This is a genomic window from Paenibacillus cookii (assembly GCF_018333375.1).
Taxonomy (GTDB): Bacteria; Bacillota; Bacilli; order Paenibacillales; family Paenibacillaceae; genus Paenibacillus_AQ; species Paenibacillus_AQ cookii.
The window spans coordinates 1-115,343 of record NZ_BORW01000014.1 but is presented as its reverse complement, the minus strand read 5'-3'; the positions used below and the strand labels follow the sequence as shown (position 1 = coordinate 115,343).

Annotated in this window: 105 protein-coding genes and 1 pseudogene (1 of these 106 running past the window's edge); 81 read left to right on the top strand and 25 right to left on the bottom strand. The window is 54.0% G+C overall.

The window, feature by feature from the left end:
- The 16 genes from thrS to KI367_RS14585 all read left to right on the top strand — a co-directional run.
- Positions 1–1,073, top strand: partial view of a threonine--tRNA ligase gene (thrS, locus tag KI367_RS14660; protein WP_212950533.1) — the 3' portion only. 868 nt of this gene lie to the left of the window's left edge; 1,073 of the gene's 1,941 nt are visible here — the last part of the coding sequence; the start codon falls outside the window, past its left edge; the stop codon is at positions 1,071–1,073.
- Between the two features lie 459 nt (positions 1,074–1,532).
- Positions 1,533–2,129, top strand: coding sequence for a 3D domain-containing protein (locus KI367_RS27180; RefSeq protein WP_281422508.1), 597 nt, complete (start codon positions 1,533–1,535; stop codon positions 2,127–2,129).
- Between the two features lie 109 nt (positions 2,130–2,238).
- Positions 2,239–2,439 carry a hypothetical protein gene (locus tag KI367_RS14650; protein ID WP_036715315.1) on the top strand — a complete coding sequence of 67 codons (201 nt, stop codon included), beginning with the start codon at positions 2,239–2,241 and terminating at the stop codon, positions 2,437–2,439.
- 217 nt (positions 2,440–2,656) lie between these two features.
- The gene (liaF, locus tag KI367_RS14645) at positions 2,657–3,736 is read left to right on the top strand and encodes a cell wall-active antibiotics response protein LiaF (protein ID WP_212950529.1); all 1,080 of its coding nucleotides are present in this window, start codon (positions 2,657–2,659) and stop codon (positions 3,734–3,736) included.
- A gap of 4 nt (positions 3,737–3,740) precedes the next feature.
- Positions 3,741–4,799 (top strand): sensor histidine kinase, encoded by a 1,059-nt coding sequence (locus KI367_RS14640; protein ID WP_036715316.1) that lies wholly within the window; start codon positions 3,741–3,743, stop codon positions 4,797–4,799.
- Complete coding sequence (locus KI367_RS14635; RefSeq protein WP_036715317.1) at positions 4,796–5,455, top strand: response regulator; 660 nt, start codon at positions 4,796–4,798, stop codon at positions 5,453–5,455. Before KI367_RS14640 ends, KI367_RS14635 begins: the two co-directional genes overlap by 4 nt.
- Before the next feature lie 206 nt (positions 5,456–5,661).
- On the top strand, positions 5,662–6,000 hold the full coding sequence (locus KI367_RS14630) for a hypothetical protein (RefSeq protein WP_156124752.1): 339 nt from the start codon (positions 5,662–5,664) through the stop codon (positions 5,998–6,000).
- Positions 6,001–6,299: 299 nt separating this feature from the next.
- Complete coding sequence (locus tag KI367_RS14625; RefSeq protein WP_212950527.1) at positions 6,300–7,913, top strand: S1C family serine protease; 1,614 nt, start codon at positions 6,300–6,302, stop codon at positions 7,911–7,913.
- Positions 7,914–8,049: 136 nt separating this feature from the next.
- On the top strand, positions 8,050–8,739 hold the full coding sequence (locus KI367_RS14620; RefSeq protein WP_036714965.1) for a response regulator transcription factor: 690 nt from the start codon (positions 8,050–8,052) through the stop codon (positions 8,737–8,739).
- Positions 8,740–8,741: 2 nt separating this feature from the next.
- On the top strand, positions 8,742–10,205 hold the full coding sequence (locus KI367_RS14615; protein ID WP_212950525.1) for a sensor histidine kinase: 1,464 nt from the start codon (positions 8,742–8,744) through the stop codon (positions 10,203–10,205).
- Between the two features lie 56 nt (positions 10,206–10,261).
- On the top strand, positions 10,262–11,209 hold the full coding sequence (locus KI367_RS14610; protein WP_212950523.1) for a 4-hydroxy-3-methylbut-2-enyl diphosphate reductase: 948 nt from the start codon (positions 10,262–10,264) through the stop codon (positions 11,207–11,209).
- A 373-nt stretch (positions 11,210–11,582) separates the two neighbouring features.
- A complete protein-coding gene (gene aroF, locus KI367_RS14605; protein ID WP_036714963.1) occupies positions 11,583–12,635 on the top strand; it encodes a 3-deoxy-7-phosphoheptulonate synthase in 1,053 nt (350 codons plus the stop codon).
- Between the two features lie 252 nt (positions 12,636–12,887).
- Entirely contained in the window at positions 12,888–14,312 is a 1,425-nt protein-coding gene (gene glnA / locus KI367_RS14600) for a type I glutamate--ammonia ligase (protein ID WP_036714962.1), read from the top strand.
- 214 nt (positions 14,313–14,526) lie between these two features.
- Positions 14,527–15,615 (top strand): 3-phosphoserine/phosphohydroxythreonine transaminase, encoded by a 1,089-nt coding sequence (gene serC / locus KI367_RS14595; protein ID WP_036714961.1) that lies wholly within the window; start codon positions 14,527–14,529, stop codon positions 15,613–15,615.
- 129 nt (positions 15,616–15,744) lie between these two features.
- Positions 15,745–16,209 (top strand): tRNA (uridine(34)/cytosine(34)/5-carboxymethylaminomethyluridine(34)-2'-O)-methyltransferase TrmL, encoded by a 465-nt coding sequence (trmL, locus tag KI367_RS14590; protein ID WP_036714959.1) that lies wholly within the window; start codon positions 15,745–15,747, stop codon positions 16,207–16,209.
- Positions 16,210–16,491: 282 nt separating this feature from the next.
- Entirely contained in the window at positions 16,492–16,746 is a 255-nt protein-coding gene (locus KI367_RS14585) for an AbrB/MazE/SpoVT family DNA-binding domain-containing protein (protein ID WP_036714958.1), read from the top strand.
- Between the two features lie 288 nt (positions 16,747–17,034).
- On the opposite strand, the gene KI367_RS14580 is transcribed toward KI367_RS14585, so the two are convergent.
- Positions 17,035–18,102: a phosphodiester glycosidase family protein gene (locus KI367_RS14580; protein WP_212950521.1), complete on the bottom strand. Its 1,068-nt coding sequence runs from the start codon at positions 18,100–18,102 to the stop codon at positions 17,035–17,037.
- On the bottom strand, positions 18,099–18,506 hold the full coding sequence (locus KI367_RS14575; RefSeq protein ID WP_036714956.1) for a hypothetical protein: 408 nt from the start codon (positions 18,504–18,506) through the stop codon (positions 18,099–18,101). Before KI367_RS14575 ends, KI367_RS14580 begins: the two co-directional genes overlap by 4 nt.
- A gap of 324 nt (positions 18,507–18,830) precedes the next feature.
- On the opposite strand from KI367_RS14575, the gene KI367_RS14570 reads away from it, so the two are divergent.
- Together KI367_RS14570 and KI367_RS14565 are read left to right on the top strand one after the other, a co-directional pair.
- Positions 18,831–19,487, top strand: a complete 657-nt coding sequence (locus KI367_RS14570; protein WP_036714954.1) for a response regulator transcription factor — start codon at positions 18,831–18,833, stop codon at positions 19,485–19,487.
- An 80-nt stretch (positions 19,488–19,567) separates the two neighbouring features.
- Positions 19,568–20,791: an aminotransferase-like domain-containing protein gene (locus KI367_RS14565; RefSeq protein ID WP_212950519.1), complete on the top strand. Its 1,224-nt coding sequence runs from the start codon at positions 19,568–19,570 to the stop codon at positions 20,789–20,791.
- Here the strand turns inward: KI367_RS14565 and KI367_RS14560 are convergent.
- A complete protein-coding gene (locus KI367_RS14560) occupies positions 20,788–21,531 on the bottom strand; it encodes a DUF2161 domain-containing phosphodiesterase (protein WP_212950517.1) in 744 nt (247 codons plus the stop codon). The genes KI367_RS14565 and KI367_RS14560 overlap by 4 nt on opposite strands.
- A 238-nt stretch (positions 21,532–21,769) precedes the next feature.
- Between KI367_RS14560 and KI367_RS14555 the strand changes: the two genes are divergently transcribed.
- The 4 genes from KI367_RS14555 (at position 21,770) to KI367_RS14540 (ending at position 26,917) form a co-directional block, all read left to right on the top strand.
- Positions 21,770–23,665: a PrkA family serine protein kinase gene (locus tag KI367_RS14555; protein ID WP_212950516.1), complete on the top strand. Its 1,896-nt coding sequence runs from the start codon at positions 21,770–21,772 to the stop codon at positions 23,663–23,665.
- 247 nt (positions 23,666–23,912) lie between these two features.
- The gene (locus tag KI367_RS14550; protein WP_212950514.1) at positions 23,913–24,926 is read left to right on the top strand and encodes a globin-coupled sensor protein; all 1,014 of its coding nucleotides are present in this window, start codon (positions 23,913–23,915) and stop codon (positions 24,924–24,926) included.
- 149 nt (positions 24,927–25,075) lie between these two features.
- Positions 25,076–26,083: a LacI family DNA-binding transcriptional regulator gene (locus KI367_RS14545; RefSeq protein ID WP_036714951.1), complete on the top strand. Its 1,008-nt coding sequence runs from the start codon at positions 25,076–25,078 to the stop codon at positions 26,081–26,083.
- 141 nt (positions 26,084–26,224) lie between these two features.
- Positions 26,225–26,917, top strand: a complete 693-nt coding sequence (locus tag KI367_RS14540; protein ID WP_212950512.1) for a response regulator transcription factor — start codon at positions 26,225–26,227, stop codon at positions 26,915–26,917.
- Between the two features lie 76 nt (positions 26,918–26,993).
- On the opposite strand, the pseudogene KI367_RS27605 reads toward KI367_RS14540, so the two are convergent.
- Positions 26,994–27,098 (bottom strand): annotated as a pseudogene (locus tag KI367_RS27605) (hypothetical protein); the annotation flags it as partial.
- 16 nt (positions 27,099–27,114) lie between these two features.
- Complete coding sequence (locus KI367_RS14535; RefSeq protein WP_212950510.1) at positions 27,115–28,548, bottom strand: SpoVR family protein; 1,434 nt, start codon at positions 28,546–28,548, stop codon at positions 27,115–27,117.
- Positions 28,549–28,978: 430 nt separating this feature from the next.
- Here KI367_RS14535 and KI367_RS14530 point away from each other — a divergent pair, with 430 nt between their 5' ends.
- Positions 28,979–29,548 carry a Uma2 family endonuclease gene (locus tag KI367_RS14530; protein WP_212950509.1) on the top strand — a complete coding sequence of 190 codons (570 nt, stop codon included), beginning with the start codon at positions 28,979–28,981 and terminating at the stop codon, positions 29,546–29,548.
- A gap of 104 nt (positions 29,549–29,652) precedes the next feature.
- On the opposite strand, the gene KI367_RS14525 is transcribed toward KI367_RS14530, so the two are convergent.
- Entirely contained in the window at positions 29,653–30,114 is a 462-nt protein-coding gene (locus KI367_RS14525; RefSeq protein WP_212950507.1) for a CPBP family intramembrane glutamic endopeptidase, read from the bottom strand.
- A gap of 35 nt (positions 30,115–30,149) precedes the next feature.
- Positions 30,150–30,491, bottom strand: a complete 342-nt coding sequence (locus KI367_RS14520; protein WP_212950505.1) for a hypothetical protein — start codon at positions 30,489–30,491, stop codon at positions 30,150–30,152.
- A gap of 243 nt (positions 30,492–30,734) precedes the next feature.
- Between KI367_RS14520 and KI367_RS14515 the strand changes: the two genes are divergently transcribed.
- Together KI367_RS14515 and ybiA are read left to right on the top strand one after the other, a co-directional pair.
- On the top strand, positions 30,735–31,163 hold the full coding sequence (locus KI367_RS14515; RefSeq protein ID WP_246536933.1) for a DnaJ family domain-containing protein: 429 nt from the start codon (positions 30,735–30,737) through the stop codon (positions 31,161–31,163).
- Positions 31,164–31,198: 35 nt separating this feature from the next.
- Positions 31,199–31,780, top strand: a complete 582-nt coding sequence (ybiA, locus tag KI367_RS14510) for a riboflavin biosynthesis intermediates N-glycosidase (protein WP_212950502.1) — start codon at positions 31,199–31,201, stop codon at positions 31,778–31,780.
- Between the two features lie 86 nt (positions 31,781–31,866).
- On the opposite strand, the gene KI367_RS14505 is transcribed toward ybiA, so the two are convergent.
- Positions 31,867–33,017, bottom strand: a protein-coding gene (locus KI367_RS14505) for an IS3 family transposase (RefSeq protein ID WP_212950500.1) whose coding sequence is annotated in 2 segments (ribosomal slippage) — positions 31,867–32,756 and positions 32,756–33,017 — 1,152 coding nt in all. Because the reading frame shifts where the segments join, the coding sequence is not laid out codon by codon here.
- 136 nt (positions 33,018–33,153) lie between these two features.
- The gene (yhbH, locus tag KI367_RS14500) at positions 33,154–34,311 is read right to left on the bottom strand and encodes a sporulation protein YhbH (RefSeq protein WP_036711815.1); all 1,158 of its coding nucleotides are present in this window, start codon (positions 34,309–34,311) and stop codon (positions 33,154–33,156) included.
- Between the two features lie 392 nt (positions 34,312–34,703).
- Between yhbH and KI367_RS14495 the strand changes: the two genes are divergently transcribed.
- The 7 genes from KI367_RS14495 to KI367_RS14465 all read left to right on the top strand — a co-directional run bounded on the left by KI367_RS14495 (position 34,704) and on the right by KI367_RS14465 (position 46,306).
- Positions 34,704–35,651, top strand: a complete 948-nt coding sequence (locus KI367_RS14495; protein WP_212950499.1) for a copper amine oxidase N-terminal domain-containing protein — start codon at positions 34,704–34,706, stop codon at positions 35,649–35,651.
- Between the two features lie 5 nt (positions 35,652–35,656).
- Entirely contained in the window at positions 35,657–38,953 is a 3,297-nt protein-coding gene (locus KI367_RS14490; RefSeq protein WP_212950497.1) for a DUF5704 domain-containing protein, read from the top strand.
- Positions 38,954–39,118: 165 nt separating this feature from the next.
- Complete coding sequence (locus tag KI367_RS14485; protein ID WP_212950496.1) at positions 39,119–39,661, top strand: YcxB family protein; 543 nt, start codon at positions 39,119–39,121, stop codon at positions 39,659–39,661.
- A gap of 433 nt (positions 39,662–40,094) precedes the next feature.
- Positions 40,095–42,389 carry an AraC family transcriptional regulator gene (locus KI367_RS14480; protein WP_212950494.1) on the top strand — a complete coding sequence of 765 codons (2,295 nt, stop codon included), beginning with the start codon at positions 40,095–40,097 and terminating at the stop codon, positions 42,387–42,389.
- 395 nt (positions 42,390–42,784) lie between these two features.
- The gene (locus KI367_RS14475; protein WP_212950493.1) at positions 42,785–44,398 is read left to right on the top strand and encodes an ABC transporter substrate-binding protein; all 1,614 of its coding nucleotides are present in this window, start codon (positions 42,785–42,787) and stop codon (positions 44,396–44,398) included.
- A gap of 66 nt (positions 44,399–44,464) precedes the next feature.
- A complete protein-coding gene (locus KI367_RS14470) occupies positions 44,465–45,376 on the top strand; it encodes an ABC transporter permease (protein ID WP_036711825.1) in 912 nt (303 codons plus the stop codon).
- A 36-nt stretch (positions 45,377–45,412) separates the two neighbouring features.
- Positions 45,413–46,306, top strand: coding sequence for a carbohydrate ABC transporter permease (locus tag KI367_RS14465; RefSeq protein WP_212950542.1), 894 nt, complete (start codon positions 45,413–45,415; stop codon positions 46,304–46,306).
- Positions 46,307–46,364: 58 nt separating this feature from the next.
- Here KI367_RS14465 and KI367_RS14460 read toward each other — a convergent pair whose 3' ends face one another.
- Positions 46,365–47,588, bottom strand: coding sequence for an MFS transporter (locus tag KI367_RS14460; protein WP_212950491.1), 1,224 nt, complete (start codon positions 47,586–47,588; stop codon positions 46,365–46,367).
- A gap of 184 nt (positions 47,589–47,772) precedes the next feature.
- Between KI367_RS14460 and KI367_RS14455 the strand changes: the two genes are divergently transcribed.
- The 24 genes from KI367_RS14455 to KI367_RS14340 all read left to right on the top strand — a co-directional run bounded on the left by KI367_RS14455 (position 47,773) and on the right by KI367_RS14340 (position 76,732).
- Positions 47,773–48,957 (top strand): ROK family transcriptional regulator, encoded by a 1,185-nt coding sequence (locus KI367_RS14455; protein WP_212950489.1) that lies wholly within the window; start codon positions 47,773–47,775, stop codon positions 48,955–48,957.
- Between the two features lie 32 nt (positions 48,958–48,989).
- On the top strand, positions 48,990–49,988 hold the full coding sequence (locus KI367_RS14450) for an asparaginase (protein WP_212950488.1): 999 nt from the start codon (positions 48,990–48,992) through the stop codon (positions 49,986–49,988).
- A gap of 40 nt (positions 49,989–50,028) precedes the next feature.
- The gene (pepV, locus tag KI367_RS14445; protein ID WP_212950486.1) at positions 50,029–51,456 is read left to right on the top strand and encodes a dipeptidase PepV; all 1,428 of its coding nucleotides are present in this window, start codon (positions 50,029–50,031) and stop codon (positions 51,454–51,456) included.
- Between the two features lie 45 nt (positions 51,457–51,501).
- Positions 51,502–52,971, top strand: a complete 1,470-nt coding sequence (locus KI367_RS14440) for a M17 family metallopeptidase (protein ID WP_212950484.1) — start codon at positions 51,502–51,504, stop codon at positions 52,969–52,971.
- Complete coding sequence (locus KI367_RS14435) at positions 52,961–53,653, top strand: copper homeostasis protein CutC (RefSeq protein ID WP_212950482.1); 693 nt, start codon at positions 52,961–52,963, stop codon at positions 53,651–53,653. The genes KI367_RS14440 and KI367_RS14435 overlap by 11 nt, the downstream gene beginning before the upstream one ends.
- A gap of 305 nt (positions 53,654–53,958) precedes the next feature.
- Positions 53,959–55,611 (top strand): extracellular solute-binding protein, encoded by a 1,653-nt coding sequence (locus KI367_RS14430; RefSeq protein WP_212950481.1) that lies wholly within the window; start codon positions 53,959–53,961, stop codon positions 55,609–55,611.
- Positions 55,608–56,573, top strand: coding sequence for an ABC transporter permease (locus KI367_RS14425; protein WP_212950479.1), 966 nt, complete (start codon positions 55,608–55,610; stop codon positions 56,571–56,573). The genes KI367_RS14430 and KI367_RS14425 overlap by 4 nt, the downstream gene beginning before the upstream one ends.
- Before the next feature lie 20 nt (positions 56,574–56,593).
- Positions 56,594–57,484 (top strand): carbohydrate ABC transporter permease, encoded by an 891-nt coding sequence (locus KI367_RS14420; RefSeq protein WP_036711832.1) that lies wholly within the window; start codon positions 56,594–56,596, stop codon positions 57,482–57,484.
- Positions 57,485–57,585: 101 nt separating this feature from the next.
- Positions 57,586–60,570: a glycoside hydrolase domain-containing protein gene (locus KI367_RS14415; protein WP_212950478.1), complete on the top strand. Its 2,985-nt coding sequence runs from the start codon at positions 57,586–57,588 to the stop codon at positions 60,568–60,570.
- Between the two features lie 393 nt (positions 60,571–60,963).
- The gene (locus tag KI367_RS14410; protein WP_212950476.1) at positions 60,964–62,742 is read left to right on the top strand and encodes a cache domain-containing sensor histidine kinase; all 1,779 of its coding nucleotides are present in this window, start codon (positions 60,964–60,966) and stop codon (positions 62,740–62,742) included.
- On the top strand, positions 62,717–63,502 hold the full coding sequence (locus KI367_RS14405; protein ID WP_036711841.1) for a response regulator transcription factor: 786 nt from the start codon (positions 62,717–62,719) through the stop codon (positions 63,500–63,502). The genes KI367_RS14410 and KI367_RS14405 overlap by 26 nt, the downstream gene beginning before the upstream one ends.
- A gap of 141 nt (positions 63,503–63,643) precedes the next feature.
- Entirely contained in the window at positions 63,644–64,705 is a 1,062-nt protein-coding gene (locus KI367_RS14400) for an SIS domain-containing protein (RefSeq protein ID WP_246536928.1), read from the top strand.
- 16 nt (positions 64,706–64,721) lie between these two features.
- Complete coding sequence (locus KI367_RS14395; RefSeq protein WP_212950473.1) at positions 64,722–65,519, top strand: DeoR/GlpR family DNA-binding transcription regulator; 798 nt, start codon at positions 64,722–64,724, stop codon at positions 65,517–65,519.
- Positions 65,520–65,561: 42 nt separating this feature from the next.
- Positions 65,562–66,542, top strand: coding sequence for an ROK family protein (locus KI367_RS14390; protein ID WP_212950472.1), 981 nt, complete (start codon positions 65,562–65,564; stop codon positions 66,540–66,542).
- A gap of 75 nt (positions 66,543–66,617) precedes the next feature.
- Positions 66,618–67,484, top strand: coding sequence for a class II fructose-1,6-bisphosphate aldolase (fba, locus tag KI367_RS14385; protein WP_036711843.1), 867 nt, complete (start codon positions 66,618–66,620; stop codon positions 67,482–67,484).
- Between the two features lie 135 nt (positions 67,485–67,619).
- On the top strand, positions 67,620–68,714 hold the full coding sequence (locus KI367_RS14380; RefSeq protein WP_212950470.1) for a DUF4349 domain-containing protein: 1,095 nt from the start codon (positions 67,620–67,622) through the stop codon (positions 68,712–68,714).
- Positions 68,715–68,827: 113 nt separating this feature from the next.
- The gene (pdaA, locus tag KI367_RS14375) at positions 68,828–69,601 is read left to right on the top strand and encodes a delta-lactam-biosynthetic de-N-acetylase (RefSeq protein WP_212950468.1); all 774 of its coding nucleotides are present in this window, start codon (positions 68,828–68,830) and stop codon (positions 69,599–69,601) included.
- Between the two features lie 243 nt (positions 69,602–69,844).
- A complete protein-coding gene (locus tag KI367_RS14370) occupies positions 69,845–70,411 on the top strand; it encodes an undecaprenyl-diphosphatase (protein ID WP_212950466.1) in 567 nt (188 codons plus the stop codon).
- A gap of 409 nt (positions 70,412–70,820) precedes the next feature.
- The gene (locus KI367_RS14365; protein WP_212950464.1) at positions 70,821–71,318 is read left to right on the top strand and encodes a MarR family transcriptional regulator; all 498 of its coding nucleotides are present in this window, start codon (positions 70,821–70,823) and stop codon (positions 71,316–71,318) included.
- A 2-nt stretch (positions 71,319–71,320) separates the two neighbouring features.
- A complete protein-coding gene (sufC, locus tag KI367_RS14360) occupies positions 71,321–72,148 on the top strand; it encodes a Fe-S cluster assembly ATPase SufC (protein WP_212950462.1) in 828 nt (275 codons plus the stop codon).
- Positions 72,149–72,166: 18 nt separating this feature from the next.
- Complete coding sequence (gene sufD, locus KI367_RS14355) at positions 72,167–73,459, top strand: Fe-S cluster assembly protein SufD (RefSeq protein ID WP_212950461.1); 1,293 nt, start codon at positions 72,167–72,169, stop codon at positions 73,457–73,459.
- 19 nt (positions 73,460–73,478) lie between these two features.
- Positions 73,479–74,876 carry a Fe-S cluster assembly protein SufB gene (gene sufB / locus KI367_RS14350; protein ID WP_212950459.1) on the top strand — a complete coding sequence of 466 codons (1,398 nt, stop codon included), beginning with the start codon at positions 73,479–73,481 and terminating at the stop codon, positions 74,874–74,876.
- A 13-nt stretch (positions 74,877–74,889) separates the two neighbouring features.
- Entirely contained in the window at positions 74,890–75,363 is a 474-nt protein-coding gene (locus KI367_RS14345; RefSeq protein WP_212950458.1) for a CBS domain-containing protein, read from the top strand.
- A 220-nt stretch (positions 75,364–75,583) separates the two neighbouring features.
- Positions 75,584–76,732 (top strand): phosphodiester glycosidase family protein, encoded by a 1,149-nt coding sequence (locus tag KI367_RS14340; RefSeq protein WP_212950456.1) that lies wholly within the window; start codon positions 75,584–75,586, stop codon positions 76,730–76,732.
- A gap of 146 nt (positions 76,733–76,878) precedes the next feature.
- Here the strand turns inward: KI367_RS14340 and KI367_RS14335 are convergent, their stop codons facing one another.
- Genes KI367_RS14335 through KI367_RS14325 form a run of 3 tightly spaced genes read right to left on the bottom strand, consistent with a single transcriptional unit; the run spans position 76,879 to position 78,967 of the window.
- Positions 76,879–77,730 (bottom strand): DegV family protein, encoded by an 852-nt coding sequence (locus tag KI367_RS14335; RefSeq protein WP_036711850.1) that lies wholly within the window; start codon positions 77,728–77,730, stop codon positions 76,879–76,881.
- A gap of 11 nt (positions 77,731–77,741) precedes the next feature.
- On the bottom strand, positions 77,742–78,593 hold the full coding sequence (locus tag KI367_RS14330; RefSeq protein WP_036711851.1) for a DegV family protein: 852 nt from the start codon (positions 78,591–78,593) through the stop codon (positions 77,742–77,744).
- A gap of 5 nt (positions 78,594–78,598) precedes the next feature.
- The gene (locus tag KI367_RS14325) at positions 78,599–78,967 is read right to left on the bottom strand and encodes a hypothetical protein (RefSeq protein ID WP_212950454.1); all 369 of its coding nucleotides are present in this window, start codon (positions 78,965–78,967) and stop codon (positions 78,599–78,601) included.
- A 173-nt stretch (positions 78,968–79,140) separates the two neighbouring features.
- Between KI367_RS14325 and KI367_RS14320 the strand changes: the two genes are divergently transcribed.
- Entirely contained in the window at positions 79,141–79,521 is a 381-nt protein-coding gene (locus tag KI367_RS14320) for a DUF423 domain-containing protein (protein ID WP_036711853.1), read from the top strand.
- Positions 79,522–79,576: 55 nt separating this feature from the next.
- Here KI367_RS14320 and KI367_RS14315 read toward each other — a convergent pair whose 3' ends face one another.
- Entirely contained in the window at positions 79,577–80,113 is a 537-nt protein-coding gene (locus KI367_RS14315) for a YolD-like family protein (protein WP_212950453.1), read from the bottom strand.
- A 199-nt stretch (positions 80,114–80,312) separates the two neighbouring features.
- Between KI367_RS14315 and KI367_RS14310 the strand changes: the two genes are divergently transcribed.
- Positions 80,313–80,615, top strand: a complete 303-nt coding sequence (locus KI367_RS14310; protein WP_036711859.1) for a YunC family protein — start codon at positions 80,313–80,315, stop codon at positions 80,613–80,615.
- Between the two features lie 132 nt (positions 80,616–80,747).
- Here KI367_RS14310 and mtnA read toward each other — a convergent pair whose 3' ends face one another.
- Both mtnA and mtnK read right to left on the bottom strand, forming a co-directional pair.
- Positions 80,748–81,827, bottom strand: coding sequence for an S-methyl-5-thioribose-1-phosphate isomerase (mtnA, locus tag KI367_RS14305; RefSeq protein WP_212950451.1), 1,080 nt, complete (start codon positions 81,825–81,827; stop codon positions 80,748–80,750).
- The gene (mtnK, locus tag KI367_RS14300) at positions 81,824–83,050 is read right to left on the bottom strand and encodes an S-methyl-5-thioribose kinase (protein WP_212950449.1); all 1,227 of its coding nucleotides are present in this window, start codon (positions 83,048–83,050) and stop codon (positions 81,824–81,826) included. The genes mtnA and mtnK overlap by 4 nt, the downstream gene beginning before the upstream one ends.
- A gap of 308 nt (positions 83,051–83,358) precedes the next feature.
- On the opposite strand from mtnK, the gene KI367_RS14295 reads away from it, so the two are divergent.
- The 6 genes from KI367_RS14295 to sufB (KI367_RS14270) all read left to right on the top strand — a co-directional run bounded on the left by KI367_RS14295 (position 83,359) and on the right by sufB (KI367_RS14270) (position 89,394).
- Complete coding sequence (locus KI367_RS14295; RefSeq protein ID WP_212950448.1) at positions 83,359–83,817, top strand: Dps family protein; 459 nt, start codon at positions 83,359–83,361, stop codon at positions 83,815–83,817.
- Between the two features lie 409 nt (positions 83,818–84,226).
- Complete coding sequence (gene sufC, locus KI367_RS14290; protein ID WP_212950446.1) at positions 84,227–85,009, top strand: Fe-S cluster assembly ATPase SufC; 783 nt, start codon at positions 84,227–84,229, stop codon at positions 85,007–85,009.
- A gap of 22 nt (positions 85,010–85,031) precedes the next feature.
- Positions 85,032–86,336 carry a Fe-S cluster assembly protein SufD gene (gene sufD / locus KI367_RS14285; RefSeq protein WP_036711861.1) on the top strand — a complete coding sequence of 435 codons (1,305 nt, stop codon included), beginning with the start codon at positions 85,032–85,034 and terminating at the stop codon, positions 86,334–86,336.
- Positions 86,333–87,544: a cysteine desulfurase gene (locus KI367_RS14280; RefSeq protein WP_212950445.1), complete on the top strand. Its 1,212-nt coding sequence runs from the start codon at positions 86,333–86,335 to the stop codon at positions 87,542–87,544. The genes sufD (KI367_RS14285) and KI367_RS14280 overlap by 4 nt, the downstream gene beginning before the upstream one ends.
- On the top strand, positions 87,544–87,975 hold the full coding sequence (gene sufU / locus KI367_RS14275) for a Fe-S cluster assembly sulfur transfer protein SufU (protein WP_036711864.1): 432 nt from the start codon (positions 87,544–87,546) through the stop codon (positions 87,973–87,975). Before KI367_RS14280 ends, sufU begins: the two co-directional genes overlap by 1 nt.
- Positions 87,976–87,996: 21 nt before the next feature.
- Complete coding sequence (gene sufB, locus KI367_RS14270) at positions 87,997–89,394, top strand: Fe-S cluster assembly protein SufB (protein ID WP_212950443.1); 1,398 nt, start codon at positions 87,997–87,999, stop codon at positions 89,392–89,394.
- A gap of 180 nt (positions 89,395–89,574) precedes the next feature.
- Here sufB (KI367_RS14270) and KI367_RS14265 read toward each other — a convergent pair whose 3' ends face one another.
- Together KI367_RS14265 and KI367_RS14260 are read right to left on the bottom strand one after the other, a co-directional pair.
- Positions 89,575–90,624: an HD-GYP domain-containing protein gene (locus KI367_RS14265; RefSeq protein WP_212950441.1), complete on the bottom strand. Its 1,050-nt coding sequence runs from the start codon at positions 90,622–90,624 to the stop codon at positions 89,575–89,577.
- A 92-nt stretch (positions 90,625–90,716) separates the two neighbouring features.
- Positions 90,717–91,439 (bottom strand): molybdenum cofactor biosynthesis protein MoaE, encoded by a 723-nt coding sequence (locus KI367_RS14260; RefSeq protein WP_036711894.1) that lies wholly within the window; start codon positions 91,437–91,439, stop codon positions 90,717–90,719.
- 136 nt (positions 91,440–91,575) lie between these two features.
- Here KI367_RS14260 and KI367_RS14255 point away from each other — a divergent pair, with 136 nt between their 5' ends.
- From KI367_RS14255 to KI367_RS14205, 11 genes are all read left to right on the top strand, one after another.
- A complete protein-coding gene (locus KI367_RS14255; RefSeq protein ID WP_212950439.1) occupies positions 91,576–93,012 on the top strand; it encodes a bifunctional metallophosphatase/5'-nucleotidase in 1,437 nt (478 codons plus the stop codon).
- Positions 93,013–93,033: 21 nt separating this feature from the next.
- Positions 93,034–93,861, top strand: a complete 828-nt coding sequence (locus KI367_RS14250; protein WP_036711868.1) for an undecaprenyl-diphosphate phosphatase — start codon at positions 93,034–93,036, stop codon at positions 93,859–93,861.
- Between the two features lie 133 nt (positions 93,862–93,994).
- Entirely contained in the window at positions 93,995–95,104 is a 1,110-nt protein-coding gene (locus KI367_RS14245; RefSeq protein ID WP_036711869.1) for an HD-GYP domain-containing protein, read from the top strand.
- Positions 95,105–95,116: 12 nt separating this feature from the next.
- On the top strand, positions 95,117–97,354 hold the full coding sequence (locus KI367_RS14240; RefSeq protein WP_212950438.1) for an MMPL family transporter: 2,238 nt from the start codon (positions 95,117–95,119) through the stop codon (positions 97,352–97,354).
- A 110-nt stretch (positions 97,355–97,464) separates the two neighbouring features.
- Positions 97,465–98,577: a radical SAM/CxCxxxxC motif protein YfkAB gene (gene yfkAB / locus KI367_RS14235; protein WP_036711871.1), complete on the top strand. Its 1,113-nt coding sequence runs from the start codon at positions 97,465–97,467 to the stop codon at positions 98,575–98,577.
- 17 nt (positions 98,578–98,594) lie between these two features.
- A complete protein-coding gene (locus tag KI367_RS14230; protein ID WP_036711874.1) occupies positions 98,595–99,950 on the top strand; it encodes a hemolysin family protein in 1,356 nt (451 codons plus the stop codon).
- 11 nt (positions 99,951–99,961) lie between these two features.
- Positions 99,962–100,993, top strand: coding sequence for a sporulation integral membrane protein YtvI (ytvI, locus tag KI367_RS14225; protein ID WP_212950436.1), 1,032 nt, complete (start codon positions 99,962–99,964; stop codon positions 100,991–100,993).
- A 176-nt stretch (positions 100,994–101,169) separates the two neighbouring features.
- Positions 101,170–101,406: a spore coat associated protein CotJA gene (locus KI367_RS14220; RefSeq protein WP_246536923.1), complete on the top strand. Its 237-nt coding sequence runs from the start codon at positions 101,170–101,172 to the stop codon at positions 101,404–101,406.
- Positions 101,406–101,873, top strand: coding sequence for a spore coat protein CotJB (locus KI367_RS27460; protein WP_281422507.1), 468 nt, complete (start codon positions 101,406–101,408; stop codon positions 101,871–101,873). The genes KI367_RS14220 and KI367_RS27460 overlap by 1 nt, the downstream gene beginning before the upstream one ends.
- An 88-nt stretch (positions 101,874–101,961) precedes the next feature.
- Complete coding sequence (locus KI367_RS14210; protein WP_036711877.1) at positions 101,962–102,531, top strand: manganese catalase family protein; 570 nt, start codon at positions 101,962–101,964, stop codon at positions 102,529–102,531.
- A 176-nt stretch (positions 102,532–102,707) separates the two neighbouring features.
- Positions 102,708–102,905, top strand: a complete 198-nt coding sequence (locus tag KI367_RS14205) for a YqaE/Pmp3 family membrane protein (protein WP_036711879.1) — start codon at positions 102,708–102,710, stop codon at positions 102,903–102,905.
- A 153-nt stretch (positions 102,906–103,058) separates the two neighbouring features.
- On the opposite strand, the gene KI367_RS14200 is transcribed toward KI367_RS14205, so the two are convergent.
- Complete coding sequence (locus tag KI367_RS14200) at positions 103,059–103,391, bottom strand: hypothetical protein (RefSeq protein ID WP_036711881.1); 333 nt, start codon at positions 103,389–103,391, stop codon at positions 103,059–103,061.
- Positions 103,392–103,523: 132 nt separating this feature from the next.
- Between KI367_RS14200 and sigI the strand changes: the two genes are divergently transcribed.
- The 4 genes from sigI to KI367_RS14180 all read left to right on the top strand — a co-directional run bounded on the left by sigI (position 103,524) and on the right by KI367_RS14180 (position 107,573).
- Complete coding sequence (sigI, locus tag KI367_RS14195; RefSeq protein WP_212950434.1) at positions 103,524–104,249, top strand: RNA polymerase sigma-I factor; 726 nt, start codon at positions 103,524–103,526, stop codon at positions 104,247–104,249.
- 5 nt (positions 104,250–104,254) lie between these two features.
- Complete coding sequence (locus KI367_RS14190) at positions 104,255–105,520, top strand: anti-sigma-I factor RsgI family protein (RefSeq protein ID WP_212950433.1); 1,266 nt, start codon at positions 104,255–104,257, stop codon at positions 105,518–105,520.
- Between the two features lie 106 nt (positions 105,521–105,626).
- On the top strand, positions 105,627–106,673 hold the full coding sequence (locus tag KI367_RS14185) for an S-layer homology domain-containing protein (RefSeq protein WP_212950431.1): 1,047 nt from the start codon (positions 105,627–105,629) through the stop codon (positions 106,671–106,673).
- A 210-nt stretch (positions 106,674–106,883) separates the two neighbouring features.
- Positions 106,884–107,573 (top strand): HAD family hydrolase, encoded by a 690-nt coding sequence (locus KI367_RS14180; protein ID WP_212950429.1) that lies wholly within the window; start codon positions 106,884–106,886, stop codon positions 107,571–107,573.
- Between the two features lie 66 nt (positions 107,574–107,639).
- On the opposite strand, the gene KI367_RS14175 is transcribed toward KI367_RS14180, so the two are convergent.
- The 6 genes from KI367_RS14175 to KI367_RS14150 are packed head-to-tail and all read right to left on the bottom strand — an operon-like array spanning position 107,640 to position 114,256.
- Complete coding sequence (locus tag KI367_RS14175; protein WP_212950427.1) at positions 107,640–108,752, bottom strand: YheC/YheD family endospore coat-associated protein; 1,113 nt, start codon at positions 108,750–108,752, stop codon at positions 107,640–107,642.
- A complete protein-coding gene (locus KI367_RS14170) occupies positions 108,734–109,252 on the bottom strand; it encodes a GNAT family N-acetyltransferase (RefSeq protein WP_052146844.1) in 519 nt (172 codons plus the stop codon). The genes KI367_RS14175 and KI367_RS14170 overlap by 19 nt, the downstream gene beginning before the upstream one ends.
- Before the next feature lie 20 nt (positions 109,253–109,272).
- A complete protein-coding gene (locus KI367_RS14165) occupies positions 109,273–110,334 on the bottom strand; it encodes a YheC/YheD family endospore coat-associated protein (protein WP_212950538.1) in 1,062 nt (353 codons plus the stop codon).
- Between the two features lie 50 nt (positions 110,335–110,384).
- Positions 110,385–111,755, bottom strand: a complete 1,371-nt coding sequence (locus KI367_RS14160; RefSeq protein ID WP_212950426.1) for a YheC/YheD family endospore coat-associated protein — start codon at positions 111,753–111,755, stop codon at positions 110,385–110,387.
- Positions 111,755–112,876, bottom strand: a complete 1,122-nt coding sequence (locus KI367_RS14155; protein ID WP_212950424.1) for a YheC/YheD family endospore coat-associated protein — start codon at positions 112,874–112,876, stop codon at positions 111,755–111,757. Before KI367_RS14155 ends, KI367_RS14160 begins: the two co-directional genes overlap by 1 nt.
- 12 nt (positions 112,877–112,888) lie before the next feature.
- Entirely contained in the window at positions 112,889–114,256 is a 1,368-nt protein-coding gene (locus tag KI367_RS14150) for a YheC/YheD family endospore coat-associated protein (protein ID WP_212950422.1), read from the bottom strand.
- Positions 114,257–114,422: 166 nt separating this feature from the next.
- Here KI367_RS14150 and KI367_RS14145 point away from each other — a divergent pair, with 166 nt between their 5' ends.
- A complete protein-coding gene (locus tag KI367_RS14145; protein ID WP_036707835.1) occupies positions 114,423–114,770 on the top strand; it encodes a YlbF/YmcA family competence regulator in 348 nt (115 codons plus the stop codon).
- A gap of 122 nt (positions 114,771–114,892) precedes the next feature.
- Positions 114,893–115,180, top strand: a complete 288-nt coding sequence (locus KI367_RS14140) for a hypothetical protein (protein ID WP_036707838.1) — start codon at positions 114,893–114,895, stop codon at positions 115,178–115,180.
- The last annotated feature ends 163 nt before the right edge of the window (positions 115,181–115,343 follow it).

Here is a 115,343-nt window from a genome sequence, read left to right as displayed (position 1 = left end):
GCCTGGGCTACCAGCACGTATACACGCCGGTGCTCGGCAACGTCGAGCTGTACAAAACGTCCGGCCACTGGGAGCATTACCAGGAGGACATGTTCCCGAAAATGGAGCTCGATAACGAGGAGCTTGTCCTTCGTCCGATGAACTGCCCTCACCACATGATGGTTTACAAGAGCGAAATGCACAGCTACCGCGACCTGCCGATCCGGATCGCCGAACTGGGCATGCAGCACCGCTACGAAATGTCCGGCGCCCTGACCGGCCTGCACCGCGTGCGCGCCATGACGCTGAACGACTCGCATATTTTCTGCCGTCCGGACCAAATCAAGGAAGAATTCCTGCGCGTCATCCAGCTGATCACGAAGGTGTACGAAGACTTCGGCATCAAGGACTTCCGTTTCCGCCTGTCTTACCGCGATCCGGAAGACACCGAAAAATATTTCCCGAACGACGAAATGTGGGAAATGTCCCAGCGCATGCTGCGCGAGGTCGTCGAGGAAACCGGCATTCCGTTCTTCGAAGCGGAAGGGGAAGCGGCCTTCTACGGACCGAAGCTGGACGTGCAGATCCGCACGGCGCTCGGCAAGGAAGAAACGCTGTCGACCGTACAGCTCGACTTCCTGCTGCCTGAACGCTTCGAGCTGGAATACGTCGGAGATGACGGGCAAAAACACCGTCCGGTCGTCATCCACCGCGGCATTTTGGGCACGATGGAGCGCTTTACGGCCTTCCTGCTCGAAAACTTCGCCGGTTCGCTGCCTTTGTGGCTGTCCCCGGTGCAGGTCAAAGTCATTCCGGTATCGAACGCTTTCGAAGACTATGCGAAGAAAGTCGCCGAACAGCTCCAGCTGAACGGCATCACGGTTGACGCCGACCTTCGCAACGAAAAAATGGGCTACAAAATCCGCGAAGGACAGTTGGAAAAAATCCCTTACATGTTCATCGTCGGCGAAAACGAAATGAACGCAGGGTCCGTCTCCATCCGCAAACGCGGGGAAGGCGACCAGGGCGCGAAGCCGCTTGCCGAAGCGGTGGCGATGCTGAAAGAGCAAATCGCAAACCGCGAGATTTTTTAAATGCAAATGACTCGAAATTGGGCAGGAACGAAAATGAACCGGAAGTAGCGATATATGCTGCGGTCGTCTAAAAGCTTTCCGAAGGAAATGTTGAAGACAACAGCGATCGGAAGAATCCGTAACCGTAGCGGCTGCTCTCGCCTATTGAAAATGCGTTCCCCATTTTGAGCGACATCATCCTCTGCCTTGAACCTCAGGTTCAACATTCATGTATAAACGCCAAATCATCTGGACATCCTCGGAAGTAAAGGGGGAGGATTTTCAATGATGAAGGTAAAAACATGGCAGAGGATTTTGTTTTGCATGCTTTTGGTCGGGTTGTTCGCGGAAACGCCGAGTTTGTATGCGGGGTCGTTTTCGATGATGCCGTCTTACGTCGAGGACAGCAACCCCAATTCGATGATTGCTTCAAAAAACGATTATTATCTGAAACCGTTAAAATATGCTTCGAACCCGGAAATGTTCATGATCGTCGATCTCAATAAGAGCAAAGCTTCGCAATTCGCCGCGAAGTCCCAGAACGAGTTGCCCAAATTTGCCGCAAAGGCATTGCCTGCAATGACGAAACCCGAAACGAAGGTCCCGGCGAAAAAGCAGGGGGCGGTTGCGGTGACGGCTCCTAGGAGAGAGCAGGTGATCCATACCGTCAAAGTCATGGCAACGGGTTATACCGCCGGTTACGAGTCCACGGGCAAACGCCCTTCGCACCCGCAATACGGCATAACCTACTCCGGCGTGAAAGTGCGGAGGGACAAAAACACGATCTCGACGATTGCGGCCGACCCGCGCGTGTTTCCGCTGGGCACCATTTTGTACATTCCCGGTTACGGGTACGCGATCGTCGCCGACGTCGGCTCCGCCATTAAGGGACGGAAAATCGACCTGTATTTCGATACGACGAAGCAGGTTTATAAGGAATGGGGCAAAAAAGAGGTCGAGGTGCAGGTCATCAAACGCGGCAACGGCAAGTGCAACGAAAAAATGCTGAATACGCTGGGCAAAGCGATTCAGACCTATAAGTCGGTTCCTGCTTCATTGCTGGAAGAAGTCATTTAGAGCGACTGCCGCATAATTTTCTTGGCATTTCACATACTACTGACTGGGGAATAACCCCCCGGCAACCGAGGTTTGCCGTTTACGACAAGCTCAGGGAGGTGAAACGGCCATGAAAAAGCAACAACAAGGCAGCTATTTGACTCCGAATGAAAAGTTCAAAACGGAATTTGGCGAAGACACTGCGAACACGCCTACGACGCAAACGACTGGCGCAGCTCGTACAGGTGGTGCTGGCAGCGCAGGCAGCAGCAGCTACAAAACGCCAAACGAGAAGTTTGACGAAGAATTCAAACCGACTGACCAAGCTTAAGGAACATATCGAAGCATAAACATCCGCCTGAAAGGGCGGGTGTTTTATTTTTTTTGTAAATCTGTACCATTTGCCTCGGTCCCGGGACGGAGGACGATTTCATTCCCGCGCCGCTATCGTTTTTACGCCAACCTGTTGTACACTTAGATCAAAGCTGCAGAAGAGGCCTGGAGCGAAATCCGGCCCCCAAGTTGATTGTTTAAAGGAGATACGGCTTATGAAAAAACGATGGTTGGACCGGCTGTTCGGCGGCGTCGTCCTGATCGGGATCGGCGTGATTTTCCTGCTGAACCAGCTGAACGTCATTGATATCAGTCTCGGTTACGTATTCAAGCATTATTGGCCCGTCATCCTCATTGTCCTTGGCGTCAAGGAATTGCTGAAAGGGCGGAGAGCCTTTGCGGGAGCGGCCATCCTGCTGCTGTTCGGAACTTATTTTCTGGGGAGGAACGAAGGCTGGGATTGGGTGACCCCGGGCAGCTTCTTTAAAATCATCATCCCGTCCCTGCTGATCCTGGCGGGCTTGTACGTCATCTTCAAACCGAATGACCGCAAGCCGCCGTCCCGGCCGAATCAGACGGTTGAGCCGCCGGCGTTTACGCCCGACCCGCCCGAACCGGAGGATTTGACCGCAAAGTCGACTTTGGACCAGCAATTCGAGGAAAAGTTCGGCATCCCGTACACGAAGCAGCAGGCCGAGCACAAAACGATCCATGCCGATGCGGGCTTTGATGACGACGATGACTTTGACCCCGACGATCCGTTCGACGACAACCCGAAGGATCGATACAAACACTATAAAAAAAGATACCGCGAGCAAAAAAAACAATATCGGGAGATGAGACAGGAAGCCCGGCATCAACACCGCCACCATCACCGCCACCATGGCGAATGGGACGGACATGACCACGACGGCGGGAAAATCAACCGGTCCTCGTTTATCGGCGACATTCACCTGGGACGCGACTATTTCCAATTGAAGCCGACGAATCTGTCGCAATTTATCGGCGATACGGTCCTGGATCTGACGAACGCGCATATTCCTTACGGCGAGACGAAAATCAACATTTCGGCGTTCATCGGCGACATCAAGGTGTACGTGCCCGACGATACGGACCTTGGGATTTCCATCCATACCAGCTCGTTTATCGGAGACATGTCGGTCCTTAACGAATCGCGCAGCGGATTCATGAGCAACGTACAGATGAAAACCCCGTTTTACAAGGAAGCCCGGAAAAAAATCCGGATTCATGTCAGCGCGTTTATCGGGGACATTAAAGTGAACAAAGTGGGTTAAGCGCATGCGGAATATTATGAAAAATACGAAGTGGGTGCTGCTGTTTTATTTTATTCTGACCGGTCTGTTGATGAGCGCGGTGCTCGTGATCGGGGCGGACAGCGGATATCTGGTCGTAAAGGGAACCTGGGTTTGGGTCTACACAAGCCTGGGCTTCCTGCTGTTGTCGATCATCATCGGCTATGTGGCCGGCCAGCGGATCCAGCGGAGGGTCGACGTTCTCGAATACAACATGCTGCAAGTGGCCAAAGGCAATTTATCCGTGCGGATCGGGGAGTGCGATGACCCGACCTTTGCGCGGCTGTACCATGAGTTCGACAACCTGATGGACGCGATGGAGAAAAAAATGATGCTGCTGCAGCGGATGGGCGAGCAGGAGGTCGTGGAAAAGGAAAAAGCAGCCGAACGGGCCGTTTTGGAGGAACGCCGGCGCATGGCGCGGGATTTGCATGATACGGTCAGCCAGCAGCTGTTCGCCATTCATATGTCCGCCTCCTCGCTTCCCAAAGTGTTGGAACGGAATGCCCAGCAGGGGCAAGTAGTGATGGATCAGCTGATTTTCATGTCCCAGATGGCGCAAAAGCAGATGCGGGCGCTGATCGCCCAGCTCCGCCCGGTTGAGCTTGAAGGCAAAAACCTGGAGGATGCGCTCGAGGTATGGTTCCCGGATTACTGCCGCCAAAACGCGCTCAAAGGGATGAAGGAAGTCGAACTGCAGGGCAAATTGTCCGAAGCGATCGAACATCAGCTGTTTTTGATTATCCAAGAGGCGATGGCGAACATCGTAAAACATGCCCATGCGCGTCTGGTCAGCATGTCGCTGCGCGAAGAGCAAAGACAGGTCGTGCTCAGCATTAGCGATGACGGACAGGGTTTTAACGAGGTGCCGCATAAGACGGGATCTTACGGCTTGTCCACGATGCAGGAGCGCGCCGAGAAATTGGGCGGAAAAGTGGAAATCATCAGCCGTCAAGGTTCCGGAACGACGATTCGCGTACATATACCTAAATTTGTGGAAGGAATGAACGGGGAACAACCACAGGGAGAGGATGAGGAACAATGACGGATGTTTTGAAAGTGATGATCGTCGACGATCATGAAATGGTGCGGATGGGGCTGAAGACGTATTTGATGCTGGAGCCGTCCATCGAGGTCGTGGGCGAAGCGGACAACGGCTCCAAGGTGGTCGATTGGCTGAAAAACGCCGCGCCCGAGCAGTTTCCCGATCTGATCCTGATGGATTTGATGATGCCGGTGATGAACGGCGTGGAAACGACCCGGGCGGTTTTGGCCGAATTCCCCGCCATGAAAATCGTCATTTTGACCAGCTTTCTCGAGGATGAGCTTGTCGTGGATGCGGTGGAGGCCGGCGCCGTCAGCTACGTGCTAAAAACCGTGTCGGCGGATGAGCTGATCTATGCCCTTCAGGGCGCCAACCGCGGCATGCCGGTCATGACCGGCGACGTGTCGCAGGCGCTGACCCGCGGCATACGGCAGCGTACCGTCCAGGGCGATTCCTCCGGGCTCACCGAACGGGAGAAAGAGGTGCTGCTTCTAATCGCCGAAGGCAAAAGCAACAAAGAGATCGCCGAAGAGCTGCATATCAGCATCAAAACCGTCAAAACCCATGTCAGCAACCTGCTGATGAAATGCGAGCTGGAGGACCGGACGCAGCTGGCGATTTACGCGCACCGCAAAGGATGGGTGCAGGGATCATGAAGCTCATCCTTCAGTGCTTACTAACATTAGCTCCTCTTCATGGCTAATTCTGTTGGTTAAAAATGATTGTTCGTATGCAAGATTGTATAAAAAATACAGGAAGATAATAAATAATTGCAGAATACTTCTTTTAGAATATACTGTATTTTTTGGAATATATGATAATATTAATAATGAAAAATGCAAATTGATAGGAGGTATTTTCTATGAAAAAATTTTTAATTGCTTCTGTTGCAGCATCTTTACTTGCAGTCGCACCAAGTGCAAGCTTTGCATCAAATGAAATACCGCCTCAGATTCAAGAGCAGTCTTCAAAAATCGCTCTGAATTCAGATCAATTAGCCGCATCATTAGATCCAGTATACATTTCCTCATATAAACCTTCTCGTGGATATTCTCAATCTAAGGATGTACCAGCAACTGTTCCTTATTCAACAACTATTAATGGTTATCAATATTATGGAAATCTGAAACTGATCTCAACTCAGCTGATAAATGGATTATGGTACGGTACTTATGCAGGATGGATAGCAGTTTTGGCTTAATGAGATGAACTAAAAATTAGTGGCATCAAATTTATTAAATAAACAATTTTTCAAACAACAGACCCAGTATCTTAAAAGGTACTGGGTTTGTTGTTTATTTAAAGAGCGAACATTATCAATTCAGTCGTTTATAGTTAAAAATAATAAAAAAACATCTTATCAATGTCTTTTGCAGTTTCTTTTTATCTCCGCTTAAATTGTTTTTAATCTGTGGTTAAGGTTTATAGTACATCATATAAACAGTTAAACAATTCCCCAAGGACATTGAGATATAAAAAGGGTGCACAGGAGGCATTATTATGGACGAAAGAAACAGATCGGGTCAACCTGAAGACGAGTTTCAAAACGACGGCGTGAAGCGTCAAGGATCTTCCGAATCGGGTTCTTCATATTATTATTCCTACGGACCGTTCCAGTCGATTGGAAAAGACCGGGCAGAACAGCATGGCGCCGAAAGCCACGGCAGACAGGAGGACGTCGAAATTACGCCTCCGAATCCGGTCCGGCCGCTCCCGACAGCAAATGCATACCGCTCATCGGCCGACTCCGGCAATCCCGGCGGAACGGGAGGGGGCGGCGGCAACTGGCAATTTAACCAGAAGCCGCAGCAGAAAACTTCCGTCAAAACGGTGTTGATTTCGTTCCTGGCCGGCGTGGTCGTCATTTCGGCGCTTATGTTTACATCCGACCGGATGAACCTGTTTACGCCGGACACGGCCGCCCAGTCTGGAGAGCAAACCAGCACGCCGGTAACGGCTGCTCCGGAAAACAGCAACGGCAGCAACCAACCGGCTTCGCTTCCGCTGAACAAGCCGCTTGACGTCTCGGGCGTCGTGGAACAAGCGGGACCTGCGGTCGTTAAAATCGAAACGCTCGTCAAATCGAACAGCCGGAGCTCGCAATCGCAATCGCCGTTTATGAACGATCCGTTTTCGTTCTTCTTCGGCGGTGAGAGCGATTATTACGGCAACAACGGCGGGGATTCCGGATCCGGCCAAAATTCGCAGAATCAAGGAAAATCCCAGCTGGTTCCGTACGGCATCGGCTCCGGATTCATCTATAAAAAAGACGGCTACATTTTAACGAATGAGCACGTCATTGAAAACGCGGATGTCATCCAGGTAACGATCGAAAACGACAGCAAAACGTATGAAGCCAAACTGCTCGGCAAATCCAAGGATCTTGACCTTGCCGTGCTGAAAATCGAAGGCAGCAAGGACTTCCCGGTCGTGCCGCTCGGCGATTCCAGCAGCATGAAAGTCGGTCAGCCGGTCGTTGCGATCGGTAACCCGCAAGGTTTTGACCACTCGGTTACGACAGGGGTTCTCAGCGCCCGCGAGCGTACGATCGACGTTGGCGACGATAACGGCTCGGATACGAGAAAATACCAGCATTTGCTGCAAACCGACGCTTCCATCAACCCCGGCAACTCCGGCGGTCCGCTTCTGAACCTGAACGGCGAAGTCATCGGGATGAACGTCGCCGTCAGCAAGGATTCGCAAGGCATCGGGTTTGCCATCCCGGCGAGCACGATCAAAAACGTCGTTCAGAAGCTGGAAAACAATCAGGAAATTCCGAAGGATCCGGAACCGTTTATTGGCGTCAAGCTGATAACTTTAACGGATGAAGTCGCCAAGCAAATGGAAACAAACGTAACCCAAGGTGCGGTCGTTGTAGAGGTTACTTTCAAATCTCCGGCCTATGAAGCTGATCTGCGCCCATACGATATCATTACCGGCGTCGATAGCATCAACGTTAAAACCCATACGGATATTGTGAATTATATCCAAAAACAAAAGGTTGGCGCGAAAGTCACGCTGCATGTCGTCCGCAACGGTAAAAAAATGGATATGGAGCTCACCATCGGCGACAAAAACAAATACAACATTCCTTCTGAAGACAGCAATCAGTGATCATCGGAAGGCTTCAATCGGCAGCGGAAGGGAAGGTCCCTTCCGCTGTTGCCGTGCAAGGATGCAAACGCAAAACTTCACTGCTACAATAGAAATAACAACGAACATAGTTAAGTAATAAAGGAGCCATCCGTTTATGCGATCGAAAGTACTGATTATTGACGACGACGAAAAAATCATTTCCATGCTGCGCAGGGGGCTTGCGTTTGAAGGCTATGATATCATAACGGCCAGCAACGGAGCGGAAGGGTTAAAAAGCGTGCTGAACAGCGAACCCGATCTGGTGATCCTCGACGTGATGATGCCGCAGGTCGATGGATTCGAGGTGTGCCGCCGTTTGCGCGAAGGCGGAATCCGCGTGCCGATCCTGATGCTGACGGCGAAAGACGAGATCGAGCACCGCGTAAAAGGGCTGGATCTTGGCGCCGACGATTATTTGGTCAAACCGTTTGCGCTCGAGGAGCTTTTGGCCCGTGTTCGCGCATTGCTGCGGCGGAAGCCCGGTCAGGAGGAAGCGGAAGACCATCGCTTGACCTTCGAGGACATCGTGCTTGACGTCGATTCCCGGGAGGTGCTGCGCGGCGGGCAGCGTCTGGAGCTGACTGCGAAGGAGTTCGAGCTGCTGCACCTGTTTATGCAAAATCCGAAACGCGTGTTGTCCCGCGACCTCATCATGGATAAAATTTGGGGCTACGATTACAGCGGCGAATCCAACGTGCTTGAGGTCTACATCGCGATGCTGCGGCAAAAAACCGAGGAACATGGAGGCAAACGCGTAATCCAGACGATTCGGGGGGCCGGCTATATTCTGAGAGGTGACTCCTAAACATGTCCATACGACTCCGGCTGACAGCCTGGTATACGTGCATCTTGGCCGTAACGCTGATCTTGTTTGGCTCTGCCGTGTATGGGGTGGTTCATTTTTATACTTTTTCTAAAGTGAAGAGCAATCTTGAAGAGCAGAGCAAACAAATTCAGCCTAATCTGGTGTTGTACATTTCCCAAGGTGAATTAAAATTTGATATTGGTGGGTTGTCCGCGACTTCGGGTTTTCAATCTTCCCAGATTTTTGGACAGTTGCATGACTATAATAATAATCGTGACCTGATCACGGAAAATTTGGGGAGGATGAAAAAGACCTTTCCCGTCCCTTCCGCAAAGAATGCTTTTAATGTCGATTCTTTTGAGACCTTCCGATTAAACGGCAATCCTTTCATGGTCTATCAAAAGCCTGTTGTTGTTCAGAATCAGTTAATCGGATTTTTGCAACTCGCCGTTTGGACTGGTCACGAGGAGGAATTGCTAAGTCTTCTCCGTTCCATATTGATCATCAGCGCAACCATCATGGTACTCATGGCCACCACCTTCGGCCTGTTCCTCGCCCGCAAGTCGATCGCCCCGATCGGGAAAGTCATCGAAGCGGCCGACCAAATCCAGAAGGGCTCGGACCTGAGCGTCCGAATCGCTTACGACGGGCCGCAGGACGAGATCGGGCAGCTGATCAATACGGTCAACAACATGCTGGGGCGGATGGAAGGCTTTTATAAAAACTTGGAGGAGTCCTACGCCGCGCAGCGCCGTTTCGTCTCGGACGCGTCCCATGAGCTGCGCACGCCGCTCACGACGATCCGCGGAAACGTCGATCTGCTGCAAAAGATGTGGTCCAAGGACGATTCCGAACGGCCGAACCTGGATGAAGAGACCATGCATCAGATGACGCTCGAAGCGGTCAGCGACATCGCGGACGAATCGAAGCGGATGAGCAGGCTGGTCAGCGACATGCTGTCGTTGGCCCGCGCCGATACCGGGCGGACCTTCGAGAAGCAGCCGGTGCCGCTGGAGATTCTCGTCGAGGAAGTGGCCCGCCGGGCCAAAATGCTGCCGCGCACGGCCGAATGGATTACGGGAGACTTTTCCGTCCTGAACGGCGTTTATATTAACGGCAACAAGGATTACATGCAGCAAATGCTGTTCATTTTTATCGAAAACGCGTTCAAATATACGCCGGAAGGCCAGGTCGTGTTCGATGCCTTTATTTACAAAAACCAGGTAGGCATCCGGATATCCGACACCGGCATCGGCATGGACAAAGAAGAAGTGCCGCATATTTTCGACCGCTTCTACCGGGCCGACCAATCCCGCGGCGTGACGGAAGGCATCGGCCTCGGCTTGTCCATCGCCAAATGGATCATCGACGAGCTGGAAGGTTCGGTTGAGGTCGTAACGCGCCTCGGAGAAGGGACGACGTTTATCATCTGGCTGCCGATCGTCTTTCCGACGCCACTCGAATAGGGTATAATGAATAGATGTTAGCTGAAACAGCATAAGGAAAGCAGGTGAAGTCAGGCATGGAAGTCATTAAAATATCACCGCGCGGATACTGCTACGGCGTCGTGGACGCCATGGTGCTTGCGCGCCAGGCGGCCCAGAACCTGGATCTCCCGCGCCCTATATATATTCTCGGCATGATTGTTCATAACAGCCATGTGACGAACTCTTTCGAAGACGAAGGCATCATCACGCTCGACGGGGCCAACCGCTTGGACATTTTGAACCAGGTGGATAAAGGGACGGTTATTTTCACCGCCCACGGGGTTTCGCCCGAAGTACGGCGTATTGCCCGGGAAAAGGGGCTGACGACGGTCGATGCCACTTGCCCGGACGTGACCAAAACGCATGATTTGATCCGCGAGAAGGTGGCGGACGGATACGAGATCATTTACATCGGCAAAAAAGGCCATCCCGAGCCGGAAGGCGCCATCGGCATTGCGCCGGAACACGTGCATCTCATTGAGAAGGAAGAAGAAATCGATCAGCTGGACATTCCTTCTTCCAAAATCGTCATTACGAACCAGACCACGATGAGCCAGTGGGATATCAAGCACATCGTGAAAAAGCTGCTTGAACTGTATCCGTCGGCGGAAGTGCATAACGAAATTTGCCTTGCGACGCAGGTGCGTCAGGAAGCGGTAGCCGAGCAGGCCGGCCAGGCCGATCTGGTCATCGTCGTCGGCGACCCGAGAAGCAACAATTCGAACCGCCTGGCGCAGGTTTCCGAGGAGATCGCCCATGTCAAAGCGTACCGGATCGCGGACATTACCGAGCTGAAGCGCGAATGGCTGGAAGGCGTCAACAAGGTGGCGGTGACTTCGGGGGCATCGACGCCGACGCCGATCACGAAAGAGGTCATCAACTATTTGGAACAATACGATCCGAATAACGAAGAAACCTGGGAAATCAAACGGACGGTAAACATGCAAAAGCTTTTGCCTCCGGTCAAAAACATCAGATCGTAAAAAGCGATGCCAAAAAAGCGATTAGGGAACAGCGGTACAAGAGATCCACGTCTTGTGCCGCTGTTTTTTTATTTCATTACATCAGGCCGTTTTCTAAAAAATACGAGAAGCAGCGGCGGAAAAGATTGAAGCAGCACGCGAGTTATCGGCAAAACCCCCGATGACCAGGCGCCAAGCAACCAATGGATTTTATGCCCTGGTCTTGACGGAGGGAGGAAAATAGTTTATTGTTACTTTATCGATTAAAAGCATAAAAGCTAAAAAGCTAAAACGCGTTTAAGCAAATACGTATCGGCTTATCAAGCTTTCCGGAACCCGGCTTCCGGGATTCGATTCGGCATACAGAACCTGATAATAGAGAGGAATGGTAATCATGATCGTCATTACATCCAATACAACTCCCGAAGAACAAATCCAGGACATCGTTCGCGTCATCGAAAAAAACGGGCTTCAAGCCCATATTTCCAAAGGCTCGGACCGTACGGTGATCGGGCTCGTCGGGAAAGTGGACCCGTCGATCGCCGAACATTTGCGGCAGATGAAAGGCGTCGAAAACGTCGTTAAAATCACGAAATCGTACAAATTGGCAAGCCGCGACTTCCATCCGGAAAACACGGTGATTGACATTAAAGGCGTTAAAATCGGCGGCGACGAGCTGGTCGTCATGGGCGGACCTTGCGCCGTGGAATCGGCGGCCCAAATCGACGAAATCGCCAAACTCGTGAAAGCGGCCGGCGGGCAGGTGCTGCGCGGCGGCGCGTTTAAACCGCGCACGGGCCCGTACAGCTTCCAAGGCGTCGGCGTCGAGGGGCTGATCATGATGGCCGAAGCGGGGGAAAAACACGGCCTGCTTACGATCACCGAAGTCATGACGCCGGAATACGTGGACATCTGCGCGGAATACGCCGACATTTTGCAGGTCGGCACGCGCAACATGCAGAACTTCGACCTGCTGCGCAAGCTGGGAACCTGCGGCAAGCCGGTGCTTCTGAAGCGCGGTTTCAGCGCGACCTACGACGAGCTGCTTAATGCCGCCGAATACATTCTTGCCGGAGGAAATCCGAACGTTATGCTGTGCGAACGCGGCATCCGCACATTCGAGAGCTACACGCGCAATACGCTGGACCTGTCGGCGATTCCCGTGCTGCAGCAGCTCAGCCACCTTCCGGTCATTTCCGACCCAAGCCACGGCACGGGCCGCCGCGAGCTGGTGGAACCGATGTCCAAAGCATCCGTGGCCGCCGGAGCCAACGGTCTTATTATCGAGATGCATACCGATCCCGACAACTCGATGACGGGCGACGGCGTGCAGTCGCTGTTCCCGGACCAATTCGCGGCGCTGCTGAAGGATTTGGAAAAGCTTGCTCCGCTCGTCGGACGCACCTTCAACACGGAAAAGGCCCCCGCTGAGGCGTTTGTCGTCTAATCGGCCGATTCATAACCTGCAATATACAAGCCTGCTCACCGGCCTCCAGACCGGGTGGGCAGGCTATTTGCGTGCGGATAACATAGGCTTGAAACCAAATGTGTAAGAATACCTGACACAAGTCAAAAAAATACCTGACATGGATATTGACGATGTCAGGTTTTGTGTTTTATAATGACGACATAAATAGTAGATACTGAACGTTCACGTAGAAAATGCGGGTAAATGTTCGGATAATGGGAGGAAGAGAACATGTCGGTTGAAAACGTGTTGAAAACGATCAAAGATAATGCAATTGAGTGGGTGGATTTTCGTTTTGTGGATTTGTCTGGCCGGGCCCATCACATTTCTTTGCCTGCCAGAGAAGTGGATGAGGAGACGTTCGTAAACGGGGTTGCGTTTGACGGCTCTTCCATCGCCGGATTCCGCGGAATCGAAGAATCCGACATGGTTATGATGCCCGATCCGGAAGCGGCATTCATCGATCCGTTTACCGCACATCCGACCATCAACATCATGTGCAACATCTATACGCCGGACGGCGAGCGTTACGAGCGCGATCCACGCAGCATCGCGGCGAAAGCGGAGGAATATCTGCAAGCCAGCGGCATCGGAACAGCTGCATTTTTCGCGCCGGAGTCCGAGTTCTTTATTTTTGATGACGTACGTTACGAAAGCAGCATGAACAGCTCTTCCTTCTATGTGGATTCCGAAGAAGCCGCATGGAATACGAACCGCAAGGAAGACGGCGGCAACCTCGGCTTCAAGGTCAGAGTGAAAGGCGGATACGTGCCGGTCGCTCCTGTCGATACGCAGCAGGACATCCGCAGCGAAATGTGCCGCCTGCTTGAAGAAGTGGGACTGCGCGTGGAACGCCATCACCATGAAGTGGCAACCGCAGGCCAAGCCGAAATCAACTTCCGTTTCGACACCCTGAAGAAAACAGCGGATAACCTGCTGATCTACAAATATATCGTGCACAACACGGCCCGCCAATACGGCAAAGTGGCAACCTTCATGCCGAAACCGCTTTTCGGCGACAACGGCAGCGGAATGCACGTGCACCAATCGATTTTCGACGGCGATACCCCGCTGTTTTATGAAAAAGGCGGCTACGCCAACCTGAGCGAGATGGCTCTTCACTACATCGGCGGCATCCTGTACCATGCGCCTGCGCTGCTTGCGCTCACGAACCCGTCGACCAACTCGTTCAAACGTCTGGTTCCGGGCTACGAAGCGCCTGTAAACCTCGTATTCTCCAAAGGCAACCGTTCCGCGGCCATCCGCATTCCGGTCGCTGCCGTAACGCCGAAAGGCTGCCGCATCGAGTTCCGCACGCCGGACTCCACGGCCAACCCTTACCTGGCCTTCTCCGCGATGCTGATGGCCGGCCTCGACGGCATCAAGCGCAAAATCAACCCGGTTGAGCTCGGCTACGGACCGATGGACAAAAACATCTATGAGCTCTCCGACGAGCAAAAAGCCGAAATCCGCAGCGTGCCGGGCACGTTGGACGAAGCGCTCGACGCGCTGAAAGCGGACCATGAATTCCTGCTTGAAGGCGGCGTATTTACGAAAGAATTCATCGATAACTTCATCGAATTGAAACGCGGCGAAGCCAAAGCGGTATCGATCCGGATTCATCCGCATGAATATAGTCTGTATTTTGACTGCTAATCGAAATGTTGGCGAAAGGCTGTCCCGGCACGGGGCAGTCTCTTTCGTTTTGCAATTCTTTAAAGCTTTAATCCGGGAAATATGCTAAAGTGGAATAAGGAACGATGGCAAACCGGGACCTGGTGCTTGTGCATTTTGGTACTTGATGCCTTCCCGGATACCTGCTATTATTGAATTCAAAAATTCGAGTACAGAGAGAGGATGGAGAGTTAACGTGAGCAAGAGAGCATACAATTTCAATGCGGGGCCGGCGGCGCTGCCGCTTGAAGTGTTGACGCGCGCGCAAGCGGAGTTTGTTGATTTTCGGGGAACGGGCATGTCCATCATGGAAATGTCGCACCGGGGCAAAGTATACGAAGAAGTCCACCATGAAGCGGAAAGCCGCCTGCTGTCGCTTCTCGGCAATCCCGAAGGCTACAAGGTGCTGTTTTTGCAAGGGGGAGCCAGCACGCAGTTTGCGATGATTCCGATGAACTTTTTGACCGAAGGCAAAACGGCAAGCTACGTCAAAAGCGGAAGCTGGGCGGACAAAGCGATCAAGGAAGCGAAGCTGATCGGCGAAACGCATATCGCAGCCTCTTCGGAAGCGGACAAGTATATGAAGATTCCCGATCTTGCAAGCATCGAAATTCCGGAAAACGCGGCGTACCTGCACGTGACCTCCAACGAAACGATTGAAGGGACGCAATACCAGCAGTATCCGGCCACCGGAAACGTGCCGCTGATCGCGGATATGTCCAGCGACATTTTGTGCCGCGAATTCGACGCGACGCAGTTCGATTTTATTTATGCGGGCGCTCAGAAAAACCTGGGACCCTCCGGGGTTACGGTCGTCATCGCCCGGGAGGCCATGCTGGCCGATTCTCCGAGCCACATTCCGACGATGCTCCGTTACAGCACGCATGCGAAAAACGACTCTCTGTACAACACGCCTCCGTCTTTTTCGGTATATATGGTAAACGAGGTTTTGAAATGGATCGAAGAGCAGGGCGGCCTTGCCGGAGTCGAACGGGCCAACCGCAAGAAAGCGGGACTTATTTATGATATAATCGATAGCAGCGAAGGCTTCTATCGCGGTCCCGTGGATGCCGGCAGCCGCTCGATCATGAACATTACGTTCCGCCTGGCATCGGAAGAACTCGAAAAGCAGTTCATCAAGGAATCGGAGCAGGCAGGATTCGTAGGCCTGAAGGGTCACCGCAGCGTCGGCGGACTGCGCGCTTCGATTTACAACGCGGTGCCTTACGAGAGCTGCAAAGCTCTGGTCGATTTCATGGCCGATTTCCAGAAGCGTCATGGATAAGGCAAGCTGAAACGGACTTTAGCCTGTGGAACAGACAGCCTTTCGCCCAACGGCGAAGGGCTTTTTCGTTGCTTTAGGCGGCGGTTTCCCGCTTTGAATCTTGAATCTGAAGGATGGAGTGATTGACCCATGGCACTGCATATCGTGCTTGTAGAACCTGAAATACCGGCCAATACCGGAAATATCGCAAGAACCTGCGCCGCGACGGGCGCCCATTTGCATCTGGTGCGTCCGCTCGGATTCAGCACGGACGATGCGAAGCTGAAAAGAGCGGGCCTGGATTACTGGTATGCCGTTCACATCGAATACCATGATTCGTTTGCGGAGCTGCAGGAGAAATACCCGGAAGGCCGTTTCTTCTATACTTCGACAAAAGCAGACAAGCGCTATACCGACGTCGAGTTCCGGGACGGGGATTTTCTTGTGTTCGGAAAAGAGACCAAGGGACTACCGCCGGAGCTGCTTGCCGCGAACCCCGACACCTGCATCCGCATGCCGATGACCGACAAGGTGCGCTCTTTGAATTTGTCCAATTCGGCGGCGATCATCGTGTACGAAGCGCTGCGCCAGCTCGATTTTCCCGGCATGAAGTAAGTTTCTAAAAGAAAGAAATAAAAATGTTTATCGTTAGCAGGATTCGACATCCGTACATCGAACTATTAAAAAAGACCCATATTTTTGTGATTGGAAAAGGCATCCTGGCCGTAAGGAGTACTTTCTAATCAGGGGGGAAATGTCCTTCGACGGCATTCGAGCAGATGAATCCGCGCGAATCGACGTTTTCTTCGCGATTGTAGAGATGGTTCGGCCCCGTTCGCAAATCATGTCTATAATCCCATAAGTTGAATAGTTAAATAGGAGAGGTGTAGTTTGTCTATGAAACCTGCTGGCGTAGTTCGCAAAGTCGATCAGCTGGGGAGAATCGTCTTGCCCAAATCGTTAAGAAAACGGTATCAGATGAATGAGGGGGACCCTGTCGAAATTTTGGTGCAGGGAGATCATATCATTTTGGAGCGTTACCGTCCGAAATGCGTATTCTGCGGCTCCATGGAAGAAGTGAGCGAGTTCAAGGAACGTTACATTTGCGGGCAGTGCCAATCCGACATGGCGCAGCTGCAAAGGCACGCATAATGACCAATCAGGCATCACGAATGCATTCGTGATGTTTCTTTTTTTAGCGGGTGAAGAAAACGAAAAAAAGGCTTCCTGGTCAGGAAGCCTTTTGGGCCGTGGATTAAAGGCCTTTGGTCTTATCATCGTTATAAGCCGCGGTTAAAATGCCTGCCAGGAACATAGCAAGCACCAGTGCAATAATCCAAAACGTTAATGAGAACGACATGAAGGCCACCTCCCGCTAATCTACCATGCTCATAAACCATATTATACCCACACTTCGGCAAAAAATAAATGAATATCGTTTTATTTGAAAAATAAAAAGTGGGTCGGCACCGGCCGCAGGCTGCCGTCCGACGGATGGTTGACGACTCTTCCGTTCACAATAAGGGAAGAAGAACCGCCGCCGTCCAGATTATAGGCATCCATGACGCCAAGTCCGTACAGTTTGCTTTGAAGCTCTTGCAGCGTCGCCCCGGAGCTGCCGCTTTCGTTGTAACCGTCGACGACAAGGATCAAAAGCTGGTCGTCCTTATAGTTCCCGATCACGGTACGCGGCGCGCGGTACGGCGACGTTTTCCATTTTTCCGGAATCGGCATCGGCTGCCCGTTTTTCAGCAGAACCGGCACGAACGTAGCCCCGAATCTCGGTTTGAGGCGATCCAAATCCGCCTGGTTCGAAAATTTGCCGCCGATCAGCCTGCCAGCATCGTTCAGGCCCACAAAAAACAGATCCTTGAAGCTGGGCTCGAATCCGTTGACGTATTTTCCGTTCAGCACCGTGGTGCTCAGCGGGTAACGCTTGCCGCCGCTATCGGCAAACCCTCCGGCGTTGATGCCGGCCACGGCGCCTTTCCGGCTCACGGCCTGAAGCGTCGTTTCCGCCCCGCCGACTTTGTCGCGGCCAAGCGCCATCTGCATGGCGTCCGGGTCCTTGAGTTTCACTTTCATCGCGTACCCCTGGTATACGCCGGGATTCACGCGGTACAGCTCGATCCGGATCCGGCTGCTTTCGACCCGCTCGAACGGGGTACCGAGCTTGCCGCTGATCCTGCGGTTATAAATGGACTCGGGTCGCGCCGCCTGGGTTTGAGCCGTCTTGACGATGGCATTCATGGCGGCGGTCGTCTGTTTATACAGGGCCGAAGTTTTGCGAATCGAAGAAATGGTCGCCTTTACGGTTTGATCGGCCTTGTCCAGGTTTTGCTTGAGCTGCACCGTTTGGGCCGCCAGCGTTTGCTTAGGGACGTAGGAGGCCGTATGTACCTCCACATGCATCGATTGGAAGCTGAACAACATAAACGCGAACATGCCCAGAAAAGGTCCGGTCGCAAGCAGGAAAAACCGGTTGATTTTCTTTTTCGTCGAAATCATTTCAGCAAGTCCATTTTCCGCTGAAGTTCGCTCAGCTGTTTTTTGACTTCGTTCAGCTGGGTGTACAGCTTATTGCTGTTATCCGTTTTGCTGGTCGCGTTGTCTTTGGTGAACGTCAGCAGCTCGTTAAACGACTGCACCTTGCTTTCGAGCTCTTTCACTTCCCCGGACAATTCCGCAAACCTGGCTTCATAGCTTTGCTTCAGCTCATTCATTTGTTTGTGCGTGTCGGCCTGAATCTGCCGGACCATTTCCTGCTTCATATGATTGCTGTATAGATAAGCGCTGGTTATGCCTGCGGCTATAAGCAATACCCAAATGATCAAAACGAGCATGACGGAAGGGGATTTTCCCCGGCTTGTCCGGTTTTGATAGGCGGAGGAAGGATCGGTGTTCGTTTGCATATCATCACCCCGGTTACAATTGGTTTTTTTGCCAGTCCTCATTCTAACATTCCCCTACCAATTTCGCAAAAATGAATCTAAAGTCACAGAAAAGCCTAAAAAGAGATTGCGCCATATGGAAGCGTTGCGATACAATCTTGTTAGATTTATTTGCTGCAGGGAGCGGGCATGGTATGTTTAACATTATTTTCCTAATTATGCCTCTGACGCCACGATCTACCTTTTATACGTCTGAAAACAAGCATTTAACGCGCTCATGACTAATCATAAATCAGATGATCAAACATTCATTCCACTTTTATCGATCAGGGGGTTTCAATCGAAATGACGAAGGTTTGGCGGGTCGTGATTGTTGACAGTCACCCCACGAGTATGCTGGGAACCAAATTGATTTTGGAAGAAAGGGAAGAACTTAGGGTTACGGGCATGGGTTCCACCTGGGAGGAAGGGCTGGTGCTCGTGGCCGAACAAAAGCCGGAACTGGTGCTCTTGGACTACCAAATGCCGGAAGGAACGGCGGAAACGCTGCTGGAAAGAATCAAACATGCGTCGCCGGACAGCCATGTAATTATTTTGACCGATACCGACGGGATCAAGCTGCTGCATTCGATCGTCAATTTGGGCGGAAGCGGAATTTTGTCGAAACAGGCGTCCGCGGCCCAATTGATGCTGATGATCGACGGGCTGCGCGAAGGGCTTGCGATGCTGCCGATGGATTGGCTGAAAAACGGGATTTGGCAGGTGCAGCCGGCGGTGATCGACGGCGGGTTGTATCATTTGACGGAAACCGAAATTTTCATCATGGAACGGATCGTGCAGGGCATTACCTATGATAAAATCGCGATGGAAATTTCCGTCAGCCGGCGTTCGATCGACAATTATTTGCGTAAAATATACGTGAAGCTCGGCGTGTCCACCCGGGCCCAAGCGATCGAAAAGTTCGCGCTGACCATGAGACAAAAAAGTCCTGTTTTCAATTGATCCGGGATATATATAACATGTGGAAGAGAAGATACATGCCGGATCGCCGGTGATTGGAACTGGGAGAAGGAGGAGATATCATGCAGTATTCCTTTGCGGAGCGCACGAAGGCGATGCTTTCGTCGCCGATTCACTTCATGAGATCGCTGTCTACTCGGGAATCGTTCATTTCTTTTGCCGAGGAACTTCCCGCCGAGGAGTTGTTCCCGATTTCGTCACTGGAGGCTGCCGCGGCAGCCGTCATTTCCAAAAGCCCTGCGGCGCTGCAATACGGCGAGCCGCAGGGCTATTTGCCGCTTCGGGAATGGCTGTGCAAGGATTTTCAGGAACGCAAGGGAACGGATGTGCATGCGGGGCAGGTGCTGCTCACGACCGGCAGCCAGCAGGCGATGGACCTTTTAGCCCGCGTATACGTTGAGCCCGGCGATCCGGTGCTGGTCGAGCAGCCGACGGCTCCGGGATTTTTGCAAATCCTGAAGATGCAAGGAGCGTCGATCGTGCCGGTCGAAGGGGATGCGGAGGGGATCAACCCGGAGCGGTTGCTTGAGGAAGCGGAGAGGCTGAAGCCGAAGCTTCTGCTCGTATCGCCGAACTTCACGAATCCGACCGGAATATTGTGGAGCCTGGAACGCCGGCGGGAGGTTCTGGATATATGCAAATCGCGGAAAATCCTCATCGTGGAGGACAATTCCTATGGCGACCTTCATTTCGGGGGAATCGGCGCAAAGGCGTTTTACCGCGAGTATCCCTCCCTGTATTCGCTGGACGATGCGGGAAACGGGGGGCAGGTGCTGCATATCGGCTCCTTCAGCAAAACGGTCGTTCCCGCGCTTCGTACGGGCTGGGCGGCCGGGAACAAAAAGATGATCGATACGATGGTCATGGCCAAACAGCTGGCGGATTGGCAGTCGAGCCATTTCAACCAGTGCCTTCTCCACTATCTGCTTGAATCTTCTACCTTTAATATCCATGAACATATCCGGATGCTGAACCGCGAGTACGAAACGAGACTCAAGCTGATGACGGAGCTGCTGAAGCGTCCGGCGTGGAAACATGTAAGCTTCGAGGTGCCCCGGGGCGGAATGTTCCTGTGGGTAAAGCTCCCGGATGCCCTGGACGGCGTCGCCCTGCTGAAATGTTCGCTGGATAAAGGCGCCGCGTTTTTGCCGGGCTCATTGTGTTATCCGAATGGGGGCGGCAGCGGATATATCCGCCTGAATTTCACGCATCCCGGCCGGGATGAGCTGCTGCTCGGGATGAATTTGATCGGCGAAGCGATCTCGGAATTTACGGCCCGGAGTTAACGTTTGCCGGCCGGTTCCGCCGCGGATGAAGAAGCGGTTTCGAGCACCCCGGCATATTCCTTGAGGCATTCGGTTCCGGCTGCCGTGAGCACGTAACGGCCGCGCCTGATCCGTTCAAACCATCCGTAATAATTATGCTGCAGGATGGCCGCCGCGTTGCCGATGCCGGTCAGGCTGCGCAGCTGGGCGGGAGACGCGCCTTCCGGAGGCGCGGCCGCCAGGGCTTGCGCGACGCGCAGCGCTTTTTCGCGGTAGGCGGTAACCAGCTTTGCCCGGCTGCTTCCGCCGACGTTATAATCCCCGCTGCGTTCGTGGAACTCGTACAATAGGCGCTCCTTGCGTTTTTGCCTGACGGGTTTCGCCGGCTCCTGGACGCCCGGTTCGCAGAGCACTTCGACAAAAGGTTTTTTCGTTTTATAAAACGTAATCGTGATGAGGCCGAACCCCAGCTTGCGGCACAATTTCGCAATATCGCCCCAACGCTGATTGACGGCTCCGCGCTTGGCCCTGCTCCGTTCGACCGCCAAATAAACGCGGGAACTCAGCTGAAGACGTTCCATCCCCTGCAGCAGCAGCGCGAGATTGAACGTCTTTTTCATTTCCACGATCAAGGGCTCCGCCTCCGCCGGATGCACCCCGACCAAATCGCAGTGCCGCACCTCTCCTTTGATTTCGTAGCCCCGCTGTTCGAAAAAAGCCTTCAGCGGCTCATACAGCTCGGTTTCATGCCGTACGGTCATGATCATTCCCCTTTGCTTCCAAGACGGTTGATTTCCTATATTATAACATTCGATAAAAGACAATCCTCCTTTCGCGAAAAAATAGGTCAACTAATCCCATGGTTCCGCATAGGTATGTAATACACTTTTCGATCAATGGATTTGCGAATATGAACAAAGAAAAACGGGATGAAAGTTGACCCTTGACGCTTTGATGGAATTTTTGACAACTCATAACGTAGTCATAGGAGGTACTAGCATGGATATTTTCGAACGCGTTGCGGCCTATCGGGCAGAAAGTGATCAACTTGCGTGGAACGGCACCTTTAAAGATTACATCGAGCTGCTCCGTAAAAATCCTTCGGCGGCGGTCACGGCTCATGCACGCGTGTATGACATGATCAAGTCGTACGGCGTGGAGGAGGTTGGCGGCCATAAGCGTTATAAATTTTTCGAGCAGGAGATTTTCGGCCTGGACCGGTCCATCGAGAAGCTCGTGGAGGAATATTTCCATTCCGCGGCGCGCCGGCTTGACGTCCGCAAACGGATCCTGCTGCTGATGGGCCCGGTTAGCGGCGGCAAATCTACGCTGGTCACTCTCCTGAAAAGGGGCCTGGAAAAATACTCGCGAACGGAACAGGGAGCGCTTTATGCCATAGACGGCTGCCCGATGCACGAGGAACCGCTGCATTTGATCCCGCTCGAGCTCAGGCCCGAAGTGGAGAGGGAGCTTGGCGTCCGCATCGAGGGGAATTTATGCCCTTCCTGCCAAATGCGCCTGAAGCTGGAGTACGGCGGTGACATCGAAAAGGTGCCCGTAACCCGCGTGATCATTTCCGAGGATGCCAGGGTGGGGATCGGCACCTTCAGCCCTTCCGACCCGAAATCGCAGGATATCGCCGATCTGACCGGCAGCATCGACTTTTCGACGATCACCGAATACGGCTCCGAATCGGATCCGCGGGCCTACCGTTTTGACGGCGAATTGAACAAGGCCAACCGGGGGCTGATGGAATTCCAGGAAATGCTGAAGTGCGACGAGAAGTTTTTGTGGAATTTGCTTTCCTTAACCCAGGAGGGCAATTTCAAAGCAGGGCGTTTCGCGCTGATATCGGCGGATGAATTGATCGTCGCGCATACGAACGAAGCGGAATACAAAGCGTTTATTTCCAACAAGAAAAACGAAGCGCTGCAATCACGGATGATCGTCATGCCGATTCCATACAACCTGAAGGTTTCCGAGGAAGAGAAAATCTACAACAAGCTGATCAAGCAAAGCGATATGCAGCATGTGCATATTGCGCCGCATGCGCTGCGAGCGGCAGCCATTTTTTCCATCCTGACCCGCCTGAAGGAAACGAAAAAACACGGCATGGATCTGGTCAAAAAAATGCGGATGTACGACGGGGAGGAAATCGAAGGCTTCAAGGAAGCCGACCTGAAGGAAATGCAGTCCGAGTATTTGGAAGAAGGCATGTCCGGCGTGGATCCGCGGTATGTCATCAACCGCATTTCCAGCGCTTTGATCAAGCAGGACCTTCAGTGCATTAACGCGCTGGACATTTTGCGGGCGATCAAGGACGGACTCGACCAGCATGCCTCCATCACCAAGGACGAACGGGAGCGTTATTTGAATTTTATCGCCGTTGCCCGCAAGGAATACGATGAGCTCGCCAAAAAAGAAGTCCAAAAAGCGTTTGTGTACTCTTTTGACGAGTCGGCAAAAACGCTTTTTGAAAATTACCTGGACAATATCGAAGCTTTCTGCAACATGTCCAAAATCCGCGATCCGCTGACCGACGAGGAGATGAATCCGGATGAGCGCCTGATGCGTTCGATCGAGGAACAGATCGGCATTTCGGAAAACGCCAAAAAGGCGTTCAGGGAAGAAATCATGATCCGCATATCGTCCTACTCGCGCAAAGGGAAAAAATTCGAATACCATAACCACGACCGGCTGCGCGAAGCAATCGAAAAGAAATTGTTTGCCGATCTGAAAGACATCGTCAAAATCACGACCTCCACCAAAACGCCGGATGCGACGCAGCTGAAGCGGATCAACGAAGTCAGCAAACGTTTGATGGATGACCATGGATATTGCCCGGTCTGCGCGAATGAATTGCTGAGATACGTGGGAAGTTTGCTGAACCGGTAAAAAGCGGAGCCGTCCTCGGACAGAGGGCGGTTTTTTTCGGTTCCGGATCTCCGTTTAGGAGCCCCTTCAAACATTCAGATCGGAGCCAGGGGAGGGGCAGGCGCTCCCGCAGGATTTTTCAGGGACAGGAAAGATTTGCAAAAAAATGATTCAAATCTAGTGGATTACGCGTCGATATAGTCTATAATATACAAAGTTAGCATTTTAAACTGAAAAATTTAGGACTAAAGAAGGAGATGCCTGATCCATGATCAATATATCCCCGAAACGGCAGCAGCAGCTGAATTACATCAAGTTGACCGAGCAGGATATGGAAATTCTGGCGCAACACCGTCCCGTATTCGAGAAAGTCGTCGAAGAGGTGGTGAACCGTTTTTACGCCCATATTGCGACGGAGCCGGAGCTGATGGAGATCATCGGCAGATTCACCACCATCGATAGATTAAAAGAAACGCAAAGGGAGTACTGGCTGTCGCTGGCCGAAGGCAGGATCGACGATGCGTATTTGGAGAGACGGGTCGCGATCGGCCTTGTGCATTCCCGCGTCGGGCTCGGCGTCGAATATTATCTCGGCAGTTATATGACTTATCTGGACATCGCGACGGATTTGCTCCGGCAAGCCGTGCCGGATCAATGGACCAAGGTCGTTTTTTCGCTCAGCAAAATGTTCAATCTCGACTCCCAGCTGGTGCTTGAAGCGTACGAGATGAAAGAAAAAGAGAAGCTGAAAGATTTGGCGGACGAAAAAGAGCATGTGCTGCAGGCGGTGACCGAAGTCGTGCAGCAGCTCACCGGCATGATTGCGGAGCTGAACGAAAGCGCCGGACAGATCGCGGTGACCGCGCAGGTAACGGCCGATTCCCAGGAGACGGCTCACGCGCTGATGGACGAGCTGCACGAGGACGTGCAGCAGATCGAAAGCATGGGCGCCTTGATCAAAGCGATCTCCGACCAGACGCATTTGCTGGGGCTCAATGCCGCGATCGAAGCCGCGCACGCCGGGGACATGGGCAGAGGTTTCGCGGTGGTCGCGGGCGAGGTGCGCAAGCTGGCGGCGCATTCGCGGGAAGCGCTCGAGCAGATCCAGGATAAGGTATCGGGCATTATGGAACGGCTGAGCCGCGTCCAGGCGGAAACGGAAAAAACGACGGTTCATGCCAGGGAACAGGCGAGCAGCTCGCAAGAACTGGCATCGTTTGTGAACGTGATCGAAAAGCTGACGCAGGATCTGGCGGAAATCCAGAAACGAAGCCAAAGCTGACCTGGAACGGATTGTTTAATCTTCCATTTTCCTGCAAAATAAATCGTATATTCGCTCCACCATTCTAGTATAATAGAGTATGGCATCATGAGGATGAGGCAGACGATACATTAAAAGCGTTTCGGCAATCCGTCGTTTGGGGTGATTGAATGGCTTCGATCCATGATGTGGCTAAGGAAGCAGGGGTATCGGTTGCAACCGTATCCAAAGTAATAAACCATTACCCGGATGTCAGCGAAAAAACGAGAAAAAAAGTGAAACATGCGATTGCGCGGCTTCGTTACCGTCCCAATGTCATTGCGAGAGGCCTCGTCACCGGCAGATCCTGGACCGTCGGGGTCCTCATTCACGTTCCTTTTACGAACCCGTACGTATCGATGCTGCTGGAAGGAATCAAAACGGCGCTGGAACATAGCGGGTATGATTTGATGCGTTTGTCCGCGCGGCTGAACGATCCGGACTATTCCTTCATCGACCATTGCCAAAGCCGGAATTTGGACGGGGTTGTCGTCTTCGGCGTGGAAAAGGACCACCGCAGCATCCAGGAACTGATTCAGTCCGGCATTCCGACGATGTTCGTGGACACGGACGCCACCGGTCTCCGGGCGGGCAATATTACGACGGACAACCGGAACGGCATCCGGATGGCGGTCAGGCATCTGTTCGAGCTGGGACATCGCCGGATCGCTTATTTGGCGGGCGTTTCCGGCCAGGACGTCAACGAATTGCGTTTGGCGGGATACCGGGAAGGGCTGGAGGTTTTTTCGCTTCCCTATCGGGCCGATTATGTCGCGGACGGCGACTATTCCTACGACAGCGGCATCCGCGGAATGAATATGCTGTTGGATCTGGCCCAGCCTCCGACGGCGGTCATCTGCACCTCCGACATGGCGGCCTTTGGGGCGATCCGGGCGGTCGAAGCGCGGGGGTTATCCGTTCCCGGCGATATTTCCGTCGTCGGTTTCGATAATATTTTCGAAGCGGAGCTGTTTAAACCCAGGCTGACGACCATCAACCAAAATATTCATGCCATCGGCGTCAAATCGATCGAAGCGCTGATCGCCATGATCAAACATCCCGGAGATCCGCCGCCGGTCTTGACGGAACCGTCCAGCTTGATCGTCCGCGAATCGACGGGGAAAGCGAAGGATGCATAATGCATGGAAGGAAGAACATGCCTCGAGGAGGGCTCGGGAGCATGTTCTTTTTTAATGCGAAATTTCCACATCCGGGCACCATTCATTATAATAGGGTACAACCGGAAAAACGGCTGCTGCAAGCAGCGGGAGGGCTGACTGATGAATCAAAAAAAAGTGCTGGTTGCAGACGACGAGGAAAGCATCCGCAGCGCTATCGTATATGCATTGAAACGAGAAGGGTTTGAGGTCGCAACGGCGGCGGATGGGGAGGAGGCCCTGCAAAAGGTCGCTTCGTTCCGCCCCGATCTGCTCGTCCTGGACGTCATGATGCCCAAACTGAACGGCTACGAGGTATGCAGGAGGCTGGAACATGAGAAAGGGCTTGGCATCCTATTGCTGACGGTGAAAAACGATATCGTCGACAAAGTGCTCGGACTCGAGCTTGGCGCCGACGATTTCATGAGCAAACCGTTCGATATCCGCGAGCTCGTCGCCCGCGCCAAATCGATCGTCCGCCGGCTGGACAAAGGAAGCGACGGGACGTCTTCGCCCGACTCGGAGGTTTACCGTCTCGAAGGCTTGAAGGTCGATACGGTCCGGCGAACGGCGGAGATGAACGGCGAACCGATGGATTTGACCCCGAAAGAATTCGACCTGCTGGCGCTTTTGGTGTCCCATGCCGGGCGTGTGTACACCCGCGAGGATTTGCTCGATCTCGTATGGGGAATGGCGTATTTCGGCGGTACGCGTACCGTGGACATCCATATTCAGCGCCTGCGCAAAAAGCTTGGGGACGCCCATTATTTGCTGCAAACGGTGTACGGGATCGGGTATAAGGCAATGGAGAAATAAGCGGAACGGGGGACGGACAAAAAAATAAGCAACCTCGCTTCCGGCGTAGACCGAAGCCAAGGTTGCTTATTGCCGTTTATTCCAGCAAGTCACGGATAGCCGCTTCGGCCCGCAGCATACGGATCATGACCGTGACGGCTTCCGCCCGCGTGACGTTATTGTTCGGAGCGAACCGGTCTTGGCCTTAAAACCAAACATCACACAAACTTGCGGTGCAGCTTTTTGCCGTCGTACGAAAACATCACCTTTTTATCTTCGATCACCGTCTCGAGATGCACCGTGCGTCCCCACAGCTGGTACACGTAGGGCATCGTCCGTTCCATGTATTTCAGGTCGAGTTCGGTGCCTTCGTATTCATGCCGGATGACCATTTCCCCGTTGCGCATGTAGTCCCCGTCGGACACGACCAGGTACGGGTTGCCGCCGTTGACCCTGGAGACGACGAGCTGGTCGCGGACGCGTTCCCAGGCTTTGTCGGTAATTTTCCATTCCGGGCCTTTTTTCTCGAATACGTATAAGTCCAAATCCTCGGTCAGTTCTTTCGTCAAATAGTTGCGGATAAAGGAAATATCGGAATCGAACTCGCGTACCTCGAATATTTTTTGGCGCCCCTGACCGGGCTTGCGTCCGGCAAGCTCCTGCTCTTCCCGGGTCGGGTGATCCCAGCGCCGCTCGATATCCTCGAAAATTTTCAGCCCCAAATAATACGGGTTCAGGCTGTTGCGCGACGGCTGCACGACGGAGGCATTCAGTTTGGCGAATTCGATCGTTTCCTCGCTCGTCAGGTCCAGCTCCCGGATGATGCGCTGATGCCAATACGAAGCCCAGCCTTCGTTCATGATTTTCGTTTCGATTTGCGGCCAAAAATACAGCATTTCCTCGCGCAGCATGCTCATGATGTCCCGCTGCCAGTCCTCCAGCACTTCGGAAAACTCCTGGATGAACCACATGATGTCTTTTTCCGGTTCGGGCGGGAAACGGCGCGGGCCGGGTTCGCCTTTTTCTTTGTTTCTGGGCTCATCCAGGCTCCACAGATCGTCGTATTCGCTGGTTTTCGGCTCGCGTTTGGCCGATTCCTTTTGTTCTTTGATTTTGTATTCCATGTATTGCTGCTTATCGAAATGCTGCGGTTTGATGAGCTGAGGATCGACATGCTCCTGGATGCTCAGGACGGCGTCGATGAAATTTTCAACGGCTTCGGTGCCGTAGTCCATTTCATAGCGGCTGATCCGTTCGGCCGTGGCCGACATGCTCTCCACCATGTTGCGGTTGGAAGCGGAGAAGCGGTAGTTGTTTTTGAAAAAATCGCAGTGGGCGAGGACGTGCGCGACGATCAGCTTGTTTTGGATCAGGGAATTGCCGTCGAGCAAAAACGCGTAGCAGGGGTTGGAGTTGATGACCAGCTCGTAAATTTTGCTGAGCCCGAAGTCGTATTGCATCTTCATTTTGTTGAAGGTTTTGCCGAAGCTCCAGTGCGAGAAACGGGTCGGCATGCCGTAGGCGCCGAAGGTATAAATAATGTCTGCCGGGCAGATTTCGTAACGCATCGGATAATAATCCAGGCCAAAACCGTCGGCAATTTCCATGATTTCGCGGATGGCATATTCGAGTTGTTTGATTTCATCGCTCATGAGTAAATAGCTCCTTCCCAGTGTCCAGAAGAACGCCGGTAAGCGCCGAACGGGTTAAAGTCATGATGTTACAGCTTTACGGGATGGATGCTGCGATTAGCGCCGGGGGCGGTTCTCCTTGAAAATCCTCCAGTACATTGTATGCAGCGGATGTGCGATTTAATAATGCAACGATGGACGATTGTCCTGGATATGAAATTTGATCTAACCATTCTCTAAGCGTTACGTAAGGGAACATTCCGACCCGGGGTTCCTCGGACGATTTATGTTATAATTCAGTTACTGATGGGTTCAGCAACCGGAATTTTGCGATCCGCTCTGAAGCGGATCTAAAACATGACAAAGTTTAGCCAGAGATGAATCGAATGGGTGAAATTTGGATCACTTTAAGCCATTTGTACGGATTGAATACGAAGGAGATTTGAGACTTATGTCGAATCCGGATGAGAAGAAGCTGCACACATATCAAGATTGGTTGACATGGGACGGGGCATGGGAACTAATTAACGGCAAGGCGTATAATCTGTCGGAGGCTCCGACAGCCCTCCACCAGTTTGTTGTAAGGGAGCTGCATTTCGCGCTGCGGACGCACTTGCAGAACCAGAGCTGTTATGTGTTTGTTGCTCCGTTCGACGTGTTCTTTAGTGAGAGCAATTCATATGATGTGCCTGATCATGTAACGCAGCCGGATTTGTCGGTGGTCTGCTCCAAGCATCAGATTTCCAAAAACGGTTGTCATGGCGCGCCGACGATGATTATCGAAGTGTTGTCGCCATCAACTGCACTGAAGGATTTCAATGAGAAATTCAATCTTTATCAGAGATACGGAGTCCAGGAATATTGGATCGTCGATCCCGGCAATCGCACGGTTCATGTCAATATGCTGCAGGATGGCTTATACCAGGTGCGAAACTTATATACAGAGCAGGATGACGTATGGTCGAACATCTTCAAGGATTTTCAGATATCGCTCAGCAAGTTGTTTAACTTGGAAGCCTAATATAGAGAGAGCCGATTCCAGCTGGAGTCGGCATTTTTTGTTCCGAAAATTGAAGCACGGTTCTGCCTGAAAAATCAGTACATTGTATGCAGCGGATGTGCGATTTAATCATGCGAGCCTGGGTTCGGCTTGGCTTCTATAAGCAGCTTCTTCCAAATCAACAGGGCAGCGACGGCCCAAACCACGATGGTCACGATCCCGCTTTCTCCGGCGACATAGGACCAGCCCGCGGATTTTACGAAAAACAACTGCTCCAGCCAGCTGCGCGACAAATTGATGATCATGTGAATGACGACGGCCGGCCATACGCTTTGGCTCCGCCAGCGAACCCAGCCCATGAAAACCGACAAAGGAAAAATCATGACCGAAAACAGCAAAATATTGATCCAGACGTTCCCGTCCTCGTTATAGCCGTTCAGATAAAAAGGATAATGGAAGCAGGTCCACACGGCTGCGGTGATCAGGATCGATTTTTTGATGCCGAATGCTTTGGTCAGTCGGGGCTGCAAATACCCGCGCCAGCCGATTTCCTCCCCGAAGGAAAAAATGAACATCATGATCAGCATGATCGGCGCCCAGGAGTTCCGCGTGATATACCCTACTATTGGGGAACGGTAAAATGGGCCGCGCCTTTGGCGAGAAATTCGGCGGAAGGCAGGTCCACGATGCCGAATGCCCAAGCGCCGAGAAAACCGACGGTAATCGGAACGATCGACAGCAGTGCAGCCGCGTACCATTTCAGCCCGCCGATTTTGGCGATGCCGAGCAGCTTCAAGGCTTCCTTTCGTCCGGGCAGGACGATGAGCAGCAACATGACGGTAATCAGGGGCGCGAGCTGGCTGATGGCAACCAAGGCCGTTATTTTCGATAAATTGGCAAGCAGCGTCAGTAACAGCACGAGGATGCTAAAGGCCGCACCGGAGAAAGCAAATGATTTGTTCATAGGAAATTCGTTCCTTTCTGGATGTGTTGGACCCATTGTAGAAGACGATTATCAAGAATTTATAAAGACGCTGGATTTGGATCGGAATTTTTTTCGAATCCCGTTCTCCGGCTTTTTAGAATTTGGAAAATTTTCAAATATGGTTTGGCTGCCTGCCGTACGCCCCGTGCTACAATAAAATTGAAAATGCTTCATTTTTATTTTTTTGAGGTTCATCCATTTCTTGAAATGAGGTGGCGCGTCTTGGACTGGAATGACCGTAAAACGAAAGCGGCAGGGGAAGTTCAGCAGCACACGACCGAAGAAAGGCATGAACATTTGTCCGCGCGGGAAGGCATGATCGAATCGGCCGTCGACGAATTCGCCAAAAACGGCGGGTTCAACGATTTGCCCGGCAAAGGAAAGCCGATCAAAATCGAAGAAGGGGACGTGCTGACGTCCATCCTGAAGAACGCCAATGTTCAGCCGCCCTGGATCGAGCTCCGGAAGGAAATCGCCGCGGATTTGAAGCGGGTCGCAGACCGGAAGCCGCCGGTGGCGGAGATGGAAGCCGAGCTTGAAGCCATCAATCAGAAGATCCGGAAATACAACCGGCTGGTCCCGAATTCCCTTTTGCAAAAAGGGCTCGTATCGGCCGCAAACGTTGAATCGGCTTGCGAGAAATGGGTTTAACCCGGCGTCCACGGCTGAACGATCTAGGAGGTAACATGTATTCCATTCAAGAAATCAGACAGCAGTTCCAAAAAGGCCGTAAGCTGAAATACGTTTTTTTCTGGGGTCATCAGCCCGCAGCGGACCGCAGCATCACCAAAAGCTGTTTCAGCCAGTGGTGGCCCTGCAGATTCACCGAGGACGGCGTCACGTACACCAGCGCCGAACATTATATGATGGCCGGGAAGGCGAGGCTTTTTGGGGACGAAGAGATGCTGGAGCATATTTTGGCGGCAAAACACCCGAAACAGGCAAAAGACTTGGGCCGGAAGGTGAGAGGTTTTGATCCGAAAGTATGGGATGAGGAAGGCTACCGCATCGTCGTACGCGGCAACCTGGCGAAATTTTCACAAAACGAGGAATTGGGGCGGTTTTTGCTTGGTACCGGAACGCGGGTGCTCGTTGAAGCCAGTCCCGTCGACCGCATCTGGGGAGTGGGGCTTGCAGCCGATGACGAGCGGATCGAAAATCCGCTGCTGTGGCAAGGAAACAACCTGCTCGGATTTGCTCTGATGGAGGTCCGGGACCGGTTGCGGGCCGATGCCGACGGAAAGGGACACGGGGCAATTCTATCATAGTTAATCGTAAACAAAAAAAAGACGTTGCCCGGCTGCAATGTGGTCATAGCCCCGTCAAGTAGACAATAAAAAAAGAGAAATTTTCATTAAGCGGCGACTTTTTCCCGAAATTCAATCGGGGAGAGGTCGCCGAGTTTGTTTTGGAAACGTTCCTTGTTGTAAAACGAAATGTACTCCGTAATTTGGACCCTTGCTTCCTCTAAATTTTGAGGCTTCTCCAGATACAACTTTTCGGTTTTAAGATGAGAAAAGAACGACTCGACACAAGCGTTGTCAAAGCAGTTCCCACGTCGGGAATGGCTCCCTGTGAGTCCTTTCTCTTCCAGCAGTCTGGCATAGCTTTGTGTCGTGTATTGAAAACCTTGGTCTGAATGGAGTAAGGCAGGTCCACACTGGAGTCTCTTCACGGTATCCGTGACCAGTTTTAAATCATTGCGCTCGGAGAGTTCCCAGGACACAATTTCGTTGTTGTACAAATCCATGACAACCGAGAGGTAGGCAAACTCATGTCCGATCCGGACATAGGTAATATCAGTCACGAGCTTCTTCTGAGCAGCCCCGGACGTGAAATCCCGATTTAAGACATTACGAAACAGCACGGACGGTTTTCGGCCAGCAAATGGACGTTTTTTGCGAATCACGGAACGAATATGAAGTTCTCTCATCAAGCGTCGAACTTTCTTGTGATTCACCACAAACCCTTCTTTAGCTAGAGCCGTGCGCATCCGTTTGTAGCCGAAATACGGACGAAGTCGATGAATGCTCAGGATATGTGCCTTTAGATCTGCATCTTGATCTGCCCGTTTCACTCTGAGGACAATATTCTTCTTCCATTTGTAGTAGCCTGCACGTGAAATTTCAGCGATTCTGCACAGCCAAGTCACGGGAGCCCACTTGCTTACTTCTCGAATGGACTGGCACCGGGCTTCGAAATCCAACTTCCCTCCCCGTGCAAATTCGGATTGAGCTTTTTTAGATATTCTACCTGCGCTTTCAAATACGCATTTTCTTCTTCTGCGCTACTAAAATGCTTCTTCGTCCAACGTCCTCGGTAATCCTTAAAGCTCTCTCCGTTTTGGCTTTTACGAACCCAAGTGATGATTTGGGTCTCACTCTTGATTCCGAATTTCTCCATGATTTGACTGTACGTCCAGCCTTCTTCGACTCGCAGACGGACGGCTTCTTTCTTTGTTTCTTCACTATATCGATTAAAGGTTTGCCCTTTCTTCGCTGGCATACAAAAATCCCCTCCGGTTTCCAGTGTTTGAGTTCATTGTAACATGATCTCTTTTTTCACTGTCTACCATGAGGGGATGATACCAATGACTGCATGCCGGCAGCGTCTTTTTATGATCCATCCGTCGTCTTAACCTTCAGTTCAGCGCGGCCTCCTGTTTGCGGAAAAACGTCCGCAGCGCCTGGTACACCTCGCCTTTTTCTTTGATGACATAATACATGAACTGATCCAGTTTAATATTGCGGTATGCCGACATCAGCGTGCTGCTGCGATTGTATTGGTTGACTTCGCCGTAACCGAACATGTTGCTGACTTTGAGCAGCTCCCCGATCAAGCGCACGCAGCGTTCGTTGTCCGAGGTCAGGTTGTCGCCGTCGGAAAAATGGAACGGATAAATGTTGTACTTGGACGGCGGGTAACGCCGGTCGATGATTTCAAGCGCTTTTTGGTACGCGGACGAGCAAATGGTGCCGCCGCTTTCCCCCCTCGTGAAAAAATCCTCCTCGGTAACTTCCTTCGCTTCCGTATGATGCGCCACAAACACGATGTCCACCTTTTCGTACTGCCGCCGCAAAAAACGGGTCATCCAGAAAAAGAAGCTGCGCGCGCAATATTTTTCGAACGAACCCATGCTGCCCGACGTGTCCATCATGGCGATGATGACGGCGCTGGAGTGGGGCACCACGACATCCTCCCATGTTTTGTACCGCAGGTCGTCCGGACTGATGTGGTGGATGCCCGGCGTGCCGGACGTGGCGTTGCGGCGCAAATTTTCGAGAATGGTCCGCTTTTTGTCGATGTTGGACTGCATGCCTTTTTTGCGGATGTCGTTGAAGGTGATCGATTCGGTCTCCACGTCCTGCTGCTCCTTCGGTTTCATGAACGGGAGTTCCATTTCCTCGAACAGCATATTTTCCAGGTCTTCCATGCTGACCTCGGCTTCCACGATATCGTATCCCGGCTGGTCTCCGGCTTTTTCGCCCTGTCCGGGCTTTTGCGCCGGATCCCGTCCCAGCACATCCCCTACCTGGCTGTCTCCGTCTCCTTGGCCGACATGCTTCTGCTTTTGGAAGTTATAAATAAAACGGTATTCGTCCAGACTCCGGATGGGCACCTTGATAATCTGTTTACCGTCCGACATGATAATGCTTTCTTCCGTAATGAGATCGGGCAGGTTCTGTTTAATCATTTCCTTCACTTTTTCCTGATGCCGGACTTGATCCTGGTATCCTTTGCGGTGCAGCGACCAGTCCTCCTTGGATACGACAAACAGCGAATGATCGTCAGATGGCATTGTTCAGCACCTCCCATATGCGCGTACTCGGTTAAACGAATAAGCCATTATTAATCAAGTATATTCACGCGCGGGGATGATATGTGATACGGACAAAAGCAAATTCGCAAGTTCAAGCCATTGCAAAAAAATCCGTATTCAGGATAATTCCCGAACTTTTCGACTCTTTATGACAAATATTTCAAAAATCTTGTAGTATAATGCAATTGTCCTATGATTTAGGACGGATCGTTGCATGTCTAGCATGACCAATTACATAGCTTTTGAGGGGGTGTGCTCCAGATCATTCACGTGGGCAAGCAGTCCCGTAGGATAAGAGAAGATCAAGGTAGATTGATGACGGAGACGGTTGTTGGACAAGTGAAAAATGTGATTGATAGGGAGTGTAATGGATGAAAAAAATCGCGCCATTATGTTTGGCAGGAGCTTTGTTGTTAGGTGCCGGTTGGTTCATGGGCGGCAATACGGCCGCAGCGGCTTCCTCGACGGGGAATATCGAAGTGTTGTTAAACGCCAAAAAAATTCAATTTCCGGATGCGAAACCGTATCAGGATGCGCAGGGGAGCGTCATGGTCCCGATCCGCTTCGTGTCCGAAGCTTTGGGAGCCGAGGTAGGCTGGCAAAAGGTGAACGGCCAAATGACCGTGTCGGTGAATAACGAAAAACATAACGTCCGGATGACGGTCGGGCAAAAGGTGGCCAAAGTGGACGGACAGGATAAATCCTACGGCACCAAAATCGAGCTGAAGCAAAACCGGACGTTCGTTCCGCTGCGGCTGGTGAGCGAGGGACTGGGGCAGCCGGTGGAGTGGGACAAGATCGGAAGATGGGTGTGGATTGGGGAGAAGAAGGCCCCGACGCTGGAGGAGTTAGGGTTGAAGCCGGTGAGTATAGAGCCGTATAGGAAGTGGTTTGAGAAAAATCAGTTTCTTCTGAAAAATTCGGAAGGTCAACCGTATAATAAAGCATTAATTTTTAAGATAAATAACCTTCCAACCACATTTGTTCGAGATATATACAGCGTTGAACTCTACACTGATCCAAATACAAAGCTGCAGTATCTTAAAATTAGGGCAAAAACCAAATCTGGAGCGGGTGATATATTTTATCTAACGAAAAAGAAAGATATACGTTACAGGAATCCAATTGATTCTCTAACCATCAATAACGGGGATGGTACCAAATACTGTTTTTACAAAATATGGTCTCGTTCTGACAAAACCCTTGATGGCATTGTAGATGATAAGCAACTGAGTATAAAGGATATTGAATATATAGGCTTTAGTTATGGCGCTCCAGATTATATTCCATTGATGATTAACCCATGGAGAGGTAATTAAAATCCATGGTACGAAGACTGAAGCGTTTCTTTACAATGTATTTGGCTGGGTTACTTCTTTTTCTCCAGATCCCTCTTGTTCCTTTTCAAGTAAATGAAGCATATGCAGCGACCGAAATTACTCCACTAGGATACCATAAGGAAAGTAATTATCGGTATTTCGTTGGCATGATGTATTACGAAATGTGGAAAAGAACAGATGGGACTTGGACAGATGGGGGGCGACAACCGAATAAAGGAATGCATGGTGAGGCGACCTTCACATATAAATTTCAATTCCCTAATCGGAAGATAAAAAACGTTGAGGCTCGGATTTATAGATATCCTGGTGATCCGGCAGTTTATTTTGAAGACTCTAGATCAGATTCATATACAGAATACCAAAGTGCAATAAGCACAGGTACTACAGATGCAGATATTAAACCATTCAGCAAACAAGGAGTGGGAACAGACACGACAACTATCCCAATCACAGTTAATATACTCCTTAATGCTGCAAAACCCAAAGACGTCAAAAGCGAACAGTGCCCAACCTGTGCTCCCGAAGTTGAAGCATACCGGATTTTTGTCCCCATGCTCTTCAAAATCGAACTCGCCTCCCAACTCAACGTTAAATACTTCACGACCGACGCGAAGCCGCTAAACGTTTTTACGCCGCGGATCAATGAAGAGATGGTCGTAGGGAAGGATTATTCCTTCACGCCGCCAACGCATCCGGATTACGAATACGTTGGATTTAAAAAATCAACGACTGACGCTTCGCCAGGCGGCAATATCACGCCGGGGAATCCGTATTCCTTTACTTACGACGGCTCCTTTGAAAAGTACACGCTGTTTATGTATTACAAAAAGAAGGACGGAACCGACAACGGCTGCCCTCCCGGCCAAACCTGCGAACCGCCGCCGCCGGGACCAACCTGCACGACTCCTGCTCCCGCCCAGACGGTGAACGGGAAAACGATGGACCCGAACGTGTCCGCGGTCATTAAAGCCGACAGCAGGGGTAGCGAGAAGTTCGACGTGCTGCAGGGGATTCCGACCTCCGAGAGCTTGTACGGGAACGTGAAAGCGAAGGAGTATTTATACCAAAATGCCTTCACCCAGATGAAAGGCGTCTGCACGTTTGAGGTCAAGGTGAAAAAAACGTACATCCTGGAATGGGACCCGGGCAAAACAGTGCCGAACCCCGACGGGAAAGGCACCCATGAAGAACCCGACCCGCAGCGCGAAACCGAAGACAGGGAGTACACCTACACGATTCAGCGCCCGTATTCTTTTTGGAAAATCGACAATCTCGAAGTTTATGATATCGATCGGGCCACGCTGACCAACTATGCCTGGGATACGGTGACCATTCAGCCGGCCGGCTATCATCCGCCGGAATATGCTGCAACCCGGGACGGGAACTACTTCCCGCCGGACCCGCCCGGGACGCTGACCGCTCCCTCGGAAACGAAGTCGGGAGGCAAAACGAAACCTAGCGTGCCGAACGAGCAGGGTGCTTTTCAAGGCATGGCGGAGCAGGCGGTGAAGAAGGTAGAGGTCCGGAACGATTCATTGGTGTTCAAAGGCCAGACGATCATGAGCGGCGCGCGCACCCAGGAAAACGGTCCGACACCTAGCCGGATTCCGGAGCCGACGATGATTAACGACAACGTTTTGTACAGTCCGGGACATGTGATCAGCAAAACGAAAACGAACAAAAACAGCCAGCCCAGCACGGGCGAAATCTTTTACAACCTGATGGACGGCAGCATCAACGGGGGTTCGAACCGCTCCTTCCCGATCTTAGGCATCAACCCGGTGACGGTGCATACGCCGGTCGTCATTTACGCTTCCACGACGGATGATCGGGCGCATAACCAAAAAACGAATCCGGCCGCCGGCCGCAACGCGACCATTTTGGACCGGCCGTTTACGATTTACATGCCGACCGGCGGGCAGCACCGCAACATTCCGGGATACGGCAACCGGGACTACGCCAAATACATCCGGGACAAGCAGGTCAAGTTTCCGTTTGATGTGTATACCGCCGATCAAAGCCGGTTTATTCCGAAAAACACCTGGGTTTCGATTCCGGTCATGCAAACGGCGGAGACGTTTTTTTTGCCGGTGTGGGTGGACGAAGGCTTTTACGACATCCAGTTTCGCACCATCGCGGAAAACGCTCCTCCGGACTATACCGCCGAATCGCACGCCAACCTGAATTTGGCCCATCATGCGGCCACGGACGTCATCCCGGTGGACGTGATCGGCAGGCTGTATGATTTCCATGTGACCGATATCGCCGATTATAACTGGGAAAAGGTGTTCCGCACCCAATCCGGCAGCGCGAATCCAACCGGGGTGTCCTACTGGGTCGGCCAAAACCTGATCGACGGGGAGCCGCGCGGCAATAAAGCGGTGTATACGCTGCCGATAAGGCCGGGAAGCCATCCGCTGCAAGGTTACAAAAACGTATCGGTCAAAACCGGCTACCATTTCAAATTCGATTTCAAAACGAAAGGCAACATGTTCGGGCCGCTCGACGGCATCCGGATCACGCCCAGCTTTTATTTCGTCCGGAAGGACGGCAAAGCCGTCAACGCCAAAGGCGACACCCGCATTCCGGTAGACCTTTATTACAACACCAGCAAAAACAACTTCGTCAAAATCGGCTCGGCGCAGGACCAGGTCAAGCGCTACGTCATCCTGAACGACCGCCTGCGGAACGTACCGGCCACGGAGCTCCGCGATACCGCCGGCTACAAATACGGGCATTACGGACAAGCCGGCAGCATGGGCAAAAACGAATATATCCAAACCTATATCCAGTCCTTTACGAAGCAAAAAACGCCCGTCGGCAGCTACAGCCTGCTCATTTTGCCTGAACAGCTCCGGACGTTCCTCAGGCTGCAAGGAAGCATCCCGGCGTCCGTCGATCCGGACCGCGCCCATGTTTCCGTGCAAAAATGGTATGGGGAGTACTCCCTGCCGGCCGAACTGTTCGTGGTGGAAGCGGGATTGAACGTGGCCGAATACGGGCGCACGCACGGCGGGCTGGACAGCAAGTCTCCTATTTTTCTCAAAAACGGGTATATCATCGTGAATTTCAACATCGAATCGATCCAGCAGGGGAACTTGAAAAATCCCCATCTGCAATACATTCATGCCCCGCTGATGAACCAGTGGCAGCTTGAAGGTTATAACCGGAGCATCCAGGATGCTTACGGCCATCGCTTTGCGCTGAAAGACGGCGATATTCTCTTTTACCATGCGGACAAATCGAGCCGGGACGACTTCAGCTCCCAGGTTCCGCATTAAACAGGCAAGGAAACGGAGGCAAATCCGAAGGTTTTATGGCAACGTCTACGGGTTTGCCCCGGCCTCCGGCCTAAACTTTGGGCTTTCGCGTGACCGGCCCTAACCTCGCAACGTTTGCGTTGTTTTAGGAGTAAGGGAGAGTTTGATCCAAAGGAGGAGGACCGCTTGAATCATGAAATCATCGTTGAAGCCACGCTGGAGTTGAAGGACGTGCAGGAGGTAAACCTCTTTTTTACGAGGACGTCCAGGTTGATGCTGGCTGTCGTGTTTTTTCTGATGGTCATCGGGATTGTCCTTTTGGTCGACGAGAACCGGACCGGCATGGAGTTTATGATCGCGTTCCTGCTGGATGTTTTGCTCAGCGTCATTTTATGGTTCGCGTACGGGTGGAGCATTCGCCGGAAATCCGTAAAGGCGTTTTTCAGCGACCGGTTGATGCGGCAGCGCCATACGTTCGCGTTTTCGGAGTCGGGCTTTCGATACGCATCCGAATCGGAATCGGCCAAGGTCCGCTGGAGCGATATTTATGAGGTGCGCGAATCCCGGAATTTGTTTTTGATTCTGCTGTCGACGAGCCGGACGTTCATCGTGCCGAAGGATGGTTTTGCGACGGAACAGGATCGGGTCCAGTTCAGGGGAATCGTGGAATCGAACGTCAAAACCAGCCGGTTTCATTGGCGGAGGGAAGCGACAAACAGCAAAAGTTAAAGCGTTTAAATTCACGCCGTCTCATGCCGTCGTTTTTTGCTTGGAAAAGCAAAAGTTAAAGCGTTTAAATTCAAGCCGTATCATGCCGTCGTTTTTTTCTTGGAAAATAATGGTGTACAGCCTCCCGAAAGAAGCATACGATTTTTAGCCGGCGGTTTGCCTGTTCCATCGGGGGGCTCATAAGTACGTCATGTACGGAAAAAGAGGTGCGAAAAAGAAGCGGGTCCCGGAAGCCCTTAAAATGAAATTTGCAATGCCGCCTTTCGCCAAAGCAAGAGCGTACCCGGCAGGAAATGACTGTAAATACAACTGAATTTTCAGCATAAGTTGTACGTACCATTTTTTCGCGCGAGTTGGTATAATATCCATTAACGATGAGAAAATGACCATCCTTGCCGCTTCACACGCCCGGTAAAAGAAAGGTGGTTGTCCATTGAGAAAAAAACGGAATCGTCTGTTGACTCAATTTCTTGCCTCTTATCTTCTCGTTCTTTTATTCCCTGTCTCCATCATCCTCGTTTATTATTATCCGCATTCAACCGAAGTCGTGAAGCAGCAGGATACGGATTGGAATACCCATATTACGGAACAATTGATGACTTCGATGGATACCTTGATGCGATACGTTTACCGCTTGCCTTCCGAACTCGTGCAAAACCGCGAAATCAAAATGTACGACAACAGCGACTACGGCCGGGTCCTGATTGCGAATGAAATGCGCAAATACAACGCCACGGACGGTTTGATCGACAATACCTTGCTGTACATCGAAAGCAGCGGTTATTTGTTCGCTAAAACAGGAAGCGCTTACAAGGAAGAGGATTTCGATAAGCCGGGCATCGGCTATTATTACGAAACCTGGCCGCGCCGGGAAATGTTCGAGACGCTGCGGCATTTGAAAGCGCCGATGGTCCGTCCGGTCGAGGACGTCATCATCCCGGGCAGCAATCGCGTCCGCATGTTGACTTTTGCTTTCCCTTTGCCGGTCGGCGGATACGATCCGCCGGGCGCGGTGCTGATCATGGTCCGCGAAGACACGGTGATACGTATGATTCAATCCCTTTCCGAGAAGTATACGGGCCGATTCTTTATCTTTGACGAGCAGGGCCGCCAGCTGCTGGCTTCGGAGAAAACGGATAACGCCGCATCGGATGGGGTTCGCCGCCTCATGCCGGAACTGAAGGAGGGTTCGGAAGGAGCCGGCATTTACCGGGTGAACGGCAAATCTTACATCGTATCGCACACGTTGTCGGGAACCAACGGCTGGCATTATGTAAGCATGCTGCCGGTTACCGATACGCTGCACGGCATTCGGACGATTCAGCGCAACACGGTGCTTTTGATCGGGCTCATGCTGCTCCTCGAATGGCTGGTGATTTATATTTCGATCCGCAAAAATTACCATCCGATCAAAAGGCTCGTCGATCTGGCGGTACATATTTTCGAGCCTGCCGACCGCAAGCCGCTCGGCGAAATCGAAACGATCCGCTATGCGCTTGGCGAGCTTGCATCGGCGAATCATACGCTGGATGCGAAAGTGAAGCAGACGATTCCGATCATCCGGGAAAATCTGCTGTTCGAGCTCGTCAGCGGCCGGGCGTCCGATTGGAAGACGTTTTGCCTCGAAGCGGAGGCTTACGGCATCGCCTTTCCGCATCCGGCCATGGCCGTTGCGGTATTGTCCATTGAAGCAGGCGGTGGAGCAGAAGGATCGGATGCCGGCGGGCAGGCGTTCGCGGGGGCGGCGAACCTGCTCCGGCAGATCGAAAAGCGGCCAAAGGAGGGACTTCAATGCTATTTTTTCAAAAGCATTTACAATCAGGAAATGATCTTTATCGGTTCCTTTGCGCCTGATTTTGCGATCAAAGCATATCTTGATGACGTGCGGAAAGAGCTGGAGGCCGAAACCGGGGGCCGCGTGTTTATCGGGGCCGGCATACCGGGCAAGCTCGAATCGGTCGAAGCGGTTCACGTATCGTATTTGCAGGCGGTGCGCGCATCCGAGCAATTGCGCTTCCGCCGCGAACGCCAGGTGCTTTTTTTCGGCGAGATGGAAGCCCCGAAGGCAGGAACGGTATCTTACTTCGCCGAACTGCTGCAATCGTTGGAGCTGTCGATATTAAAAAACGACGCCGCTTCGGTTCAATCCATCGTGGAGCGGTTGGTGGCCGGCATGGGCAGCGAAGGGGCGCCGCCGCATGTCGTGCGGAGCGTCTATTTGAATACGGTCAGCGTCATCCTGAACGGCTTGCACCGGTTCAGCCATGATGATGCCAACCTGCTCCGGCTGACGGATGCGGCATTTCGGCACCGTTATACGTTCGAACAAATGGCGGGCATCGTCAGGGAGAGCTGCGGCAAGCTGTGCGACATGATCCAAAGCACGCTGCCGTCCTCCCGCAAAGTTTCGCGGGACGAAATCGTCTGCTTTATCGAGCGAAAGGGGATGGAGCCCGATTTTTCGCTGCAGCTGATCGCCGACTATTTTCAGATGTCGCCTTCGAATTTCAGCCATTATTTCAAAAAGACTTTCGGTCAGAACTTCAAGGAATATATCGACTTGCAGCGCATTCAGCAATCGGTGCGGCTGCTGCGCGAGACGAATCAGACGCTGGATGAAATATCGCGCAAGACGGGATTTTCCAATACGTCGAGTTTCATACGTTCATTCAAAAAAATCGTGGGTACGACGCCGGGACAATACCGGGAAACGCATAAGGCGGTGTGAAGGGGCATCCATACGGCGGCTACAGGAAACATTGAAGGTCGATTCGGGGCAATAAGCCAGCCCCTGAACTCGGCCTTTTTGCGTCCTTTCCGGGATGAAGGGCAAGCGGGCGCGGCGGCTTCAAGCGCGGGTCGTCCTTCCCTTGCCGGTGCCGTTTTTTGAACATATTCAAAAATTGAATCGGCGGCAAAATGCCGCTCCCGCAAGGTTTGACGGCTGCCGGTTCTCAAGCTTTTCAATAAATGCGCATGGCTTGAAAACTGTTCGTTTACGGCCGTCCGCGCCGGCGATTAAAGTGGTGGCAAGGGACGGACGCGTCCTTGGCGGACATCCCATCCGGATGAGATGAACATCTTCGAATTCTTTTATGAGGGGGCAAAATGATGCGATTTGGCATGCGAAAAAAAGTAATCGGTTTCACGTCGGTTCTCTTGGCAACGTCCGTCGTCATGACGGCCTGCAGCGGTTCGGGGGGAGGCGGCAATGCCGAGGATGGTGCATCGACCGATCCTGCGGGCAGCGGCAAGAAGGTAAAGCTGACGGCCATCATGACGAAACATCCGTTGACGAAGCCGCTGGCGGAGATGGAGTGGCTGCAGAAGGTCGAAGACAAGGCCGGCGTCGAGATCGAATGGCAGGAAATTACGGCCGATTGGGGCCAGAAAAAAGGAACGATGCTGGCCAGCGGCGACGTGCCGGATTTGTTCGTCGGGCCGAACGTGATCACGGACGCCGATTTTGCCCAGTTCCAGGGATTGTTCCAGGACTTGTCCGGCATGCTGGATCAGGCGCCCAACGTTCAAAAAATGTTCGAGGAGAAACCGGACACGAAACGGATCGCAACGCAACCGGACGGCAAAATTTACGGTCTGCCGAAATACCAGCGGTTCTGGCCAAGCTCCGCGTCGCGCCTTTACATCAATCAGAAGTGGCTCGACAATCTCGGGTTGAAAGTCCCGAACACATGGGATGAGCTGTACGACGTGCTCGTCGCCTTCAAGGAGAAGGACGCCAACGGCAACGGCGATCCGAACGACGAAATCCCGATGGACTGGCCGGGCGGCATCGGCGGGTATTTTAACGCGGCCTATTTACTCGGCGGCACCGGCATGACGTTGACCGACGGCAGCCCGGAAGGATATTTCGTCGAAGACGGACAGGTGAAAAACTACCTGATCGACGAACGCTACAAATCGCTGGTCATGTTCCTGAACAAGCTTTACAAGGCAGGCCTCATCAATCCGGAAGTGTTTACGCACGATTATACGAAATACCAATCGGTCGCCCGCGGCGAGGGGGAGACGGCGAAGGTCGGCTTTACGCTTGGTTGGGTCGCGTCTGACCGGTTCGGCGAAAAGCTGGCGCCGCAATATACGTCGATGACGCCGCCCAAGGCGACGCCGGACAGCGGAATCTCGTGGAGCTACGACTACAACTCCTTGAACTACGGCAACAACCATATCGTCATGTCGGCCACGTCGAAACACAAGGAAGCGGCCATGCGCTTCATCAACGAATTGTATGCGCCGGAGGTCGGGATGCAGGTGCTCTTCGGGTCGATCGGTCCGAATATCAAGGATAACGGGGACGGCTCTTACGCCGTGCTGCCGCCGGCCGATCCGAACATGGACCCCGGCACGTGGAAATGGACGTCGACCATGGCGGACCACGGCGCTTTTTATATTCCCGACTCGCTCAAGCTGACGCTGGGCAAGGACATGCAGGAGGTCATCGGACAGTCCAAGCCGATTGAAGCGATCCAAATCGACGTCGACAACGACGTATTGCCAGGCATGTTCATGAAATATTCGACCGCGGACAACAGCACGATGGCGCTGAACAATACGAACGTTATGAATTTGGCGAATACGAGCTTTGCGAAATGGGTGACGAAAGGCGGCGTCGAAGCCGAGTGGGATGCCTACGTGAAGGAAACCGAGAAGGCCGGACTGAAGCAAAACCTGGAGATTATGCAGAAGTACTACGACGAGTACAAGCAAAATAAATAACGTTCGACCGGGGAATGCCGCCGTGCGAGGTGCGGCGGTCCCCGCAAGAAGAAAGGGGATGCTCCGATGCGCAACCGGGGAGGACTGCAGACGCTCAAACGCGATTATCAGCTGTGGATCATGATTTTGCCCGCCATCGCCGTCATTTTTATTTTCAACTACATTCCGATGTACGGCATTCAGCTGGCGTTTCGCGATTACGATTTTTCGAAAGGGCTTACCGGCGGCGAATGGCGGGGGCTGCACTACTTCAAGCAGTTTATCGACAGCTATCTGTTCGTGGATTTGATGCGGAATACGTTTTTGATCAGCCTGGCGACGATCGTGATCGGGTTTCCCGCCCCGATTATCCTGGCGCTCACGTTGAACCAAATCCGGCGCAAGCGGATGAAAAACGTGATGCAGACGGTCGTTTACCTGCCTCATTTTATTTCGATCATCGTTCTGGTCGGCATGATGAACGTGCTGCTGTCGCCGGAAACCGGCGTCGTCGGCCATATGATGAAGGCGATGGGGCTTGGACATATCAACCTGATCGCCTCGACGAATACGTTTATCCCTGTGTACGTGTTGTCCGATATCTGGCAGCATTGCGGCTGGAACAGCATCATCTATTTGGCGGCTTTGTCCACCGTCGATCCGCAGCTGTACGACTCGGCCAAAATGGACGGCGCCAGCCGGTGGCAGATGATCCGTTACGTGGATTTGCCGGCGCTGGTCCCGACGATCGTCATCTTGTTCATTCTCAGCATGGGCAGCATTTTGGGCACCGGGTTCGAGAAGACGTTTTTGATGCAAAATTCGCTCAACCTGCCCGTTTCCGAAGTGATTTCCACCTACGTGTACAAAATCGGGATCATTTCCAACCAGTTCAGCTACGCTTCGGCCATCGGCCTGTTTAATACCGTCATTAATTTTATCTTTTTGTTCGGCGTCAACGCCATTTCGAAAAAAGTGTCCAATACGAGCTTGTACTAATGACACGGATTCGCCTAAAAGGGAGGAATATCCATGATGGCGCTTAAAAGCATGGACGGCAAGGAGCTTCTTTTCAGGATGGCCCTCTTCGTGGTATGCGCGCTTATTTTTCTGGTCATCGCTTATCCGCTTTATTTCATCGTGATTGCGTCGTTCAGCGATTCCACGCTGGTGGCGACCGGCAAAGTGCTGCTGTTTCCGAAAGGGCTAAGCTTGTTCGGGTACAAGGAAATTTTTCAGGACAGCCGCATCTGGACCGGATACCGAAACACCGTTTTTTACACGCTGTTCGGCACGCTCGTCAATATGGCGTTTACGATGCCGGCCGCTTACGTCTTGTCGCGGAGGGAATTCAAGGCAAGGCGGGTGATCATGTTTTTGTTCGTCGTGACGATGTTTTTTAACGGCGGGCTGATCCCGACCTATTTGCTCATGAAGGATCTGCATATCACGAATACGATTTGGGTGTTCATTGTGCCGTTTTGCGTCAACGTTTTTTATTTGATCATCGCCAGGACGTTTTTTGAAAGCTCGCTGCCGCCGGAGCTGTACGAAGCCGCGATGATGGACGGCTGCTCGCATTTCAAATATTTCTTCAAGGTGGCGCTGCCGCTCTCGAAAGCGATGATTTCCGTCATTGCGCTGTATTATTTGGTCGGGCATTGGAACGATTTTTTTACCGCGCTCGTCTACATCCGGGACAACAACCTGCAGCCGCTGCAAATCGTCCTGAGGGACATTTTGCTGTCCAACCAGGCGTTCCAAAACGGGGCGGGCACGGGCGGGGCCGCCGGCGGTTATGCGCAGCGTTACGCGGACCAGATCAAATACGGCGTCATTATCGTGTCGTCGCTGCCGATCCTCGTGTTATACCCGTTCCTGCAAAAATATTTCGAAAAAGGCGTCATGATCGGTTCGGTCAAAGGGTAAGGCGAAAAAAAAGTTGCCCGTTCTCCGTTTGTGTTCACGGAGGGGCAACTTTTTTTCGTTACATGTGTTTGCCGGAGGTATGCATCGATAGCGGCATGTGCTGCTTACGTTCCGACAGGTAAACGGCCAGGGCGATCACAAACGCGAACCCGACCATGACCGCGCCGACCCAAGGCAAGGCAGTCAATCCCATATGATTGATGACCAATCCGCCGCAAAAAGCGCCAAACGCGTTGCCCAGATTGCCCGCCGAGTGGTTGGAGGTGGAGGCTAACGCCGGGGCCTCCTGCGCCAGGTTCATGATTTTGACCTGAATGCCCGGCATGACGGCAAACGCGGCGGCTCCCCACAGGAAAATGGTGATGACGGCGCCGACCGGACTGTGGACCGTAAACGTGAAGATGGTCAGCAGCACGCACAGGCTGAAGAAAATTCCGAATACCGCCGGCATCAGCTTCCAGTCCGCCAGCTTTCCGCCGACGATGTTCCCGACGGTCACGCCGATGCCGAACAGGACGAGAATCCAGGTCACGCTGCGCTCATGATACCCGGTAACCTGCTCCAGCAAAGGGGCGATGTACGTGAACACCGCAAACAGGCTGGAGTTGCCGACCGCGCAGGCCAGCAGCATGACGAGCAGCTTCGGCTGGGCGAGGGCTTTGAACTGCTTGGTCAGGCTGGCTGCCTGATCCTGGCGAATGCGCGGGATAAAAGCGACGATGCCGATCAGCGCGACCACGCCCATCAGCGCAATGGCGGCAAACGAAGCCCGCCATCCCAAATGCTGGCCGATAAAGGTTCCGACAGGTACCCCGATAATGTTCGCGATGGTGAGTCCCGCCATCATGATCGAGACGGCGCCGGCCCGTTTATGCGGTTTAACGAGATTGGCCGCAATGACGGCACCGACCCCGAAAAACGTGCCGTGGCAAAGCGCGCTGATCATCCGTGCTCCCATAAGCACGCCATAATTCGGGGCGATGACCGCGATGCCGTTGCCAAGGATAAATACCAGCATCAGCAGGCACAGCAGCAGCTTTTGCGGCAGCCGGTGGGTAAGGATCGTCATAATCGGCGCCCCGATGGCGACGCCGAGGGCATAGCTGGTGATCAGCTGTCCGGCGGTGGAGATGCTGACGTTCAAATCTTCGGCAACGTTCGGCAGGATGCCCATGATGACGAACTCGGTCATGCCGATCGCGAAGGCGCCCACCGTCAGGGACAGGATCGAAACCGGAAACGGCTCTTTCGTTTTTTCGGGTTTCGTTTTGGATGGATTCATGCTGTATAAACAACCTTTCTGTAGGATTCTATCCATGAAAATACTAACTGTAATTATTCTATTTTTCATGAAAATTTTCAAGAACTAGTTTGTGTAAAAAGGATTGACAGCTTTAGGCAAACCTTTTAAAGTTCAATTAATAACACCACTGGAGAAATTAATTAAGGTAAGGAGCAGTCCGTCCATGCAAAAGCATGACCAGGATTTTATCAAAAGAAAAAACAGGACGACCGTATTCGAAATCATCAAAAACCATTCGCCCTTGTCGCGGGCGGAGATCGCCCGATTGACGGGCATGAGCCCGACAACGGTCAGCCGGATCGTCGCCGAACTGGACCACCTCGATTTCATGCACGAAATCGAGCAGGAGACGACGAGCGTCGGCCGCAAAGCGATTTTGCTGAAGGTCAATCCGAAGTCGGTGTTATCGGTCGGCGTGGAAATCGACAAAACGGCCATCCGGATCGGCGCCGTCGATTTGGACGGGAGCGTGATCGGGGGCAAAAGCATCGCCAGAAACGCAGAGGAGAGCTCCGAAGCGACGCTGGGCAGCATTGCGGCAGGGATCAACGCCTTGATCGACGATGAGCGTCTGGACCGCCGGAGAATCGTCGGCATCGGCGTAGGGCTGCCGGGGATCATCGATCATGCCGGAGGAAAGGCCGTGCTGTCGGCCCAGCTGGGCTGGAAGCAGGCCGATATCGCCGGGCTGCTGAAGGAGCGCACCGGACTTGCGGCGGCGGTGGACAACGAACTGAAGGTCAAGTCGCTCGCGGAGCATATGTATGGGGCGGCCAAAGGATCGAAGCGGTCGGTGTTGATCGGTTTCGGCAGCGGCGTCGGTTCCTCGCTGATCATCGACGGGGACATTTACCGGGGCGAGTCCAACAGCGCGGGAGAGGTCGGCCATACCGTCGTCGACCCGGGCGGCCTGCGATGCGATTGCGGCAAAAAAGGATGTTTGCAGACTTATATCGCCGAAGCCGCGCTCATCGAACAGGCGTCCCGAGTCAAGCCGGTCGCATCCTTGGATGAGCTGTTTCAGGCAAGGCGGGACGGAGAGAGGTGGGCCGCGGACATTGTGGACCGGGCGATGGCTTTTATCGCGGTCACGATCGGCAACGTCGCCTGCATGTACAATCCGGATACGGTCATCCTCACCGGCAAGCTTGTCGAGCGTTATCCGGAAGTCAGGGCGTTCATCGCCGAAAAATGCATGAGCGAATACGTATGGGAGCCGCTGCGCGGCACGTTCCGCATCGCCTATTCCGCTTTCGAACAGGACGGCGTCATCATCGGATCGGGCCTGCTTGCGCAAGGCCGTTTCCTGGACATCGCCAGCCAAATCGAGCAGATGGAGCAAAACTAGGAACAATCCAATCCAAAAACGGAGGAACCAACATGTACTTCAAACCATTAGTGGAAGAATACCGCGCCGGCGTGCTCGAAAACGTTCATCTGGGCGTCTTGTGCGGCGTCAATGACAAAGGGGAGGTCGTTCACGAGATCGGCAGCGCCGAGCACGTCACTTACTTGCGCTCCGCGGCGAAGCCGTTCCAGGCCATTCCCGTCATGAAACGGAACATCGCGGAAAAATACGGCCTGACCGCCGCCGAGGCGGCGATGTTCGCCGCGTCCCACCGGGGCGAAGCTTATCATATCGAAGCTTTGGAGTCGATCATGCGCAAAATCGGATTGGCCGAGGAACAACTGCTGACCTGCCCTACGTATCCGCTGAACGACGAGCCGAAGTTCGCCTGCATGCGCGAGGGAAAGGCGCCAAGAAGGATCTACCACAATTGCTCCGGCAAACATTTCGGCATCATTGCCGCGGCGCGGGAGTCGGGATACGACACCGAAACGTACTGGCAGCCGTCCCATCCGATTCAGCAGGAAATTTTGCAGACGCTCGCGGATATGGCGGAATACCCGGCCGATCGGATCGAGGTCGGCGTCGACGGCTGCGGGTTCCCGATTTTTGCGCTGCCGCTGAAGCATATCGCCAAAGCGTATCTTAAGCTGGCCTGCCCGGACCTGATCCCGGATGCAGCCACCCGCGAGGCCGTTAAACGGATGACGGCGTATATGCACGATGCGCCGGACAGCATCGCCAGCCACAATTTCATCTGTTCCGAGCTGCTGCGCGATCCGAATATCGTCGCCAAAGGCGGAGCCAAGGGCGTCTACTGTTTTTCGCTGATCCGGGAACGCATGGCCTTTGCGCTGAAAGTCATCGACGGTTCGGAAACGCCGTGGCCGATCATCGTCGCATCCATTTTGGAGCAAATCGGCTACGGCAACCGGGAGACGATCGACAGATTGTACGCGGTGGTGCCGAAAGAAATCAAAAACGACAATCACGTCCTCGTCGGCGAGCGGAAAGCTTCTTTTGCATTCTAAAATCGATCGGTCACGGGTCGGTAAGAAGGGGTTGAAAATCATGGATTGGTATCAGGAAGCGTCCGGCCGGAAAGCGGCGATCCTGCACGATTTGCAAGGGCTGCTGGCGATTCCGAGCGTCTACGACGCCGAAACGGCGGCTCCCGGGCAGCCGATGGGCAGGGGAATCGGGGAGGCGCTCCGGTTTATGCTGGACCTGTGCGCTGCCGAGGGCTTCCGCGTGAGGAACCTGGACGGATATGTCGGCTACGCCGAATATGGCCCGGAGGATGCCGAGCATTACATCGCGGTGTTGAGCCATCTCGACGTCGTGCCCGTGTCCGGCGAATGGACGACGCCTCCTTTCGAGCCCGACGTGCGCGACTGCAAAATTTTTGCGCGCGGGGCGATCGACGATAAAGGGCCGGCGATGGCTTCTTTTTATGCGCTAAAAATCGTCAAGGATCTCGGCTTGCCGCTCAGGAACCGGATCCGTCTCATTTTCGGCACGGACGAGGAAAAAACGCACCGATGCATGGAGAAATACAAGGAGCTGGAGCCGATGCCCGCATTCGGTTTTACGCCGGACGCCGATTTTCCGATCGTCAGCGCCGAAAAAGGGCAGATCAATACCCGATTCCTGTTCCCGCAGGAGCCGGAAACGCCGGATGCGAAGGGGGAGTACGAGCTGCTTTCGTTCCGGTCCGGCGTCGTCGCCAACATGGTTCCGGAAGCGGCCGAGGCGGTCGTTGCGGGTGAAGAGGGAGCCCTCCAAGCCTTGGGGCAGGCGTATCGGGCATATTGCAACGATCACGGGTATAAAGGCGGAGTCGAAACCGGGGAGCAGGCCATCAGGCTGCATATGGCGGGAAAAGCCGCGCATGGGATGGAGCCCGAGTTAGGGATGAATGCGGGGCTTGCGCTGATTCATTTCCTGAAAAACTATTCATGGGGCGAAAGCGCAGGACATTACCTGCATACCGTCGATACGCTTTTATTCGACGATGTGCACGGGCGCGCCCTGGGCATTGCGATGGAGGATGAACTCAGCGGGAAACTGACCGTCAACAGCGGCATTTTGCAGTTTGATCCGAGGGGAGAAACGTTTTTTCATATCAATTTGCGTTTTCCGGTCTGCGGCAGCTATGAGGAGATTTTGAAGCGCATATCGGTGAAGCTGGAGGAGCACCGCCTGGCCATGGAGCCCCCAAGCTTGAAAAAGCCGCACCATGTGCCGGGGGACCATCCGATGATCCAGGCCATGCAGGCGGTTTACGAGGCCGAAACCGGCCAGCGGGCGAACCTGCTGTCGACGGGCGGCGGCACCTATGCGGCCCATTTCCCGATGGGCGTCGCGTTCGGTCCGCTGTTTCCGGGGATGGAATCCACGGCCCATCAGCCGAACGAATACATGGAGATCGAGCTGCTGCTGCGATGCACGGCGATATACGCGCGCACCTTAAACGAACTTGGAAACTTGGAGATTTAAACAGGCTGCTAAGCACAAATCTTTTTGCAAAGGGATGCATGGATAATGGAGATCAATACGGGGACACATGCCCAAGCGGAAGTCATGATCGAACTAGTATTCAGCGATGGCGAATACGCCCCTTCGCTTCCGCTTTCGGCCAAAATGAAGGAGCGCGGCGGGCAGACCTGGTTTTACGGGCGCCATGCCGGAGAGCAGGATATCTTAGTCATTGGCCTCGGAGCCCGGGAGCGTTTCAGCATGGAAATATTGCGCGAGGCTGCGGGTAACGCGGGCCGGGCGATGCAGGACATCGGCAGGACGACGGCGGAGCTGAACCCGGACGGTTTCATGGACCTGTTCGGCTCCGAAGCGTGGCCGACGGAAGCGATCACGGCCTGGACGGAAGGCTGGCAGCTCGGAACGTATACGTTCAACAAATACAAAGGGAGTGCCAAACCGAAGCCGATCCAACGGGTTCGGATAAGCCCGGAAAGCAGACCGGAGGACGGACCGGCGGCGGAGCTTGGACGCATGCGCGCCGAATCGACCGCGCTTGCCCGCGATTTGTGCAACGAAGCGGCAAGCGATTTGAACCCTTCCGCTTTCGTGGCCCGGATCCGGCAGGTTTTTGCCGGCCGGAACGTCAAGCTTACCGTCTATCAAGGGGAGGAGCTGAAGCAGCGGCAGATGAACGGGCTTTTGGCCGTGGGCGCCGGCAGCAAGCATCCGCCCGCGATGGTGGAAATCAGCTACGAAGGGGATCCGCATGCGGAACATCTGGCCCTCGTCGGCAAAGGCATCACGTTCGACATGGGCGGCATGAACCTGAAGGATGCCCGCGATTTAAGCGACGCCCGCTTTGACATGGGCGGCGCGGCCGCGGTGATCGGCGCGATGGATCTGCTGACGCGCCTTGAGGTAAAGGCCCGCATCACGGCCATCGTTCCGATCGCCGACAACGTGCCGGACGGAGGCGCGTTCCTGCCGTCCGACGTCATCCGATACCCGAATGGCCTGTCCGTGCAGGTCGTCAATACGGACGCCGAAGGCAGGCTGATTTTGGCCGACGGGATTCTTCATGCCCTCCGCTGCGGCGCCCGGCATATCATCGACGTGGCGACGCTGACGGGAGCGGTCGGCCACGCGCTGGGCCTGAAAGTTGCCGGCGTATGGGGGGACGACGAATACACCGGTCAGCTGATGCGTATCGGCGACCGCAACGGGGACCGGATCTGGCGGCTGCCGCTGGTGGACGAAGACGAAGAGCTTCTCGGCAGCCCTTATGCCGATATGGCCAATCTGGCGTCAAGTCCGTACGGCGGCGCGAATATGGCGGCGTTGTTCCTGCGCCGTTTCGTGGACGGGAAAGCGCGTTGGTGCCATATCGACATGGCGAACACCGTTCAAGTTCCCAGCTCGCGCGGATACAAAGTGACGGGAGCGACGGGCTACGGCGTAAGGCTGCTTGCCGATTTCGTGTGCGAGAGGGCCGCGGCGGGAACGGCGAAGGAGGGACTTCCCGATGAAGCTTGAGGTCATTGCCACGACTTTGACGGATGCGCTCCTTGCGGCACAAGGCGGGGCCGACCGGATCGAACTCGTTACCGGCATTTTGGAAGGCGGGTTAACCCCGGGACCGGGGTTGATCCGGGAAGTCGTGCGCCGGGTGAGCATTCCGGTTCATGTCATGGTCCGCCCCCACAGCCAGTCGTTCGTGTACGACGAATATGATCTCCAAACGATGAAGGAAGACATTGCTTTCATCAAGGCAAGCGGCGCGGCCGGCATCGTGGTCGGCACCCTGACCGGGGACGGAAAGGTGGACACGGCAGCGCTGGAATATCTCCTTCAGGACGCCGAAGGCTTAAACGTGACGTTTCATCGCGCTTTTGACGAGATCGAGGATCAGCTGTCCGCGTTTCAGGTGATTGCCGGTTATCCGCAAATCAACCGCATTTTGACGTCCGGCGGCCCGCTGCCGGCGCCGAAGTCCGCGCCGCAAATCAAGCGGCTCGTCGAGGCGTCCCGCGGAACGGGAACCGCGATTCTCGCCGGATACGGGCTTTCCGTGCCGGTGCTGCAGGAGTTCATCGAGGCAACGGACGTTCCGGAGGTCCATTTCGGATCGGCCCTGCGCAGGGACGGAGATCACCTGAAGCCCGTGGAGCCGTCACGGGTACAAGCGGCGCAGGCTATCCTGCGCGGGTTCGAATAGGGGCAAAAGAGGGGATGCGCCGCCGGCCAGACCCGGCCGCACTGCAGCGCGTATGGCGAATCATAAGGAATTCCACGAAGGATGCAGCAAGACCGCATGGCGGCTTGCGCATCCTTTTTTTGCCGCCCGCCATCTTAGATCCCCTCAACCCGGGGTCACTTTTTATCCTCATGAAGTGCACATTCGTATGATGTAAGCGCTATTTTAAAGATCAACCGGCACCCATTTGAAGCGGGAAACTGACTCTGCCGGCCCATCCGCCTTGTATCATTAGAATCAATCCTACAGGAAAGCGAGGAAAGCTAATGAATAAAAAGGGGAAGTCGGCGCTGGTGCTGCTGGCCGCCGTGATGCTTTTGCTGTCGGCCTGCACGTCGGGCAAGAAGGAAACGGCAGAGGAAAGCGGGGCCCCCGGCAAACCGCCCGAAGCGAAAACGGAAACGGCAATCGATCCGTTCCGGCTGCCGGAGCTCGTCGAGGTGAGCACGATCAAAGCGGTGTCGCCGAACGAAAGAATCCCGCAGGGGGACACGATCGAAGACAATATGTACACCCGCCATTTCACCGAAAAAACGAACGTGAAGTTCAAGTATATGTGGTACGCCTCGGGCGACGATTACACGCAAAAACTGAAGCTGGCGGTGGCCAGCAACGATCTGCCCGATGCGATGGTCGTGGACGAACGGACGTTTCTGGAATTGGCTGACGCCGATCAGCTTGAGGATTTGACCGACGTATTCCAAACTTATGCGTCCGATCAGGTCAAGCAAATCTATGAGCTGAACGACGGCTTGTCCCTCGACAAAGCGACGATTGACGGCAAGCTGCTGGCCATACCGAACATCGTGCCGAAGGGAGATTCCTTCCAGGAGATCTGGGTGCGGAAAGACTGGCTCGACAAGCTGGGCCTGCAGCCTCCGAAGACGGTGGACGACGTGGAAAAGATCGCCGAGGCGTTTATTACCCGCGATCCGGACGGCAACGGCAAAAACGACACGATCGGGCTGCCCGGCAACAACGGGGTCGTCACGACCGATTACGGCTGGAACTATGATTTCAAGGCGCTGTTTAATGCTTTTGGCGCTTATCCAAGCATTTGGCTGAAGGACGGCTCGGGCAACGTCGTATACGGCTCCACCACGCCGGAAGCCAAGAAGGCGCTCGGCAAGCTGGCGGAATGGTACAAAAAGGGGCTGATCGACAAGGACTTCGCGCTCCGCAAAAATCCCGACGAGCTGGTGGTCGGCGGGAAAAGCGGCATCTTTTTCGGGCCGTGGTACATGCCGTTCGGCACCTTGACAAACGCCATGATGTCCGATCCGAAGGCCGATTGGAGAGCCTACGCGATCGCCGACGGCCATGGGCAGTACAATGCGACCGTCGTGCCTCCGAGCAGCAGCTTCCTCGTGGTGAAAAAAGGCTTCAAGCACCCGGAAGCGGTCATGACGTATTTCAACTACAATACCCGTTTCCTGCAAACGCCGACGCCCGACGATAAAAAGCTGGACCAAACCTATGTCAGCCTGCGCCCGATCGATTTGAACATCGGCGATCCCGACGCGGTGCTGAAAAAACATGAAATGATCAAAGGCGCGATCGAAGGCAAGCTGACGCCGGACCAGCTGTCTCCGGAGATGCAGGGCCATCTGGAGCGCTGGAACAAATATAAAGCCGACCCGAAAGCGAATATCGGCGAATGGGGCCCTCCTTATGCGTATTTGGTCGGCGGGCAGCCGATGGCGGACGTAAAGTTCAACGAGGTGTATTCGCTGTATACGGCCACGACGAAAACGATGGAGAAACGCTGGAGCAACCTGCAGAAGCTGGAAAACGAAACCTATTTCAAAATCGTCCTCGGCGAGCTGCCGCTCGATGCATTTGATTCATTCGTGGCCGATTGGAAGGCGCAGGGCGGAGAGCAGATCATGAAAGAAGTTCAAGAGGCCGTTCAGAAATGACGGGAAAAGCCGAGCAAACCCGCCTTCCGGTTCGGCCGCAAACGGAGCTTTCCGAGACAAGGCCGGGCAAGAAGAGCAAAAAACCGTTCCAGGCGCATTACCACTTGATGCTCATGCCCGGCATCATCCTGCTCCTTATTTTCTCCATCATCCCGATGTTCGGCCTGCTGATGGCTTTTCAGGATTACAAAATCAGCAAGGGGATTTTCGGATCCCCGTGGGTCGGGCTCGAAAACGTTACCTATTTTTTCGAATTGAGCGACAGCAAGGTCATTATCCGGAATACGCTGTTTCTCGCCATATCCAAAATCGTCGCCAACCTGATCGTGCCGCTTGTGTTTGCCGTCCTGCTGAACGAAGTCCGGCAGCGTGCGTTTAAACGGACGGTGCAGACGATCGTTTACCTGCCGCATTTTTTGTCCTGGGTCATTTTGGCGGGAATTTTCTCGGAGCTGCTCCTGACCGACGGGATCGTCAACCGGATGCTGGAGGTTTTCGGAATCGGCCCGATCCAATTTTTGGGGGACAACCGCGTGTTCCCGTACATTCTGATCGGCAGCGACGTGTGGAAGGAATTCGGGTTCAACACGATCATTTATTTGGCCGCGCTGGCAGGCATCGATCCCCACCTGTACGAGGCGGCATCCATCGACGGCGCCGGTTGGCGGAAGCAAACCCGCCTGATCACGCTGCCGCTGCTTCGGGCGACGATCATTTTGCTGGCGACGCTGGCCATCGGCAATATTTTGAACGCCGGCTTCGACCAGATTTTCAACATGTATTCCCCGATCGTCTATGAATCCTCCGACGTGATCGACACCTACGTGTACCGGGCGGGCATTCTGGACGGCCAATACGGGTTCGCGACGGCCATCGGGCTGATGAAATCGGTCATCGCGTTCGTCCTGATCATTTTTTCCTACTCGCTCGCGTACAAGTATGCGAATTACCGGATTTTCTAACCGGGAAGGAGGTGAAGCTCATGGTACGCAGCCAAACGATATCGGCCAAAATTTGGTACGCCCTGTTAATCGTCGTCATGGTGCTGATCGCTTTGACGTCCATTGCGCCCATCGTCCATACGGTAGCGGTGTCCTTCAGCCATAAGGCTTACGCCGCAGCAGGAGCCGTATCGTTTTGGCCGAAAGGCTTCAATCTGTACGCGTATAAGCAGATCGTGGCCGATTCGAAATTTCTCCATTCCTTTATGGTGTCGGTTGAACGGGTGCTGCTGGGCGGGGCGATCAACTTTTTGATGACGGTGCTTATGGCCTATCCGCTGTCCCGGACCAGCGAGCAGTTTGGCGGCCGCAACGCCTACATGTGGTTCCTGATATTTACGATGCTGTTCAGCGGCGGCGTCATCCCCCTTTACATTTTGGTGAAAAGCCTCGGGCTCTTCGATTCGATCTGGGCCTTGGTACTGCCGTCCGCGGTGCCGGTATTCAACGTGATTTTGCTCATGAATTTTTTCCGCGGCATTCCGAAGGAGCTGAACGAAGCCGGAAGCATGGACGGGGCGGGTCCTTGGTACATGCTGTTTCGGGTGTACATCCCTTTGTCGCTGCCTTCGATTGCGACCGTTACCTTGTTCAGCATCGTCGGACATTGGAATTCGTTTTTCGACGGCATGATCTTTATGCGAAGCGTGGAGCATTATCCGCTCCAGACTTACATCCAGCAGCTGGTCGTTCAAATGAGCATCAGCACGATGGCCTCGGACCCGAACAAATACGAGCTGATGAGGCAGCTGTCGGACCAGACGCTGAACGCGGCCAAAATCGTCGTGGCCGTCGTTCCGGTGCTCGTCGTGTACCCGTTTCTGCAAAAATATTTCATCCAGGGCATTTTGCTCGGGTCGGTGAAGGAGTAGGGCGAAGCAGCTTTGACCTGCTTTGCCGAATATTATGGTGGCGTCATGTCATAACAGGCGAGAAATGATTTGCAATCAAATCATGGAGGCGATGATGTACCGTGCGAAAAAAAATACCGTCGTTGATGCTTGCCCTTCTTCTGCTGCTGTCCGCGGCACCCGTTTCGGAGGCGGCCCCACCGGGTCTTGACGTATGGGTCGTCAATGCGCTCAAAACCGTATACCGCACCAGCACGCTGCCGCAACATCCGGAAACGGGCATCCGCATCGTGTCGGCCAAAAACGAATACGAAAACGCCCAGATCGCCGTCCGCGGGGCGTCCGATTTTAAAATCACGAAAGTTGAATTTTCAAACCTCGTATCCGGCGGACGCAAGTCCATCGCAAGCAGCAACCTGAAGTACCATTTTGCCGAATACGGGCTGCCGGACACGGTTCAGCCGAACATCTTTTTTCCCGAACGGGTAGGCGATCCGATCTATCCCCTGTCGGACATCCCGGACCCGTTGTCGAACGAAAAGTCGATGAAGGTAGCCGCCGACTCGACGCAGCCGATATGGATCACGACCTACGTGCCTTCATCGACCGAGCCCGGCGTTTACGAAGGCAGCGTGACGGTCAAAACGAATCGCGGAGATTACCGCATCCCGCTGCAGGTGGAGGTCGCCGACGTAGAAATTCCGCAAACCTCGGATACCCGGTTCATTAATTACATCTGGGCGATGACCAACGGCTTTACATGGGACGGCATGCAGTTCGGCGACGCCTCGTCGGACGCGTACGACGTCGGAAAGTACTATTACGGCGTGGAGACCTACAGCGACAAATGGTTTAAGCTGATGGACAATTTCGCGCAGGTGATGACGGATTACCGGCAGAACATGATCTGGGTCCGGACGGATTTGTTCTTGAAGGAAACGGGAACGAATCTTTCCGAATTTCTAAGCGGCGTGCCGGACGATCTCGATTGGTCGCTGTTTGACAGGTACATGCAAATTTTCATCGACAAAGGGATGCGAAACTTCGCGAACGCCCATCTGATCCACATCCTGAACTATATGCCGGCGGACGAAAAGCCCGATCCTTCCTGGAACGAAAAGCTGCCGGACGCGCTGCCGCAGACCGACGCTTTTTTGAACAACTATCTCACCGCCTTGCATGACCATTTGCAGGAAAAAGGCTGGACGAGCGAAAACGGCTTTACCTGGTACCAGCACATCCGGGATGAGCCGATCGACGATAATGCAACCCATTACTGGACGTACGTCGCGAAAAAAGTGAAAGCCATCGTCCCGGACTTTAAAACGATGGATGCCGATCCGCACGGGATTCTATTAAATGATAAAACGAAACCTTACGTCGACGTATGGGTGCCCCTGACGCCCGCGTTCCAGGAAAAAGAGGCTCAGTACAAAGCTGAGCAAGCGTCCGGCAGCGATTTGTGGGTGTATACCTGCGAGGTCAACCAGCCGCCTTGGCTGAACCGCTTCTGGACGCAGCCGACGCTGACGGGCAGACTGCTGTATTGGAACCTGTTCCAGCATGGCGTGGAGGGGCATCTGCACTGGGCTTGGAACGCGTGGTACGTCGGCAGCTGGTACGGGGATTCGACCATCGTTTATCCGGACAAGAAAAACATGACGGTCAAAAGCTCCATCCGTTATGAGGCGCAGAGGGACGGCCTCGAAGAATACGAGCTGCTGCGCAAAATTCAAAACAAACGCCCGGAGCTGGCGCAGCAAATCGTCGACAGCGCGATTAGCCCGGCGGATGCAAGGAAGTATACGCTCTCGCCGGAATACGTCAAGGCGCTCCATGACTACATGGTCCGGGCAGCGGCGGGCGAACAGGTTGGAGACGTACCGGCCCCGGGCAGCCCGTACGACGGACAGCAGCTGCCGCTGACGTACATGGCCGACAACGCAAGCGGGGATTTGAACTATTCGGGCACCTGGTATGACAAAAGCCGGCAGTACGCCCACCAAGGCGGCGTGCGGGTAACCGAAACGGCAAACGATGCGGTGGAATACGCGTTTGAAGGCCAAGGGATCGATGTCGTCGTCGAGAAAAACGAAGCTTCCGGCAAAATGGCGATTTCGATCGACGGTGCGGAGCCGGTCATCGCGGACGCATACGAAAAGGTGCAGCATGATTATTTCACGATTTATGCCAAACGCGATCTGACGCCGGGCAGGCATAAGATCAAGGTCGTCAACATGGAAAACAAGGGCCTGTATTTGGACGCCTTCCGCGTGTACATGGCGGAAGGACAACAAGCGTACGACGCCTCTCTCAGCAATATCGCGATCGGTCAGCTGCCGTCGTTTCGCTTCGACGCCACCGTCAGAGAATATCATCTCCCGCTGCCTGACGGGGTGGGGGCCGTGACGGTCCGGCCAACGCAAACGGACGAAAACGGCACGATGTCGGTGAACGGCCGGACCGTTGCCCGCGGCGAAGCGGCGACTGCCGTCGTTCCGGAAGGCATAAGCCGCATGACGATCGTATCCACGGCATCCGACGGCCGAACCACGCAGGAATACACGCTCCATTTTATCAAAGGTGCCTTAAACGAACCCGGCAGCAACAAGGCCAGAAGCAGCGCGCAGGTGACCGCGACCGCAACGCGGACCGGCGATCAAGGCGTGACCTACGGCCCGCTCAAGATGGCCGACGGCGATTACGGCACGATGTTTGCGAGCCCCCAAGGGTATAACGACACCCACCCGTTCCCGCATGACATCGTCATGACCTGGGATCAGCCGCAATCGTTTAACGCGATCGTCATGGCAACCACCTCGGGCCTGCTGCAGGGCATCACCGATATCGACGTGCAGGTATCCACGGACGGCGTGAACTTCGATACCGTCGCCCGGCATGTTCCGATCCAATGGAGGAGCGATAAAGACGACAACGTGATGGAAAAGACGTTTGCGGCGATTCCGGCCGTTTCGGAGGTCAAAAAGCTGCGGATTCAAATCAACGATGCCGACTACCGAACATGGAACATGTACGCGCTTTATGAGCTGGAGCTGTACCAGCTTCCGGATCGCGGCGAGCTGGATGTGCAGGTGACGGGGCGGTAAATGGAAGGATTATCGGCGTCACTTCCTTTTGAATCGGCGGGCGGGATCGGCCGATTTTCATGAAGCTTTATACCCGGGCAGAAGGGTATCTCAAGGCCGGTTCCGGTCTGGAGGTACCCTTTTTCCGGAGCGGAAAGTCCGCTTTCGTCCACGGATGGTCCACATTCGTCTCCCGTTGGCCGCCGTTTCGGCACAAAATGCAACAAGCAAGAAGCAAAATTGTGACTTTGCAGGATTTTCGCCGGGATATAATGAAGGAAACGGCGCGGTTTCAAGCGAAAATCGTCCCTGTTTTGCCTTGCCGCCTGCTGCCAGGGTACCTATAATCAAATTCATATCACTTTTTGTAAGCGGATACAAAAATATGTTCAAAAACGGGTTCGGGAGGATGGCATGGAGAAACGAAAACGGCCCCTGTATCATCGGTTCAAGCATCGGTTCAAGCTGCCCTATTCGCTCAAAAACCGGCTGCTCATCATTTTGTCGCTGACGTCCCTGCTCCCGCTCGCCATCCTTGGCAGCATTACCTATTATTCGATGTTGTCTTTGCTTGAAAACAAAACCCAGGCAAGCGTGATCAGCCATTTGCATGAGGTGCGAATGTCGCTCGACAACACCTTTTCCCAAATGAACCACGTCTCCCAGCAGCTGGCGTTCGAGGGGAAGGTAGGCCAGGACGTCGAAAGGTATTTGCAGGCGAATGCTTACGGCAAAAAGGCGCTGCAGGATGAAATCAAACGGGAGCTAGGCGTCATCGGCTTCACGAATCCGAACCTTGGCATGATCTTTTATTTTTCGGCCGAAACGAACGAGCGGTTTTTCGAAAATTACATGGCGGATCCGTCGTTTTCGCTGAACAAGCTGCCGCTTTTGCTTCAGGCCAACCGGATCACGTATTACGGTCCCCACAAGTCCTTTAATCCGCTTGACGGACATCTCGTGTTTTCGGCGGTCCGCAAGGTGGATTTGAAGGAAAGGGACGATATTTACGTCTATATCGAAACGAATTACAAATGGGTGGAGGCGCTGATCCGGAATCAGGAGAAATCCCAGGGGTACGAGCATTTAATCGTGGACGCCAAAGGACGGATTGCCTTTACGGAAGCGGAAGATGCGTTTCCGGAAGGGGGGCTTTTCCCGGACATTCGGCAAGAGAAAACGCCGGTGAACGGATATTACGCTTTTTCGGAACCAAGCAACCAAGGCTGGCGGGTCGTAACGGTCATCTCCAAGTCCTCGTATGAGCATGAAGTGAACAAATGGATCGGCAAATTTACGGGCACCGTCGTCGCGGCCATTTTTATCAGCGTTTTGTTTTCCCTGGTTACCTGGCGCATGATTTACGATCCGCTGCGGGGGTTGGTCCGCGAAATTCGGGACGTGAAGCATCAAAGGCCGGCCAAACCGGCGAGCCGCCCCGGCAATTTGGAGTTCGACATGATCCATGAGCAGCTGAACCATATGCGCGCCCGCATTTCGGGTCTGATCGAAGATATCGAACGGAGCGAACGGGAAAAGTCCGCGCTTGAGCTGGAGAAGCTGATGAACCGGATCAATCCGCATTTCATCCATAATACGCTCGATACGATCCGCTGGATCGCCAGAGGCGAAGGGCATGCGGAGATCGACCGGCTGGTGTCCACGCTGAACAAGCTGCTGTACTACAATTTGGGCAAAAACGGCGAACCGACCGTCCGGGCCGAGCTGGAGGCCATCCGGAGCTACATTTCCCTGCAGGAAGTCCGGTACAACGTGCGCATCGACGTTCATATCGACGTGGAGGCGGAGGTTCTGGATTTGCCCATACCGCGTTTTATTTTGCAGCCGCTCGTGGAAAATGCCCTGTACCACGGCCTCGACGGGGACGGCGTCATCGAAGTGGAAATTCGCGAAGCGGAAACGGGACGACTGCTCGAAATTGCCGTCAAAGACAACGGCAGGGGCATGGATGAAGAGACGATCCGCAGTTTCATCGAAGGCCGCCCGGAAGCGGGGAAGGTGGGGATGGGCATCGGGCTGCAGTACGTGGTGCGCATGCTGAAAAGCCATTACGGCGGCGGGGCCCTTTTTTCCATCGAAAGCACTCCCGGCGTTTCGACGACGGTCATGCTGACGATACCGATTAAAGATAAAGGAGATGCTGCCGATGACAAGCGTGCTGGTTGTGGATGACGACCATTTGGTGAGAAAAGGTTTTATCGGAATTATGCCATGGCAAAAATACGGGTTTACGGTCGCGGGAGAAGCGGGTAACGGCGAAAAGGCGCTGGAGCTGCTGGAAAACACGAAAGTGGATCTCCTGATCACGGATTTGGCGATGCCCGTCATGTCGGGGCTAGAACTGATGAGGGAAGTCAAAGAAAAATATCCCGGGACGTTCATGGTGGTGCTTACGTTTCATCATGATTTTGCTTTGATCCAGGAAGCGCTTCGGCTTGGGGCGGTGGATTACATCACGAAAATCGAATTGGAGCAGGAGCAGCTGGACGGCATCCTGAGCCGGATCGCGGGTCGGATCCGCGAGGCCAAGGGCAACAACGCGGCGGACCCCGAACCGTTCCGGGCCGCTAACGCGGATGCGGAAGCCGGGTTCTCCTACTCGGCGGAGGTGCAAGAATGCATACGCAATGCCGTAGGTTTTATCCGCGAGCATTACCAAACCGAACTACTGCTGCCCGACGTCGCCCAGCGGGTCAACATGAGCCGCAGTTATTTCAGCCGCTGCTTCAAAGACATCGTCGGCACGACGTTTCACGACTACGTGCGCGAGCTGCGGATCGAACATGCCAAAAAGCTGCTGCGGCAGACGAACAAACCGGTCCAGTGGATTTCCGTCCAGTCGGGTTATCCGAACGAGAAATATTTTTTCAAGGTATTCCGCGAAATGACGGGGTATCTGCCGGGGGAGTTCCGGAAAAAATCGCGGCAGTAGAGGGGAAGCTTCCGGTGATATCATTTCATTTCGTAAATATTGCAAAAATCAATCAAATATATGATTGTAAATTTCATTATAGTGAAATATAATGTCAGCATAAAGACTTATCATTACATTTTGAAGACTGGGGTGTTCGTATTGGCAGAACAGTTTGGCGTACTGACGTATCCGGAAATCGGAGGGCAAAGCGAGGCGCTTGCCGCCGCCTGGGAGCAGCTTGAACGGCAGCAGGATTGGGTTGACAACTATTTTAAAAGCGACAAATTCGACGAGGTCGTTTTTATCGGATCGGGAACCTCTTATTATCTTGCATTAACTGCGGCCAGCACCTTCCGCAAATGGACGGGCAAAAGCGCCAGCGCCCATCCGTCCTCGGAAATTTACCTGTTCCGGGAGCAGGCGGTCGCCGCGAAAAAGGAAGTGCTGCTTGTCGGCATCTCCCGTTCGGGCGAATCCTCCGAAGTGATTTTGGCGCTGGATTCGGTCAAAGGACTGGCCGGCTGGACGACCTGCGGCATAACCTGCCACGAAGAGAGCACGATGGCGAAAAACGTGCCGTGCCTGTTGTCCCCGCTCGGCAACGAAAAAAGCACCGTCATGACCAAATCGTTCAGCAGCATGACCTTTATGCTCCAGGCGGCGATGGCGAAGGCGGCGGGCAGCGAAGCCCATCTCTCCGAGTTGAGGGAAGTGATGGAGCTGAGCAAGTCCGTCGTCGAAAAAGGCGATGCGGCAGCCAAAGCGCTGATCGACGGCCATCCGGAGCTGAACAAGTTCATCTATCTCGGCATGGGCGCATACAACGGCCTGGCCCACGAAGCCTGCCTGAAATTGAAGGAAATGTCCTGCGTATGGACGGAAAGTTTTGGTACAATGGAATTCCGGCATGGTCCGAAATCGGTGGTGGAGCCGGGCACGATGGTATGCCTGTTCCTGTCCGAAACGGCCAGAGCCTATGAAATCAAAGTTGCGCAGGAAATGAAAGAATACGGCGCGCACGTCGTTCTCGTGACGGCCGAAGCCGGCGAAGATACTGCTTTTGCGGACCTGGTCTTTGCCACGGGCGGCCGGCAGCTCAGCGATGAGGCGAGAGCGGCGCTGAATATGCCGCTGGTTCAATATATCGGTTACTACACCGCGCTGCGGGAGGGAAGAAACCCGGACAGCCCGCGGAATTTGACCCAAGTGGTTAAAATCTGACATATAAAGGAGCGAAATGGTTTTGCGAGAACGGAATGGATCGAAAGAAGAACGTCAGGAGCATATTTTAGAATACATCCTTGAGAACGGTTCGATATCCCTTCAGGAAGTCGTCCAGCAATTCGACTGCTCGGAGGCGACGGCCAGACGGGACCTGGAGGCGTTGGAAAAGGCCGGAAAGGTCATCCGGACGATGGGCGGGGGAGCGAAACCCGCGGGACTGATTGCCGGGAGGGAGATTCCATTCCACGAAAAGCAAAACAAGCTCTATCGGGAAAAAGAACGCATTGCCCAGCTCGCCGCATCCCTGGTCGAAGAGGGGGACGTCATCGGCTTGACGGGAGGCACGACGACGTATCTGATCGCCCGGGCCTTAAAAAGCCGCAGGAACATTACCGTGGTCACCAATGCCGTCAACATTGCGATGGAGCTGGCCGCGATCGAGGAAATTCAAGTGGTGCTTACCGGCGGCATGCTGCGCAGCAAAAACTTCGAGCTGTGCGGGCCGCTGGCCGAGCGGACGCTTGAAGCGCTGAATATCCATATCATGTTCATGGGCATCGACGGATTTTCCGTTGATCAGGGCGTCAGCACCTATTCCGAGCTGGAGGCGAACACCGCCAAAATCATGATGAAACGGACCGAGCGTACGATCGCGGTGTTCGACCATACCAAATCGGGACGCAACTCGTTGTTCCAGGTGGCGCCGTTATCGGCCCTTCACGGGATCATCACGGACGAAGAACCGGGAGAGGACACGCGGGCGCGCCTGGAGGCGGAGCAGGTTCAGGTTTACGTGGCGCAAGCCCGGTAACATCATTATTAATCTATCGAATAATGCAGGGCGGGTGTGAAAATGGAAATATATGCAGGCGTGGATGTGGGCGGAACCAACATCGTATGCGGCTTGGTAACGCCCTCCGGCGAGGTCGTGCATCGAATCAAACGGGCCACGGAGGTTTCCCAAGGTCCGGACGCCATTTTGGAAAAAATAGCATCCATGATCGAAGAAGCGGCCGTCGGTTTTGCCGGCCAGACGGGAGCTGCCGTCTCGGTCGCCGCGGCCGGGATCGGCTTGCCGGGATTCGTCGATCCGGAAGAAGGGATCGCCCGGTTCGCGGGCAACCTCGGCTGGCGCAACCTGCCCGCGGCCCAGCGGCTGCAGGCGCGGTTGAATCTGCCGGTGTACATTGACAACGACGTTCGTACTTATGTATACGGCGAAGCGATGCATGGAGCGGGCAAAGGCTTCAAGGATGTGCTGGGGCTGACGGTAGGCACCGGCATCGCCGCGGCTATGGTCAATGACGGCAAGCTCTACTACGGCTACCGGAACATGGCCGGCGAGCTTGGACACATCGTGATGGACGGACTTTCCGACCCGTGTCCTTGCGGGTTGCATGGCTGCCTTGAAACTTATGCATCGGCTTCGGGGATGGTGCGCCAGGCGAAAAAGCGGATGCAAGACGGGGAGGCGTCCATCCTGCAGGAATGGTATCCGGGGGGGCGGCTCGCGGAACTGTCCGCCGCGGACCTTTCACGCGCCTACGATCAAGGCGATCCGCTCGCCAGCAGCGTGATGGAAAAGGCGGGAACGCTGCTCGGCCGCGCTTTGTCCTATGCGGTCCCGCTGTACAGTCCCGAGCTGATCATCGTCGGCGGGGGCGGCGCGCTTGCGGGCGAACGCCTGCTGGAGCCGCTGCGGAATGAGCTGTACAGCCGGATATTGCCGGATTACAGGGAGGGCCTTCAGGTGGCCCCGGCCTTAAACAACGACGATGCAGGCGTCACCGGAAGCGCCATGTACGCGAAACAAAGACATGCCGCAACCGTTTGATATCCGGAAAACAAGCATCGGTTCTAACCGGCCATCATGCATCGAAATTCATACAAACGAAGGGGAAATATGAACATGGCACTTGTTTCTTCAACTTCCTTACTGCAAACCGCCAGACAAAACAAATACGCCATCGGCGCTTTTAACGTCCATACGCTCGAAATGCTCCAGGCCGTCGTCGAAGCGGCCGAAGAGGCCCAGTCTCCGTTAATTCTGCAATCGACCGTGGGTACGGTCAAACATCTGGGAGCGGACTACATCGCCGCAGCCGCGACCGTCGCCGCCAACCGCGCCAGCGTGCCGATCGCGCTCCATCTCGACCACTGCTCCGATTTTGCCGTCATCATGAGCTGCATCCGTGCCGGCTATACGTCGGTCATGATCGATGCTTCCCATTCGCCGTTCGAAGACAACGTGGCGATCACGCAAAAAGTGGTGGAAGCGGCCAATGCGGTCGGCATCAACGTCGAAGCCGAGCTCGGCAAAGTGGGCGGGGTCGAAGACGACATCGTCGTGGACGAACGGGACGCGCTGCTGGCCGATCCTGCCGAATGCGCCGAGTTCGTGGAGCGTACGGGCGTTCATACGCTCGCCCCGGCGATCGGGACGGCGCACGGCATTTACAAAGGCGACCCGAACATCGACTTCGACCGCATCAAACGCATCGCCGACGTCGTCAGCGTGCCTCTCGTTTTGCACGGCGGCTCCGGCATTCCGGAGGAGCAGGTCAAACGGGCCGTGTCCCTCGGCATGGCCAAGATGAACGTGGCGACCGAACTTCGCATCGTGTTTTCGGATGCCATCAAAGCGGTATTTGCCGCCAATCCGGAAGAAAACGACCCGCGTAAATACATGATTCCGGCCAAACAAGCGCTGAAACAAGCGGCCATCGAAAAAATGCAGCTTTGCGGCTGCGCCGGACGCGCCGGCGACTTCCGTTAATCGGAGGCAAGGAACGATTCCATAGCTCTTCGGGAAAAATCCCGGGGGGCTTTTTTTGTGCCGCCTGCAACCTTCCAGATCATGGGACCGTTAGTAGATAAAATGGAATTCATCCATCTTCAAGGGGGATTAGGTATGAGGAATCGGGGGTCATGGATCGCTGCATTGCTGTTGATCGCGTTGTTGGTCAGCGGTTGTTCGTCGGGGGCGCAAGACAAAAGCGCGGGAGATGCGGCGTCGGTCAACAGCCAAGCTTCCTCGGCGGACAGGGCGGATGCGCCACGCGAAGGGAAAGCGGCGGAATCCGCAAGCGAAGCGGAGGCTGCGGGCAACAACAGCGCCGAAGAACCGGCTTCCGCGGATGCCAAGCTGACGAATGCGCCTTCGCCGGCTCAGGTTTCGGGCGCAGGCTTTAACTCGCAGGATCTGTCGAGCGGCCTGAACAAAAAGCTGATGTACAAAGCGAACATCGTGATGGAGATTCAGGATTATGGAAAGGCGCAGTCGGAAGTCCGGAACGCGGTGACGCTTTCCGGCGGTTATATCGTCAATTTCAGCGAGACCCAATCCGCCAGCGAAAAAGGCGGCACGTTTATCGTCAAAGTTCCTGCAAACGGTTTCTCCTCCTTTTTAAGCCGGCTGGAGAACATCGGGCACGAAAACCTGCAGCGAAGCATCGAAGGGCAGGACGTCACGGAGGAATACGTCGATCTGGAATCGAGGCTCAAGGCCAAGCAAATCATGGAGGAGCAATACGTTGCTTTCATGAAAAAAGCGACCAAAACGACCGACCTTGTCGCTTTTGCCAACGAGCTGGAGCGCATCCAGGCGGAAATCGAGCAAATGAAAGGCCGCATGCGTTACATTGACCAAAACGTGGCTTATTCCACGGTCGAAATCAGGCTTTACGAGACGCCCCATAAAAAGGAGGACCCGAAAGCGTCCGCCGTTCAAGCCCCGCTCGGGCAGCGCATTTCCGAAGCTTTTCAGGGCAGCGTCGACGTGATCGCAATCATCGCCCAATGGATCATCGTCATCCTGTTCGGATCGCTTCCCGTCCTGGTCATCGCGGCGATCGTTCTGCTCATCCTTTGGCTGGCGCGAAAATCGGGGCAGCGGAAACGGGAAGAGGCGGCCCGAAAGCGCAAGCTGATCAATAACGGAGGGGCTGCCGCTCCGGGACATCACGAAGGCCCGGAGAACGGGGAAGAAGGCAGGAAAGACGAATAACAGGAAAAGCAAGCCGCAATTCGCCAAAAACGCACATAACTTGGCCTGCATTGTGGCATATTACCTCTAGTTTGCAAATTGAGTCCATTTTTGGATGGAGAGGTGATATCCACGTGAAGCGTTTTGTGATCGCATTGGCTGCGGTTTTGCTGCTGTGCTGCGGCTACCAGCAAACCGCGTCGGCGGACGGTCCTTACCATTTCGGCTTCAAAAAAAGCAAAAACGGCCAGCTTCCTTCCATTAACGAAGAAGGCTTCAAGGAAGTATTGCAGAAAAACGAAGCGATATTTTTGGGCGACACTTCCCGCAAGGAGCTGTACCTGACGTTCGACAACGGCTACGAAAACGGGTTTACGCCTAAAATTTTGGATGTGCTGAAGGAAAAAAACGTCCCGGCCATTTTCTTTCTGACAGGCCATTACGTCGAGGATAAACCCGAGCTGGTGAAACGGATGGCGGCGGAAGGGCACCTGATCGGCAACCATTCCTGGTCCCACCCCGACCTGACGCAGATCTCGGACGCCAAGCTCAAAGAAGAACTGAAGAGGGTAAAGGATGCCGTAGCGGCCACGACCGGGCGGCAGGCCATGAACTTCCTCCGCCCGCCGCGGGGCATTTTTAACGATCGCGCGTTGGCGGTAAGCCGCCAGGAAGGTTACGTCAGCGTATTTTGGTCGGTGGCCTATAAGGATTGGGACGTGAACGACCAGCGAGGCGCAGACCATGCCTACAGGCAGGTGATGGCCCAGCTGCATCCGGGGGCGGTCATTTTGCTGCATTCCATCTCCCGAGACAACACGGAGGCTTTGGGAAGAATCATCGACGGGGCGCGGCAGCAAGGCTACGAGTTCAAAAGCCTGGATGCGCTTAAAGTGAAAACCTACTGATTCAACGCGAGTTAGATTAAAAAGCATTCCCGAAAGGGGATGCTTTTTTGTGCATGGCGCCGGATTGAAAGCGACGGTCCGGCCGGAGGAACGGCGTGTTCCAGGACGGCTTAAGCCGCTTAGGTTGCGGGCAGGATTTGTCTTAAACGGGCGGGATCCATTATACTGGACAACGTGCAAAAACTTTGGTAGGCACAAATGTTTCACCGTATGAGCTGCCGCAAAAGGAAGGAGAGGATTTTTTTGCTGCAATCATGGGACTACTCGCTGTTCAGCTGGATCAACAATGCGGCTGGCAGTTTCCCGGCCTTGGACGCAATCATGCGCTTTTTATCGGAAGATGCGGAATATCTGTTTTATTTGGCCGTGATCGTGTATTGCTTTACCCGGAGGGGAACGGACCGGAGAATGGTCGTACAGGCGCTTGTTTCCGCCTTCGTCGCTTTCGGGATCGGCTATGTTCTCGGCCATTTATTTTACCGGGATCGTCCGTTCGTCGCCCATCACGTGCATCAAATGATCGAGCATGCGGCCAATGCGTCGTTCCCGAGCAATCATTCGATCGGTTCTTTTGTCATCGCGTTTTCGATTTTCCTCTGCCGCAAAAAGGACGGGGCCTTCTGGCTGCTTCTCGCTGCCTTGATCGGCTTTTCCCGGATCTGGAACGGCGTCCATTACCCGACGGACGTCATCAGCGGCGCCATCATTGCCATCGTCGTGTCGGCCGTCGTTTACAAGCTGTTCGATAAGCTGGTTTGGAGCAGACGTTTCGGCTCGTGGCGGACGTTCCCCGGCAACTATTCACGGTAAGGGCAGCGACGGAGCAAATAAGGCAAACAGCCGCGAAAAAAGCATATCTATTCAGAAGGAAAGCCGTTAATCGCGCCGTGTGCGCCGTTAGCGGCTTTTTTCGTTTCTTGCGGCAGCTAGGGACTAGGTAAAGCTAAAGGAATAACGCAAGGTTAATCTGGGGCTGAGAAATGATTATTTATTTGATAATGATTATCAGTTTCTGTAACTGGGAATGAATGATAACGGGAACATCCGTGTAAACAAAGGAAAAATGATTATTTTAAAAAAGAACATTATTGATATTGATAATCATTATCAATAATGTTAAACTGAAATCGTTACCCGGTAAACCATATTTTGATGAAATTGGAAGACGGGCCGAAAGGTTGCGGGGTGGTTTTGATCAAGGAAAGGAGCCGTAGTGAACGTGGAGCATGCCGATGATCTAAAAAAGGCCATTTTCGGACTGCACTGGAAATTCATTCATTTGACGGAAGAATACGAAAGCCAGGAACATGCCAATTTGGCTGAACAAGCCCGGGCGTGCGGGATTACGGATTGCCCGGACAGCGTCACGAGCATTCACGTCGTCGACTGCATCGGCAAACACGAACCCATTAACAATACCGCGATTGCGGAACGCATGGAATTGTCCAAGGCGAGCATTACCAAGATCAGCGCCAAGCTGGTGGATCACGGTTTCATTACGCGGGCGCGCATGCCCGACAACAAGAAGGAAATTTATTTTCACCTGACGCCGAAAGGGAAAAAGCTTTATGAATTGCATGATAAGATGCACCGCGCCGGGGAAGAACGGTTTAACCGTTTTCTTAGCCGTTATTCCGGAGCCGAGCTCGATTTCATCAGAATATTTTTTGAAGACGCCGTAAACGAAGTGGAAAACGCCATTCAGAAGGAGATGTAAATATGAACACGACACTGCGAATTGATCAGCTGCGGGCATCCGTTGAGGGAAAGGAAATTTTGAAGGGACTGAGCCTCGAAGTGCGGGGCGGCGAAATTCATGCGGTCATGGGACCGAACGGAACCGGGAAAAGCACGCTGGCCTCGACGCTGATGGGACATCCCAAATATGAGGTGTTGGGCGGATCCGTGACTTTGAACGGGGAGGATTTGCTCGAAATGGACGTCGATGAGCGCGGACGGGCAGGTTTGTTTCTCGCGATGCAGTATCCAAGCGAAATTACGGGCGTGACCAACTCCGATTTCATGCGCAGCGCCATCAATGCAGGGCGCGGGGAGGGAAATGAGATTTCCCTGATGAAGTTCATCCGCCTGATGGAAGCCAACATGAAGACGTTGGAGATGAACCCCGAGTTTATGCACCGTTATTTGAACGAGGGGTTCTCCGGCGGCGAGAAAAAACGGAACGAGATTTTGCAGATGATGATGCTGCAGCCGAAAATCACGATTCTCGACGAAATCGATTCGGGTCTGGACATCGATGCGCTCCGCATCGTCGCCCAAGGCGTCAATTCGCTGCGCAGCGCGGACCGCGGGTTTCTGATCATCACGCACTATCAGCGGCTGCTGGACTATATTACGCCCGATTTTGTCCATATCATGATGCAAGGCAGAATCGTCAAATCCGGCGGGCCCGAGCTGGCGCAGCGGCTGGAAGCGGAAGGTTACGAATGGGTGAAGGAGGAGCTCGGCATCGAAGACGAGACAGTCGGGCAAGACGAGGACGCGTTTCAAATGCCGATGAACACGACGGGTCCAAAAATCCGATAGATGCTGGAGGAATCGAAAATGAATACGATCATGATGTCTGTGGACCGGAATCAGGTGCTTGAATCCTTCCGCGCGGACCAGGAGCCGGAATGGGTGACGGCGATTCGGGAGCAAGGTTTTCGGCTGGCGGAGGAGCTGCCGCTCCCTAAGCTTGAGAAAACGAACATCGAAAGATGGAATTTGGGAACGTTCGGCGAGATCAGACGCCCGGCGCAACGCGATTCCTTGAAGGACGCAGAAGGAGCGACTTCGGAATGGATCGATTCGGATAATGCGCTTGTGCAGCGCAACTCCGGGATCGAGTTTCAACGGCTCGCCGAGGAGCTCAGGGGAAAAGGCGTTATTTTTACCGGCCTCGAACAGGCGGTGCGGGAATATCCGGAGCTTGTCAAGCCGTATTTGATGCAGGCCGTCCGGGCGGACGAAAACCGGATGACGGCCATTCATGCCGCGCTGTGGAGCGGAGGGGCATTCCTTTACGTTCCGAAAAACGTCCAAGTCGAGCAGCCGCTGCAGGCGCTGTTCCTGTTGGATGACGAAGAAGCCTGCTTTATGCCGCATGTGTTGATCGTGGCGGAAGAAAACAGTTCGGTGACCTTCGTCGAAAGCGCGGTGTCCGCGGTGAGCCGCAAGCATGACCAATTCGGGATCATGGAGGTGTTCGTCAAACGCGGAGCCGAGGTCCATGTCGCGTCCGTGCGGGGCCTTGGCAAGCAAGTGACGGACATGACCTACCGCCGCGCGCATGTCGAAGCGGACGGCCGCATCCGCTGGGTCGTCGGCGAGATGAACGCCGGCAACGCCATGGCGGACACCGCATCGATTCTTCAAGGGAACGGCGCGGATTCGGACGCCAAAGTGATCTGCGTCGGAGCGGGCGGGCAGCACATGAATTTGACCACCCGCGCGGTGCATATCGGGCAATTTTCCACAAGCGACATGGTGACCCGCGCCGTGATGCGCGAAGACGCGACGGCGATCATTAACGGCATCACGAAAATCGAAAAAGGGGCGAGCGGCACCAACGGCCAGCAGACCGAAAAAGTGCTGATGCTGAGTCCGAAGGCCCGCGGCGACGCCAATCCGATTTTGCTGATCGACGAAGACGACGTGCAGGCAGGGCATGCCGCCAGCGTCGGGCAGGTGAATCCGGAACAGATCTTTTATTTGATGTCCCGCGGCATTGCCCGGGCGGAAGCCGAGCGGCTGATCGTTTATGGATTCCTCGCTCCCGTCATTTCGGAAATTCCGAACGACCGTTTGCGGGACCGGCTGCAGTCGCTGGCGGAACGCAAGCTTGGACAGGCTTGAACAAAGGAGGGAATGGAACATGGCTAAACAAATGCCTGAATTGGATGATTATAAATACGGCTTCAAGGATGCGCACCAATCCGTCTTTCAAACGGCCAAAGGGCTGAGCCGCGACGTCGTCGCCGCCATTTCGGAGATGAAAGGAGAGCCTGCGTGGATGCGCGATTTCCGCTTGAAGGCGCTGGAGCAATTTTTGGCGATGCCCGTGCCGCAATGGGGCGGGAACCTGAACGACCTGGATTTCGACGATATCCATTATTACGTGAAACCGGCCGAGCGCCAGGGGAAAACCTGGGAGGAGGTTCCTTCCGAAATCAAGGAGACCTTCGACAAGCTGGGGATTCCCGAAGCGGAGCAAAAATACCTTGCGGGCGTTTCCGCGCAATACGAATCCGAAGTGGTATACCACAGCATGAAAAAAGAGCTGGAAGAGCAGGGCGTCATTTTTACGGATACCGATACCGCGCTGCGCGAGCACCCCGAGCTGTTCAAAACATATTTTGCGACGGTCGTTCCTCCGAGCGACAACAAGTTCGCCGCGCTGAACAGCGCCGTCTGGTCCGGCGGCAGCTTCGTTTATGTGCCGAAAGGCGTCAGATGCGAGGTGCCGCTGCAGGCTTACTTCCGGATCAACTCGGAAAATATGGGACAGTTCGAACGCACGCTGATCATCGCGGACGAAGACAGCTTCGTGCACTACGTGGAAGGCTGTACCGCGCCGATCTACAGCACGAATTCTTTGCACAGCGCCGTGGTGGAAATCATCTGCCGGAAAAATTCACGCGCGCGGTATACGACGATCCAAAACTGGGCGCCGAACATTTACAACCTGGTGACGAAACGCGCCGTTGCGGAAGAAAACGCGAATATGGAATGGGTGGACGGCAACATCGGCTCCAAGCTGACGATGAAATATCCGTCGGTGCTTCTGAAAGGCCGCGGCGCGAAAGGTTCCGTGCTGTCGATCGCCGTTGCGGGCAAAAACCAGCATCAGGACGCCGGAGCGAAAATGTACCATCTTGCGCCGGACACCACGTCGACCATCATTTCCAAATCGATCAGCAAACACGGCGGCAAAGTGACCTACCGGGGCCTTGCTTCCTTCGGCCGCAACAGCGAGGGTTCCAAATCGAACGTCAAATGCGATACGTTGATTCTCGACAAAGAGTCGACTTCCGACACGATCCCGTACAACGAAATCAAAAACGATAATATTACGCTTGAGCATGAGGCAACCGTATCCAAGGTTTCCGAGGACCAGCTGTTTTATTTGATGAGCCGGGGCCTCAGCGAAGCGGAGGCGACGCAGATGATCGTCATGGGCTTCATCGAGCCGTTCACGAAGGAGCTGCCGATGGAATACGCGGTGGAAATGAACCGGCTGATCAAATTTGAGATGGAAGGTTCTATCGGGTAAAAGAGGGCGGCCTATGTTGGTATCGGATATTATCGTTCGGGATGTTGTGAAAGTGAAGGAGAGCGAACGGATCAGAGACGTTCTGGAACGTTTTTTGCTCTATCAAATAGGCGAGCTTCCGGTCGTGAACGACCGCAATGAAATCGTCGGATGGATCACCGCGCGGGAGATTATGAAGCGGATCGGCAGAACGGGCCCGGTGATCGTGCCGGCGCTGATGTGCAGCGTCTTGTTCCCTTATGCGGCGCTGCTCGACGATGAGGACATGGACCGGAAGCTGCATCGATTAATGGATTGCAACGTCATGGATATCGCTGCCCGCCAAGCGCCGGTCATCCGGTTCGGCTCGGAGCTTGACGAAGCGGCCGCTCTTATGGGCCGGGTTCATGCCCATTCGCTGCTCGTCGAAAAAAACGGCATTCTGGCAGGGAAGGTAAGTCCGTACGATATCCTTCGTTGCACATGCGTCGAGCCGCCAGCACACTGAACCTCGGGTTTTACGAAGACGTTCCTCGATTGCAGGAGCGGGTGCCGGCCGCCGAGAAGCTGACTATTTTATAGCACTTATATAAAAATCGCATTTTCACGCCAATCCTGAAAAAAGGGTTGGTTTTTTCTTGCAGATTTTCTTGGCGGAAGATGTAACTTTTTAGTGAAAGGATACGTCTTATTTTCAAAGCTTGCAGAAAAATGGAGGATCACAGACGATGGACCAAGCTTCATTGCCCAAAAGATCTACCGTCAGACAACAATCCTATAAGCATAAAAAGCGCAAAAAACGTAAAAAAGGATTCGGGTGGTTCCTTTCCCGTTTCGTATGGACCGTGCTGATTGCGGGAGCGCTTGGAGCCGGCTGGTTATTCTTGACGCCGAGCGGCAACGAATACCGGTTCCTGATGGCGGACACGCTCATCACGACGCAGCACCGGCATTGGGCCAAATATATCATCGGGCAGGCCGAGCTGGACCGGAGGGTCGCCGAATACAACCAACGCTTCGAATCGATGGGCGAGGAAAAAGATACGCACCAGATCCATCTGCCGGTTCCGGAGCCGGCTTCTTCGGAAAGCCCGGAGGCGGCCGTGCATAAAAAGCCGCTAGTCGAAATCGAGGAGATTTCCGGCAAAGGCTACCACGGCTACGTCATGACCGTCAACGATCCGACGAAAATACGCCTCGGCGTGCCGCATGCCCGGGGGAAAGGCGAAAAAGTGTCGAGCATGGTGAAACGAACCGGCGCAGTTGCCGGCGTAAACGCTGGAGGTTTCGCCGATCCGAATTGGAAAGGAAACGGATTTAAGCCGATCGGGATCGTCATTTCCCAGGGCAAGCTTTATTACAACGGCCTCGGAAACAGCAAATCGACCCAGGTCGTGGGTATCGACCAAAACGGCAAGATGGTTGCCGGCCATTATTCCTTGAAAGAGCTGAACGACATGGGGATCAAGGAGGCGGTAACCTTTCAGCCGCGGATCATCGTCAACGGCAAAGGGCTGATCCGGAATGCGAAAGAGGGTTGGGGCATTGCGCCGCGGACGGCGATGGGACAGCGGGCCGACGGTGCCATCCTGTTCGTCGTCATCGACGGCCGCCAGCCGACCTACAGCATCGGAGCGAATTTGTACGACGTGCAGCAAATCATGCTGAAGCGCGGAGCCGTGATCGCCGCCAACCTGGACGGCGGTTCATCGACGGTGCTCGTGAAGGACAACGAAATCGTGAACCGGCCTTCGTCCGAATACGGGGAGCGGTATTTGCCGACCGCTTTCCTCGTGTTCGAGCATCCGGAAGAAGCGAACATCCCGAACATTTGGGCCGGTTTGAATCCGAAGGACATCGATCCCGGGAAAAAGTAAGCCGTTGCTGCATGCGGCCCCAGCCTGGTTTTGTTGAACGGCAGAATAAAGGACAGCCTGAGGGCTGTCCTTTTATCGTATGCGTATAGGTCCATGCGATGCCGGCGTGGATGCTGGCGTGAAAATAGGAAAGGAAGATGATGGCATTAAGCTTTTTTGGAGTACATGATGCCGATCGTTTTCGGGCCGCAGTGGCTGGAGATGACGCAGCCCGCCGTGGAAAGCGCCACTTCGCGGGCGTTCGTGTTTTCCTGGAGCACCTTTTGCAGCCGGAGCGCTTCGTCTTCGGCAAAGGAGTGGACGACCACGATCAGGTCGTTATCCATCAGGCCGCTTTTTTCCAAGGCGTTTTGCAGCATTTGATTCGTCGCTTTTTCCTTTTTGCCCCTTACCTTGTAGGCGGGGGTCATTTTTCCGTCAATCACCTTGATGACAGGGCGGATGTTCAGCAGGCTTCCCAGCAAATTTTGCACGCCGGAGCAGCGGCCGCCTTTATACAAATATTCGAGCGTGTCGATGACAAACTCGGATTCCACCTGGGGCCGTACGGCTTCGAGCAGCTTTACGACCTCGTCGAGGCTTTTTCCCTCCCGGGCGGCAAACACCGCTTTCATGACCAGGAGGCCGATCGCGCTGGAAAGGTTCAACGAGTCCACGACGCGGATCGAAGCTTCCGGAAATTCGCCCGCCGCGATCAAAGCATTCTGATAGGTCGCCGATAATGCGGAGGACAAGCTGATATACAAAATCGATTCCCCTTGGTTGACATGCGGCTCGAATGCAGCCATGAAATCCGCAGGAGAAGGGGCGGCCGTCTTCGGCAGGCTTCCGCCCCGTGACACCCGCTCATACAGTTCGGCCGGCGTAATGTCCACCCCGTCCCGGAGCTGCTCGTTCCCGAAAACGACATAGAGCGGAATGATTCCGATGTCGTATTGCTGGACCCACGCTTTCGGCAGGTCGCTCGTGCTGTCGGTAAAAATTTTGATGTTAGACATGAACATCTCCCTTAGTTTTTCTTTACATATAAAATCCCGATCGTTTTGGCCCCGCAGTGGGAGGAAATGACGCAGCCGGCATCGGAGATGGCGACTTCGCGGGCGCCGGTACGCTCCTCAAGCATCCGTTTGAGTTCCCGGGCGTCTTCCTCCGCCATCGAATGGGTAACGAAAATGAGATCTTGATCCATCCGGTCCCGGTTGGCCAGGGCGTTAGTCAGCAGCTGCTCCAGCGCTTTTTCCCGTTTGCCGCGGACTTTGTAGGCCGGGGTCATTTTTCCGTCGATGACCTTGATGACCGGACGGATTTTCAGCAGGCTGCCGACGAGATTCTGCATGCCGGAGCATCTTCCGCCCTTATACAAATAATCCAGCGAATCGATCACGAATTCGGTTTCGACAAGCGGTCTGACGCTTTGCACCAATTCGGCGATGTCCCGCGCGCTTTTTCCCGCTTCGGCCGCTTTGACCGCCTTCATCACCTGAAGCCCGATTCCCGTGGACAGGTTTAATGAGTCAACCACCGTCACCCTTCCGTCGGGAAATTCGCCCGCGGCGATCACCGCGTTTTGATACGTGGAGGACAGTTCCGACGAAAGGCTGATATACACGATGTCCCGGCCTTCCTCGATGTCCGGCGTAAACGCCTGGATGAAGTCCGACGGCGACGGAGCGGCGGTTTTCGGCAAGCTGCCTGTTTTGTCCACTTCGGCGTAAAGCTCGGCCACGCTAATGTCCACGCCGTCCCTGTAGGTCTTGTCCCCGAACGTGACATAAAGAGGAATCAGGCCGATCCCGTAGTCCCGGATCCACTCCCGGGGCAGGTCGCAAGTGCTGTCGGCAAAAATTTTAACGTTCGTCATTTCGGTCACCTTCCTGCTCTTAGCATAAGTACGACAAACATCAGGCCAAAACTGAAAATGATAATGGCGTTCAGGGAGAGCCCCAATACGGCGAAGATTTTTTTGCGGTTCCGGAGAATCGTCCCGACGATGCCCAAAATCACGCCGATGACATTCGCGGCGAACAGGCCGATCAGGATCATGGTGATGACCGTGACGCCCGTGGTCGAGCTCTGGGTCCAGGAACTGTCGGTCTCGAGGCCTTGGGCGAAAACGGCCCCCATCGCGCCAACGCTAATGATATAGGCCAGCATGGACACGAGGCTGATGATAAACGAGGCGATTCCGGGACCGGAGTGCCGTTTATGCCGGAGCGGATGCTGGTGTGGTTCCATGTTCTTTCTCTCCTTAAGTGAATAGATATGTATGCTTCTTACTCTTCCATATTATCAAGCAAAAATCAAGACGGGCGAAGGCTTTCGGCGCGGGGAAGCGGTGGAAAAGGCATACCGGATCGGGTAATATGATGACAGACTGCAAAACCTAAGCGAAGGAGTGGAGACGACACATGCAGCGCAAGTTTATGATCATCGGCGCGATCATGGCCATGCTCTCCGTGGCGATCGGCGCTTTCGGTGCCCATTTGCTGGAACCGATCGTCGGCGAAGATGCGATGAAAGTTTATGAAACCGGGGTTCAATACCATATGGCGCATGCGCTTGGCATCATTTTGATCGCGGTAGCGGCCGGCATCTGGGGGGATTCGCGAAAATTGGCCTGGGCCGGCTGGCTTTTGTTTGCGGGCATCATTCTTTTTTCCGGCAGCTTGTACGTGCTGACCGTTACCGGGATCAAGCAGCTTGGAGCGATTACGCCGATCGGCGGCGTGGCGTTCATCGCCGGATGGATATGCCTGATCGCCGATGCGGCGTCGCGAAAGAAACGATAAGACTAAGAAAGCCCTTGCGCTTCCTGTTCACAGGAGGACAAGGGCTTTGCTCGTATTAGACGACCTCAATGATTTCGCTAAGCTTAAACGAATAGACCTGCTTCTCGTCGACGTGGTAGACGTTAAGCAGCTGATTGGTTTCGTCGAAATTCAATATGCGGCACGGCATACTGTTCCGTGTGCCGCCGCGGCTGATCGTCAGCCGGGTCAGCCGGTTGTCGCGGATGCATTCCGTGATCCATTCATACAGCTGGGAGCCGTAATCCGCGGAAATCGTTTTTTTCTCAGCGGGGGAGCTGGGGCTGGTCGCCGGTTGTCCGGTCTTTGCTTTTTGAGTGCGGTTGTTGTCAGGCACAGGCAAATCTGCGGAAGCGCCTGACTTGTGAACAAGGGATTTCCGTTTGTCCCGAAGCATCGAATCGATCAGCTGGCCAAGCTCCATTCCGGATTTGATCCGGAAGTCCGCGATGCTTTCGCATTGGTTAAACATTTCGATCATCGCCTGCAATGCAAGCGCATTCGAACGGCCTTTGACCAGGATATCGACATTAAACAAATACCCTGACTCTTCAACATTTTGTTTATTCTCCATAATTCCCCCAGCCTATACCATGTGAAAAATATGTATGAAACTGAATAAATCATATCATGAACACGTAAACGTGAATAGTCCTAATGTCGGATGCGTGCATAACTTTATTCCTAGCCGGCGGGAAGGTCGCCTACACGGGAAGCGCCTTGCGGGAATACACATAATTTGAGCATTTATCCTAATAGGGAGGTGTGAGCCTATGGTGACGATGGAGCCTATTTCGGTCGGTGGTCACACCCTTGTCGGAGTGGAAGTCAAGCTCCCCAAAACGACCCTGCTGACGATCAGCACCTCGCGCGGTTACATCATGTGCGGAGCGCTCGACATCGGACTTTTAAATGATCGCCTGGGCGACCGCAAGATCATTGCGGGAAGAGCGGTGGGCGTCCGGACGTTGAAGGAGCTGCTGGAATCGCCGCTCGAATCCGTCACGTCGGAAGCAGCCGCCCTGGGTATCGTTCCGGGCATGCCCGGACATGAAGCGCTTCTAAAAATGCTATAGACAACTGGTTCAATGGTCATAGATTTTCATGAAGCTGGCTGATTAAAAGTGCGGCGAAAAAAACCAGCCCGCCAGGGCTGGTTTCGTTTTTGGCATTATGGGATTTGGTAAAAAATCGTTTGCGTGCCGCCTCTAGCGGAAGAGCGCCGCCAGATGTTCCCGGTAGGGAGCGCGGACGATGCCTTTTTCCGTTATGATCGCGGTGACGTATTCGTTTGGCGTCACGTCGAATGCCGGATTATAGACTTTGATGCCGTTGGGAGCCGTTCTTTTGCCGAAACCTTCGGTAATTTCATGCTCCGGCCGTTCCTCGATCGGAATCAGGTCGCCCGATTCGGTATTCAGGTCGATCGTTGACAGCGGACAAGCCACGTAAAAAGGAATGCCGTGGGCTTTGGCCAGAACGGCGAGGCTGTAGGTGCCGATTTTGTTCGCCACGTCGCCGTTGGCCGCGACGCGGTCCGTGCCGACGATCACCGCCTGCACCCAGCCTTTGGACATGACCATGCCGGCCATGTTGTCGCAAAGCAGCGTGACGTCGATGCCCGCCTGCTGCAGTTCGAAGGCGGTGAGGCGCGCGCCTTGGAGAACGGGGCGGGTTTCGTCCGCGAACACCTTCAGCTTCATGCCTTTTTCATGGGCGAGATACATGGGGGCGGTCGCGGTTCCGTATTTGGCCGTCGCGAGCCCGCCCGCATTGCAATGCGTCAGGACGCCCATGCCGTCCGAAAACAGCGGCAGCGCGTGCTCGCCGATCCGGCGGCAGACGTCCTCGTCTTCGGCTTGGATCGACGCCGCTTCGGCGAGAAGGGCATCCGGGAAGCCGGCGATCCCGTCCTCGGAAGCGGCAAGGCGGGAGGCCTTTTCCTTCATCCGGTCCAGCGCCCAGAACAGGTTCACGGCCGTCGGACGGGAGGTTGCCAGATAGGCGCATACCTTGTGGATATGCTGCAGCCATTCCAGCTTGTCCGCGCCTGCGTACCGTTTGGCGCCGAGGACGACGCCGTAGGCGGCCGCGATGCCGATCGCGGGCGCCCCGCGCACGACCATGGCGTGGATGGCTTCCCATACCTCCTCGGGCGTGACGAGTTTTCGCATGATGATGTTTTCGGGCAGGAGGCGCTGATCCAAAAGCTTCAGCGAATCCTCTTCCCATACCACCGAGATCAGCGGTTGGTATCTATCTTTTTGCGTAGATTCCTGGATGCTCATCGTACTGCTCCTTCGAATGGTTGTGCCGCTTGTTTCACGAGCCGCAGAATGTCTTCTCCGTTCGTCACGGTGCGGTGGTGTTTCACGAGATGCTTGCCGATGGCAAGGGCTTTGCGTTGGGCTTCTTCCCGAAGCCGCTCGTCTTCGATGGCGTCGATGTCCGCGACATGCGAGAGGCCGACGATCCGGCGGATCATTTTGCAGCCGGCGAAACCGGCCGTATCCCGCAAAACCTTGGCGACGTATACGTCCTGGTAACCCGGGGATCCCGCCATCGGATCTTTGGCTTCTTCGTCCCATAGTTTGCGGAAGCGGGTTTCGAACTCCTGCCAGATTTCCGACACCATCGAAAGCAGCCGCTGCTCCGTTTCCCGGCGGGCGGCCGGGTCTTTCGTCCATCCCGGGCGGGAAGCGTAATTCAGCAACAGGTTGGCGATGACGGCCCCGACGTCGAAGCCCATCGGCCCGTAATATGCAAATTCGGGATCGATGACTTTCGTCGACTCCGGCGTCGCGAAAATGCTTCCGGTGTGCAGGTCGCCGTGCAGCAGCGCTTCCGCGCGGGTCAGGAAGGCTTCGCGCAGCAGCGCCACTTCAAGATGGAGGGCCGCGTCTTCGCGAAGGCTCCGGGCTTCGTCCTCAAGGTATTCCGGATAGTTGTTGTTGGCGGACGGCTTGTACGGATCTTCGAAAATCAAATCCTCGGTAATTTTGCACAAATCGGGATTGATGAATTTTTTGACCTGCTCCTTTTTCTCCTGCGGGTTCATGGCCAAGTCCGACGTGAAAAACAGCGTTCTCGCCAGGAACTCCCCGATATGCTCCGCAAAAAGCGGATAAGCGACGCCATCGATGAGGCCTTTGCGCATGATCGTATGGTCGCTTAAATCTTCCATGACGGTGATGGCGAGGCGATCGTCGTAAGCATACACTTCCGGGGCGAGGCCGGGGCAAAGCCGGTACTGAAGCTGAAGGGCTTCCCGTTCGATTCTTGCGCGGTCCAGGGACAGGGGCCAAGATTCGCCGACGACTTTCGCATAAGGCAGCGCTTGTTTGATAATGAGGCTTTTGCCGCCGTTTTGGTCGGTGATATGGAACACCAGATTCAAATTGCCGTCGCCGATTTCCTCGCAGGCGAGCGCGGCATCTGCAGGAAAATGACCCGGAATGCCGCGGGCAAGAGAGATCGCTTCTTCGATCGTGAGTGGATGATAAGTGGACACGAAAAGTCACCTCCGCTAAATAAAGAACCGCATAAACCGAATATAATTCCAACTTAATCGCTTGGTATTGTAAATTATTATTCAGTATATCGGATAACGGCAGGTTTTTGAACCATTTTTTTGCTTGCACAGATTTCCATGCGAAAGATGGGGCGTTTTTGTTTCATGTAGGGAGCAGCAGGGTAATATATGAACAAAGGCGGACAAGCGGCAGAGAGCTGCCCGAAGCCGATGACATGCAGAATGCAAACGGCTTTTGCGCGCCCGGCGCAGGGCCGATTATATTCATGAAAAGGCAGGGATATGACATGGCTAAAACAACCGCAAAAACGAAAACGACGCTGGAGCAACTATTGAACCAGGAGGTCGCGAACCTGAACGTCCTGTACGTCAAAATCCATAATTACCACTGGTACGTCAAAGGCGAGCATTTCTTCACGCTGCATGCGAAGTTCGAAGAGCTGTACGACGACATTACGCTCAAAATGGACGAGGTTGCCGAGCGACTTTTAACCATTAAAGGAAGCCCGGCCGCCACGATGAAGGAATATTTGGAGCTGGCGACGATCCAGGAGGCATCGGGCAAAGAGGACGCCCGCAAAATGGTGCAGACCCTGATCGAGGATTTCGCCACGGTGTCCGAAGAACTGCAGGAGGGCATTCGGATCGCGGACGAAACGGGAGACGAGCCGACCGGAGACTTGTTCATCAAAATCAAAAACGATCTGGAGAAGCATATGTGGATGCTGCGTTCTTACCTGGGATAAGGTTGAAAGAAGGCCGCAAACGGAACGTTTTCGGGCGCGACGAAAAACTTCCTTATTTAATTAAGGAGCGTTGCGGCGGTGCGCGTCCGGAATATTTCAAGCGGCTTCGTCCTGCCGCGGCAAGAGCCGCGGTCCCGGCTGGGGAGGGCGTTTTGTCTTAAGTTTCGCGTATACGAAAGCAGGCTTGGCTGTGTAGGCCGGGCCTGCTTTTGCGATTATTTCGGAAACAATCGGCCTATGAAGGTTGATATGGAACTGTATTTATTATAAAATTGTTGATAATCAGTGAGAATCAGTTTAGATTCATTTTAAATTGATAATTATGATTGCTTGAAATCAGGGTAGGTCATCCCTGTTTAAATAGACTGTCTGATTTCGGTAAAACACAATAACGGAGGGAATAACGTACATGGCTACTCACTTTTCGATTCAAGGCCTTAAAGCGGAAATTGAAGGCAAGGAAATCCTGAAAGGCATCAACCTGGAAATGAAAGGCGGAGAAATCCACGCCATCATGGGTCCGAACGGTACCGGTAAAAGTACCCTGGCTTCCGCTCTGATGGGGCATCCTAAATACGAAGTTACCGAGGGCAGCGCTACGCTGAACGGCGAAGACTTGCTCGAAATGGGAGTCGACGAGCGCGCACGCGCAGGTCTGTTCCTTGCAATGCAGTACCCGAGCGAAATTACGGGCGTGACAAACTCCGACTTTTTGCGCAGTGCCATTAACGCCCGCCGTGAAGAAGGTCAGGAAATTTCCCTGATCCGTTTTATCCGCCAATTGGAAGCAAAAATGAAAGAACTCGACATGAATCCGGAATTCGCGCACCGCTACCTCAATGAAGGTTTCTCCGGCGGCGAAAAGAAACGGAACGAAATTTTGCAAATGATGATGATCGAACCAAGCATCGTCATTTTGGACGAAATCGACTCGGGCCTGGATATCGACGCCCTCAAAATCGTTGCCAACGGCGTCAACGCGATGCGCAGCGAAGACCGCGGCTTCTTGATCATTACCCACTATCAACGCCTGCTTAACTACATCAAACCGGACTTCGTCCATGTCATGATGCAAGGCCGCATCGTGAAATCCGGCGGTCCTGAGCTGGCCGAACGCCTGGAAGCGGAAGGTTACGATTGGGTGAAGGAAGAACTGGGCATCGAAGACGAGACCGTAGGACAAGAAGCGTAAACAACGGAAGGAGGAAACCGAAATGACAACACAAACGATTCTTCCGGTAAACGCTGAGAGCCTTGGTCAACTGTCCAAACAGAGACAAGAACCGGCTTGGCTAACGGAAAACCGTCTGAAGGCTTTGGAGCTTGCCGCGAGCCTTGAATTGCCTAAACTCGAGAAAATGAGAATCGAGCGTTGGGACATTCAAAATTACGGAAGCTATAAAGCGGATGCGGGCATCGCATCGCTGGCGGAGGTTCCGGCATCCATTCAAGAGCTGATCCAGGATCAGGAGTCCGGAAGTTTGCTGATTCAGCGCAATTCCAGCGTCGTATATTCGAAGCTTGCACCGGAGCTGGCTGAAAAAGGCGTTATTTTTACGGATTTGCAAACCGCCGCGAAAGAGCATGGGGATCTGGTCAAAGCCCACCTGCATACGGCGGTCAAAGCGGACGAAAACTCCGTAGCGGCGCTTCATGCCGCGATATGGAACGGGGGCGTGTTCGTTTACGTTCCTAAAAACGTGGAGGTCACGGTGCCGCTGCAGGCCGTATTGCTTACGGACGACGGCGAAGCGACGTTTGCTCCGCATGTGTTGATCATTGCCGACGTCAACAGCTCGGTAACCTACGTGGACAATTACGTTTCCGGCGAAGGCAGCCAGGCGGTTACCCATAACGGCGCCGTCGAAGTGTTCGCCAAGCAGGGAGCGAAGGTCCGGTATGCAACCATTCACCAAATGGGAACCAACGTCACGGATCTGAGCTACCGCCGCGCCATCATCGACAATGACGCATCGATGGAATGGATCGTCGGCGAAATGAACAGCGGCGACACGGTGAGCGATACGTATTCGGTGCTGAAAGGAAACGGATCGACGTCCGACTCGAAAGTCATCGCGGTCGGTTCCGGTTCCCAGAAGCTGAACTACACGACCCGCGCCAACCACTTCGGCAAATCTTCCGAAAGCCAAATGATTACCCGCGCGGTGATGCGCGAGGAAGCAACGGCAATCATCAACGGGATTACGAAGATCGAAAAAGGCGCAACGAAATCCGACGGACAGCAAACGGAAAAAGTGCTTATGCTGAGCCCGAAAGCCCGCGGGGACGCGAACCCGATCCTGCTGATCGACGAAGATGACGTTAAAGCAGGCCACGCGGCTTCGGTTGGCCAAGTCAACCAGGAGCAAATTTATTACCTGATGTCCCGCGGCATTTCCCGCGAGGTTGCCGAATCCCTCATTATCTACGGATTCCTGGCGCCTGTCGTATCCCAAATTCCGATGGAAAGCTTGCAGAAACAGCTGCAAACGGTCATCGAAAGGAAGTTGGGACAATGAATAACGCCATTCGCGAGCAGTTCCCGATTCTGAAGCAGGAGATTAACGGCCATCCATTGGTTTACCTGGACAGCGCGGCGACTTCCCAGAAGCCGCTGGCCGTCATCGAAGCGCTGCGGCATTATTACGAATACGATAATGCGAACGTTCACCGGGGCGTGCATACGCTCGGCAGCCGTGCTACCGATGCTTATGAAGGCGCACGCGAGAAAGTGGCTAAATTCATTCATGCCAAGAGCACGAAGGAAATCGTGTTTACGCGCGGGACGACGACAGCCCTGAACATGGTGGCTTCGTCTTACGCACGCTCCATTTTGTCCGAGGGCGACGAAATCGTCCTGACCCCGATGGAGCATCACAGCAATCTGATTCCATGGCAGCAGGTGGCGAAAGCCACCGGCGCCGTGCTCAAATATGTTAAACTGCAAGAAGACGGTACAGTGACCTTGTCCGAAGTCGAGAAGGTGGTTTCGGACAAAACGAAAATCGTAACGATGGCTTACGTCTCCAACGTCATGGGCGTCATTAATCCGGTCAAGGAAATCGCCGCTCTGGCGCACCGCCACGGAGCCGTCATGGTCGTTGACGGCGCCCAAAGCACGCCGCATATGAAGGTAGACGTGCAGGACCTGGATTGCGATTTTTATGCTTTTTCCGGCCATAAAATGTGCGGTCCGACAGGGATCGGCGTTTTGTACGGGAAGCAGGCGCTGCTCGAGAAGATGGAACCGGTCGAATTCGGCGGCGAGATGATCGACGATGTCGGGCTTTACGACTCGTCGTGGAAGGAGCTCCCCTGGAAGTTTGAAGGGGGCACGCCGATCATTGCCGGAGCCGTCGGGCTTGGAGCAGCCATCGATTTTCTTGAAAGCATCGGGCTTGACGCCATTGCGGCCCATGAACATGAACTGGCCGAATACGCGGTGGGCCGCCTGTCCGAGATTGAAGGACTGAAGCTTTACGGTCCCCGCGCGCGGAAAGTCGGGCTGGTCACGTTTAACCTGGGCGACGTTCACCCGCATGACGTGGCGACGGTTCTGGATGCCAGCGGCATCGCCATCAGGGCCGGCCATCACTGCTGCCAGCCGCTGATGCGCTGGCTGGAAGCAAGTTCAACTGCACGCGCAAGCTTTTATCTGTATAATACGAAGGAAGATGTGGACCGTCTGATCAGCGCATTAATCCAGACAAAGGAGTATTTTGGCTAATGCAACTTGATGACTTGTACCGGCGCGTGATTATGGACCACTATAAAAATCCGCGGAACCGGGGAAAATTCGAAGACGGAACCGTTACAGTCGATTTGAATAACCCGACTTGCGGCGACAAAATTTCGCTGCAGCTCAAGGTGGATGATGGAATCGTACAGGATGCGAGATATACGGGGGAAGGCTGCTCGATCAGCATGTCTTCCGCTTCCATGATGACCGAAGCCGTCAAAGGCAAAACGGTCGAGGAAGCGAGGGAGCTGGCATCCCGGTTCTCCGCGCTGATGCAAGGGGAAGACGTCCATTTCGACGACTACGAGGATATTGAAGCCCTGTCCGGCGTAAACAAGTTCCCGGCCCGCATCAAATGCGCCACGCTCGCGTGGAATGCGTTGCGCAAAGGGATCGACGAGAAGCAGCACGACCATTAATTGATAGGGAGGTTCATACCCATGGCTAAAAAGGCCCCTGAAATAGAAGAATACAAATACGGGTTCCGCGACGAGCACAAAGCGGTTTTCCAAACCGGTAAAGGGTTGACCCGCGAAATCGTCACCGAGATCTCCAAAATTAAAAACGAACCGGAATGGATGCTTGAGTTCCGTCTGAAGTCGCTTGAACAGTTCGAAAAAATGCCGATGCCGAAATGGGGCGGCAACCTTGACGAGCTGGACTTCAATGATATCCAGTATTATGTGAGACCTTCCGAGAAACAAGGAAAAACGTGGGAAGAGGTTCCTGCGGAAATCAAAGAAACGTTCGACAAGCTGGGCATTCCGGAAGCGGAACAAAAATTCCTCGCCGGCGTATCCGCTCAATACGAGTCCGAGGTCGTATACCATAACATGCAAAAGGATCTGGAAGATCAGGGCGTCATCTTCATGGACACCGATACGGCGCTGAAAGAGCATCCTGAAATTTTCAGGGAGCATTTTGCCACCGTCGTTCCTCCATCCGACAACAAATTTGCGGCTTTGAACAGCGCGGTATGGTCCGGCGGCAGCTTCATCTACGTTCCAAAAGGCGTCAAATGCGAAATTCCGCTGCAGGCCTACTTCCGGATCAACTCCGAAAACATGGGACAATTCGAACGGACGCTGATCATCGCGGACGAAGGCAGCTTCGTGCACTACGTCGAAGGCTGTACCGCTCCGATCTACAGCACCAACTCGCTGCACAGCGCGGTCGTGGAAATCATCTGTAAAAAAGATGCGCGCGTTCGTTACACCACGATCCAAAACTGGGCGCCAAACATCTACAACCTCGTCACGAAGCGTGCCGTTGCCGAAGAAAACGCAACGATGGAATGGGTTGACGGCAACATCGGCTCCAAGCTGACGATGAAATACCCTGCGGTTCTCCTGAAAGGACGCGGCGCGAAAGGCATGGTATTGTCGATCGCGGTGGCAGGCAAAGGACAACACCAGGACGCCGGCGCCAAAATGATTCACCTGGCTCCGGACACGACTTCGACGATCGTATCGAAATCGATCAGCAAACACGGCGGCAAGGTCACTTACCGCGGTCTGGCTTCCTTCGGACGCAACGCGGACGGCGCCAAAGCCAACATCAAATGCGACACGCTGATTCTGGACAACGAATCCACGTCGGATACGATTCCGTACAACGAAATCAAAAACGACAATATCGTGCTTGAACACGAAGCGACGGTTTCGAAGGTATCCGAAGATCAGCTCTTCTACCTGATGAGCCGCGGTTTGAGCGAAGCCGAAGCGACGCAAATGATCGTCATGGGCTTCATCGAACCGTTTACGAAAGAACTGCCGATGGAATATGCGGTCGAAATGAACCGTTTGATCAAATTCGAGATGGAAGGTTCGATCGGCTAATTCATGAACCGGTCGGCCAATACGTATCTGCTTTCGCCAAACCAAGTTTGGCGAAGCAGATACGTATTTTTTTGCAAGCGGATAGCCGCATGTCCAGAAGCGTCAGCGTGGCGCCGACCCATATAAAACGCCCGCCCCGGAATTCTGCCGGGGCGGGCGTTTGTTTCGACTAAGCCATGATTATAGAAAGATCTTAACGATGCCGATTTCCCGCTGCAGGGACAAATCCACGAAGCGGTTATCGGTTTTCACCAGCGGCCGGAAAAAATCGGCAGGATTGGTCATCACGATCGTGCCTTGTTCTCCGGTTGAGAGCAGGACGTTTTTGCCGATGAAGTTGGGAAGCATATGACGAATAAAGACTTGGGTGGCGTTGGCGCTCAATTTGCCGAAGCTCATGGTGTGCAGCTCGCGCATGACGGTAAGCAGCTCCTGCTTGGACTGGTACACGCGGTTCATGCTCATCGCGCTGAATACGTCCGCCACCGCCGTAATTCGCGAAAACGGATGGATTTCGTTTTTTTCGATGGCGTGGGGATAACCGCTGCCATCGTCCCGTTCGTGATGCTGAAGGGCAACAAGCGCCGGGATGGAGTCCGGAGAAGAATTACGGATGATGTCATGCCCGTAAACCGTATGTTTTTTCATGATCTCGAATTCTTCCGGCGTCAGTTTGCCCGGCTTGTTCAGCAGGCTTCCGGGAATTTGGCATTTGCCGATGTCGTGAAGATAACCGGCCCGTCCCGCTTCGTAGGCTTCTTCTTTGGAAAATCCGAGCCAGGATGCAATATAATAAGATAAAATGCCGACCTGCATCGAATGGTGATATGTATAATCGTCGTTTTGATCAATGCACAGCATAAGGGAGACGATGTCCGTATGTTCCTTCAATTGATCGACGAGGGGCTCCATGATATCGTCTACCATCGTTTCGTTGAATCTTCCGGTAGTTAACGCTTCCAAATACATCGACTCGAATCCGTCCACGGCTTGCTCGATGAAGGGCTTTGTCTTTTGCAAGAGCTCCATCTGTTGGGAGTGGATCAGGGTGACCGCGGGCTGATGCGCTGCGGGCTCGATATCGACGTAGTCCACGGCATGCTTCATCAGCTTGCGGATGTCTTCGTCCGTCAACAGCGTTCCTTTTTGCATTACGTGAAGTCCCGATGCGCTAAACGCATCCGCTGCCAGCCGGTCGCCCGGTTTTAAGTCTGTGACATGCACTTTCAAGCAATACGTCACTCCATTTCTTCAAAATTCGACATCTGTTACCTGCTATCATATCAAGAAAAAAATGGATTGACAATGCCAATATACTAGATCTAAAGCCTTGCTGTCGGGTCCCATGGACCCTGCTGATGTCCCTTCCATTCCGAACCATCGTCCCAGATTTCCTTTTTCCAGATCGGGACCGATTGCTTCAACTTTTCGATGGCATACCGGCTCGCTTCGTAGCAATCCTCCCGGTGGCTTGTCGAAATCGCGATGATTACGCTCGTTTCTTTAATGTCGACTTTGCCGATCCGGTGGGAAATGGCGCATAAGGTTCCGGGCCACCGGGTATCAATATCTTTGCCGATGGCTTCGAGCTGGGACAGCGCCATGGGGACGTAAGCTTCGTATTCCAGATGAACCGTCCGCTGCTCTCCCGTCATTTCGCGCGTCGTCCCGACGAAAGAGAGGGTGGCGCCATGGTTCGGATGAAGCACTTTGCTCGTCACTTCCTCGACCGACAGCGGCTGGTCCGTGATGCAAAAGCGCCCATCCTTGGATGCGGCGCGAACGGGAGATTGGCCGTCGCCGCCGGATACCGGCGGAATGAGGGCAATTTCGGAACCTTCCGTAATAAGGAAGTCCCCTGGAGCATATTCCTGATTTACGGCCACAAAAGAAACGGAGATCTGCGAGGCAGCCTCCGGAAAGGACTTGGACAACTCTATTTTCAGCTGATCCGCGGTAATTTCCGGCTGTTCGACGGCGTAATCCAGCACCCGGGTCTGCAATCGTTCCGCCAAGCCTGCGAATAATTGAATGCGAAGTTGCATGATTTTCACCTCAACCATTGATGTTCATGTCTATCCAATATACCATATCCATATTGAAAATGTTATGCTTATCCATTAGAGACCCGCTGATGTCGGCGACTTTTGCACCTGCGCGAGAAAGGAAGGACTTTAGCTTATGAAGCGCAACGAACCTAAAACGATAACGATTCTGCACACGAACGATATCCACAGTCATTTCGAGAAGGTCAGCTCCATCGCGGCGCATATTGCCCGGCAGCGCGAAGAGGCCCAAGGAAGCCCTTTGCTGCTGGTGGACATCGGGGACCATATGGACCGCTCGGCGATGGAAACCGAAGGAACGATGGGCGGGGTGAACGTCGATCTGCTCAATTTGACCGGGTACGACGCCATTACGATCGGAAACAACGAAGGTTTGACGCTGACGCCGGAAGACTTGGCACGGGCATATTCGGGACTGCAGGCCGATGTGGTCTGCTGCAATTTGCTGGAAGAAACGACAGGCGAGCCGCCGTCATGGATGAAAAAGCACGTCGTCCTCGAAAAAGGGGGCGTTAAAATCGGCCTTACGGGAGCGACGGCGCCGTTTTCGGCCTTTTACGAACTGCTTGGCTTCCAAGCGCTTGAGCCGGAAGCGGCGATCAGGCGGGAAGTCGAGCTGCTCCGGCCCCAATCGGACATCGTCGTCGTGTTGTCCCATCTTGGGCTGGCAACGGATCAGCGGCTGGCGGAGCGGATTCAAGGGATCGACGCGATCCTTGGCGGGCACACGCATCATCTGCTGGAGAAACCGCTGGTGATTGGCAACACGGCCATATGCGGGGCAGGGAAGTTCGGGGACTATATCGGCAAAATCCGCTTGGAGCAGCAGCCTGACGGTGCTTTCCGTATGGCGGAAGGATGCGTCATTCCCGTCGATACCGATGCATTGGACGAAACCGTCAGCAGCGCGCTGAACCGGCATCGGCTGCGGGCCGAGGAATACTTGCAGGAAACCGTCGCCGTTACCGATCGGGAGCTGCCGCTTGACTATACGTCGGAGTCCCCGTTCGGGAACTTGCTGGCACAGGCCGTGCGCAGATTTGCAGGTACCGGCATTTCCATTGTCAACACGGGCCAGCTGCTCGGTCCGCTGCCGGAGGGAGAAATATCCGCCGGAATGCTTCATACGCTGTGTCCGTCCCCGGTCAATGCGTGCATCGTCAAGCTGAAAGGGAAGGACATTCGGAAGGCGCTGGAAGAAAGCCTGCTGCCCGATTTTTGGGGCAGGGAGATCAAGGGCTTCGGCTTCCGGGGGGAGATTTTGGGAAATGTGGCGGTAGATGGTCTGGAAGTCTTGTATGATCCGGTCCGAATCCCTTATGATAGGATTGTCGAAATTACGCATATGGGGGAGAAACTGCTGGACGAGCAGGAATACGAGGTCGGAACGCTTGACATGTTCACGTTCGGCATCGGCTACGAATCGCTTGCATTAGGGAGCGACCCGCAATTTTTGCTGCCCGAATTTCTTCGGGATCTGCTGCGCTTCGAGCTGGTCCGTCCGGGAAGCCTTGCGGAAAGCGAAAGACGCAGATGGGCACAGCGCCATTAAAATTTCCTTGGGGAGGAAACCATGGATACAATAACGGCAATCGTACTGGGAATTGTGGAAGGCATTACGGAATTCATTCCCGTTTCTTCGACCGGTCATATGATTCTCGCTTCGAAGCTGCTCGGCTACAACGATCAGGATCCTACGATGAAAACGTTCGAGGTCGTGATCCAGCTGGGGGCGATTCTGGCCATCGCGCTCGTATACTGGCGCCGGATCCTCGACCTGCTGGGGATTAAGAAAATCGATTCCGGCGGCCACCGCATGGCTTCAGGGAAAAAGCTGAACCTGCTGCATGTCATCATCGGCATCGCTCCCGCGCTGATCGTCGCGTTTTTTGCGAGGGATTTCATCAAAAGCCTGTTCAGCGCAAGCACGGTTATTTGGGCGCTCGTGGCGGGCGGCGTGTTCATGATTTTTGCGGAATGGTTCAATAAGTCCAAGGCGAAAATCACGGCCGAAACGATCGATGACCTCAGTTACAAGCAGGTGTTTTTGATCGGCATATATCAAATTTTATCCGTGCTTTGGCCGGGCTTTTCGCGTTCGGGTTCGACGATCGCCGGCGGCATGCTGTCCGGTGCCAGTTATAAAGCGTCCGCCGATTTTTCGTTTCTGATCGCGATCCCGATCATGGTTGCGGCGTCGGGGTACGAAATGCTGGACTCCTATCAAAATTTGACCAAAGATACGCTTGGCTTGTTTGCGATCGGCTTCATTCTTGCTTTTGTCGTTGCGTATGTCGTGGTGCTTGCATTCATGAAATTGATCCAGAAAATCCGGCTGACCCATTTTGCGGTGTACCGGTTTGTTTTGGCGGTTGTTTTTTGGCTATTCATTATGCGCTGATTCGTAAGTTTGCCCCGGCCAAAAGATGGGCTTTCCTGAAAAACGGGATCAGTGTTCATGGTTTGAGACTTTTTACGGATAACGGCATGACGGAACCGCGGAATCCGTGAATTAGGGCAGGAGAGGATATGCTTTGCGTTTGGTACCCGTTCGTAAGCTTCAGGAAGGTATGAGGATCGGCAAAAAGATATATAACGACGAAGGCGTCGTCCTTTTGGCGGACGGCGTGGAACTGACGGTTCCGCTGATCCGCCGGCTCGTGGAATTGGATATCGGTTATGTTTACATAGAAGACGAACAGACAGAGGGAATCGTAATACCGGAATTGCTTCATGAGGATACGCGCCGCGAGGCGCTGCAAAATATCCGGAAAAACTTTCAACGTTTGTCCGGAACTTCGAAAATCGCCAAAGGTTATTTTCATCTCGGCAAAGATTTCACCAGGGTGATGGAAGCGATATTGAAGGATGTCAGCCGGCAGGAGGATTCCATGATCTTGCTCATGGACATGAATACCGCGGATCATTATTTGTATAAGCATTCATTGAACGTCTGCGTCTATTCGCTCGTGCTGGGGATCGCAAGCGGCTATCCGGAGGACCGGCTGATGCAGCTCGGCCTCGGGGCGCTGCTCCACGACATCGGCAAAACGCAAATTCCGCAGCGGGTGCTGTCCAAGCCCCAAAAGCTGACGGATGACGAATTCCGGGTGATGAAGGCCCATGCCGAGATCGGATACAAAATTTTAAAAGACGAGCCTAACATCCCGCTTTTGGCGGCCCATTGCGCTTTTCAGCATCATGAACGGCTGAACGGAAGCGGCTACCCGCGCGGAGTCCAGGAGAAAGAAATCCATGAGTACGCCCAGTGGGTGGCGCTTGCCGATTCCTACGACGCCATGACTTCGCATCGTGTGTACAGACCCGCTATGCTGCCTCATCAGGCCGTAGAGGTTCTGTACGCAGGATCGGGGACGTTATACGATCAAAAAAAGCTGGAGCTGTTCCGGGACAAGGTGGCGATTTACCCGCCGGGATTAACGGTCAAATTAAACACGGGCGAAACCGGCGTCGTCTCCCGCATCCATTCAAGCACCCCGCATCGCCCGGTGATCCGCATACTCTCGGATGCGGAGGGGCGTAACCTGAAGGCGCCTTACGAAATAGACCTTGCGCGAAAGCTTTCCGTCATCATCACGGAGGTGGACGACGCCGACGTACAGCCGATTTCTTTTCAGCATTAAGGAGGAAGATCCATGAAGGAGCGACAGTATAAAGCGCCAAAACGGCAGTGGGGGAGCATCATCTACCGCTGCCGTTGGGCGGTCGCGATCGCGTGGGTCTTTTTTATCGTTGTTCTCGGCACATTCGCCGTCAGGACCCCGTCGCTGCTGCAGGACAGCGGATTTACGCCGACCGGCAGCCAATCCGAGCGCGGAATCGCTTTTCTTGAAGAGAACCTGGATATGTCCGCCGCTTCGCTCGACATCGTGCTGCAAAGCACGGAGGGCAAAAATTTGACCGCCTCGGAGGCGCAGGACCGGATTTGGGAGGAACTCGCTCCGCTTAGGGACAAACCGTTCGTCCAGGATATGTACGCCAGCATGGTGACGCGGAAAGCCGGGGAAGACGGCATAATCTCTTATACGGTATTGCTGAACGAAACGGCAAGCGAAGCGCTCAAGCATTTTGACGAGATTAAAGCGGCCGTGCCGGAGATCGCCGGAACCGAAACGTATATCACCGGCAATCTGGCGGTTTATCACGATATGAGCGCGGCCGTAAGGCACGATATCGTCCGGGCGGAGTCGTTCGGGATTCCGGCGGCGCTTGTAATTTTGCTGCTCCTGTTCCGGACCCTTCCCGCCGCGCTGCTGCCGGTCGTGATCGGCGTCGGGAGCGTTGCGGTGACGATGGGCGGCTTGTATTTCGTGGCGGCAAACGGCGCCGCGCTGAGCAATTTTCTGCCGAATATGGTGACGATGCTGGGCCTTGCGGTGGGGATCGACTACGCTTTGTTCATGGTGAGCCGCTTTCGCGAGGAGCTTGCGGAAAAGGACGTCCCCGGCGCGCTTGCGGCTGCATGCCGCACGTCAGGAAGATCGGTGCTTTATTCGGGTGCGGCCGTCATGGCCGGGCTCCTTGCGCTGTGTCTGGTCGATCTCCCCATTTTCCGTTCGCTGGCGCTCGGCGGGATGCTGGTCGTGCTGGTGTCGGTGCTTGCCGCAAGCACCTTGCTGCCTGCGCTGCTCGGCATATTGGGACGGCGGATCTTTTCGCTGCCGATCAAGCTTGGCCGAAGTCATGCCGATGGTGCCGGTTACGGCAGCAAGGCGTGGGTGCGGCTTTCGGAATGGATCATGTCGCGCCCGGGCATCATCGCGGCCGTCGTTACCTTAGCGCTGCTCATCGCCATGCTGCCTTCCTTGCAAATGAAGCTGGGCATCCCGTCGGCCGAGGTGCTGCCGCCGTCCTATGAATCCAGATACGGAGCCGAACTGATGAAAAAGGCTTACGACATGAAAGAAGCCAACAGCATCATGATTGCGGCGGAGCTGGACCGGCATTACGAAGATTCACGATCCGTCCGTCTGGTGAAATCATATATGACCATGCTTGAAGAACTTCCGGGCGTTCACCGCGTCGAAAGCTACGCGGGTTATATCAAAGGGGAGGCAAGCGGCGTCAGCCCGGAACTGAAATCCGAGATCGAAAAACGCCATGCCGCCAAAGGACGTGCGGCCGTCATCGTCGTCGTGCCGGAGGAGGGGGAAAGCTCCCCGAATACCGTCAGGCTGGTGCGGGAAATCCGGCAGCATCCGCCGGAAGGCATGCATATTTACGTGACGGGTTCCCCGGCCTACAAGCTTGATATCATGGATCGGATCCAAAGCGGGATACCTTACGTGCTTGCCGTCGTCCTGCTGCTCACTTATATCATTTTGTTTGCGGCCTTCCGCTCGGTCCTGCTCCCGCTCAAGGCGGTGGCGATGAATTTGCTCAGCATCGGCGCCAGCTTCGGCCTGGTCACCCTCGTGTTTCAGCTCGGGTACGGCGCGGAATGGCTGAACGTCACGTATACGGGAAGCGTGTTCGCCGTTTTGCCGATTCTCATTTTTTGCGTGGTTTTCGGCATTTCCATGGATTACGAGGTCATGATGCTGTCACGGATTGTCGAAGCCTACAAAATGGAGAGGAATAACGAGCGCAGCACCGCCATAGGATTGCAGAGAACCGGGGGGATGATCACCGGAGCGGCACTCATTCTGGCCGTCGTGGCCGGCGCGTTCATGTTTACCGATAACGAGCTGATGAAAGCGCTCGGGCTTGGCCTGACGGCTTCCGTGCTGATCGACGTCACGGTCGTGCGCATCCTGCTCGTGCCGTCCTTGATGAAGCTTCTCGGCAAAGCCAACTGGTGGCTTCCGGGGTGGCTATCGTTTCTGGCCAAAAAGGGCGAGGGGGAAGCGCCCGGCGAAAACGCGCGGCCGTAACGCGGGGCTTAGGCGGGAGAGTTTTTTGTCGCTTCATGGTATGATATAAGGGACTAGGCTTTAGGATTTGCAAAATCCTCGGTTAAATAAAGAAATAAGGTGAGGAAAAAATGAATACGATACAACTGTCGCCAAGCTATGATCCGTGGGATCCGATCGGCTCCCTGCGGGCATACGGACGTCACGTGCTGACGAGCGTGGAAATGACAGTCACGCATTTGTGCAACATGCGCTGCGAGCATTGCGCCGTAGGGGATATGCTCGTCATGAAGGAGGCCGAATTTCTGCCGCTTGATCTGATGCTGAAAAGGCTCGATGAAGTCGAGCATCTGCAAACGATCAGCTTGACCGGCGGCGAGCCGTCCTTCCGCGAAAAAACGGTGAACGAAGTGATCGTTCCCCTGCTCCGCTACGCCAAAGAACGCGGCATCCGGACGCAGATCAACTCGAATTTGACGCTCGATATCAGCCGGTACGAAAAAATGCTTCCGTACCTGGATGTCATGCATATTTCGTTCAACTATTTGAACGGCGACGATTTTCACGAGGTCGGCTTCGCGAACAGCAGCCATCCCGTTCCGAAGGAAACAGCCTACCGCATGTACGACAAGATGATCGAAAACGCCGTCAAATTAAGCGAAGCGGGGATGTTTATCTCCGCCGAATCGATGATTAATTATCGCACGCATACAAAACTGGCTGGAATTCACAAACTAATCGAGGAAATGGGCTGCAAACGCCATGAGGTCCATCCGATGTATGCGTCCAACTTCGCGAGCTCGCTGCCGGTGTTATCGCTCGAGGAAACGCGGAAGGCCATCCATTCCTTGCTTGATGCCCGCAATCCGGACATCTGGATGCTGTTCGGGACGCTTCCGTTTTTTGCTTGCAGCGACGATCCCGAGGAGCTTGCGTTGATCCGCCGCTTGGCATCCGAACCGAACGTGACGGTCCGCAACGACCCGGACGGACGTAACCGCGTCAACGTCAACCTGTTTTCGGGCGACGTTTATGTCACCGACTTTTCGGACGTCCCGCCTTTCGGCAACATCATGGACAGCCGGCTCGACGATGTTTTTGCCAAATGGCAAAACGATCACCCGCTGAACAAAACCGTAAACTGCCACTGTGACGCGGCAGGCTGCTGCGGACCGAATCTGCTGGTGAAGGATATGTATTACAAGGAAACCGATTTTAGCATAAGGCAAGCTAACATCATTTAAGAAATGAGGCGTTTGATTTGGACGGGGAGTTTGAAATAGGCAAGCTATTATTCAACCTTTTCCTGGTTTTGCTGCTTGTATTCTTTAACGGGGTGTTTGTCGCCGCGGAGTTTTCGCTGGTTAAAATGCGCCAGTCCCGGCTTACGCAGCTGGTGAGCGAAGGCAACCGCATGGCGAATTATGCTTTGAAAGTAAACAATAAGCTGGATGCCTATTTGTCGGCTACGCAGTTCGGCATTACGCTGGCATCGCTGGGACTCGGCTGGATCGGCGAACCCGCCGTCTCGCACCTCTTGGTGCAGCCGCTCATGTACAAGATCGGAATCACGGACAAAACGGTCATTTCTTCCGTGTCGGTGATCCTCGGATTCTGCGTCATTACTTTTCTACATATCGTTCTCGGGGAGCTTGCTCCAAAGTCCCTGGCGATTCAGAAAACGGAAGGGGCGGCTTTGCTGCTGTCCGGTCCGCTGATGTTGTTCTATAAAATATTTTTTCCATTCATCTGGCTGTTGAACGCTTCGGCAAACGTCATTTTGCGCATGTTCGGGGTACAGCCGGCGACGGAATCGGAAGCTGCGCATTCCGAAGAGGAAATCCGCATATTAATGAATCAGAGCGCCAAAAGCGGTGTGATCGATAAGGACGAGATGAAGCTGATGGACAACATCTTTGAATTTTCCGATCTGCTGGCGCGCGAGATCATGCTGCCCCGTACGGACATGGATTGCCTGTACACGAACAATACGCTGGAAGAAAACCTGCGAATCATCAGCGAAACCAAACATTCGCGTTATCCCGTTGCCGTGGAGGACAAGGACCAGATCATCGGCTTTGTCCATATCACCGATTTCCTGCTGGCGGATGAAGAGCACCAGAAGGAGCTGGCGAAGCTGGTGCGGCCGATTTTGAACGTGCCGGAATCGATGGAAATCAGCCATGTCCTCCGGCTGATGCAGAAAAAACACGCTCAGCTGACGCTGGTCGTGGACGAGTATGGCGGCACGGCGGGCATGCTTACGGCGGAAGAGATTTTGGAAGAAATCGTGGGCGAACTTTACGACGAGTTCGAGGACGAGCGTCCTGACGTGGAAATTCAGGAGGATTTCATTTCGGTGGACGGGCGTATGCTGATCGAAGACGTGAATGATCTGACGGGCGTCATTATCGAAGATGACGAAGTCGATTCCATCGGCGGCTGGCTGTTCAAGGAGCTGGAAGGAAATCCGGTGAAAGGCAGAAAGGTTCAGCTGGCCAACTACGTTTTCGAAGTCGAAGAATCGACGAGGCTCCGGATCACAAGGGTCAACATCCACCGCGTTGCCGCCGCCGAACCGAACAGGGAAGAAACGGAGGCGGAAAACGGGGATTAAGGGGGGAGCTTGTGTCAGGGAAACAGCTGCTTCTCATCGGAATCGGACTGGCCCTGCTGTACGTCATGTTTACGGCAGGGGCCCCGTTTCTGCTGGCTGCACTGGTCGCCATTTCGCTTGAGCCCGTTCATGCCATGCTGATGGGCAAACTGAAATGGAACCGGGTGGCGGCCGCTTCCCTCACATGTACTCTGTTTTTGCTTCTAGTTCTGCTCCTGGTGTACATGCTGGGGCTGCAGGTATTGGGTCAACTGGTAGAGTATTGGGAAAACGCGCCATCGTATTTTGCGGCAGCGAACGACTTTGCGCAGCATACGATGATCCAGGCCCGGGGGTGGCTCGACAATATCCGGCCCGACTTGGCCGAGAGCTTGAGGGCGCTGCTTTCCAATCTCACGCAGTATGCGGAATCCTTTGCGAATACGCTGTCGTCGGCCTTTCTCAATTTCGCCAGGGGGATTCCCGGCACGTTCGTGTTTTTTGTCGTCTTTTTTGTCGCGGTGTATTTATTCAGCTTTGGTCTGCCGGCGATCCGCTCCGGCATTCTTTCCTTGTTTGAGGATGAGATGCAGGGGCAGATTCAGCAGGTGCTTCACAGCCTGAAAATGTCGATTTTCGGTTTTTTGCAGGCTCAGATGATTCTGAGCGCTTTTACGTACGTGGTGACGTTGACGGGACTGCTTATCCTCGACATCCGTTATCCGCTTGCGATTGCGCTGCTTGTCATGCTGATCGACATTTTGCCGATTCTCGGCGTTGGTTCCGTTTTGATTCCGTGGGCCGCCTATTTGTTTATCGTCGGCGATAACTATACGGGCTTCGGGCTGTTGCTGCTGTTTATCGTCATTACGGTGGCCAGGCGGGTCATCGAGCCGAAGATCATCGGCGACTCCGTCGGCATCGGCGCTTTATCGGCGCTGGTCAGCATGTATGTCGGCTTTAAACTGGTCGGCGTCATCGGCGTGTTTATCGGACCGCTGGTGGTCATCATCTATTCGGCCGTGCGCAAAGCGGGTTTGTTTCAGATCAAAATCAAATTTTAAAGCGGGCCTTCCAAGGACTCCCCGGACAAGTTTCGGCTTGTTTCGAGGGAGTTTTTTGGTTGTTTTCGATAAATTTTGTTCAGTTTCCGCGAAACCCTCATATGTATGTTACGAAGAGCCCAACGAGGAGTCCTAGACTCGTCCGGCTTAATACGAACCAGAAGGAGGCTCCGTTCGTGAACGATCCTTTGAACAACCAGATCCGAGTCTACAAGCCCTTTATCGGACCGTTTGATCCTTGCCCGCCTTTGCCTTACAGGACATACGTCGTACCGCCGAACCAATATATCGTCTTCCAGCCGAGGGATTGGCCCCAATACAGTTTGCAGGAAGCCCTGACGCGGGGGACGCTTTGGCCCAATCTGTTCAGTCCGTACAATCCCAAGCGGAATTCGCAGGAAGGAGGAGCTTGATGTCTGAACAAGGAATCCCGCGGAATTCGGGTCCGGCGAACGGGCCTGGCCATGTCGGCCCGGCCCATGCGCACCACGAAAACGCCGGTCCTGCCCACCATGAGCATGAAAACATAGGTCCTGCCCATCACGCCCATGAAAACGTCGGTCCCGCCCATCATCACATGCATGAAAACGTCGGTCCGGCCGGCATGAAGCCGGAAACCAAAGGGACGGTGGATCGCCAGTATTACGAGCTTTTGGAACAGCTTCAGGTGATCGATTTCGCCCTGGTCGAGCTGAACCTGTATCTGGATACCCATCCGGACGATTTGAAACGCATCGAGCAGTACAACCGGCTGGCGCAGGAACGCATCCCGCTGGTAAGAAAGTTTCAGGAGCTGTACGGCCCGCTGATGCATTTCGGCCACGCCTATTCCAAATTCCCTTTCGAATGGCCGGAAGCGCCGTGGCCTTGGCAGGTGTAAAGGGAGGACTTTAGCTTTGGCAACCTGAAAAAACACCGGAGAAAAAGTTACAAATCTGCGGAATATTTAAAGGAGGCGGTCCACACCCATGTGGGTATACGAGAAGAAGCTGCAGTATCCGGTTCGGGTGAGCAAATGCGATCCGATGATGGCCAAATTCCTGCTGGAGCAATACGGCGGCGCGGACGGCGAATTGGCTGCAGCCCTGCGTTATTTGAACCAGCGGTATACGATTCCCGATAAGGTCATCGGCTTGTTGAACGATATCGGCACGGAAGAATTCGCGCACCTGGAAATGATCGCCACCATGGTGTACAAATTGACGAAGGATGCTACCGTCGAACAACTAAAAGCAGCCGGCTTGGGCGACCACTATGCCAATCACGATAAGGCCCTGTTCTACCAAAACGCGGCAGGGGTGCCGTGGACGGCGACCTACATTCAGGCTAAGGGAGATCCGATCGCGGACCTGTACGAGGACATCGCGGCCGAGGAAAAGGCCCGGGCTACATACCAGTGGCTGATCGACATGACCGATGACGTCGATTTGCAGGACAGCCTGAAGTTTTTGCGCGAACGGGAAATCGTGCATTCGCTGCGCTTCCGCGAGGCGGTGGAGATCATTAAGGACGACCGCGGGAAAAAGAAATACTTTTAATTTCCGAATGTTGCCCCGTAAGAAGGATGCCTGCAGCAGCGTCCTCCTATGGGGCATTCGTTTTTTTTGCGTGACCGATACATAAGGGGGACGGCAGCGCCAATATAACGAAGAGATGGAACCATCGCGATGGGGGGATCGTATTATAAGTACTTTCAACGAAACGAGGTCACGCCATGCGATATTTATTATGTTTTCTCCCGCCGCTGGCAGTTCTTAGCTGCGGTAAGCTCGGACAATTCATTCTGAGCATCATACTCACCTGCATCGGTTATGTTCCGGGCGTCATTCATGCCATTTTAGTGGTGAACGCGTACAAAGCGGATCAGCGGACGGAAAAAATCGTCCGGGCCATAGAAAATCAACATCGGTAGGGAAAAAACGACACGACGCCATGCACAACAAAACAGGGATACACGGCCTTGGTCCAATGGAATACGGAACCGTGGCCGTTTTTTTATTTTCTTGCCGGTCCGGACTGTCTGTGGTATGAGAGGTTCAATGCTGCCGTTTGCTGCAGCAAGGAGCTAGTTTTCGCTCTTCGATAAACGCATCAAATATTGGCTGACGGTATCCTCCGTGGCTTTTTCATAAACAAAATCGTCGTACTTAGGGAAAAGGCCGGTTTGGATCAAGTCGTCATCCCCCACGACCACGATTTGTTTGTTTAATTGCATGGCGAGTCCCAATTCAATGTAGGCATAGGGATCCCAGACCTGTGAAACGACAACGCGATCGGCTTTTTCGATATTGGCCCGGGCCTCCAGAAAGTTAGCATCGGAAGTCGTGGTGATGGGGATAAAACGATCGTTTTGAGGCCGGATTTGAATTTGCCGCGCGTATGCGTTGTTTTTTGCCATCATGGCCTATCCACGAATTCCCAGTCGCTAAATTTTTAGAAGAAGGAGTGCAAAATGAGAACAATCCTATTAAAATACAATATACTCAATCTAGCAGCTAGACTGGGACTTACGTTTAGGAAGTGATGGTTTGTGCTGGACGGCAGATCGATCGAATCTGTGATCAAAAGCGCCCAAGAAGGAAACCGGTCGGAACGCGATTGGATCATCGAACAATATCGTCCCTTCATTTTGCGGACCGTCTCCCAAGTATGCAAAAGCCCGATCGGGTGGGAGCGCGACGAAGCAAGCATCGGGATGATCGCGTTAAACGAGGCCATCGACCGGTACGACAGCGGCATGAAAAAATCCTTCGACAATTTTGCTTATATGATGATCCATAACCGCCTTGTGGACGAGTTCCGGAGACAAGGGAGAATTTTAAAATCGGAAAGCGTCATTCTGAACGAGCCGGGGGACCTGTTCGACCAGACCCCGAGCGAAATCGCCAGTTCTCTCGAACGTTACGACAGGGAGCAATCGGCCAGCGAGCTGGCGATGGAGCTGCTTGCATACGACGAGGCCCTGCAGGAATACGGCGTGTCGCTGGAGGAGCTGGAGGATTGTTCCCCGAAGCATAGAGATACGCGGAAGCAGATGATCCAAATCGCCAAGCGGTTCAGCGAACAGCCGGAATGGCTTGATGTGCTGAAGCAGACCAAAAGGCTGCCGATCAAAAATATGCTGAAAATGTTTAAAGTGGGTCACAAAACGCTGGAGCGGAATCGTAAATATATCATAGCGCTTGTTTTGATCTACGCATGTCCGGAATTCGAACGGATACGCAGCACCGTTTCTTTTGCAAACATGGAGGAGTGATGATGATGCATGGAGTCGTAATGAAAATAACCGAGAAGTGTATCGTCGTTCTCTGCGAGGATGGAACCTTCCGAAACCTGCCGCATATGCCCGATATGCCTCAGCTGGGGGATCGGATTCCGGTGGAAACCCCGGCCAGATCCGCACCCGCGCGAAAGCGTCATGACGGCCGCTGGCTGAGGCAAGCCTGGTGGCTTGCGGCTTCCATCGTGCTGTTGATCGGCGCCGTATTTTTATGGAAACCCTCTACGGGCAACGCATCCACGATGGTTGCGATCGACATCAATCCGAGCATGGAATTGTACGTCCGGCAGGACGGAAGGATCGACCGGGTCAAGCCGCTGAACGATGATGCCAAAAAGCTATTATCCGAACGGGAGCTCAAAGGGCAAAATTTTTACGATGCGGTTCATGCCATCGTCGATGAGGCGGCGAAACAGGGGTTTTTGAACGCCGGCGAGGGAAAAAGGTGGATCCTGCTGTCGACGGTGGAACTCCGCTCCGCTCCGTTTGTGCCGGACAAGCAAAAGGTGGAGACGTCGGAAAACGGATATGACCTCGAATGGTTCGAGGCGGATCGGGAACTGATGGACAAAGCCCAAAAAGCGAAGTTGTCGCTCAATAAGTATATCGTTTACGAAAAAGCGGGGGAAAAGGGCATCCGGCTGAACATCGATGACCTGCGTTCCCGTTCCGTCGCCGCGGCCCTTGCCGGGGCAGGGGTGGACCCGCAGCGCTTTTTTGACGGAGCGGGAAGCCATGCCGAAACCGTGCAGCCGTCCGCTCCCGCGAATGCGGCGCCTGAGGGAAGCAAGGGAGCGCAGGCCGGGACCGGAAAAGGAAATGAAGTCAAACAGCCGCAGCAGACGCAAAAGCATTCCCTGCAAAGCAAAGAGCATCCTGCCGACAGCGCGGAGCAAAAAGACGGCGCGGCTCGAAAGGCGGATGCAGGCAATTCTGCCAAAAGCCGGCGGGAGGATCCGGTTAAAGGCAGCAGCGGTTCGAGCCCTAAAGAAACTCCGCAATCCGGCGAAAGCAAAACGATGCCGCGGAATGAGAAAAAAGCGGATGGCAATCCGGCCAAGGAAAACGTCCAAGGGAAAAGCGGCGAACAGGCGAAAGGCGGCGCTCAAGCCAAAAACGGCAAACCCGCCAAGGAGGAGCCGCCGGCCGACCGCGGCGTACAGCCCAATAGCGGCAAATCGGCGGCGAACGCGCCGGAGATCGCGCCAGAAGAACACAGCGGGAAAAACGGTCCGAAAAATAAATGATTCATTTTTTTGAAAAGACCCCCTCAAAACGATGGGACGCGACGTAATGAAATATGTGCTTACTACAAAAGCAGCCTAAATTTTATCGTTTGCGAGGGATGAAGAAATGAAAAAAGTTAAACACATTCTGCTGTCCACATTTGCCGTATCGCTGGCCTTGAGCCTGTCCGTTCAAGCCGCATCGGCTAACGGAGCCGCATCTTCCGCCAAGCCGGAGGTCCGCGCTCAGGCCGCGCTGAAGTTTAAGGATATCAATGACGCGCCTTGGGCGGAAGGAAACATTCTCAAAATGCAATCGAAACACGTTTTCCAAGGATTTGAAGACGGCACGTTCCGTCCGAACAAGCCAGTGACCCGCGTTGAAGCGATCGTCATGGCCGTTCGCCTGATGGGGCTTGATGAGGAGGCGAAGTCCAAGTCTGCCAGCCCGAACCTTCCTTTCCAGGATGCGGATCATTTGAGCAAGAAATATCCTTGGGCTGCCGGTTACCTGGCCACCGCTTTGGAGCATGGATTGCTTGATGCGAACGAAAAGATCCAGCCGGAGAAGCCGGCGAGCCGCGTCTGGGTATCCAGCCTGCTCGTCAAATCTCTCGGCTTCGAAAAAGAGGCGTCGGCCCAAACGGCAGCCAAGCTGAGCTTCAAAGATTCCAGCGCCATTCCCGCCGCTTCCGTCGGTTATGTCAAAGTAGCGATGGAGAAAGGGCTTATCAGCGGTTATCCAAACGGAACGTTCCTGCCGAATAAGGGCGTGACCCGCGCCGAAATGGCGGCATTGCTCGACAGAACGAACGAAGACCTGATGGAAAAAGCCGGTGCGGTGAAAGTGAACGGAACCGTGAAGGAAATTTCTTTTCCCGCGGCGTCGGTAACGGCGGATACCTACGGGGAGATCAAAATCGAAACGGCAAACCAGGAGATCGGCACCTTCAAAATCGAAAGCGGATTGCTCGTCGGCTATCACAACAAAGCGATCAAGGCAGATCAATTGGCCGTTAACGACAAGGTGGTTCTGACCGTTCTGGATCAAAAGGTCGTCGACGCCAGACTGCTGGCCTCCAAAGGAAGCGAGAAACCTGCGGCCAACGATCAACCGCAAAAAGCCGAAAATGCGGGCAACGGCAAAAAATCCGATAAAAAAACCGGCAAGTAAATCTTTCCGTTGAGAGGGATGGCTTGCGAAACGGGGCCAGGACAAATCGACTTTGATGCGTTCCTGGCCTTTTTCAACAAGAATCCATGCAGCAGGAGCGGGATCAAGCAAAAGCGGTCCTCCTTGGTTTACATCCCGAAGGGCTTCCCTTATCATAAGCTATAAGCAAGCGAAAGACATCGAAGCGATAGAAGGGAAGAGGTAAAACCAATGAACCAAAGCAAACGGATCCGTCCCGAGGCCATGATTTTCGACATGGACGGTACGCTGTTCCAAACGGAAACGGTGCTGCTGCCGGCATACCACAAGCTGTTCGACACGCTTCGCAGCGAAGGGCTTTATACGTCGCCGACGCCGCCGCAGGAGCGGCTGCTGGGAAGCCTGGGCATGCTGCTCGAAGATATTTGGAAGGTCGTTATGCCCGACGGGAGCCCGCAGGCCCACGCCCGCGCGAACGAGCTGCTGCTTCAGCTGGAGCTGGAGGGGCTGGCAGGCGGGGAAACGCAGCTGTACCCGGAAGTGAAGGAAACGCTCGAGGAGCTGCATCGGCGGGGCGTCAAGCTGTTTGTCGCCAGCAACGGGCTTGAGCATTACATAAGCGGGATCGTGGAGACGCATGGCCTGGCCGCGCTTTTTGACGGATTGTACAGCGCAGGCAAACACGGCACGCTTTCCAAAGTGGATTTGGTGAAGCTGCTGCTGGACGAAAACGGCGTAAAGTCCGCATGGATGGTCGGAGACCGGTCTTCCGACGTCGAAGCGGGCAAGAAAAACGGATTGTGCGCCGTCGGCTGCGCTTATGCCGGTTTCGGCCACGACGAAGAACTCAAGGGAGCGGATGTGCTCATTTCTTCGTTCGCCGAGCTTTTAAAGCTGTATGAGGAAGCTGATTCAGAGTAGCCGGACGCATAACCCTGCAGCAAAAAAACGGACAGGGCCGCGGAGTCATCCGCGGTCCGTCCGTTTTTATTCTTGCGAGGGCTCATGCATTTTTTCGTATAACCCCACGGCGTATTCCAAAGGTTTCACGATCGCCTTCCGGTACAGCTCGGCGTCCCCGATTTGCGAGAACACCTCCCTGGCGGGTTTGGGGTTGACTTCAAGCAGGTAAATCTCCCCTTTTTTGTTGATCGCCAGGTCGAGCGCCAGCTCGCATAAAGCCCCGTATTGCTTTTCCAGGAATGAAGCCACCTCGACGCCGAGCCTTTCGGCTCTCCGCTGCACCTTGCGCCGTTTCTCCTCATCGTCGATCCATCGTTCCATCATGTCGTTGAAGGAGATGGCATGCCCGCCGCCATGGAGGTTGGACGTGACGCTGCGGCGCGCCCCGACTCGTCCGGCGATGCCGGTAAGCTCCCATGCGCCTTCCCTGTTTTTCTGCACCAGCATCCGGTAATCGTGAACCCTGCCGTCGGGGAGATCGACCGCGATTCCCTCCTGCACCAAATAGCGGTTTTTCATGCTCCAGCCGCTTAGGACGGCTCCCAGGCGGGAAGCGTGGATTTTTTGCGGCGTGATGATTTTCCGCTGTTGATTACGGCCCTGTATATAGTAGTGTGGCGTTCCTTTAATTCGTTCGACCCGCAAAATTCCGCGTCCGCCGGTGCCGTTGATCGGTTTCAGGTAAACGATCGGCGTTTTTTTCAGCATATGGTGCACGTCGGAAAAACCATGGAACAAATGGGTTTCGGGAAGGTGGTTCTTGAATTCGGGTCTCCGCGAAAGCACCTCGTAAATCGTCCATTTATTGCGGAGCGGGCGGTTCAGGAATTGCATATGCCCGTATCGGCGGCGAAATTGAAGCAGCTGCTCGAAACGGGAGCTTTTTTGGATTCGGCAGCGATCATAGATCATGTCGGGGAACGAACGCCATCTGCGCTTCCATGCGCCTTTTTTGGCGTCATACTCCAGGGCGTGAATTTTTTGTTTCGAATCGCTGACATCCATGGGCGTAAATACGAATACGTCCAGGCCGATTTTGCGGCCTTCGATGATCATTTTCTGGTATACGGGTTTTTCCTCAAGAGCTTTATGGTCGTTCAGATATAGCGTCAAAATGCCTAAGACGGGAACCGGCACAATCTTTCACCTTCTTTGGTTGGGGCCGCTATGCGGCGGTCTGTTTTTGGCGCGTTTCCTTCGAGACGGAGGAGCGTTCTGCCCGTCGATGCCATGGCCAGGGAGGAGGCAATGAGTCCGGCTTTGAAGCAAAGCCCCAGGAAGGGGACCTGGTTCAGCCCTGCCCGGCATTCCAAGCTGCCGAGCCGGTCAAGCTGTGCCCTCAGGAGGGCGCAGCCGACGCCTTTGCGGCGGTACAGCGGATGGACCGCAATAAGGAAAGCGTCTTTACCATAGCCGGCCACAAAGCTCGCTCCAGCCAGAACGGGTCCGGCTTCCCCCCGCAGCGTAGCCAGGAGCAGGGAGGTGCCGGGAGCCTGCAGCTCCTGTTCGGTTGCCCTGGCAAGCCGCAAATAATCCTCGCGCATCGAACGGATCCCGCCGTGGTCGAACAGAAACCGCAGCACGCGCGCGTGCTGGCGGTTCCAGTCGTCCTGCGGGGAGAGGGATGAAATTTGCATCTGCTCACTTCCTTTTAACGTTACGGCTTCTGGGCGTTCGCAAGGTAATGGCTGTATTGGAAAATCCGCTCAAGCGATTTTTGGCGGATATGCGGCTCGTCGAATTTCATCGGTTTGGCGTTGGCCTCGAAAAACCAGATGCCGCCCGAAGTGTCAACGCCCAGATCCATGGACATTTCGCCGTGCGGGTGGCCGGAAGCCTTTTCGATTTGCCTGGCGATGACGATCGCGGTCGTTTTGACGCGGTTGATCATGCCGGGCGCGCTGCCTTCGCCGAACACGGCCGTCAGCAATTTGCCCGGATCTTCGATGCTGCCGCCCCGGGGGACGTGGGTCGTAATGCTTTTGGAGCCGGCCATGCGCGCTCCCACGCCCGTGACGCCCCATTGCCCTTTTCCCGTCTTTTGCAGCAGCACCCGCAAATCGAACGGGCGCTGCTCAATGGACGCAAGCTCGATGGCTTGCTGGACGATATAACGGCTGGTGCCGGTTTCCGCTTTGATCCGTTTCCACAGCCGGTGAATGCTGGCCCCCTTGTACGTCGTGCTGCTTCGATGATGTTGGACTTTCAGGCGGTACGGAAGCGGTTTGTCCTGCTGGTATTTCAGCATCATGATGCCTTTGCCGGCTTTGCCGCTTTCGGGCTTCAGATAGAGGGAAGGATAACGTTCAAGCATTTTTTGCAAGCCGGACTCTCCCCGCAGCCTTCGGGTTTTGGGCACGAGATGCCCGGTGGCTTTCGATTTTTTGAGCCATTCGAACAGGTGCCATTTATTGAAAAAATACGGATTATAAAACTTGATCGTCGGATGGACCAGGCACTCCTTGATTTTTTTCCGGACCTGGGGCTTCAGCTCATCCTCGCGCTGAGGAATCCGGTTGTAAATGACGTTCGGGAGGGGAAAAAGCTGCTTTTCCCAATCGCCGCCCGGATTGAGGGTGTAGCCTCTTAACCGTTCTTCCTGCAGCTTGAGATCCCTGATCGTCACGACATAAACCAGATATCCCATTTCCTGCCCGGTTTTGACGATATCTTCAAAGTTGGCCAGGTTTCCCCGGAAATACTTCGGTCCGCCCGACATCGTCAGGATCGCGACGACGGGTTTGCCGTTTTCTTCGCTGATGGTCGTTGTCACTCGGAATCCCTCCTGCGGAATTTGCTTAGGTAAAGGCAATGTTCGAGAATATGCTCCACAGAAGCTTTCCCTTCCGACCTGAGGGAAGGATGGCTGAAGATGGAGCGGCCCGGTTTTGCGTTGGCTTCGAACATCCATACCTTCTCATCCTGATCGATCCCGAGATCGAATCCGATTTCGCCAAGCAGGTGCTGGTGGTGGAACTCGATGGCTTCGGCAAGCGTAATGGCGACTTTTTTGGCGTTTTGCAGCACTTCTTCGGATCTTTGCCCGAAGGCCCGGCTCAGCGCTTGTTCCGGGGTCAGCAGGGAACCGCCGTTTTTCAAATGCGTCGTCACGCTGCCCCGTCCGGCTTTTTTGGCGCCTATGCCGACGACCACCCAGTTGTTTTTTCCGTTCTTATGCATATGGAAGCGAAAATCGATGGGACAGTTGTCGATTTCGACCAGGCGGATCCCCTGCTGGATGACATAGGAGCTTAACGACCGGCCGTGCCTCGCTTGAAGCATCCGCATCAGGCTGTTAAAGGAACTGAAGCGGAGCAGCACGTTGCCGCTTCCTTTGCGGTAGCGGGCGAAATAGCCTTTTTTCGGCAGGTACGTCAGGCGGTATATGCCTTTTCCCAAGCTGCCGCCCGAGGGTTTGTAGTACAGGAACTGATGTCTTTCCAGCATTTCCTTGATTTTTTCGGGGGTCGGATTCATATGGGACTCGGGAACGTATTTGTTGACGGTATTATCGTTTTCGAGCAGGCGGTAGATATCCGATTTGTTAAAAAAGCTCCAGTTGAAGTAAGGGATTTTCCTGCGGCCCAGGCGCTCGCGCAGCTGGATGATCGGGGAAGAGGTTTCGGCCTTCCGGCTCGGGAGCCGATTGTACACGACGTCGGGCAGCGGGACGGTTCTCCTGTAAAAGCTGCCGTTTTCGCCGAGAAAGTAACCGTTGACCGTTTCCTGCTGCCAATTGATGTCCCGGGGCGTAAAAGCGAAAATATAACATTTTTTCCTGCCTTCCCGGAGCAGCTGCTTGATGAATTGCGTGCGCGACCCGAAAGGCTGGGAGGTGTTCGTGGGCCCATCCGAAAGCACGCCGATCAGCGGGCCGAGCTGAAACTCGTTATCCTGGTTGCGTATATAAACGCCGCCGGCCGAAGGCACGCGGATGCCGTTGCGGACGCCCGAGCCGAGGTACAGATGTTTCCCCGGTTTGTTGATGGACTTTACGGCAGCATGGATCACGTCTCTCCCGAGACGAAGCTGGATGTTTTTTTTGCCGGACAGCTTTAAGCTTTTCAGTAAGTTGTTGGAAACGTAGACGACTTTCTCGGGCTTCTGCGAAAAATGAACATTACAAAAAGTCAAACTCATCAATTTACCCTCCTAAGTTGTCGAAGCAGTAGATAGCGGGCGTAACGGAGCGGATTTTCCGACGCGAGAACGGCGCTGTCCGGATCACCTGCCTGCCGGATGGAGGTGCGTCCCGGCTTGGAGTTTACTTCGAGCAGCCAAACGTTCCCTTTCGTATCGATTCCGAAATCGATGCCCAGTTCTCCGAGCCGGCCAAAATGACTTTCCAGAATCGGCGGAATCTTCTCCGACAGCTGCGAGATGACGGACGTCAACCGCTTCGCCTGATCGGCTCCGAATTGTCCGCTGAGGTACGGCAGGACGGGAAGGGCTTTTCCGCCGCCGTGAAGATTGGATGTGATGCTACCCGAGGCGCCCTCCCGAACCGCGGTACCGGTTCGCATCCACAACCCTTTTTCATTTTTCTGCATTAACACCCTGGTATCAAAAGACCGGCCATTCCTGCCCTGCAAATGCAGAAACGGCTGGATGATATACGTTCGGTTTTCCGTAAATTCCGTCACCCACCGCACCGCCGCAGCTTCGGACCGGAAGATTTTTTCCACGGGCCGGTTTTGGGAGTCCCTGCCTTTGGCCGTCCAGGTCCCGCTTTCCCGGTCGACCCGGACATAGAGCGCGTTTTTGCCTTGGGACCCGCCCTTCGGTTTCAGGAACGCTTCGCCGCCGTAGGATTCGAGTGCTTCCAGCAGGCTCTGTTTCCCCCGGTAGATCTCGGTGGGAGGGAGGTAAGGCAGAAGGCCGGGGTCTTTTTTCAAAATCCGGTAGACCTGCCACTTCCCCGGAAGCGCGCGCGACCATAAGGTCCAATCCTTGGCGGCCCGGGAATCCGACAGCAGGCTTGCCGCCAGTTTGAATTCCCTTCCGGTGTGGAACAGGCAGCGGTCGTATACGATATCCGGAAAAGGAAACCGGCTTTGCCTCCAGCCGCCTTCCCCGTAGATGAAACCATGGACGAAGGTGCGGTCCCTGGAAGCGTCCGACGGGCGAAAGACGATGACCCGGATGCCGTATTTTTTGCCGAGAACCGAAAGTTTCCGGCAGTAGCCTTCATCGGAAAACGGGGGACTGCCCGCGCGGCGGCAGCACATGATGCCGAGCGTCCCGAGCGTGGTGCTTTTCATGATGCGCCTCCTTTAAAAACCGGACAAATAGCAGCAGTATTCGAGCAGCCTTTTGACCGAGGGCCTGATTTTTTGCTCGTTAAGCGGGGTATTGTCGTTTTTGGAAGGCTTGGAGTTGACCTCCAGCAGCCAAATTTTCCCGGAATTGTCCATCGCGAGGTCGATGCCGAGCTCCCCGAAATGCACCGGAATCAGGTTGTCGATTCCCCTGGCGATGTCGAGGGACGCCCGGTGCAGCTTGACGTAAGCCGTATTTTTGACCTCCGAAGGCAGCAGGCACTTGCTCACTGCATCTTTGACTGAGCTGAGGGTGCCGCCGCGGGCCAGATTGGAAACGAAATGGTTGCCGCCGGCGATCCGGGCTACGATGGATGTCACGTGCCAATTCCCCGACCCGTTTTTTTGTACCAGAGCCCGAAAGTCGATCGGTCTTTTGGCATGGTCGATCAGGTTGAGCCCTTGCTGGATTTGGTAGCGCGTCGTTTTCATTTTGCCGGACAAACCCGAAAACAGCTTCGTGATGCTGGAGTAAGTCTGCCTGCGGGCACCGGCGGTCGAAGTGGCCAGCGTCTGGTAGGTTCCGTCCGGTTGCCTTGCGATGCGGATGATGCCTTTGCCGAGACTGCCGCGCACCGGCTTCAGGAACACGACCGGATAATGCTGGCACATTTTTTTGAGCATGGAAAAACCGGTAAGCAAGTAAGATTCGGGCATATACCTGGCAAGGGAGGAGTCGGATTTGAGCGTGTCGAAGACCTCGTTTTTGTCCAGAAACCTTTCATTAAAAACATGCGCGCCGTAGAGCGATTTTACTTCTTTCATAAAATGCTGTACGCTAGGTTTATTCTCCATTTTGCGGGTGGTGAGACGGTTGTTGATGACATCCGCGATCGGCATGGACGTCTGGCGCCACCCGTCGTCATATACCCAACCCTGTATACTGCCCGCTCCTTCCCGAATGTGGTCGGGGGTAAAGAAGTATACATAGGCTCCCTGCTTCCGGCAGGCGTTAACCAGTTCCCGGCAGAACATGGATATGGAGCCAAACGGTTTATCGGGTTGTTCCGGATTGTCCCGACTGATCAGCACGCTGATGAGCGGTCCCAGTCTGAGCGTGCGGCTCGTAGAATGATAGGCCGCCCTCAGTACCGGACGAGAAAAAAGACCCATTCGGCGGGCCAGAGGCTCACTGATTCGCAGTCCGCTGGATTTGGCTGCGGGAACGACGGTGATCTCTTGTCTGAAGGAACCAAATGCCAACTGCAGAGGACGGTCGGTAGGAATCTTCCACTGTTTGACCAGCTTCTCTCCGAGCACAATGGCGTTTTCCTTCAGATTGCCCGGAGTGAACATTTGGACCGGTAGCGTTTTTTTGGACATCGTGGATCTCCTTCCAACAGCAACTTGATGTCTACAGGGCAGATAAGGTGCATCTGCGTTTTGCATGTAATGTATCATATGAGGACATATATCCCTTGGTGATTGACCCATTTTTATAAAATCGGGGATCTGCAGCTTTCATATTTCGTAAGGAGGAACTACACACATGAATATTTATGACAAAACGAATGAACTGGCCAAAGCGCTGAAGGAATGCCAGGAAGTAAAGGACATCAAATCGGCGATGAGCCTGATCGAGCAAGACCCCGAAAGCAAGCGCATGCTTGAGGACTTCAGAAAACGCCAGATGGAAATCCAGCAGCGGATGATGTCCGGCGATATGCCGTCCCAGGATGAAATGGAACAGATGGAAAAGCTCTTCGACGTGCTCAGCCTCAACCTGAACATCCGCCGCTTGTTTGATGCGGAACGCCGCCTCAGCACGATCATCGAGGATATCAACAAAACGATTTCGGACAGCCTTCAGGACCTTTACGGCGGGCAAAGTTTGTAATATCCCCCGGGTGACGCGCTGACGTTTTTTGGCAGGGATGTTTTTCAAAACTTGTCTCATATTTTCCGGCCGGCCTTCATAGAGTAGAAATATAGATTTACGAGTGAAGGAGCTGCCGCAAAATGAAAAAAGCAAAGAAGATCAAACATTCCCTGTATCTGATCGTGGCTTTGGCCATGCTGGTGTATGCCCTGCCCCTGATTTCCTTTAGCGGAGGCTGGTCCTGGACGTCGGCCTTCGGTGTCGCCTGGGCGCTGTTCGCTTTTCTGGTCATCGGGGCGCATCTGCATTATTTGCTCGGCGTGGACGAAGAGAAGCAGAAGACGCTTGACCGGATCAAGGCGGAGAAGCTGCGTCAATGGCAGTTGAAATGGCCGGAGGAAAAACAGCGCAGCCAGGAACATATGTGAGGATGTTGCAAAAATCCGGAAGAACGTACGAAAAAAGGGGCTGTCCAGAAAGTCAGTGAAAACTGACTTCTGGTCCGCCCATTTTCGTTGAATGCAAAAAATAACACAAAAAAACCGTCTGATCTTGTAAAATGAAAGTTACCAGACAACCATTTTACAGAAG

Coding starts and splice junctions, on each gene's coding strand:
- KI367_RS27180 (WP_281422508.1), top strand. CDS start 1,533: ATGTTCATGATCGTCGATCTCAATAAGAGCAAAGCTTCGCAATTCGCC.
- KI367_RS14650 (WP_036715315.1), top strand. CDS start 2,239: ATGAAAAAGCAACAACAAGGCAGCTATTTGACTCCGAATGAAAAGTTC.
- liaF (WP_212950529.1), top strand. CDS start 2,657: ATGAAAAAACGATGGTTGGACCGGCTGTTCGGCGGCGTCGTCCTGATC.
- KI367_RS14640 (WP_036715316.1), top strand. CDS start 3,741: ATGCGGAATATTATGAAAAATACGAAGTGGGTGCTGCTGTTTTATTTT.
- KI367_RS14635 (WP_036715317.1), top strand. CDS start 4,796: ATGACGGATGTTTTGAAAGTGATGATCGTCGACGATCATGAAATGGTG.
- KI367_RS14630 (WP_156124752.1), top strand. CDS start 5,662: ATGAAAAAATTTTTAATTGCTTCTGTTGCAGCATCTTTACTTGCAGTC.
- KI367_RS14625 (WP_212950527.1), top strand. CDS start 6,300: ATGGACGAAAGAAACAGATCGGGTCAACCTGAAGACGAGTTTCAAAAC.
- KI367_RS14620 (WP_036714965.1), top strand. CDS start 8,050: ATGCGATCGAAAGTACTGATTATTGACGACGACGAAAAAATCATTTCC.
- KI367_RS14615 (WP_212950525.1), top strand. CDS start 8,742: ATGTCCATACGACTCCGGCTGACAGCCTGGTATACGTGCATCTTGGCC.
- KI367_RS14610 (WP_212950523.1), top strand. CDS start 10,262: ATGGAAGTCATTAAAATATCACCGCGCGGATACTGCTACGGCGTCGTG.
- aroF (WP_036714963.1), top strand. CDS start 11,583: ATGATCGTCATTACATCCAATACAACTCCCGAAGAACAAATCCAGGAC.
- glnA (WP_036714962.1), top strand. CDS start 12,888: ATGTCGGTTGAAAACGTGTTGAAAACGATCAAAGATAATGCAATTGAG.
- trmL (WP_036714959.1), top strand. CDS start 15,745: ATGGCACTGCATATCGTGCTTGTAGAACCTGAAATACCGGCCAATACC.
- KI367_RS14585 (WP_036714958.1), top strand. CDS start 16,492: ATGAAACCTGCTGGCGTAGTTCGCAAAGTCGATCAGCTGGGGAGAATC.
- KI367_RS14580 (WP_212950521.1), bottom strand. CDS start 18,102: ATGATTTCGACGAAAAAGAAAATCAACCGGTTTTTCCTGCTTGCGACC.
- KI367_RS14575 (WP_036714956.1), bottom strand. CDS start 18,506: ATGCAAACGAACACCGATCCTTCCTCCGCCTATCAAAACCGGACAAGC.
- KI367_RS14570 (WP_036714954.1), top strand. CDS start 18,831: ATGACGAAGGTTTGGCGGGTCGTGATTGTTGACAGTCACCCCACGAGT.
- KI367_RS14565 (WP_212950519.1), top strand. CDS start 19,568: ATGCAGTATTCCTTTGCGGAGCGCACGAAGGCGATGCTTTCGTCGCCG.
- KI367_RS14560 (WP_212950517.1), bottom strand. CDS start 21,531: ATGACCGTACGGCATGAAACCGAGCTGTATGAGCCGCTGAAGGCTTTT.
- KI367_RS14555 (WP_212950516.1), top strand. CDS start 21,770: ATGGATATTTTCGAACGCGTTGCGGCCTATCGGGCAGAAAGTGATCAA.
- KI367_RS14550 (WP_212950514.1), top strand. CDS start 23,913: ATGATCAATATATCCCCGAAACGGCAGCAGCAGCTGAATTACATCAAG.
- KI367_RS14545 (WP_036714951.1), top strand. CDS start 25,076: ATGGCTTCGATCCATGATGTGGCTAAGGAAGCAGGGGTATCGGTTGCA.
- KI367_RS14540 (WP_212950512.1), top strand. CDS start 26,225: ATGAATCAAAAAAAAGTGCTGGTTGCAGACGACGAGGAAAGCATCCGC.
- KI367_RS14535 (WP_212950510.1), bottom strand. CDS start 28,548: ATGAGCGATGAAATCAAACAACTCGAATATGCCATCCGCGAAATCATG.
- KI367_RS14530 (WP_212950509.1), top strand. CDS start 28,979: ATGTCGAATCCGGATGAGAAGAAGCTGCACACATATCAAGATTGGTTG.
- KI367_RS14525 (WP_212950507.1), bottom strand. CDS start 30,114: ATGCTGATCATGATGTTCATTTTTTCCTTCGGGGAGGAAATCGGCTGG.
- KI367_RS14520 (WP_212950505.1), bottom strand. CDS start 30,491: ATGAACAAATCATTTGCTTTCTCCGGTGCGGCCTTTAGCATCCTCGTG.
- ybiA (WP_212950502.1), top strand. CDS start 31,199: ATGTATTCCATTCAAGAAATCAGACAGCAGTTCCAAAAAGGCCGTAAG.
- yhbH (WP_036711815.1), bottom strand. CDS start 34,311: ATGCCATCTGACGATCATTCGCTGTTTGTCGTATCCAAGGAGGACTGG.
- KI367_RS14495 (WP_212950499.1), top strand. CDS start 34,704: ATGAAAAAAATCGCGCCATTATGTTTGGCAGGAGCTTTGTTGTTAGGT.
- KI367_RS14490 (WP_212950497.1), top strand. CDS start 35,657: ATGGTACGAAGACTGAAGCGTTTCTTTACAATGTATTTGGCTGGGTTA.
- KI367_RS14475 (WP_212950493.1), top strand. CDS start 42,785: ATGCGAAAAAAAGTAATCGGTTTCACGTCGGTTCTCTTGGCAACGTCC.
- KI367_RS14470 (WP_036711825.1), top strand. CDS start 44,465: ATGCGCAACCGGGGAGGACTGCAGACGCTCAAACGCGATTATCAGCTG.
- KI367_RS14465 (WP_212950542.1), top strand. CDS start 45,413: ATGGCGCTTAAAAGCATGGACGGCAAGGAGCTTCTTTTCAGGATGGCC.
- KI367_RS14460 (WP_212950491.1), bottom strand. CDS start 47,588: ATGAATCCATCCAAAACGAAACCCGAAAAAACGAAAGAGCCGTTTCCG.
- KI367_RS14455 (WP_212950489.1), top strand. CDS start 47,773: ATGCAAAAGCATGACCAGGATTTTATCAAAAGAAAAAACAGGACGACC.
- KI367_RS14450 (WP_212950488.1), top strand. CDS start 48,990: ATGTACTTCAAACCATTAGTGGAAGAATACCGCGCCGGCGTGCTCGAA.
- pepV (WP_212950486.1), top strand. CDS start 50,029: ATGGATTGGTATCAGGAAGCGTCCGGCCGGAAAGCGGCGATCCTGCAC.
- KI367_RS14440 (WP_212950484.1), top strand. CDS start 51,502: ATGGAGATCAATACGGGGACACATGCCCAAGCGGAAGTCATGATCGAA.
- KI367_RS14435 (WP_212950482.1), top strand. CDS start 52,961: ATGAAGCTTGAGGTCATTGCCACGACTTTGACGGATGCGCTCCTTGCG.
- KI367_RS14430 (WP_212950481.1), top strand. CDS start 53,959: ATGAATAAAAAGGGGAAGTCGGCGCTGGTGCTGCTGGCCGCCGTGATG.
- KI367_RS14425 (WP_212950479.1), top strand. CDS start 55,608: ATGACGGGAAAAGCCGAGCAAACCCGCCTTCCGGTTCGGCCGCAAACG.
- KI367_RS14420 (WP_036711832.1), top strand. CDS start 56,594: ATGGTACGCAGCCAAACGATATCGGCCAAAATTTGGTACGCCCTGTTA.
- KI367_RS14410 (WP_212950476.1), top strand. CDS start 60,964: ATGGAGAAACGAAAACGGCCCCTGTATCATCGGTTCAAGCATCGGTTC.
- KI367_RS14405 (WP_036711841.1), top strand. CDS start 62,717: ATGACAAGCGTGCTGGTTGTGGATGACGACCATTTGGTGAGAAAAGGT.
- KI367_RS14395 (WP_212950473.1), top strand. CDS start 64,722: ATGGTTTTGCGAGAACGGAATGGATCGAAAGAAGAACGTCAGGAGCAT.
- KI367_RS14390 (WP_212950472.1), top strand. CDS start 65,562: ATGGAAATATATGCAGGCGTGGATGTGGGCGGAACCAACATCGTATGC.
- fba (WP_036711843.1), top strand. CDS start 66,618: ATGGCACTTGTTTCTTCAACTTCCTTACTGCAAACCGCCAGACAAAAC.
- KI367_RS14380 (WP_212950470.1), top strand. CDS start 67,620: ATGAGGAATCGGGGGTCATGGATCGCTGCATTGCTGTTGATCGCGTTG.
- sufC (WP_212950462.1), top strand. CDS start 71,321: ATGAACACGACACTGCGAATTGATCAGCTGCGGGCATCCGTTGAGGGA.
- sufD (WP_212950461.1), top strand. CDS start 72,167: ATGAATACGATCATGATGTCTGTGGACCGGAATCAGGTGCTTGAATCC.
- sufB (WP_212950459.1), top strand. CDS start 73,479: ATGGCTAAACAAATGCCTGAATTGGATGATTATAAATACGGCTTCAAG.
- KI367_RS14345 (WP_212950458.1), top strand. CDS start 74,890: ATGTTGGTATCGGATATTATCGTTCGGGATGTTGTGAAAGTGAAGGAG.
- KI367_RS14340 (WP_212950456.1), top strand. CDS start 75,584: ATGGACCAAGCTTCATTGCCCAAAAGATCTACCGTCAGACAACAATCC.
- KI367_RS14335 (WP_036711850.1), bottom strand. CDS start 77,730: ATGTCTAACATCAAAATTTTTACCGACAGCACGAGCGACCTGCCGAAA.
- KI367_RS14330 (WP_036711851.1), bottom strand. CDS start 78,593: ATGACGAACGTTAAAATTTTTGCCGACAGCACTTGCGACCTGCCCCGG.
- KI367_RS14325 (WP_212950454.1), bottom strand. CDS start 78,967: ATGGAACCACACCAGCATCCGCTCCGGCATAAACGGCACTCCGGTCCC.
- KI367_RS14320 (WP_036711853.1), top strand. CDS start 79,141: ATGCAGCGCAAGTTTATGATCATCGGCGCGATCATGGCCATGCTCTCC.
- KI367_RS14315 (WP_212950453.1), bottom strand. CDS start 80,113: ATGGAGAATAAACAAAATGTTGAAGAGTCAGGGTATTTGTTTAATGTC.
- KI367_RS14310 (WP_036711859.1), top strand. CDS start 80,313: ATGGTGACGATGGAGCCTATTTCGGTCGGTGGTCACACCCTTGTCGGA.
- mtnA (WP_212950451.1), bottom strand. CDS start 81,827: ATGAGCATCCAGGAATCTACGCAAAAAGATAGATACCAACCGCTGATC.
- KI367_RS14295 (WP_212950448.1), top strand. CDS start 83,359: ATGGCTAAAACAACCGCAAAAACGAAAACGACGCTGGAGCAACTATTG.
- sufC (WP_212950446.1), top strand. CDS start 84,227: ATGGCTACTCACTTTTCGATTCAAGGCCTTAAAGCGGAAATTGAAGGC.
- sufD (WP_036711861.1), top strand. CDS start 85,032: ATGACAACACAAACGATTCTTCCGGTAAACGCTGAGAGCCTTGGTCAA.
- KI367_RS14280 (WP_212950445.1), top strand. CDS start 86,333: ATGAATAACGCCATTCGCGAGCAGTTCCCGATTCTGAAGCAGGAGATT.
- sufU (WP_036711864.1), top strand. CDS start 87,544: ATGCAACTTGATGACTTGTACCGGCGCGTGATTATGGACCACTATAAA.
- sufB (WP_212950443.1), top strand. CDS start 87,997: ATGGCTAAAAAGGCCCCTGAAATAGAAGAATACAAATACGGGTTCCGC.
- KI367_RS14260 (WP_036711894.1), bottom strand. CDS start 91,439: ATGCAACTTCGCATTCAATTATTCGCAGGCTTGGCGGAACGATTGCAG.
- KI367_RS14255 (WP_212950439.1), top strand. CDS start 91,576: ATGAAGCGCAACGAACCTAAAACGATAACGATTCTGCACACGAACGAT.
- KI367_RS14250 (WP_036711868.1), top strand. CDS start 93,034: ATGGATACAATAACGGCAATCGTACTGGGAATTGTGGAAGGCATTACG.
- KI367_RS14240 (WP_212950438.1), top strand. CDS start 95,117: ATGAAGGAGCGACAGTATAAAGCGCCAAAACGGCAGTGGGGGAGCATC.
- yfkAB (WP_036711871.1), top strand. CDS start 97,465: ATGAATACGATACAACTGTCGCCAAGCTATGATCCGTGGGATCCGATC.
- KI367_RS27460 (WP_281422507.1), top strand. CDS start 101,406: ATGTCTGAACAAGGAATCCCGCGGAATTCGGGTCCGGCGAACGGGCCT.
- KI367_RS14210 (WP_036711877.1), top strand. CDS start 101,962: ATGTGGGTATACGAGAAGAAGCTGCAGTATCCGGTTCGGGTGAGCAAA.
- KI367_RS14205 (WP_036711879.1), top strand. CDS start 102,708: ATGCGATATTTATTATGTTTTCTCCCGCCGCTGGCAGTTCTTAGCTGC.
- KI367_RS14200 (WP_036711881.1), bottom strand. CDS start 103,391: ATGGCAAAAAACAACGCATACGCGCGGCAAATTCAAATCCGGCCTCAA.
- KI367_RS14190 (WP_212950433.1), top strand. CDS start 104,255: ATGCATGGAGTCGTAATGAAAATAACCGAGAAGTGTATCGTCGTTCTC.
- KI367_RS14185 (WP_212950431.1), top strand. CDS start 105,627: ATGAAAAAAGTTAAACACATTCTGCTGTCCACATTTGCCGTATCGCTG.
- KI367_RS14180 (WP_212950429.1), top strand. CDS start 106,884: ATGAACCAAAGCAAACGGATCCGTCCCGAGGCCATGATTTTCGACATG.
- KI367_RS14170 (WP_052146844.1), bottom strand. CDS start 109,252: ATGCAAATTTCATCCCTCTCCCCGCAGGACGACTGGAACCGCCAGCAC.
- KI367_RS14165 (WP_212950538.1), bottom strand. CDS start 110,334: ATGTCGGGCGGACCGAAGTATTTCCGGGGAAACCTGGCCAACTTTGAA.
- KI367_RS14160 (WP_212950426.1), bottom strand. CDS start 111,755: ATGAGTTTGACTTTTTGTAATGTTCATTTTTCGCAGAAGCCCGAGAAA.
- KI367_RS14155 (WP_212950424.1), bottom strand. CDS start 112,876: ATGAAAAGCACCACGCTCGGGACGCTCGGCATCATGTGCTGCCGCCGC.
- KI367_RS14150 (WP_212950422.1), bottom strand. CDS start 114,256: ATGTCCAAAAAAACGCTACCGGTCCAAATGTTCACTCCGGGCAATCTG.
- KI367_RS14145 (WP_036707835.1), top strand. CDS start 114,423: ATGAATATTTATGACAAAACGAATGAACTGGCCAAAGCGCTGAAGGAA.
- KI367_RS14140 (WP_036707838.1), top strand. CDS start 114,893: ATGAAAAAAGCAAAGAAGATCAAACATTCCCTGTATCTGATCGTGGCT.